This is a genomic window from Paenibacillus sp. J22R3 (assembly GCF_056269305.1).
In genome coordinates this window covers 406,201-521,543 of record NZ_JBWDNS010000003.1, presented here as the reverse complement: position 1 = coordinate 521,543, position 115,343 = coordinate 406,201, and the positions used below count along the sequence as shown (strand labels likewise).

At 50.8% G+C, this 115,343-nt stretch carries 94 protein-coding genes (2 of these 94 only partly in view); 82 read left to right on the top strand and 12 right to left on the bottom strand.

Features of this window, described 5'->3' with window-relative positions; all coding sequences use genetic code 11:
* The 6 genes from AC0YN4_RS17130 to AC0YN4_RS17105 all read left to right on the top strand — a co-directional run.
* Positions 1 to 332, top strand: partial view of a hypothetical protein gene (locus AC0YN4_RS17130; RefSeq protein ID WP_475836265.1) — the end only. It extends 1,867 nt beyond the left edge of the window; 332 of the gene's 2,199 nt are visible here — the last part of the coding sequence; its start codon lies beyond the left edge, outside the window; the stop codon is at positions 330 to 332.
* 500 nt (positions 333 to 832) lie between these two features.
* On the top strand, positions 833 to 1,963 hold the full coding sequence (locus tag AC0YN4_RS17125; RefSeq protein WP_475836264.1) for a GntR family transcriptional regulator: 1,131 nt from the start codon (positions 833 to 835) through the stop codon (positions 1,961 to 1,963).
* Positions 1,964 to 2,307: 344 nt separating this feature from the next.
* Positions 2,308 to 3,492: an enolase C-terminal domain-like protein gene (locus AC0YN4_RS17120; protein ID WP_475836263.1), complete on the top strand. Its 1,185-nt coding sequence runs from the start codon at positions 2,308 to 2,310 to the stop codon at positions 3,490 to 3,492.
* 12 nt (positions 3,493 to 3,504) lie between these two features.
* Positions 3,505 to 4,299, top strand: a complete 795-nt coding sequence (locus AC0YN4_RS17115; RefSeq protein WP_475782292.1) for an N-acyl homoserine lactonase family protein — start codon at positions 3,505 to 3,507, stop codon at positions 4,297 to 4,299.
* Positions 4,296 to 5,057: an SDR family NAD(P)-dependent oxidoreductase gene (locus AC0YN4_RS17110; protein ID WP_475782291.1), complete on the top strand. Its 762-nt coding sequence runs from the start codon at positions 4,296 to 4,298 to the stop codon at positions 5,055 to 5,057. Before AC0YN4_RS17115 ends, AC0YN4_RS17110 begins: the two co-directional genes overlap by 4 nt.
* Positions 5,058 to 5,078: 21 nt before the next feature.
* Positions 5,079 to 6,089, top strand: a complete 1,011-nt coding sequence (locus tag AC0YN4_RS17105) for a zinc-dependent alcohol dehydrogenase (protein WP_475782290.1) — start codon at positions 5,079 to 5,081, stop codon at positions 6,087 to 6,089.
* A gap of 32 nt (positions 6,090 to 6,121) precedes the next feature.
* Here the strand turns inward: AC0YN4_RS17105 and AC0YN4_RS17100 are convergent, their stop codons facing one another.
* The gene (locus tag AC0YN4_RS17100; protein ID WP_475782289.1) at positions 6,122 to 7,285 is read right to left on the bottom strand and encodes an ROK family protein; all 1,164 of its coding nucleotides are present in this window, start codon (positions 7,283 to 7,285) and stop codon (positions 6,122 to 6,124) included.
* A 73-nt stretch (positions 7,286 to 7,358) separates the two neighbouring features.
* Positions 7,359 to 12,875 (bottom strand): DUF7507 domain-containing protein, encoded by a 5,517-nt coding sequence (locus AC0YN4_RS17095; protein WP_475782288.1) that lies wholly within the window; start codon positions 12,873 to 12,875, stop codon positions 7,359 to 7,361.
* Positions 12,876 to 13,066: 191 nt separating this feature from the next.
* Here AC0YN4_RS17095 and xylA point away from each other — a divergent pair, with 191 nt between their 5' ends.
* The 3 genes from xylA (at position 13,067) to AC0YN4_RS17080 (ending at position 17,879) form a co-directional block, all read left to right on the top strand.
* Positions 13,067 to 14,380, top strand: coding sequence for a xylose isomerase (gene xylA / locus AC0YN4_RS17090; protein WP_475836262.1), 1,314 nt, complete (start codon positions 13,067 to 13,069; stop codon positions 14,378 to 14,380).
* Positions 14,381 to 14,400: 20 nt separating this feature from the next.
* Complete coding sequence (gene xylB / locus AC0YN4_RS17085) at positions 14,401 to 15,900, top strand: xylulokinase (RefSeq protein ID WP_475836261.1); 1,500 nt, start codon at positions 14,401 to 14,403, stop codon at positions 15,898 to 15,900.
* Between the two features lie 248 nt (positions 15,901 to 16,148).
* Entirely contained in the window at positions 16,149 to 17,879 is a 1,731-nt protein-coding gene (locus tag AC0YN4_RS17080) for a methyl-accepting chemotaxis protein (RefSeq protein WP_475836260.1), read from the top strand.
* Between the two features lie 95 nt (positions 17,880 to 17,974).
* Here AC0YN4_RS17080 and AC0YN4_RS17075 read toward each other — a convergent pair whose 3' ends face one another.
* Positions 17,975 to 18,937 (bottom strand): helix-turn-helix domain-containing protein, encoded by a 963-nt coding sequence (locus tag AC0YN4_RS17075; protein WP_475782284.1) that lies wholly within the window; start codon positions 18,935 to 18,937, stop codon positions 17,975 to 17,977.
* Positions 18,938 to 19,005: 68 nt separating this feature from the next.
* Between AC0YN4_RS17075 and AC0YN4_RS17070 the strand changes: the two genes are divergently transcribed.
* The 12 genes from AC0YN4_RS17070 (at position 19,006) to AC0YN4_RS17015 (ending at position 38,579) form a co-directional block, all read left to right on the top strand.
* The gene (locus tag AC0YN4_RS17070; protein ID WP_475836259.1) at positions 19,006 to 19,914 is read left to right on the top strand and encodes a DUF1835 domain-containing protein; all 909 of its coding nucleotides are present in this window, start codon (positions 19,006 to 19,008) and stop codon (positions 19,912 to 19,914) included.
* A gap of 72 nt (positions 19,915 to 19,986) precedes the next feature.
* Positions 19,987 to 20,388, top strand: coding sequence for a hypothetical protein (locus AC0YN4_RS17065; RefSeq protein WP_475782282.1), 402 nt, complete (start codon positions 19,987 to 19,989; stop codon positions 20,386 to 20,388).
* A gap of 385 nt (positions 20,389 to 20,773) precedes the next feature.
* Positions 20,774 to 25,282, top strand: a complete 4,509-nt coding sequence (locus AC0YN4_RS17060; protein ID WP_475836258.1) for a beta-galactosidase — start codon at positions 20,774 to 20,776, stop codon at positions 25,280 to 25,282.
* 290 nt (positions 25,283 to 25,572) lie between these two features.
* A complete protein-coding gene (locus AC0YN4_RS17055) occupies positions 25,573 to 26,817 on the top strand; it encodes an ROK family protein (RefSeq protein WP_475836477.1) in 1,245 nt (414 codons plus the stop codon).
* A gap of 155 nt (positions 26,818 to 26,972) precedes the next feature.
* Positions 26,973 to 27,605: a D-sedoheptulose-7-phosphate isomerase gene (locus AC0YN4_RS17050; RefSeq protein WP_475782280.1), complete on the top strand. Its 633-nt coding sequence runs from the start codon at positions 26,973 to 26,975 to the stop codon at positions 27,603 to 27,605.
* On the top strand, positions 27,602 to 28,591 hold the full coding sequence (locus tag AC0YN4_RS17045) for an ROK family protein (RefSeq protein WP_475836257.1): 990 nt from the start codon (positions 27,602 to 27,604) through the stop codon (positions 28,589 to 28,591). Before AC0YN4_RS17050 ends, AC0YN4_RS17045 begins: the two co-directional genes overlap by 4 nt.
* A gap of 4 nt (positions 28,592 to 28,595) precedes the next feature.
* The gene (locus AC0YN4_RS17040) at positions 28,596 to 31,094 is read left to right on the top strand and encodes an alpha-mannosidase (RefSeq protein ID WP_475836256.1); all 2,499 of its coding nucleotides are present in this window, start codon (positions 28,596 to 28,598) and stop codon (positions 31,092 to 31,094) included.
* Positions 31,095 to 31,280: 186 nt separating this feature from the next.
* Positions 31,281 to 33,128 carry a cache domain-containing sensor histidine kinase gene (locus AC0YN4_RS17035; RefSeq protein WP_475836255.1) on the top strand — a complete coding sequence of 616 codons (1,848 nt, stop codon included), beginning with the start codon at positions 31,281 to 31,283 and terminating at the stop codon, positions 33,126 to 33,128.
* The gene (locus AC0YN4_RS17030; RefSeq protein WP_475782276.1) at positions 33,106 to 34,734 is read left to right on the top strand and encodes a response regulator; all 1,629 of its coding nucleotides are present in this window, start codon (positions 33,106 to 33,108) and stop codon (positions 34,732 to 34,734) included. Before AC0YN4_RS17035 ends, AC0YN4_RS17030 begins: the two co-directional genes overlap by 23 nt.
* Before the next feature lie 114 nt (positions 34,735 to 34,848).
* A complete protein-coding gene (locus AC0YN4_RS17025) occupies positions 34,849 to 36,291 on the top strand; it encodes an extracellular solute-binding protein (RefSeq protein WP_475836254.1) in 1,443 nt (480 codons plus the stop codon).
* Between the two features lie 92 nt (positions 36,292 to 36,383).
* Entirely contained in the window at positions 36,384 to 37,253 is an 870-nt protein-coding gene (locus tag AC0YN4_RS17020; RefSeq protein WP_475836253.1) for a carbohydrate ABC transporter permease, read from the top strand.
* A 6-nt stretch (positions 37,254 to 37,259) separates the two neighbouring features.
* Entirely contained in the window at positions 37,260 to 38,579 is a 1,320-nt protein-coding gene (locus AC0YN4_RS17015; protein ID WP_475836252.1) for a carbohydrate ABC transporter permease, read from the top strand.
* Positions 38,580 to 38,671: 92 nt separating this feature from the next.
* On the opposite strand, the gene AC0YN4_RS17010 is transcribed toward AC0YN4_RS17015, so the two are convergent.
* Positions 38,672 to 39,964: a BaiN/RdsA family NAD(P)/FAD-dependent oxidoreductase gene (locus tag AC0YN4_RS17010; protein ID WP_475836476.1), complete on the bottom strand. Its 1,293-nt coding sequence runs from the start codon at positions 39,962 to 39,964 to the stop codon at positions 38,672 to 38,674.
* A 222-nt stretch (positions 39,965 to 40,186) separates the two neighbouring features.
* Here AC0YN4_RS17010 and AC0YN4_RS17005 point away from each other — a divergent pair, with 222 nt between their 5' ends.
* The 10 genes from AC0YN4_RS17005 to AC0YN4_RS16960 all read left to right on the top strand — a co-directional run bounded on the left by AC0YN4_RS17005 (position 40,187) and on the right by AC0YN4_RS16960 (position 47,445).
* Positions 40,187 to 41,878 (top strand): two-component system sensor histidine kinase NtrB, encoded by a 1,692-nt coding sequence (locus AC0YN4_RS17005; protein ID WP_475782272.1) that lies wholly within the window; start codon positions 40,187 to 40,189, stop codon positions 41,876 to 41,878.
* A 12-nt stretch (positions 41,879 to 41,890) separates the two neighbouring features.
* Positions 41,891 to 42,565: a hypothetical protein gene (locus AC0YN4_RS17000; protein ID WP_475782271.1), complete on the top strand. Its 675-nt coding sequence runs from the start codon at positions 41,891 to 41,893 to the stop codon at positions 42,563 to 42,565.
* A gap of 46 nt (positions 42,566 to 42,611) precedes the next feature.
* The gene (locus AC0YN4_RS16995) at positions 42,612 to 42,749 is read left to right on the top strand and encodes a hypothetical protein (RefSeq protein ID WP_177186857.1); all 138 of its coding nucleotides are present in this window, start codon (positions 42,612 to 42,614) and stop codon (positions 42,747 to 42,749) included.
* A 12-nt stretch (positions 42,750 to 42,761) separates the two neighbouring features.
* Positions 42,762 to 43,184 carry a DUF3905 domain-containing protein gene (locus tag AC0YN4_RS16990; protein WP_475836251.1) on the top strand — a complete coding sequence of 141 codons (423 nt, stop codon included), beginning with the start codon at positions 42,762 to 42,764 and terminating at the stop codon, positions 43,182 to 43,184.
* A gap of 97 nt (positions 43,185 to 43,281) precedes the next feature.
* Positions 43,282 to 43,716, top strand: a complete 435-nt coding sequence (locus AC0YN4_RS16985; RefSeq protein WP_475782269.1) for a BrxA/BrxB family bacilliredoxin — start codon at positions 43,282 to 43,284, stop codon at positions 43,714 to 43,716.
* Between the two features lie 21 nt (positions 43,717 to 43,737).
* A complete protein-coding gene (gene nadE, locus AC0YN4_RS16980; RefSeq protein WP_475782268.1) occupies positions 43,738 to 44,547 on the top strand; it encodes an ammonia-dependent NAD(+) synthetase in 810 nt (269 codons plus the stop codon).
* Positions 44,548 to 44,757: 210 nt separating this feature from the next.
* Positions 44,758 to 45,861 carry an SGNH/GDSL hydrolase family protein gene (locus AC0YN4_RS16975; protein ID WP_475836250.1) on the top strand — a complete coding sequence of 368 codons (1,104 nt, stop codon included), beginning with the start codon at positions 44,758 to 44,760 and terminating at the stop codon, positions 45,859 to 45,861.
* Between the two features lie 28 nt (positions 45,862 to 45,889).
* Positions 45,890 to 46,675, top strand: coding sequence for a molybdate ABC transporter substrate-binding protein (gene modA / locus AC0YN4_RS16970; RefSeq protein ID WP_475836249.1), 786 nt, complete (start codon positions 45,890 to 45,892; stop codon positions 46,673 to 46,675).
* Positions 46,676 to 46,734: 59 nt separating this feature from the next.
* On the top strand, positions 46,735 to 47,130 hold the full coding sequence (gene acpS, locus AC0YN4_RS16965; protein ID WP_475782265.1) for a holo-ACP synthase: 396 nt from the start codon (positions 46,735 to 46,737) through the stop codon (positions 47,128 to 47,130).
* A gap of 84 nt (positions 47,131 to 47,214) precedes the next feature.
* Positions 47,215 to 47,445, top strand: a complete 231-nt coding sequence (locus tag AC0YN4_RS16960; protein ID WP_475836248.1) for a hypothetical protein — start codon at positions 47,215 to 47,217, stop codon at positions 47,443 to 47,445.
* Between the two features lie 62 nt (positions 47,446 to 47,507).
* Here AC0YN4_RS16960 and AC0YN4_RS16955 read toward each other — a convergent pair whose 3' ends face one another.
* The gene (locus tag AC0YN4_RS16955; protein WP_475836247.1) at positions 47,508 to 47,804 is read right to left on the bottom strand and encodes a c-type cytochrome; all 297 of its coding nucleotides are present in this window, start codon (positions 47,802 to 47,804) and stop codon (positions 47,508 to 47,510) included.
* A gap of 220 nt (positions 47,805 to 48,024) precedes the next feature.
* On the opposite strand from AC0YN4_RS16955, the gene AC0YN4_RS16950 reads away from it, so the two are divergent.
* The 4 genes from AC0YN4_RS16950 to AC0YN4_RS16935 all read left to right on the top strand — a co-directional run bounded on the left by AC0YN4_RS16950 (position 48,025) and on the right by AC0YN4_RS16935 (position 51,516).
* Positions 48,025 to 48,861 carry an AraC family transcriptional regulator gene (locus AC0YN4_RS16950; RefSeq protein WP_475782262.1) on the top strand — a complete coding sequence of 279 codons (837 nt, stop codon included), beginning with the start codon at positions 48,025 to 48,027 and terminating at the stop codon, positions 48,859 to 48,861.
* A gap of 32 nt (positions 48,862 to 48,893) precedes the next feature.
* Complete coding sequence (mutY, locus tag AC0YN4_RS16945) at positions 48,894 to 50,210, top strand: A/G-specific adenine glycosylase (RefSeq protein WP_475836246.1); 1,317 nt, start codon at positions 48,894 to 48,896, stop codon at positions 50,208 to 50,210.
* Positions 50,211 to 50,278: 68 nt separating this feature from the next.
* Entirely contained in the window at positions 50,279 to 50,911 is a 633-nt protein-coding gene (locus tag AC0YN4_RS16940) for a bifunctional 4-hydroxy-2-oxoglutarate aldolase/2-dehydro-3-deoxy-phosphogluconate aldolase (protein WP_475782260.1), read from the top strand.
* A gap of 107 nt (positions 50,912 to 51,018) precedes the next feature.
* Positions 51,019 to 51,516, top strand: a complete 498-nt coding sequence (locus AC0YN4_RS16935) for a GNAT family N-acetyltransferase (protein ID WP_475836245.1) — start codon at positions 51,019 to 51,021, stop codon at positions 51,514 to 51,516.
* Between the two features lie 210 nt (positions 51,517 to 51,726).
* Here AC0YN4_RS16935 and AC0YN4_RS16930 read toward each other — a convergent pair whose 3' ends face one another.
* Positions 51,727 to 52,914 (bottom strand): GGDEF domain-containing protein, encoded by a 1,188-nt coding sequence (locus AC0YN4_RS16930; protein WP_475836244.1) that lies wholly within the window; start codon positions 52,912 to 52,914, stop codon positions 51,727 to 51,729.
* A gap of 619 nt (positions 52,915 to 53,533) precedes the next feature.
* Between AC0YN4_RS16930 and AC0YN4_RS16925 the strand changes: the two genes are divergently transcribed.
* The 19 genes from AC0YN4_RS16925 (at position 53,534) to AC0YN4_RS16835 (ending at position 75,049) form a co-directional block, all read left to right on the top strand.
* A complete protein-coding gene (locus AC0YN4_RS16925; RefSeq protein WP_475836243.1) occupies positions 53,534 to 54,367 on the top strand; it encodes a hypothetical protein in 834 nt (277 codons plus the stop codon).
* 62 nt (positions 54,368 to 54,429) lie between these two features.
* The gene (locus AC0YN4_RS16920) at positions 54,430 to 54,618 is read left to right on the top strand and encodes a hypothetical protein (RefSeq protein WP_475836242.1); all 189 of its coding nucleotides are present in this window, start codon (positions 54,430 to 54,432) and stop codon (positions 54,616 to 54,618) included.
* 27 nt (positions 54,619 to 54,645) lie between these two features.
* Entirely contained in the window at positions 54,646 to 55,008 is a 363-nt protein-coding gene (locus AC0YN4_RS16915; RefSeq protein WP_475836241.1) for a hypothetical protein, read from the top strand.
* Positions 55,009 to 55,255: 247 nt separating this feature from the next.
* Positions 55,256 to 56,611, top strand: coding sequence for an MEKHLA domain-containing protein (locus AC0YN4_RS16910; RefSeq protein WP_475836240.1), 1,356 nt, complete (start codon positions 55,256 to 55,258; stop codon positions 56,609 to 56,611).
* Positions 56,612 to 56,632: 21 nt separating this feature from the next.
* Positions 56,633 to 57,415, top strand: a complete 783-nt coding sequence (locus AC0YN4_RS16905) for a GNAT family N-acetyltransferase (RefSeq protein ID WP_475836239.1) — start codon at positions 56,633 to 56,635, stop codon at positions 57,413 to 57,415.
* 425 nt (positions 57,416 to 57,840) lie between these two features.
* On the top strand, positions 57,841 to 59,136 hold the full coding sequence (locus AC0YN4_RS16900; RefSeq protein WP_475782253.1) for a glycosyltransferase: 1,296 nt from the start codon (positions 57,841 to 57,843) through the stop codon (positions 59,134 to 59,136).
* Between the two features lie 230 nt (positions 59,137 to 59,366).
* A complete protein-coding gene (locus tag AC0YN4_RS16895; protein ID WP_475836238.1) occupies positions 59,367 to 59,768 on the top strand; it encodes a GntR family transcriptional regulator in 402 nt (133 codons plus the stop codon).
* Entirely contained in the window at positions 59,765 to 60,835 is a 1,071-nt protein-coding gene (locus tag AC0YN4_RS16890) for a DUF5808 domain-containing protein (protein WP_475836237.1), read from the top strand. Before AC0YN4_RS16895 ends, AC0YN4_RS16890 begins: the two co-directional genes overlap by 4 nt.
* Before the next feature lie 31 nt (positions 60,836 to 60,866).
* The gene (locus AC0YN4_RS16885; RefSeq protein ID WP_475836236.1) at positions 60,867 to 62,990 is read left to right on the top strand and encodes a serine hydrolase domain-containing protein; all 2,124 of its coding nucleotides are present in this window, start codon (positions 60,867 to 60,869) and stop codon (positions 62,988 to 62,990) included.
* A gap of 56 nt (positions 62,991 to 63,046) precedes the next feature.
* Positions 63,047 to 63,682, top strand: coding sequence for a GDSL-type esterase/lipase family protein (locus AC0YN4_RS16880; protein WP_475836235.1), 636 nt, complete (start codon positions 63,047 to 63,049; stop codon positions 63,680 to 63,682).
* Positions 63,683 to 63,835: 153 nt separating this feature from the next.
* Positions 63,836 to 64,141 carry a hypothetical protein gene (locus AC0YN4_RS16875; protein ID WP_475836234.1) on the top strand — a complete coding sequence of 102 codons (306 nt, stop codon included), beginning with the start codon at positions 63,836 to 63,838 and terminating at the stop codon, positions 64,139 to 64,141.
* Between the two features lie 116 nt (positions 64,142 to 64,257).
* Complete coding sequence (locus tag AC0YN4_RS16870; protein ID WP_475836233.1) at positions 64,258 to 65,316, top strand: Gfo/Idh/MocA family protein; 1,059 nt, start codon at positions 64,258 to 64,260, stop codon at positions 65,314 to 65,316.
* A 25-nt stretch (positions 65,317 to 65,341) separates the two neighbouring features.
* Positions 65,342 to 66,424, top strand: a complete 1,083-nt coding sequence (locus AC0YN4_RS16865; RefSeq protein WP_475782246.1) for a Gfo/Idh/MocA family protein — start codon at positions 65,342 to 65,344, stop codon at positions 66,422 to 66,424.
* A gap of 181 nt (positions 66,425 to 66,605) precedes the next feature.
* Positions 66,606 to 68,357 carry a sensor histidine kinase gene (locus AC0YN4_RS16860; RefSeq protein WP_475836232.1) on the top strand — a complete coding sequence of 584 codons (1,752 nt, stop codon included), beginning with the start codon at positions 66,606 to 66,608 and terminating at the stop codon, positions 68,355 to 68,357.
* Positions 68,358 to 68,365: 8 nt separating this feature from the next.
* Positions 68,366 to 70,048, top strand: coding sequence for a response regulator transcription factor (locus AC0YN4_RS16855; RefSeq protein ID WP_475836231.1), 1,683 nt, complete (start codon positions 68,366 to 68,368; stop codon positions 70,046 to 70,048).
* Between the two features lie 93 nt (positions 70,049 to 70,141).
* Positions 70,142 to 71,863, top strand: coding sequence for an extracellular solute-binding protein (locus tag AC0YN4_RS16850; RefSeq protein ID WP_475836230.1), 1,722 nt, complete (start codon positions 70,142 to 70,144; stop codon positions 71,861 to 71,863).
* A 103-nt stretch (positions 71,864 to 71,966) separates the two neighbouring features.
* Positions 71,967 to 72,878, top strand: a complete 912-nt coding sequence (locus tag AC0YN4_RS16845; protein WP_475836229.1) for an ABC transporter permease — start codon at positions 71,967 to 71,969, stop codon at positions 72,876 to 72,878.
* 18 nt (positions 72,879 to 72,896) lie between these two features.
* Complete coding sequence (locus AC0YN4_RS16840) at positions 72,897 to 73,781, top strand: carbohydrate ABC transporter permease (protein ID WP_475782242.1); 885 nt, start codon at positions 72,897 to 72,899, stop codon at positions 73,779 to 73,781.
* Between the two features lie 14 nt (positions 73,782 to 73,795).
* Complete coding sequence (locus tag AC0YN4_RS16835) at positions 73,796 to 75,049, top strand: Gfo/Idh/MocA family protein (RefSeq protein WP_475836228.1); 1,254 nt, start codon at positions 73,796 to 73,798, stop codon at positions 75,047 to 75,049.
* Positions 75,050 to 75,152: 103 nt separating this feature from the next.
* Here AC0YN4_RS16835 and AC0YN4_RS16830 read toward each other — a convergent pair whose 3' ends face one another.
* Positions 75,153 to 75,713, bottom strand: coding sequence for a GNAT family N-acetyltransferase (locus AC0YN4_RS16830; protein ID WP_475782240.1), 561 nt, complete (start codon positions 75,711 to 75,713; stop codon positions 75,153 to 75,155).
* A 25-nt stretch (positions 75,714 to 75,738) separates the two neighbouring features.
* Positions 75,739 to 76,209 (bottom strand): heme-degrading domain-containing protein, encoded by a 471-nt coding sequence (locus AC0YN4_RS16825; RefSeq protein WP_475836227.1) that lies wholly within the window; start codon positions 76,207 to 76,209, stop codon positions 75,739 to 75,741.
* 200 nt (positions 76,210 to 76,409) lie between these two features.
* Between AC0YN4_RS16825 and AC0YN4_RS16820 the strand changes: the two genes are divergently transcribed.
* The 11 genes from AC0YN4_RS16820 to AC0YN4_RS16770 all read left to right on the top strand — a co-directional run bounded on the left by AC0YN4_RS16820 (position 76,410) and on the right by AC0YN4_RS16770 (position 91,834).
* On the top strand, positions 76,410 to 78,455 hold the full coding sequence (locus AC0YN4_RS16820; RefSeq protein ID WP_475836226.1) for a hypothetical protein: 2,046 nt from the start codon (positions 76,410 to 76,412) through the stop codon (positions 78,453 to 78,455).
* Between the two features lie 134 nt (positions 78,456 to 78,589).
* Positions 78,590 to 80,332: a sensor histidine kinase gene (locus AC0YN4_RS16815; RefSeq protein ID WP_475836225.1), complete on the top strand. Its 1,743-nt coding sequence runs from the start codon at positions 78,590 to 78,592 to the stop codon at positions 80,330 to 80,332.
* An 8-nt stretch (positions 80,333 to 80,340) separates the two neighbouring features.
* The gene (locus AC0YN4_RS16810) at positions 80,341 to 81,981 is read left to right on the top strand and encodes a response regulator (protein ID WP_475836224.1); all 1,641 of its coding nucleotides are present in this window, start codon (positions 80,341 to 80,343) and stop codon (positions 81,979 to 81,981) included.
* 76 nt (positions 81,982 to 82,057) lie between these two features.
* The gene (locus AC0YN4_RS16805) at positions 82,058 to 82,381 is read left to right on the top strand and encodes a hypothetical protein (RefSeq protein WP_475836223.1); all 324 of its coding nucleotides are present in this window, start codon (positions 82,058 to 82,060) and stop codon (positions 82,379 to 82,381) included.
* A 70-nt stretch (positions 82,382 to 82,451) separates the two neighbouring features.
* Positions 82,452 to 83,438, top strand: coding sequence for an ABC transporter permease (locus AC0YN4_RS16800; RefSeq protein ID WP_475836222.1), 987 nt, complete (start codon positions 82,452 to 82,454; stop codon positions 83,436 to 83,438).
* 12 nt (positions 83,439 to 83,450) lie between these two features.
* On the top strand, positions 83,451 to 84,335 hold the full coding sequence (locus AC0YN4_RS16795; RefSeq protein WP_475836221.1) for a carbohydrate ABC transporter permease: 885 nt from the start codon (positions 83,451 to 83,453) through the stop codon (positions 84,333 to 84,335).
* A 66-nt stretch (positions 84,336 to 84,401) separates the two neighbouring features.
* Entirely contained in the window at positions 84,402 to 86,024 is a 1,623-nt protein-coding gene (locus AC0YN4_RS16790; RefSeq protein WP_475836220.1) for an ABC transporter substrate-binding protein, read from the top strand.
* A 106-nt stretch (positions 86,025 to 86,130) separates the two neighbouring features.
* Entirely contained in the window at positions 86,131 to 86,859 is a 729-nt protein-coding gene (locus tag AC0YN4_RS16785; protein ID WP_475782232.1) for a ThuA domain-containing protein, read from the top strand.
* Between the two features lie 25 nt (positions 86,860 to 86,884).
* The gene (locus AC0YN4_RS16780) at positions 86,885 to 87,937 is read left to right on the top strand and encodes a Gfo/Idh/MocA family protein (protein WP_475782231.1); all 1,053 of its coding nucleotides are present in this window, start codon (positions 86,885 to 86,887) and stop codon (positions 87,935 to 87,937) included.
* Between the two features lie 429 nt (positions 87,938 to 88,366).
* On the top strand, positions 88,367 to 90,862 hold the full coding sequence (locus AC0YN4_RS16775; RefSeq protein WP_475782230.1) for a GH116 family glycosyl hydrolase: 2,496 nt from the start codon (positions 88,367 to 88,369) through the stop codon (positions 90,860 to 90,862).
* 141 nt (positions 90,863 to 91,003) lie between these two features.
* Positions 91,004 to 91,834 carry a phytanoyl-CoA dioxygenase family protein gene (locus AC0YN4_RS16770; RefSeq protein WP_475782229.1) on the top strand — a complete coding sequence of 277 codons (831 nt, stop codon included), beginning with the start codon at positions 91,004 to 91,006 and terminating at the stop codon, positions 91,832 to 91,834.
* Between the two features lie 474 nt (positions 91,835 to 92,308).
* Here the strand turns inward: AC0YN4_RS16770 and AC0YN4_RS16765 are convergent, their stop codons facing one another.
* Complete coding sequence (locus tag AC0YN4_RS16765) at positions 92,309 to 93,181, bottom strand: helix-turn-helix domain-containing protein (RefSeq protein WP_475782228.1); 873 nt, start codon at positions 93,179 to 93,181, stop codon at positions 92,309 to 92,311.
* A gap of 155 nt (positions 93,182 to 93,336) precedes the next feature.
* Between AC0YN4_RS16765 and AC0YN4_RS16760 the strand changes: the two genes are divergently transcribed.
* The 6 genes from AC0YN4_RS16760 to AC0YN4_RS16735 are packed head-to-tail and all read left to right on the top strand — an operon-like array spanning position 93,337 to position 99,744.
* Complete coding sequence (locus AC0YN4_RS16760; RefSeq protein WP_475782227.1) at positions 93,337 to 94,134, top strand: HpcH/HpaI aldolase family protein; 798 nt, start codon at positions 93,337 to 93,339, stop codon at positions 94,132 to 94,134.
* 39 nt (positions 94,135 to 94,173) lie between these two features.
* Positions 94,174 to 95,211: a Gfo/Idh/MocA family protein gene (locus tag AC0YN4_RS16755; RefSeq protein ID WP_475782226.1), complete on the top strand. Its 1,038-nt coding sequence runs from the start codon at positions 94,174 to 94,176 to the stop codon at positions 95,209 to 95,211.
* Positions 95,204 to 95,524 carry an L-rhamnose mutarotase gene (locus tag AC0YN4_RS16750; protein ID WP_475782225.1) on the top strand — a complete coding sequence of 107 codons (321 nt, stop codon included), beginning with the start codon at positions 95,204 to 95,206 and terminating at the stop codon, positions 95,522 to 95,524. Before AC0YN4_RS16755 ends, AC0YN4_RS16750 begins: the two co-directional genes overlap by 8 nt.
* Positions 95,525 to 95,541: 17 nt before the next feature.
* Complete coding sequence (locus tag AC0YN4_RS16745; RefSeq protein WP_475782224.1) at positions 95,542 to 96,588, top strand: NAD(P)-dependent oxidoreductase; 1,047 nt, start codon at positions 95,542 to 95,544, stop codon at positions 96,586 to 96,588.
* Positions 96,585 to 98,081, top strand: a complete 1,497-nt coding sequence (locus AC0YN4_RS16740) for a cellulase family glycosylhydrolase (protein ID WP_475836219.1) — start codon at positions 96,585 to 96,587, stop codon at positions 98,079 to 98,081. The genes AC0YN4_RS16745 and AC0YN4_RS16740 overlap by 4 nt, the downstream gene beginning before the upstream one ends.
* A gap of 55 nt (positions 98,082 to 98,136) precedes the next feature.
* Entirely contained in the window at positions 98,137 to 99,744 is a 1,608-nt protein-coding gene (locus tag AC0YN4_RS16735; RefSeq protein WP_475836218.1) for a glycoside hydrolase family 140 protein, read from the top strand.
* An 854-nt stretch (positions 99,745 to 100,598) separates the two neighbouring features.
* On the opposite strand, the gene AC0YN4_RS16730 is transcribed toward AC0YN4_RS16735, so the two are convergent.
* Positions 100,599 to 101,411, bottom strand: a complete 813-nt coding sequence (locus AC0YN4_RS16730; RefSeq protein ID WP_475836217.1) for a helix-turn-helix transcriptional regulator — start codon at positions 101,409 to 101,411, stop codon at positions 100,599 to 100,601.
* 192 nt (positions 101,412 to 101,603) lie between these two features.
* Here AC0YN4_RS16730 and AC0YN4_RS16725 point away from each other — a divergent pair, with 192 nt between their 5' ends.
* The 9 genes from AC0YN4_RS16725 (at position 101,604) to AC0YN4_RS16685 (ending at position 111,383) form a co-directional block, all read left to right on the top strand.
* Positions 101,604 to 102,554: a zinc-dependent alcohol dehydrogenase gene (locus tag AC0YN4_RS16725; RefSeq protein ID WP_475836216.1), complete on the top strand. Its 951-nt coding sequence runs from the start codon at positions 101,604 to 101,606 to the stop codon at positions 102,552 to 102,554.
* Position 102,555: 1 nt separating this feature from the next.
* Complete coding sequence (locus AC0YN4_RS16720) at positions 102,556 to 103,560, top strand: zinc-binding dehydrogenase (protein ID WP_475836215.1); 1,005 nt, start codon at positions 102,556 to 102,558, stop codon at positions 103,558 to 103,560.
* A 149-nt stretch (positions 103,561 to 103,709) separates the two neighbouring features.
* Positions 103,710 to 103,880 (top strand): hypothetical protein, encoded by a 171-nt coding sequence (locus AC0YN4_RS16715; RefSeq protein WP_475836214.1) that lies wholly within the window; start codon positions 103,710 to 103,712, stop codon positions 103,878 to 103,880.
* 208 nt (positions 103,881 to 104,088) lie between these two features.
* Positions 104,089 to 105,105 carry a LacI family DNA-binding transcriptional regulator gene (locus AC0YN4_RS16710; protein ID WP_475836213.1) on the top strand — a complete coding sequence of 339 codons (1,017 nt, stop codon included), beginning with the start codon at positions 104,089 to 104,091 and terminating at the stop codon, positions 105,103 to 105,105.
* A 124-nt stretch (positions 105,106 to 105,229) separates the two neighbouring features.
* Positions 105,230 to 106,144: a carbohydrate ABC transporter permease gene (locus AC0YN4_RS16705; RefSeq protein WP_090986906.1), complete on the top strand. Its 915-nt coding sequence runs from the start codon at positions 105,230 to 105,232 to the stop codon at positions 106,142 to 106,144.
* The gene (locus AC0YN4_RS16700; RefSeq protein WP_090986908.1) at positions 106,144 to 107,028 is read left to right on the top strand and encodes a carbohydrate ABC transporter permease; all 885 of its coding nucleotides are present in this window, start codon (positions 106,144 to 106,146) and stop codon (positions 107,026 to 107,028) included. The genes AC0YN4_RS16705 and AC0YN4_RS16700 overlap by 1 nt, the downstream gene beginning before the upstream one ends.
* A 36-nt stretch (positions 107,029 to 107,064) precedes the next feature.
* Positions 107,065 to 108,360 carry an ABC transporter substrate-binding protein gene (locus tag AC0YN4_RS16695; protein WP_475836212.1) on the top strand — a complete coding sequence of 432 codons (1,296 nt, stop codon included), beginning with the start codon at positions 107,065 to 107,067 and terminating at the stop codon, positions 108,358 to 108,360.
* 114 nt (positions 108,361 to 108,474) lie between these two features.
* Complete coding sequence (locus AC0YN4_RS16690; RefSeq protein WP_475836211.1) at positions 108,475 to 110,481, top strand: alpha-galactosidase; 2,007 nt, start codon at positions 108,475 to 108,477, stop codon at positions 110,479 to 110,481.
* A 116-nt stretch (positions 110,482 to 110,597) separates the two neighbouring features.
* The gene (locus AC0YN4_RS16685) at positions 110,598 to 111,383 is read left to right on the top strand and encodes a transglutaminase domain-containing protein (protein WP_475782216.1); all 786 of its coding nucleotides are present in this window, start codon (positions 110,598 to 110,600) and stop codon (positions 111,381 to 111,383) included.
* 452 nt (positions 111,384 to 111,835) lie between these two features.
* On the opposite strand, the gene AC0YN4_RS16680 is transcribed toward AC0YN4_RS16685, so the two are convergent.
* On the bottom strand, positions 111,836 to 112,237 hold the full coding sequence (locus AC0YN4_RS16680) for a hypothetical protein (protein ID WP_475836210.1): 402 nt from the start codon (positions 112,235 to 112,237) through the stop codon (positions 111,836 to 111,838).
* Between the two features lie 192 nt (positions 112,238 to 112,429).
* On the bottom strand, positions 112,430 to 113,608 hold the full coding sequence (locus AC0YN4_RS16675) for a conserved virulence factor C family protein (protein WP_475836209.1): 1,179 nt from the start codon (positions 113,606 to 113,608) through the stop codon (positions 112,430 to 112,432).
* A gap of 197 nt (positions 113,609 to 113,805) precedes the next feature.
* On the opposite strand from AC0YN4_RS16675, the gene AC0YN4_RS16670 reads away from it, so the two are divergent.
* On the top strand, positions 113,806 to 114,732 hold the full coding sequence (locus tag AC0YN4_RS16670) for an MBL fold metallo-hydrolase (protein ID WP_475836208.1): 927 nt from the start codon (positions 113,806 to 113,808) through the stop codon (positions 114,730 to 114,732).
* 72 nt (positions 114,733 to 114,804) lie between these two features.
* A protein-coding gene (locus tag AC0YN4_RS16665) for an ABC-F family ATP-binding cassette domain-containing protein (protein ID WP_475782212.1) crosses the window boundary here: on the top strand, positions 114,805 to 115,343 show its beginning. Its footprint extends 1,084 nt past the window's final position; 539 of the gene's 1,623 nt are visible here — the first part of the coding sequence; it begins with the start codon at positions 114,805 to 114,807; its stop codon lies beyond the right edge, outside the window.

Genomic DNA, 115,343 nt, shown 5'->3' with positions numbered 1-115,343 from the left:
CGCTCACTTCAAGCGGCGGAGACCCGTATTCCGTTGGTCCGACTAACCTTGGCATCGCGTCTTCTTATCGCTATCTTAAGATTCGACTGAAGAACAATACGTCCGATACCGGAGCGAAATTCTTCTTCATCACGAATGCGGATTCGACCTGGAATGAAGCCAAATCCAAGACATTCACGACAGCAGCGAATATGGGCAGCTACACGGAATACACAATCGATATGGGAACCGTTGCCGGCTGGAGCGGGACGATTAAGTCCTTGCGCTTCGACCCCTTCTCGACCACAGGCACGATGAACGTCGATTATATGTGGCTGACGAACACGCCGTAGAGGACATGTGGCGAGGAGCTTGTCGGCGAAGCGAAGTGGCAGAGAGATATAGGCAAAGCGACAGTGGCGTGGTTAGAAGTGGCACGGCTAGCAGCAGCAGGGCTAGTGGCACGGCGTTGAAGGTGAAGCAAATTTAGGTGGAAGTGCGATGTAGCAAATCTATCCAAGGTGGCCGGGCAGGAGAAGTTGGTCCTGCTCGCCCACTTTTTTTGTTTTGGCTGAGGTGAAGGGAGCTGGGAGTTACACTGTACCGCCGAAATTTAAAGCAGCAACCCTCCGCCGATGTGGCTCGATAGACAAGTAGCTTATCCAGGTGTCTACATAAGCCGAAATTCGGTGGAATGGGAGTAGGTAGCTTATCTTGTGTTGTCCACGAGGCATCACCGCTAACTTTTGATTGGTTTTTTGATAAAGTATACTATATAATCAAGTTATAGATTTATAAGTATAATGTAACTGTCCGCGCATCGGGTAGGAACCGGCAGAAGGGGTGTATGGTGATGAGAGAGACAATGCCGCTTTACAAGTTTATTGTGGAAGACATTAAAGCGAAGATCGGCAGCGGTCAACTGAAGGACGGCGATTCGATACCGACGCAGATCGAGCTGGCCAAGTTGTACGAGACGAGCGAGATTACGTCGCGCCGCGCGCTCAGCGAGCTGGTGAATGAAGGGCTCGTTGTCCGCATTCGTGGCAAAGGGACATTCATTCAGCTGCGCGACCTGCAACATGCCGACTCACCGGAAAGCGGCAAAATCGCGCTCGAACAGATTGTGCTGATCCATCCGTCCGCCTCGCCGCATCTGTTCAACCATCCGTTTTATGCCAATTTTATTAGCGGCATTCATGCGGCGTGCGAGGAACATGCCATTCGTTTTCAACTGCTGGATGTCAGCGAAAGCGATGGAATCGAGTCGAATCCGCTGGTCGGAGCCATCGTGCTGCCAGGTGCACCCGGTGCGCAGAATATTCTCATCGCCCAACTAAAGGCATGGAAAGAAGCCGATCTGCGCATGGTGCTGGCTCACTTTTATTTCCCGCAGCTTCAAATTCCGTATGTCATCGTCGATAATCTGACGGGCGGATATCTGGCCACGGAGCATCTGATCTCCCTTGGGCATAAGCGGATCGGCATCATTGTCACGGGACACTCGCTAATGGACATCAACCAAGAATTCTCCCTTCGTCTGCAAGGCTACAAGCTGGCGCTCTCCCAGCACGGAATCGCATTCGATGAGTCTCTTGTATCGGTGATGGAGGCCAACGAAGAGCTGGAAGAGATGGGTTACGAAGGGGCCAAACAGCTGCTGGCACTGGAAAATAAGCCATCGGCTATCTTCGCAACGAGCGATTACAAGGCCTTCGGCGCGATTCGAGCGGGCAAAGAGCTTGGGCTGCGCATTCCGGGTGAGCTCAGCATTGTCGGCTATGACGATGTTATCCAAAGCCGCTACACGTCGCCGGCACTCACAACTGTCAATCAGAATACGGAGCGTATGGGCAAGCGTGCAGTGGAACTGCTGCTGAAGCCATGGAGCGAGAAGGCGATTGAAGAGTCGTTTGTAAAAGAAGAGATCGTACCGAAGCTGCTGGTTCGCAGCAGTACCACGCATTACTCCGCAAATCAATAAAAGTATACCTATATACAATGTAAAACAAATATTGAAACGAAATAACTTACATTGTATACTTAATTCGAAAGCGGCGCTGGGCTGCCACCTATTTAGGAGACCAGCGCTGCCTCTACTCTCCTACCTCAAGTCACCTCACTGATCACCAGCATCATCAACCAACCGACAGCAAATCAGACTCCTGCATCTCATCAAACAAACACCGTACCCCAAAGGAATCAATCAAGCGGAAAACCATAGGCTGCTTGATGTTTTTGGCATGCCATGCTTTTGTAAGCGCTTATATGTACGCAACTGCCAGGTGCTAGAATCCCCAATTAACAGATCAAGAGGAGGCTGCTTGAATGAAAATCGAGCATGTACGCGTCTTTATTGTGAATGGTGAGAAAGCTCATGCCCAGCAAGTGAGGCAGGGGAGCGTCAATACGGAGGGTTCTTGGTTGTCGGAAACGGTAATCGCGAATCCGATGTCCAATTACCCGGAATATTTCGATCGCAGGTCCAGCTGGCTTGGCATGGGAGGCCGCGTGATCGTGCAGATCATCGCCGATAATGGACTCGAGGGGTATGGCGAGAGCACGGGGGGCATGGCGACGGCGTCGATCGTTAACGAGCATATCAGCCGCATCTTGCTGGGGAAGGATCCGTTTCAAATCGAGAAGCTGTGGGACATGATGTTCAAAATCACGCTTCCTTACGGTCGCAAAGGCATTCCGATCATGGCCGTTTCCGCGGTAGATTTGGCGTTGTGGGATCTCATTGCGAAGGCCAGGCAAGAGCCGCTTTATGTCAGCTTAGGCGGCGCGACGAAGGATAAAGTGCAGGCTTATGTCACCGGCAACGAATCGACGAAGATCAAAGACCGCGGCTTCATGGGCCAGAAGCTCGCGATGCCATACGGACCGTCCTCGGGCTGGGAAGGCATGAAGCGCAATGTGGCGCTGGTTGCGGAAACAAGGGATATTTTGGGACCGGATATGGAAATTATGCTCGACTGTTATATGGCATGGAACGTGGAGTATACAATTCGGATGGCGGAGCTGGTCGCGCCATACCGCGTCAAGTGGATCGAAGAGACGCTGCCGCCGGACGATATTGACGGTTACGCGGAGCTCAACCGCAAGGTCATCACTTCCGCGATCGCGACAGGCGAGCATGAATATACGCGATACGGCTATCAACAGCTTATCCAGGCCCGCGGAGCACAAATTCTGCAGCCGGACATTTGCTGGGTCGGCGGGGTATCGGAAGCGCGCAAAATTTGCACGATGGCTTCCGCATGCAATCTCGAAGTGATTCCGCATGCAGGCGGGCTGCAGCCTTGGGCGCTGCACCTGATTTTCTCGCAGGTGAACATTCCTTATGCCGAATTTGCTTATTATCAGGGTGCGGATAAAACCAATTATGATGTCGTGTTTGAAGGCGTCCAGCTGCCGCAAGACGGTTGGTTTACGCTGCCGGAATGCATTGGAACCGGACTTTCGCTGCGCGAAGGGGCACTTGAAGTGCTGGATGAGCTGACTAGATAGGAGGCAACTCAGATGAGCGTCTTTACAATCAAATGCTTGCGAACCGCGACGCACAGCGCGCCGAAGCCGGTTTTTCTATTCATGGAAGGGTTCGGGGAGCAAGTGCATGTGAATTGCTATTTTTGGCTGATCCAAGGTGCCGGGCAGAACATCCTGGTTGATACAGGGATGGGCGGAACGCATCAACGCAGCTACGGCGGTGAGTATGGCGAAGAGTTTCATAGACTCGATCAGAACAGTCATGCCGGGTTCCCGGTCGCCGAAGGCGAAGATACGGTGTCATTACTCGCTGCGAATGGATTACAGCCGCAGGATATTCATGCAGTCATTCTAACGCATCTGCATTATGATCATATCGCCAACATTCCGCTCTTCGTCAACGCCAAGATTTACGTGAATCGCAGAGGCTGGGATTTCGCGGTCGAACGCGGCGTACCGATCTTCGATACGTTCCCGCACGCACTCCTTCGTTACATGGACAAGGAAATGAAAGAGCAGCTTACACTCGTACCGGACGAGGCCGAAATTGTCCCGGGTATTCGGGTTATCCATGTAGGCGGACATACTCGCTGCTCGCAAGCGGTATTGATACAGATGGAGGACGGCATAGCCGCCATTACCGGTGATGTCGCTTTTCTGTACGAGAATTTGGAGCGAGAGCATCCGATCGGATTCGGGTTCAGCGCCGAGGAAAGTGTGTATGCGATTCGCCGGTTGAAGCGGGAAGCGGATATTCTGCTGCCTGGTCATGATGCGGCGATCTTGGATCGTTATCCGGATGGATGGGTAAGGGGGAATCGTGCTTGAGCGGGAAGTTGCAGGGGCAAGTTGCCATTGTAACCGGAGGAAGCCGTGGGATTGGCAGGGGGATCTGTGGCGAGCTCGCCAGCGCGGGAGCCACTGTAATCGTGAACTATACCAGTCGCGAAGAAGCTGCACTTGAGGTAGTTGCCGAGATCAAGCAGCGCGGCGGGCAAGCAGAAGCAATTGGCGCGGACATTGGGGTGAAGGCCGAAATCGATCGCATGGTCAGCGAAGTGAAATCGCGCTATGGCCGCATTGATATTCTTGTGAACAACGCAGGCATTTGTCCATTTCGCGATTTCTTCGCTATCGAGGAAGAGACGTGGAACCGGACGATCGCCGTCAATTTGGCAGGCGCTTTCTTCTGTTCGCAGGCAGCCGGAGCTGTCATGCGTGAGCAAGGGAGCGGGGCTATCGTTCATATCAGCACCGTAACGACGATGAGGGGCGGACCCGAGCAAGTTCACTATGCGGCGAGCAAAGGCGGCATGAACGCGCTGACCTCGTCCATGGCTAATGCACTTGGCAAATATGGCATCCGAGTCAATGCAATCTTATGCGGCGGCGTGGCGACTGACATTAATCTCGAGCAGCGCAAGCAAGCGGGAGCTCAGGTCGATGAATGGGCGTCGCACTTACCGGCCGGACGCGGGGGAAGGCCAAGCGATCTCGGTAAGGCGATTGTCTATCTGACATCGCCGGATGCGGAATGGGTAACCGGTGCTTTGCTCGCTGTCGACGGGGGCGCACTGATCATGTAATTGGGGAAAGAGGAGATAGCCATGAAAGCAGTGATGTGGACAGGACCGGAGCAAATGTCATTCATAGATTTGGCATTACCGGAGCCGAAGGAACAGGAAGTGGTCATCAAAGTCAGCCATGCCGGTATCTGCGGCTCTGACCTGGAAGGGTATCTCGGTCATAACAGCCTGCGGCATCCGCCGCTGCTGATGGGCCATGAGTTCGCCGGTGATATTATCGGCGCTGCCGCGAGCTTAGCGGTTGGTGATCGAGTAGTTGTGAATCCGCTGATTCACTGCGGCACATGCCCGCGCTGCGTTCGCGCGCAATATAACCTCTGTGATCGCAGGCAAATTATCGGCATCCACCGGCCCGGTGCTTATGCGGAGCAAATTACGGTACCTGCTGGACAAGTGGTACGCATTCAAGATGCGCTCTCCTATCGCCGAGCAGCGCTCACCGAGCCGTTAGCATGCTCCTTGCGCGCAACCAGGCGTGCGATGGCGACCGTTCCATTCGGCAATGTGGCCATCATTGGAGCAGGCGCGATCGGGTTGCTCTGCGCATTTACGGCACGTTTGCTTGGAGCGGGCAAGGTGTTCGTGCTTGATAATAATCCGCTAAGATTGGAGCTTGTCTCCCAAATGGGCTTCGATGGCGCGGTAGACAGCACAAGCGATGCATCACTTGCTGCTATGAAACAGGCGACGAATGGCAAAGGCATTGACATCGTCATTGATGCGGCAGGGTTCAGCGTGACGCGAAGTCTCGCCAAAACAATCGTCAATACCGGTGGTACGATTATGAACATCGGGCTTGGCAGCGCAGAATCACCGCTTCCGATCAACGATATGATTCGCTGCGAGACGAATGTACTTGGCTCGTTCTGCTATACGCCGCAAGATTTCGCCGATGCACTGGAGCTGCTGACCGACGGGAAAGTGACCGAGGAAGGCTGGACAACAGAAAAACCGCTGGAGGAAGGCCCGAGAAGCTTCCAGCGGCTTGTGAAAGGCGAAATTCAATACGGCAAAATCATTCTCGCCGTCTAGGCGAATCGCATTTAACAACGTTTAGCAGTGTGCTAGCTGTCCTTCATCTTGGTCAGAAACGCGGAAATCGCGTAATGAGCTGCCCCGCGCACAGCGGACTTGTCACCTTGCTCCGCATAGAGCAGGCGGAATTGTTCCCGGTGATAAGCGAGTGCGCGACTGCCGACCGTAGCGGCGACGGCTTCGCGAATCCACGGTTCCGCACGCCGCATCCGGTTGCCGATAATCACAACATTCGGATTGAATACATTCACGATGTTTGCAATCCCCGTTCCGATCCATTCCCCAATCCGGTGAAACAGGGCGATGACTTTCTCATCGCCTTGTTCGGCTGCGCCGATTAGGGCATCCAAATCCGTATACCCCAGCGGCTCCGCCTGTTCAAGCAATGCGTTCTCGGAGGCATACAGCTCCCAACAGCCGCGATTGCCGCAGCGGCATGGCGTACCATCCGCCATCACGGACAGATGACCAAGCTCTCCGGAGAAGCCGGCCGCCCCTTTGTACAGCTCCTTGTTCAGGATAATCCCCGTTCCGATTCCGATCCCGATGCTGACATAAATTTGATTGGCAATGCCGCGTCCGGCGCCGTATTTCTGCTCGCCTTGCGCCCCGGCATTCGCTTCGTTGTCGATGGTAGCCGGCACGCAGAAGCGTTCCTCAATCATGGCCCGAAGCGGAACCTGCGGCCAAGATAAGTTTGGCGCGAACAAGATCGTGCCCTCGCCATTGACGATACCCGGCACGCCTATCCCAATGCCAACCAGACCATAAGGGCTCGCAGGCATGGATGTCCTCAGCTCATCGATGCAATCCATCAGCTTCGGAAGCACGATATCGATCTCATGATTATCAATCGGCAGCTCACGTTCCAATACGACGGCGCCTTCCAGATCCGTTAAGATGCCGCGTATATAATTAACCCCAAGATCGATGCCGATTGCGTAGCCTGCACGGGCATGGAACAAGAGGAGAAACGGCTTGCGTCCCCCGCTCGATTCACCCGGGCCGATGTCGAGCACGAGATGGCGGTCGATTAAATCCTGCACAAGACTCGAGACCGTCGCCTTGTTCAGTCCGGTCCGCTCCGATATTTGAGCACGTGAAAGAGGCGCGTGACGAAGCACCGCCTCCAGCACGATTGCTGTATTCATTTTTTTGACTAAGGTCAAATCTCCGGTCTTCTTAATGGCCATAACGTCCCCCGAATCCGCCTCGCGGATGATTTGGGTACGATTTTACCACGCGGAAGGTGAAGTTGCACTTTATTTATTCCTCGTCGTCGTATACCTCAACGATCCATACGTTCGACTCCGCAGTGCCGCTGACCGTATGTCCGCCTTCTGTAAACGTAAAGCTGGCGTGCGCTTGATTCTCTAATCTGTGACCGGGCGGCTCCAGTTTTACTCTAGCCTTGAACGACACCGTCGCGAATGTGCCGGCAGGGATGGTACCAATCGGTATACCCGGGAAGCCCGGAGTCGCATCAGGCAGCCGTTCGCCGTTGACCGATACACTGCCCGGAATAAAGGCGGCTTCCATCGGAAGCGGATCCCTCAGTACAACATTATGTGCAGCATATGAAGTCGGATTCCGAACGACCAAGGAATAGGTGATGCGGTCGCCGACAACGACAGATATGGCGCTTGATGTTTTCTCAATGAGCAGGCCGACAACCGTAACGTTCGCACGCGCTTCGAACGGAGCCGTTTCATTCGAGCTGATGACAGCCGTATTGACGACTTGCGAACCAATCTGCGCATCCTGAGGGAGGATGAACCACAGTGATCCTCGTTGATTCGCCCCCGGCGTCAGTTCATCCAAGTGGAAATCATACCGCGCAGCCGCATCAACCAAATGAATGTTATGCAAGGTGACATTACCGCTATTGACGAAGAACAATCCCATTCTTAGCCTGCCGCCGGGAACACCGATGACCGGCAGTTTCTTCGTCAATTCAAGCCGTGGATCCGGAAGAACGAGCACCGAGCTGTCCGCAACGGCAGGCGGTGTCTCGCTTGTCGTTACCGTTACCACGTTGGTGATAATGGTGTTAGCCAGAGTGCCGAGTGGTACGACGTAGTCGGAATGAAGCGTGAACGAATCGCCGATATCCAAAGAGTTGATCGTTTCGTCAACAGCAACAAGCGGGTCGTGCAGCACGAGATTTGTCAAGATCGTGTTGGACGTATTCGTTACGGTCGTTTCGAACGCAATCGTTCCTCCCGGAAGTACCTCGGTTTGTGCGGACGTCTTCCGAACATCAATCGAGTAGACCGGCAGAATATCCAGATTCGTCATCGCCTCTTGCGGGGTGGTCTGATCAGAGACGGCCACAACGGTATTGAATATGCTGGTTCCGGCAGGTAATCCGAAAGGCACTTGAAACGGGATGTTCAAGACAAACGTATGCTGAGGTTCCAGCAGTGAAATGACTTCGTTCAGATTCAGCAAGTTATCCGTTAACCGAATGCCTGTTAAGGCCACATTGCCCGTATTGGTGACCGTGATCAAATAAGTGACGAAATCCCCAGGGATCGCGGTTCTTGAGCTTTCACGCTTCTCCAGACTTAAGGAAGGAGCAGCAGTCACGGTTACGGCGGCTGCGGCGGAAGCAGGCAGCGTTTGATCGGAAGTGACGGTTGCGACATTGTTAATCACTGTGCCGGCAGGCGTTTGAGGTGGAATCGTGTAATCGATCGTAATTGTTCGAGTCACACCCGGAGGAATAACCGGCGCATCTATGAGCAAACCAAGCAGCTCATCCGTGATCTCCACATTCGTTAAAATAACCGCTGAGGTATTAATGATTTCAATGGTGAATGTAACGGTTTCGCCCGGAGCGGCAGAAGCCGGGGTGACCGTCTTCGTTATTGAAATGTTTGCCGGTGTATCTACGCTGATCGATGCAGACGCAGTTACAGGCGTCGGAATCTGATCCGAGGTTACTGAGGCCGTATTCGTAATGATCGTACCGGCAGGAACAGCCGGAACTACGAATGGCACAACGAATGGCACGCTTTGACCGATTGCAAGTGACGGAATCACGTCCGCAAAGCCAAGCGTCGGGTCGGTAACCGTAACATTCGTCAGCGGCACGTTGCCGGTATTCGTGACCGTAATGGTGTAGTTCACAATGTCGCCTGGCAGGGAAGTCGACTGGCTGGCCGTCTTCGTCAACGTGACCGCAGCAATTCCATTCACAGTGACGGTTGCAGTGGCTGTCTGAGTTTCACCGAGCGCATCGACGAAGACGGTATTGACAATTACCGTGCCTCCGGGTGTGCCAAGCGGAACTGTATATGGCACGCTCAGTGTATAGGAGCTCTGCGGCGGGAGTTCGGCCACTGTCTCGCTGATCCCAAGGACAGGGTCCGTAATTTGAATATTTGTGACGAGCGCGGTGGAGTCGTTAAACACAATAATCGTATAAAAGACCGTATCGCCCGGATCCGCAGTCAAGGTGCTCACAAGCTTCTGCACTTTAATATCGCCGGCAGGAATCGGCAGTATTTCGACGCTGGCACTTGCCGTACGATCACCGGTCTGCATGCTGCTCGCTGTAGCTGTGTTCGCAATGATAGAGCCGGGAACAGCATCAACGGGAATGGTGTACGGAATCATATACGTTTGAACAGCGTTAGCATCAAGCTCCGTAATCACCGTTTGCAGACCAAGAATCGGATCCGTTACCAACACATTGAAGAGGGAGGCATTTCCTGTATTTTCGACCTTAATCGTGTACGTGATGGTTTGGCCCGGCAGCGCTGTCGCGAAATTGACCGATTTCGTAATCGTCATATCGAAAACATTCTCGGTGGTGACGGAAGCCGATGCTGAGACAGGCGGCGTCTGGTCGGAAGAGACTGTTACGGTATTCACATAGACAGTTCCCCCGAATGAATCGAGCGGTATCGTGAAATCGGCATTGATAGTCCGGGACTCGCCCGGTGCAAGGCTGTCGAACGTATAGTTTAGATTGAAAAATTCATCGACAAGCAATACGTTCGTTAACACAACCACGGATGTATTTGTCAGCGTAATCGTGAAGGTTACCGTTTCACCCGGAAGAGCGGAAGGTTCGCTTACGGACTTAGTCAACGATAGGGTCGGTGGGGTTCCAACGGTTACAAAGGCATCGGCGAACACCGGAGTCGGCGTCTCGGTTGAGGTTGCGTTCGCGATATTATGAATGATCGTTCCCGGCGGCAAGGCCGGAATAACCGAAGGGACGTTGAACACGGCCTGCCCGCCTATCGCGATTAGCGGAATGATCGTATCCACGCCAAGGAGCGGATCTTGGACGCGCACCTGTGTCAAGCTGGTGTTACCGGTATTGGTTACCGTGAAGGTATAGGTGAGTGGAGTACCGGCCGGTCCGCTGGTCGGTGCAACGGTTTTGGTTAAACTAAGCGATGGCACGGCCGTGATAATAACCATCGTCGTTGCCGTGGTTGGCTCCGTTTGGTCAGAGTCGGCTGTCGCGGTGTTCGTCAGAATGGTTCCTGCTGGTGTTCCGGCGGGAACGGTGTATTCAATGTCATACATGATCGTGGCGCCGGCAGGGAGGGTGGCGATCGTTTCCGTAAAAGACAGCAGATCGTCCGTAATGGTGACATTCGTCAAATTGGCATTGGAAGTATTCGTGACCGTAATGGTGTAGTTAATTATTTGACCGGGTACGGCCGTACTCGCATCCGCTGTCTTAGCCAGCGACAATCCGTATACTGCTGCGACGACGACTTCTGCCATTGCCGAAATCGCCGGTGTTTGATCGGTTATTACCGATGCGGTGTTGATGATTTTCGTCCCTGCGGGCGTTCCGAGCGGAACCGAAAAAGAGGCGTTAGCGACATATTGCCCGCCTACCGGGAGAATAGGCACCGTAACGGAGAAGGACAATACCGGGTCGGTAATAAAGACATCGGTTAGCGGGATGTTGCCCGTATTGGTTACCGTAATGTCGTAGAAGATGGTTTCGCCCGGCGCTACAAGCGTCACACTTGGTGTTTTGGTAATCGTGATGCTTGGGGCTGCGAGGATGGTAACGTCTGTACTCGCTGTTTGCGTGCCAAGTGAGGATACGAGAGTCGCGGTATTGTGAATAATTGTGCCAGCGGGCGTTCCGGCGGGAACGGTATACATGCCATGAAAGACGACGGAAGTTTGCGGATCGAGCTTCGCGATCGTTTGATTGACATGAAGCAGCGGATCGGTCAGCACAAGGTTGAACAGCGTCGTGGCTTTGGATTCATTGCTGACGGTAAGGGTGTAGATAATGGTTTGTCCGGGGATCGCGGTGGCGCTATCTGCTGACTTGGTCAAGATGACAGACGGCGTTTCCGTGATCAGGACGGTTGCCGAATCGGTTAAGGGCTGAGGCAAATTGCTTGCGGTTAGCGTTGCGGTATTGACGAAATTACTGCCAATTGGCGTATTCGCAGGAATGACGAAGGGAACAGAAGCCAGCTCACCGCTGGTCGCTGATGGAAACGACAAGTCCAGACCAAGCACGGGATCGACCAGATGCACATTTAAGAGCGTGGCACCATTCTGAACCACAAGTGTAAACGTGTAAGTAACGGTATCTCCGGGTTCTGCAGTGGTAGGTTGAACGGTCTTGATCAGCTCCGCTACAATCGGGCCGACAATATTAATGGTGACAGCCGCGGATTGCAAAGGCGTTTGATTGCTCTTCGCCGTGACGATATTCTGATAGCTGCTGTTAGGCGGGCCGGATTTGATGGAGGAATTAATCGTGAATTGTACGGACTGTCCGGCTGGCAGCACCATGACCGTTTGGTTAAAGTTTAGTTCAGGGTCGTCGACGACAATATTCGTTAACGTCCCGGCACCTGTGTTCGTGACCGTGATGACGTACGTCAGCGGTGTTCCCGGAGGGCCGCTTACGGAACTTCCGCCATTGACGGTCTTCGTCAGCTGCAGCCTCGGTGTACAGAAGACTTCCGGCAAACAGCCCGTAAAAGGGACGTGATGCTCTTCAATGGAACCGGTCGTATTGGTAAGCGATCCGACCGCAATCGTACCGTCGATGTTCCCGAAGCCGGATGCGCTCCAAGCTGCGAATGGGGCAAGCACGGAACCTTTGATCGACAGATTGAGGTTGAATGCAGTTGTCGCTTGAAAGAAATTCCATAGAATGACGGCCCCGTTCGCTGGGGTGGATTGACCGCCGTTGATGAAAATCGCATAGCTGCCGAATCCGACATTGGTCCCGGAAATATTCACAAGCACAGTGGAGCCGGGCGGTGTGATAATGTTAATGCCGTTTGCGGTGGCAAGCGAAACACCGGAGCCCGCAACGTTATTGCCATTGATGTTGAATATATTAAGGGTAGGGCTGTTGCCGCTTAATACGATTTGGCCGAAGTTAACAAAGGCGGTTCCGGTTGGACCAAGTGAGCCCCACGAGCTTGAGGCACAGGTCAAATATTGCTCTGCTGCCGCAAAATCGACCGGCGTGGCGCGGAAAGGCTGACCGGCAACGCCGTTATTGTTCGTCATCGTGTAATTAATAATGGTTCCGGTAGGGCTTATGACGCTGTTCCCGCTGAAATTGGTGCCGCCGATGATGTTCATATTGCCGCCAACGATCAAGTCGGCACGCGTAGTTGATGTGGGGAGTGCATTGCCAATTCCGTAGCTGTTGTAGGTTGCATTGCCACCAACGGCCACACGTCCGCCGGAATCAACGAAAGATTGCGTGTGGTTCCCCAGCACGAAAACGTTAAAATCATTCGCTACGCCTAAATTACCGCAGGCCATCCAAACTCGCCTCCTGTGTGTTGAAAGAAAAACTATGTACAATGTATGCGAGCAAGCCGGGATGTATGCCTGTATTTGGATGGGGGATGTTATAAAAAAAACATACTTTGTTTAGTAGACAAACTAAGTTTAATGATGCTAGAATAGCTGTAAGAGCGTTTTCAAAACATCCATTCTAGGAGGAATTATTCATGGCTTATTTTCAAAATATCGGTAAAATCGCTTACGAAGGCAAAGGCTCGGACAATCCGCTAGCATTCAAACATTACAATCCTAAAGAAGTTGTACTCGGCAAAACAATGGAAGAGCATCTGCGCTTTGCAGTAGCATACTGGCATACATTCACTGGTGCCGGCTCCGATCCGTTCGGCGTAGGCACTGCGGTTCGCGGCTGGGATTCCGCTAATGAGATGGATCAAGCGAAAGCCCGCGTTGAAGCGAATTTCGAATTCCTGAACAAAATCGGCATTCCTTACTTCTGTTTCCATGACCGCGACATTGCTCCGGAAGGCGCAACACTGGCTGAAACGAACAAGAACCTGGATATTATCGTGGACTTGATGGAAGAGAACATGAAAGCTACCGGCGCGAAATTGCTCTGGAACACAGCGAATATGTTCACGAACCCGCGTTTCGTACATGGTGCAGCTACTACGTCCAATGCGGATGTATTCGCTTATGCCGGTGCACAATTGAAGAAGAGCCTTGAAGTGGGCAAACGTCTCGGCGCAGAGAACTATGTATTCTGGGGCGGCCGAGAAGGCTACGAAACGCTTCTGAACACAGATATGGCGCTTGAGCTCGACAACCTGGCTCGCTTGCTTCACATGGCTGTTGCATACTCCAAAGAAATCGGATTCGGCGCTCAGTTCTTGATCGAGCCTAAGCCGAAAGAGCCGACTAAACATCAATACGACTTTGACGCGGCAACGACAATTGCTTTCCTGCAGAAATATGATCTCAAAGAATACTTCAAGCTCAACCTTGAAGCGAACCATGCTACGCTTGCCGGCCATACATTCGAGCACGAAATCCGCGTTGCTGCCATCAATGGCATGCTTGGCTCGCTGGATGCGAACCAAGGTGACCTGCTTCTTGGCTGGGATACAGATGAATTCCCGACAGACCTGTACTCGACAACACTTACTTTGTATGAAGTGCTTAGAGCAGGCGGAATTGGCAAAGGCGGCGTAAACTTCGATGCGAAAGTTCGCCGTGGCTCATTCGAAGACGAGGATCTGTTCCTTGCACACATCGCTGGTATGGATACGTATGCTTGGGGTCTGAAGGCAGCTGCGAAGCTGATCGACGAGAAAATCATCGACAACATCGTAGACAACCGTTACCGCAGCTTCAAAGACGGCATCGGTGCCGAGATCGTTGCAGGCCGCGCTACGCTGCAATCCCTTGAGCAATACGCGATGCAAAACAACACGATCAAGAACGAGTCCGGCCGTCTTGAGCGGATCAAATTGGTACTGAACGAAGTTATCTACAGCGTTTAATTCGAGGAGGCCAGTCAAGCATGTCCTATGTTATCGGAATTGACCTGGGTACAAGCGCGGTCAAAGCGCTTCTCCTTGATCGGAGCGGAACTGTAGCTGCTGAAGCTTCCCGTGATTATCCGCTGTATCATGAACACTCCGGCTGGAGCGAGCAGACGCCGGATGACTGGGTGGAAGGAACAATCGGCGCGCTTCGCGAGCTAGTGGAGCAATCCGGCGTACCGGCTGATGCGATTGAAGGCATCAGCTTCTCCGGTCAAATGCATGGCTTGGTGCTGCTGAATGCGGCTGGAGATCCGGTTCGCAAAGCCATTCTATGGAACGATACGCGCACGACGGCGGAATGCCGTGAGATCGAAGCACTAGTGGGCCAAGAGCTGCTGCTTACGGTAACCCGTAATCCAGCGCTTGAAGGCTTCACGCTGCCGAAGATTCTATGGGTGCGTAAGCACGAACCGGAAGTCTTCTCGCAGGCGGTTTCGTTCTTGCTGCCGAAGGATTATGTTCGCTATCGCCTTACAGGCGCGCTGCATATGGACTACTCGGATGCAGCAGGCACGTTGCTGCTTGATGTAGCGAATAAATGCTGGAGCAGCGAAGTGCTCGAAGCTGTCGGTCTTCCGGCTTCCTTCGCGCCGCCGCTTGTGGAATCTCATGCTTTGACTGGCACATTGCTGCCTGATCAAGCAGCAGCTTCCGGACTATCCGAGAGCACAAAGGTGTTCGCGGGCGGTGCGGATAATGCTTGCGGAGCCATTGGCTCCGGCATTCTGCAAGAGGGATTGACGATGTGCAGCATCGGCACCTCCGGCGTTATTCTTTCGTTCGAGCAGGGCAGCGGCAATGATTTCCGCGGTAAAGTGCATTTCTTCAACCATGGTAAAGAGAATGCGTTCTACGCGATGGGCGTTACGCTCGCGGCAGGCTATAGTCTCAGCTGGTTTAAGAATACGTTTGCTAAGGGTGAATCGTTCGACGAGCTGCTTGCCGGTATCGGCGATGTGAAGCCGGGCGCTAACGGACTTCTGTTCACGCCTTATCTGGTTGGCGAGCGTACGCCGCATGCCGATTCGGTTATTCGCGGCAGCTTTATCGGGATCGATGGTTCGCATGAGCGGATTCATTTTGCCCGTGCTGTTATGGAAGGCATTACGTTCTCTCTGAATGAATCGGTGGATCTGTTCAGACAAGCCGGCAAAATAGTAGATACAATTATTTCCATTGGCGGCGGCGCTCAGAATCCGGTGTGGCTTCAGATGCAGGCTGATATATTCGGTGCCGATGTCGTATCCTTGGAGAATGAGCAAGGTCCGGGGCTTGGTGCGGCGATGCTTGCAGCATATGGCTGCGGATGGTTCGAAAGTTTGGAGGCGTGCGCAGAATTGTTCGTGAAACGCGCCGCGGTTTATCATCCAGACCCAGCTGCTGTCAGCGCATATGCAGGGCTGTTCCGCGTCTACCAGGACGTTTACGCGCAGACGAAAGCGTTGAACGCAGGCTTGCAGCCGTATCGCAATTAGATGAAGTTAATATAAAGCCGCTTCTTTCGAACGTCGAGAGAAGTGGCTTTTTTGTGTCTGTACGATAAATTTTTCTTTAAATATTTAACTTTCAGCAAAAATATGGTAGATTAGCAAAATAGACAAATGGCGCTAAAATGGAGGTTTTATTGACATTTCCAATTCACGCGAAATGTCGAATAATGTAATTATTAAAGTGACGAATTTCCAAGTATAATTGGAATATTGGGGCAGAGGCGGAGATCAACATGGAGAAGATGAATGGAAAGGTTAGATTTACGGTTGGTGCCAAGCTGATGATTTCCTTTATCAGCGTTCTGCTTTTGCTGCTTGTGAATGGGGTGTTGAACTCCCTCATGATGACCAAAATTAATGACAACACGAAGATGATCGCGGACAAATGGCTTGTAGGCGTTGAGACGATCAACAACATCAACTACATGGCGGATCATGTGCTGACCCTGCAGTACAAAATTCTTCTTGAAACCAATGCAAGCTTGAAGAAACAATATGTTTCCGATACGGATGCAACGATTAAGAAAGTAGATGATAGTCTCGCAGCGTATAAAGCAATTATGACAGCGGGGGATCAGACGGATCAAGAGCTGTTCACGAAGCTTGAGGAAGCATGGAAAGGGTATCAGGATGTTACGAAGAAGGTGTCAGCGAACAATAAGCAAGCGCTGAGCACGGCAGAAATTGTTGCGCTGATGAAGGATTCGGAGCACTCCTATGCGGCGATTCAAAGCAGCATTGATTATTTGGTCCGTAACAACCATACCGGCGCAGAAGAGGCGAAGGTGCAAAACATAACGATCAATTCGCAATCGCAGCGGACAAGTCAAATCGCACTGGTTGTCGGTACGATTCTGGTTATTTTCTTGACCTGGTATGTACGCAGAACGATATCGAAACCAATTAAGCAGGCGGCTGTCGTTGTGAATGAAGTCGCAAGCGGCAATTTGGTTACGGAAGTGCCGAAGATTCGCAATAAGGATGAGATCGGCGCTTTGTATAACTCGCTTTCCGGCATGATCGTGCAGTTGCGCGCTGCTATGCAGGGTGTACAAGAAGCTTCAGCAGGCATTGCTTCTTCTTCTCAGCAAATGCTGGCGATCTCGGAGCAGAACGCAGGGTCGTCGCAGCAAGCCGCGGAATCGGTTGCGGATATGGCTGCCGGAACGGAGATTACGCTGCAGCGTTTCGAGGAAGTAAGCAAGACGACGCAGGATCTTGGCGAAGGGATCAATCGTATTGCGGAGTCGACCTCGCTGGTCGCCAGCTTATCGGCAGATGCGAGTCGTCAGGCAGCGATTGGGCATGAAGCGGTATCGCAGGCGATGGTACGGATGTCGGCCATTCACGAAACCGTGCTGCAAGCAACCGAGCAGGTCAATCGACTGGAAATGCATACCCGCAACATCGGCGGCATTTCGAAGCTGATCGGTGAAGTGTCGAAGCACACGAACTTACTCGCACTGAATGCAGCGATAGAAGCAGCACGCGCCGGCGAGCACGGCCGCGGCTTTGCGGTAGTCGCCGACGAGGTTCGGAAGCTGGCGCTTCAAACTTCGGAAGCCATCGAAGAGATTGAGCAAGTGATTGAACATGTCACGAGCGACACGCTTACCGTCGTGGAAACGATGCGTTCGAGCTCCGTTGAAGTGGAAGCCGGTCTGCGCAGTGTGCGTGAAGCAGGTGCATCCTTCGCTGGCATTGCAGCAGCATCGGAGCGTGTATCAGGTCAAGTGCAAGAGGTGGCAGCAGCATCGGAGCAAATGGCAGCAGGCTCAGAACAGGTCATCAGCTCGATGCAGCGTTTGCAGGAGATTGCAAGGAACAGCTCCGAAACGGCGATGACTGTGGCAGCTACAGCAGAGGAACAGACCGCTTCCGCAGAGCAAATCGCCAACTCATCCCGTTCGCTGAGCGATATTGCGCTTGAGATGAACGCATTGACAGCGAAGTTTAAATTGTAACAAGCAGCAGAAGAACCGCCTCAGAAGTGTGCGATACGACTTGTGAGAGCGGTTCTTTGTTATGTGTTATGCAGGTAATCGTAGTCTACATCGACTCAGTCGCCCCAAATTTCACCGGGCTCTACGCCGAGCTCGGCCGCAATCAAATGGGCCGTTAGGCGCTGCGGCTTCTTGATTTTGCCGTTTCGGATATTGGAAATGGTCGTTAATGAGATTTGGGTGTTCTCGGCAAGCTGGGTGACAGAGAGCTTCTTCTCTACCATAAGCAAACGGAGCTTATAGGCCGGATCGATATCCGCATCACGCATGTCGCTCTTAAAGGATTGGGTTTGTTTACGGATGGCTTGTCCAAACTTGGATAGGTGAATGGCATTCATGGCAAGTGTAAGGATGGCATAACATTTAAAGCTGTCATCCGCATTGTAGAAGGGTTGAATGAGAGATGTTGTGAGGTACCTTTCTTCAAAAAGCCGTAGTGTGTACGTGATTTGACCCGACTGACGGCTTTCACGAAGTGAATTAAAGAAGCTGTGGACACGAGCCTGATCTTCTTCTACAACAAACTCTTTGTTTTGTTTCAGGGAAAGCTTGTACCTGTCATAGGGAATCGAGCTGCGATAGCTGCGAAGCGACGTCATTAATCCACCGCTCGTATAGATGACCGAAGACACAACATTCTGTTTCATCACCATTTCTTCAATCCATTTGTGCTCAGAGCGGTCAACAAGCTTAACGGTGTAATAGACGGCATTAATAATTTCGAGCTGCTGAACAAACACTTCAGCGAAAATATGTTTATCTGACTGCATAGTAAGATTGCATTCCGCGTATGCGCTGCTCTTCTGATTCGAGAAGGTAGCGCAAAGCCGGTCAATAAGCCCCCATAGCGTGCTGGCAGTATCAGGCTGTATCGTTGCAATATCTTGCCCGACCAGCTGCTCAGAGGAAAAGCCTGTTATAGTTGAGAAGGCATTATTAATCGTGTGTATTGTACGTACACCTTGATTCTCATGAATGATCATGATTGCATCTGTATAATACGTAAATAAATCATCCATTATTATGCCCCCCTGCTCCTGTTGTTCGTTTATTATAACATATAATTAATGGAAGGGAATGGATAAACATGCTTCATATCACAAATGGCGATCATGCTGCCGCGTTGTTAGCACGAACCGGGTTGTTCGAATCAGACCGTATTCTGCCTTGGAGAGAGAGCTGGATCGATGGCCCGGCGTCTCTGGAATGGTGGGGGTTAGCCGAGATAATTGAACGAGCCGTATGGTTTGAAACGGATTGTGGCGTACCGAGCGAGCATTACAGACGAGAGTGTGAGTCGCAGTTAGCCGTATTGACGAGCGCGGTACGTGAAGGCGAGGACATCGTGCTCTGGTTCGAATATGATTTGTTCGATCAAGCGATGCTTGCGGCTTTGCTTTATTGGCTGTGGCGTGCACCAGTACGGCTTGGACAAGCTCCGAAGCTTATCTGGGTTATCGCCGAAGAGGTTGCCGGCGTTACAGATTTCCGCGGCCTGGGTCAGCTGACACCGGAGCAGCTTAGCGGCTTATGGCGGGAACGCAAGCTGGTTTCCGGTGATGAGCTCGCTGCAGGTGCTCGTGCATGGGAAGCTTATGCTGCAGGTGGCAGGGAACCGATTAAGTCGTGGCTAATGAGCCAAGATGCTGCTATTCTGCCAGTGATGGCCGCAGCGCTGCAGTTCCAGCTTCAGCGGATTCCTTCCGAGGATGATGGTGAAGTAGGTATTGTGGAGCGATTAACGCTGGAGGTATTAGAGCAGAGGCAAGGGCCGCTCACGCCGGATAAGTTATTTGGTTCCGTTTCTACGGCAATTCCGATGCTCGGCATGGGTGATTTGTCTTATTGGGCCGTGCTCAATCGGATGGCGGCAGGTAATTTTCCGCTAATTATCATTGATGGAGACGAGCCGCTGCCGGGGTATGCTGCAGAACATCCGATCGAGTGGGGCAAGTGGCAGATTGTTCTTGCGGCGAACGGAATTGGCAAAGGGTAGGAATGACTTCTTGGGAAATGGGCATTCTAAACGGGAATGGACTATTTTGCCGGAGAAGGGTGTGCCTGAAAGATGCAGAATGATACTGCGTTATTTTTTCAATTCGGTGATAGCAATACCGCCGCGCTCGCGTGCAGCACGCTTCAAGAGCTAGGTTACGAACCTGTCATTCAGCAGGGTGGGGGCGTGCATATTCATTTGCATGGCAGCGATCTTACTTCCGCACTTGAAATTGCGCAAGCGCATGGCGGACAGCTTGCGGTTCAGTCCTCCATACCGGATATTGAGCTCACGAATGACGCTTATAATATGGAAAATATTACGATACCGGCGCATGTGGTCAACGAAGATTTGATCGCTCAAGAAGAATCGCAAGCCGGATTAACCAATTGGGACGACGACGCCCCCCAGCAGGATGATTTCTTCCCGGACGACGGTTCGTACGGGTACTTCTCCGGCGATGTACATACGTAAGGAATTGCTCGCATTGGATGCGAGCTCATTTTGACAGGCTGACCGGCTGCTGCTGGTTGGCTTTTTTTGCTGTACAGAGGTGACAAGAGTTCTCAGCTTCGGCCGATACGTAGGATGCGTGTTGCTCTATAGAAAAATAGCAGATGTCAAAATAACAACAGACACAAGTAAAGATATTCTATTAATGCGTTCTGCGAATCGCAGTACAATAGCTGTGAAAACTTGAAAGCGCTTCAATCAGCGAAAATACATACATGCTTTCACTTAAGGAGTTACAGAGATCATCAAAGGAGGCGTTGCAGAGAGGACAGGGAGTGTCCGGTAACGCATTATGCTTCAAAGATAGACAGTTAGATGTTGCAAACAAACGGGAGGTTATATGAGCATGTTCAGACGAATAAATGCCATTATTCTTACAGGCGCATTGCTGCTTGGTTTAATAGGATTCGGCGCACCACCTGCTAGCCGGGCTTACGCTGCTGATGATCCGGTTGTATCGGCAAATCCGACTACCCAAGAAGAGGTTATTAACGGATTCGAGAAAATCGCGGACTGGAAGTCTAATGACGGCGCTATGTCAGTTGCAGCAGATACAGGGAATAAGACGGAAGGCGCACAATCAGTCATTGTCACCTATCCGGTACCGAATCCGCTAGGCGACAATGCTTGGCGCGAAATTCTATGGAACACAAAAGAAGATCCACTCGACTTATCTATTGCAACGCAGCTAAAGGTAGATATTCGTCCCGTAGGTAGTCAAACAGCAGGTGATTACGAACCGCTCCGGTTCAAGCTGTATAACGAAACGGCGAATAAGGTTTTGTTTGAAGACGCATTGCCGAAGCAAACGGCGGATCAGTGGAATACATTTACGCTGGATTTAAGCAATATGACAGCGGCGGATAAGGCTTCAATCAGCCATATTGTCTTTTACATTTGGAACAAGGATTCTAATATTGGCGGCAGAACGACACTGCAATATGAGTTTGATAATTTAAGAGTAATAAAGCCTGTGGATTCGTTGATGGAGAATGTCATTAACGGATACGAGAACTTGAACGATTGGCAGGGCACAACGGCTACAGCAAATACAGTAACTAAAACTGAGGGAACACAAGCAGCCGATGTTATATTTTCCGTCCCGAGTCTGGATAATGGAAATGCGTGGGTCGAGTATCACTGGGATTTGAATGCAAATCCACTCGACTTATCTCCGGCTACGAAGCTGAAGTTCGACATTCGTCCCGTAGGTAGTCAAACGGCAGGTGATTTCGAGCCGCTCCGCTTCAAGCTGATGGATTCGGTAGGCAGTGTAATCTATGAAGAGCCACTCCCGGTTCAGACAGCGGAACAGTGGAATACGTTCACTTTAGATCTAAACAATATCCCAGCAGCGAATCGCTCTCATATTACGAACATCATCTTTTATATTTGGAATGGCGATACCTCTATTGCGGGCAGAAGCACGCTGCACTATCAGCTCGACAATATGAGAATTCTTACGAGTCAGGTTCAACGTGTATCGGCAACTCCGGATTCTTCGGCCGTAACGCCGGGCACAAAGGTTACCCTTACTACACCGTCTGTGGGAGCTAACATCTTCTACACTCTCGATGGATCTGATCCAAAGACTTCTACTACCTCCATTATGTATACTGGCCCCATTACGATCTCGGATGTCACCACAATTAAGGCCTATGCGGAGATTACGGATAAGCCGAAGAGTGCGGTTTCCGTTTTCGACTACACAATTGGAACCGGTGTGTCGGGAGAAGAGCTCTACGGGATAAAGTCGAATGTAGCGGATATCGGAAACGGGATGCTTGCAGGCATCCAACGCACGAGCAATTTCGGTGCAGATGGCTTTGTGAACGATTGGAGCGGGCAGGCTTCTTTCACTTTACCGTCTAATGCCAGTAAACAAGTAAAAATATCAGGCTGGGGCGGTGTTAACGATTCGTCAGCAAATGCGGTACTTGCCTACGATGATAATAATCTCTACATGCAAGTTAATGTGAAGGATGCCGATCAGTTTGATTTTTCAGGCGGCGATATTTGGATGGGCGATAGTGTTCAGGTTGCTTTCTCCAAGGATGGCGCAGTTTACGGACCGGAATACGGCTTCTCTTACGGCGGCGGAACGGCAAGCAAATTCAGCTGGAATAGCGGGAGCGCTAAACTTGGAGTAGATTCGATCAAGCTGAAAGTCAGCCGTGACAATACGAATAAGGTAACCGCCTATGATTTGGTTATTCCGTGGCTGGCCGCGTTGCCTGCAGCACCAGGGGATAAGGTTCCATTTACATTGCTGATTAATGATAATGATGGTTCCGGCAGAAGAGGCTACATCGAATGGACGCCGGGGATCGGTAACGGCAAGGATGCAACAAGTCTTGGTTCCTTGATGCTGCTGGATCAAGACCAAACCTGGAGCACTTGGATGCATGGGCCGCAGGATGTTCTTCAGAATACAACATATGACTATTCAATAGCTGTAGCTAACTTCGGCGAGGAAGCTGAGACATTCCAGATTTCCCTTCCGAATGTCGGCGGTTCAGAGCTCCAGGAAGTCACCGTACCAGCAGGGAAAGTGCTTAAGAAAGCAATTCCGGTATCGTTCCCTACTGTTGGGAATCAGCAATTCAAGGTAATCATCATTAATAAAGATACAGGCGAGTCCAAGGAAGAAACGATTGCCGTATCCGTAAAACGGAATGCAGATGCATTGTTAAGCTTGCTGAATGAATTGAGTGAGAAGCTGCCGGCGCTGGAGGGTCTGCTTGCGACAGCTAAGGCGCGGCGCATCCCGGTAGACTACGAAACGGTGAATTACACTGTAATCAAGAACTTTATTCAATACGGCAAAGACGACATTACGAACGGTCTCTTAACGCGGGCAGATTATGTCGTAAACGAGCTGGATCGCCTCTACAATGAAGCGATCACGAATGTGCAGGCTTACTTGAGCGGTAAGAAGACAGCGTTAAGCGTTCCGAGATACGTCTCTGCTCGTTCGAAGCTGAAAGGCTTCTCGTTTATAGGCCCAACAAAAACAGCCACATCGAATCAAGTCGACAACCGGCCGATTTTCTTCACGGGATACGGCCACTTCAATCAAGCGAAAGCCGATATCCCGCAGTTTAGCGACTATGGCACGAATATCATTCAGATGGAGCTAGGACCGGATGGTACGGTGCTGCCGCCTGCAACAGGAAGCAAAGACGAGTTCAGCATTTCCACAGAACTGATTAAGAACAGCGTTATTCCAACTCTTAAAAATGCAGAGAATCATAATATCGCGGTCAGCCTGCTCATCTCACCGCATTATTTCCCGCAGTGGGCGAAAGATAAGTGGCCGAATGTGGTGAATACCGACAATTCGGGCTTCCTGAAATTCAACGTTAATGCACCGGAAGCACGCAAAATTATCGAAGCCTATATCAAAGCTTTGATCCCATTGGTGAAGAATTCATCAGCGCTGCACAGTATCATCATAAGCAATGAGCCTAAGTATGATACGAGAACGGATACTTATGCAGTGGCGCCATGGCACCAATTCCTTAAGAAAAAATATAAGAAAATCGGAAGTTTAAATACTACTTATGGTTCGAATTTCAGTACATTTAACGATGTTGTAATGCCTGCATCCAGTAGTGCAACGCCGTATTACTATGATTGGACTGTTTTCAACAATGAGTACTTCTCATCGTGGCACGAATGGATGGCTGAGCTAGTGAAGAAGCTTGCGCCAAATGTGCCTGTCAGCGCCAAAATCATGGCTAACTTGACTGGTGCAACAACCTATGGCGTTGATCCGGAGGATTTTAGCGAATTCTCGGATATGAACGGTAATGACAATTGGAATTACCTTGGTAATGGCATTGGCGGCTTTATCCGCGAGAACCGGTTCTATGACTTGCAAGGTTCGTTTAGAAAAGCGCCAATCTTTAACTCGGAAACACATGTTATTGCGGACAGAGATACCGTTTATACACCAGAACAAGCTAAGCATGTCGAAACATCACTATGGCAATCCGCTGTACATGGCAAGAACGCTTCTACGATATGGGTATGGGAGAGATCCTATGATTCTAATAGTGATTTCTATGGCAGTGTTCTGCAGCGTCCGGATGTGGTACAAACGATAGGTAAAGTGAATTTGGATTTGAACCGACTGGCTTATCAAGTGACTGCTCTGCAAAACAGTGCACCGAAGGCAGCTATTCTCTACTCGCTTCCTTCCATGGTCTACTCGAATTCGTATTTGGATATGATGGATCGGGCTTATGAAGCACTGACATTTAGTGGTCAAAGAGTAGGCTTTGTTTCTGAAAAACAATCGCAAGATGGTGGATTAGATGATTACAAGCTGCTTATCGTTCCGCAAGCTACTAATGTATCGGAATCCACGCTGAAAGCTGTTAAAGCTTTCATTAAAGCAGGCGGGAAGGTCATTATGATCGGCAACAACTCAATGAGCGCTGATGAGAACAATAAGCCGCTGAATAGCTCAATCAGAAGCGCGGTTCTTGCAGGTTCGAAGGTACTCGCCAGCGACATCGACAACGCCGCTTTAAAACAATCAATCAGAGCGAGTTTAACTGATCTACGGTTATTGAATGTTGTGCTGAAGGATAAGGTAACAGGTGAAGTGATTGACGGTGTGGAGTGGCTGAGCACAAGTTTTGAAGGTAAATTGCTTATCAACATTGCTAACTATGACCCTACTACAGCCTCCAAGACGATTAAAATTGAAGTAAATGGTAAAGCAGTAGGTAACGCGCGTGAGTTGATTAATGGCAGCACCGTGGATACAAGTAATTTTACTATCGCACTTGAGAAGCCATACTTGCTCTCTGTAGATCTGGACAATCGCCCAAGCCACCATAACTGAGTGATTCAAACATTGGTGAAGTAGTGCTTAAATGAGAAAGCGATTCACTAGAAACATCCGAATGAGTGGTGATCGCTGGAGCATTCTTAGGATTTCATGATGAGAACAAGTCCACGATGATGTCGTGGACTTGTTCTCGTTCGGTGGGAAGTTAGTGTGCCGTGGATTTTAGTTGCGGAATATCGGGTTGGCGGGGATAGGGTGATAAGCGGTTCCTCCAATAAAGCATCTTTTATGCTATAATTCCCATAACGATGTTAGCCTAAGGAGCGTTGGTGGAAGTGAATCAAATGAGGGGAGCCAACAACAGGCGGGTTAAAAGCCTTAATCGCAGCACTGTGCTTCAATATATCCGCAAGCAGGGACAAGCGTCTAAAGCCGACATCGCGGCGCAAACGCATCTGAGTTTTACAGCGGTTAAGAATATCATTGATGAGCTGCTCTCTTATTCGTTTATCTGCGAAGTAGGCTACGATGAATCAACAGGCGGCAGGAAGCCTCTCTTATATAAGCTCAAGGAAGACCGATTCTACTCGGTAGGTCTTCATCTCAGTGTCGCCCGCATTCATGTCGTCGTTCTGAATCTATCAGGCGGCGTTCATGCTCATTACGAGACGGAAACGAATCCGGATACGCTTCAAACCAACACCATCGTCGAACAGTTGATCAGCTGCATCGAAGAAGCAATCGTGAAGTCGAACGTAGATCGCACTCGAATACTCGGTATTGGCATGGCGATTCCCGGACCGCTTGATTCCTTCGGAGGTGTCGTACTGTCGCCGCCAAACATGAAGGGTCTGGCGGGTCTGCCGCTTAATCAGCTGATTACGGACCATTTTGGAATCGAGAGCTTTATCGAAAAGGATGCGAACCTGATCGCGCTAGGCGAATATTGGCATGGGGCCGCTCAGGGAAAGCAAAATGTATTCTATCTCGATGCTGACGTTGGGATCGGAAGCGGATTGATTATTGGCGGTAAGCTGCACTATGGATCGCCTTATGGTGCAGGTGAAGTAGGTCACGGAACGATCAACATTGATGGCCCTCGATGCAATTGCGGAAATTATGGATGTCTTGAAGCGGTGGCGTCGGGTCTTGCTCTTGAGCGGCGAGCAGGCGAGGAGATTCGCAGAGGTGCAGAGACATCGTATCGAGAACGATACCTTGCAGACGAGAAGTCCGTTTCGATTGCTGGAATATTGGATGCAGCGCGTGACGGAGATCCATTGTCGCAGCAGCTGCTAACGGAATCGGCACGTTATGTCGGCATTGCGGTTGGCAATGTCATTCATCTGCTTATGCCGGAGATCATTATTATCGGAGGAGCGCTTACGCATGCGTACCCTCCATATTTTGAGCAAACGAAGGAAATTGCGATGAGCCGGATTTTCGCTTCCTTTGCCGACCATATTCATATGTACAAAGCCGAATTAGGTGTGTTAGGCGGGGCAATCGGTGCGGGGACGCTGGTGCTGGAGCAGTTTTTTCAAAAAGATGTAAGCGAATGGATAGACATGAAGCCGCTGCTACGTTGAGGGCGGCTTTTATAATGCCGACTTCTTAAATTCATATTCATAAGGTGGAGAAAACCCATTGACGCATTAGTAGATCAGTTGTAAAATCTATCCTATAATCACTACTTCTTAATATTATATTAATAAGTTTTCGCCGCGAAAGGAATCGATTGCTTATGAATCCGCATCTGAATGTGCTTCAAAGCAAATACCCGGAGCTTGCAGGATGCCTCGCGGATATCCAGCGCAGCTTCGAGCTGATTGAAGCCTGCTACCGGCAGGGCGGGCAAGTATTGGTAGCGGGCAACGGAGGCAGTGCTGCCGACAGCGAGCATATCGTCGGGGAATTGATGAAAGGATTCATGCTGCCGCGTCCGGTTCCGCAGTCTTTTCGAGAATCGGTAACAGAGCTGTTCCCGGCAGAAGGGGACGCACTTTGCAATAGCTTGCAAGGCGCGCTTCCCGCAATCTCGCTAGTCAGCCACAGCGCACTTATGACGGCATTCGCTAACGATGTAGCCTCTGATATGGTCTTCGCCCAGCAGGTGTACGGATATGGCCGGGCAGGGGATGTATTCCTCGGGATCAGCACATCGGGCAATTCTCGCAACATTATCCAAGCGATTCAAGTAGCCAAGGCGAAAGGGATGATCTGCGTCGGATTAACCGGAAGCTCAGGAGGATTAATGAAAGCGCTTAACGATTGCACGATCGTTGTCCCGCATGCCGTAACGCCGGACATCCAGGAGCGCCATCTGCCCATCTATCACACGCTGTGCATCATGCTGGAGGAGGCGTTCTTCGGATGAGTATAGTGACCTATGCCGGGCTTGATATCGGGGGCACGAAATGCGCGGTTACGCTGGGGCATGCAGCAGGGGCGGCAGGTGAGCAAATCGAATTGGTAGATAAGGTAGCTTTTCCGACCGAATCGACTCCCGAAGCCACACTAGACAAGCTATCAGCACAACTGGAGCTGCTCCTTAATCGGCATCCGGCGGAGAGAGAACGGCTCAAGGCAATCGGCATTAGCTGCGGCGGTCCACTGGACAGCCGCAATGGGCTGATTCTAGCGCCGCCGAATCTACCGAACTGGGATCGCGTCGATGTCATCACGCCTATTAAACGACACTTCGGCGTCCCGGTCGGCTTGCAGAACGATGCCAATGCATGCGCGCTGGCCGAATGGCAGTGGGGAGCGGGGCAAGGGACGCGGAACATGATCTTCCTCACGTTCGGCACCGGCATGGGAGCCGGACTCATTCTGGATGGCCGCCTGTATACCGGAACGAACGATAATGCAGGCGAGGTTGGGCATATAAGACTTGCGGAAGAAGGGCCGGTTGGGTACAACAAGGCAGGGTCCTTCGAAGGATTTTGCAGTGGAGGCGGGATTGCAAGACTTGCGCAGTCTAAGGTAGTTGAGCGGCTTGAAGCAGGCGCTGCGCTGCCATCCTATAACCAGCCACAGCAACAGGTTACGACGAAAGCTGTCGCGGAAGCTGCAAGGCAAGGGGACTCGCAGGCTTTGCAGATTTTCGCAGAAGTTGGACGTATGCTTGGGCGGGGCATCGCTGTGCTGATCGATATAATCAATCCGCAGCGCATCGTCATTGGCAGTATTTATACCAGGCAGCAAGAATTGCTTGATCCCTATATGTTTGAAGAGCTGCGCCGTGAAGCGCTTAGCGGTTCCGCAGCCGTTTGTGAAATCGTTCCTGCCGGACTTGGAGAGAATGTCGGCGATTATGCCGCGTTATCCGTTGCCCGGAATCTAATGGAGAAGAGGGATTGAATCGATGAATAACAGCATTCAGCTGCATATGATCGGCAATGCACATCTGGACCCGGTTTGGCTGTGGCAGTGGCAGGAAGGTTATGCGGAGATTAAGGCGACGTTTCGTTCCGCACTTGATCGGATGATTGAGTTTCCGGACTTTATATTTACTTGTGCAGGGGCTGCTTACTACGAGTGGATTGAGCAAAATGCGCCGGAGATGTTTGCAGAAATTCGCGCCAGAGTGAGCGAAGGGCGCTGGGTTATCGTAGGGGGCTGGTGGATACAGCCGGATTGCAATCTGCCTTCGGGGGAATCGTTCGTTCGGCATGGTTTGTACAGCCAGCGGTATTATCAAGAGAAATTCGGCGTGATGGCGAAGGTCGGCTACAATGTCGATTCCTTCGGTCATCACAATATGCTTCCGCAAATCCTGAAGAAGACCGGCATGGACAGTTATGTCTATATGCGTCCGGAAGAACAAGAGAAGAGCATGGAGCGCAATGTGTTCTGGTGGAAGAGCCAAGATGGCAGCCAAGTGCTGGCTTTCCGTAATCCAATCAGCTATAGCAACTATTCCCCTATCAAACATGCCGACCCTGTCTATGGCAAATCACTGGAGGTCATGGAGCTGGCCGAGCAGCATGAGCACAATTTCATGGGCTTCTATGGCGTGGGCAATCACGGCGGCGGTCCGACCATCGCTAACATCCAGTCCATTCACCGACTGCAGTCGGATCTAGGCAGCGAACGTTTCCGGTTTAGCTCTCCGAATGCTTATTTTGAAGAAATGATGAACAGCGGCGTGCAGTTCCCGGTATTCGAGGACGATCTGCAGCATCATGCGAGCGGCTGCTACTCCACCCATTCCGAGTCCAAGGCGTTGAACCGCAAAGCGGAGCACCGATTGATCACGGCAGAGAAGTTCGGTACACTCGCACACTTGCTTGCTGGCTACGATTACGCCGCACAGGACATCCAGCGGGGCTGGAAGAATGTCATGTTCAATCAGTTCCACGACATTATGGGCGGCTGCTCCGTCCAGGAGGCTTTTACAGATGCGAGGGAAGCCTATGGGGAATCGCTGAATATCGCGGCCGTGACGCTGAATGCGGCGCTGCAGCGAATCTCGTGGTCGATTGATACGATGAAGGACGAGATCCAGTCGCTCAGCAAAGATATGGACTGGGTGCTCTGGGAGCAGAAGGATGCAGGCGTTCCGGTCGTCGTGTTTAATCCGTTGTCTTGGGAAGTGGATGCGCTGATCCAAGTGAACAAGAAAGTGACGAGCGTCACGGATGATCAAGGCGAAGTCATCCAGCATCAGATCGTCCGTGGCTCGCGGACCAATGGCAGTGATGACAAGTTCGATACAGCGTTCATGGCGCGTGTTCCGGCACTGGGTTACCGAGTGTATTGGATCTATAAGGAGAAAATGCTCGGAGAGGCCGCTTCGCCAGAGCATAAGTTGATCGCAGAACCGGCAGCGCTTGAGAACGATTGGTACCGCGTTGAGTTTGAACCGCATACCGGTCATATCCGCAGATTATATGACAAGAAGAATGCGATAGAAGTATTAAGCGGCAACGGCGCTGTGCCGATTGTTATTGACGAGCATCATTGCGATACTTGGGCGCATGGCGTATTCGAGTTTCGGGACGAGGTTGCGAGATTCGGCGATGCCCAGGTGAAGCTGCTGGAAGCGGGGCCGCTCCGCGCTGTCATGCGAGTAACGAATCGCAGCGGTCAATCGGAGCTGCGGCAGGACTTTATCCTCTACCGCAACAAGCCGGGGATTGAAGTAAGAGCGAAGCTGGATTGGCGGGAGAAGCATAAGATGCTTAAGCTTTCTTTCCCTGTACGCGTCAGCCAGCCTAAGGCGACATACGAAATCCCGTATGGTTATATCGAGCGTCCGGTGAACGGCGAGGAAGAACCGGGCCAGCAGTGGCTTGATGTAAGCGGATCTCTCGATGTTCCCGGTCTCAAGCAATATGGTCTCACACTGTTGAACGATTCAAAGTACAGCTCGGATGTGAAAGACAACGACCTGCGGATGACGGTCGTTCGCAGCCCGATCTACGCGGACCACTATGGCGAACGAGACGAATACTGCGAATTTATGGATCAAGGGCTGCAGCAATTCCGCTATATGCTCCTTCCACACGAGGGTGGTTGGCAGCAAGCGCAGGTGACCAAGCGGGCGCTCGAGCTGAATGTCCCGCCTATTCATATCGTGGAAACGTACCATAAAGGCTCGCTGCCTCAGTCGTCAGAGGGAATCCGAGTGTCCGCAGATAATCTGATCGTTACGGCATTTAAACCCGCAGAGGATGGCGACGGTTATGTGCTGCGTTGTTATGAAGCGTGCGGGCATGGCGGCGAAGCCGTGATCGAGGTGCCGGCGCTGAAGCGAACGTGGACGCTGCGTTACGGTCAATGCGAGATTAAGACATTCCGCATTCCTGCTGACCCGGATCAAGACGTGTCCGAGGTGAATCTGATCGAGTTTCCCTATTAGCATGAAGCGGGCAGCAGCGCTCTAATCTGCCGTAAACAGTCTGTTCCCGAGTGGCAGGGACGGACTGTTTGTGCTGTGCACCGCGAAATCTATCACGATTTTAGTAGAAGGAAATCTAAAAACTAATGATAGAAAGGCCCTGCTCCATCTATAATTTAAGTAATTAAGGTGAGAAGGTGTTTTAGGATGCAGAAGATGCGGACAAAGGTGCTGCTATTTCCTTACCATTGGATAACAAAGTCGCTCTATCGGAAGATATGGTTCTGCTTCTTCATCACCATCTCAATTACCGTCTCGGCGCTGGGGCTCGATTATTATATCCAAACCTCCTCGGACATCAAGCAGCGTGCGGTCGGCAACATGGAACAGATCAGCAATCAATCAGCCGCCACACTGGAATCCTATATGCTGAACGTAAAGAACTTCGCGTGGGATTATTTTGGCAATAAGGATTTCCAGCAGTTTGTCAGCAAAATGGGGGCCGATCCGGATGCGTACTCGCACTACTCTGCGAAATTCAGCCAGTTTCTGACCGATAACCCGGTGGTGGACTATATTATGGTCAGCCAATTGGACGGTTATATGCTCTCTAGCGGCAGAATGAATGAAAGCAACGAGCTGGACTTTGATTTCGAGCCGATCGAGAAGGCCGCTGTCGCCAAGGACGGGAAAGGGATTTGGGTCCCGACGCATACAATCGACGCGGCGACGAATCAACAAGTTAACACCCTGATGTTCGCGCAAGCGGTCAAAATCATCAATTTCAATATCGACACTCCTATCGTCGGTGTCATCTATATCCGGCTCTCGCCGGAATATCTGAAGAAGTGGCTCGGCGATATTGCCAGCGACGAACAGGGCAACTATATGCTGGTCGACTCGGCTAGCGGGCAAGTTATGCTCTCGGATCATGAACGGACGGACGCGCAGCTGCAAGGCCTAAACGGGCTGTTTCGGTTCAGCTATGGCATATCTTCCAGATACATGTTCGGCGATGACCGCGGCGTGGAGACGTTGTTCGTTTCCAACGAGCTGAACAATACATCCTGGGCACTCATTGGGAAAGTCCCGCTGAAGGTACTTTTGGAACAGTTGAATACGTTTGCTCTCCGCACGCTTGTAATTGGGATGATCTGTCTGCTTGGCGCTATGGTGATCGCGAGTCTCCTCGCCAGTCGTATCATTACGCCGCTTAAGCTGTTGAAGAATGGAATCATTTCCATTGAACAAGGCAATTACGAGGTTTCTGTGCCCGTTACCTCTAAGGACGAAATCGGCTATTTTATCCGACATTTCAATCAGATGGCGAAGGAGATCAACTCGCTCATCGTGAAAGTATACGAGACGGAGCTGGTGAAGAAGGATGCGGAGATCAAATCGCTGCAATCCCAAATCAATCCGCATTTTCTGTACAACACGCTTGGGATGATCGACAGTCTGGCCTCGCTTCACGAGGATGACCGCATCAGTCTGATCAGTTCCTCCCTTGCCAAAATGTTCCGGTACAACATCAGCGGCGGCCATATGTCCACGCTGCAAACCGAAATTCGGCAGCTCGAAATCTACCTGTCGATTCAGCAAATTCGTTTCGGAGCGAGGCTTCGTTATTCCATCGAGATTGAGGAAGGGCTTCATGCCACGCTGACGCCGAAACTGCTCTTGCAGCCGCTGGTCGAGAACAGCTTCATTCACGGAATAGACCATCTGACACAAGGCGGGGAAATTCGTATTCGAGCTTACAGTCTCTCCGATTCGGACGCGGCTATTACGATTTGGAATAACGGCCCTGCGATTGAAAAGCAGAAACTATTGTTGCTGCAAGGGAAGCTGGAGCAATGCCAGCAGCTTAACTATTCGGATCATACGGCTTCATCCATCGGCCTGTTCAATGTGCTTTACCGCATCAAGCTAGTCTTCGGCAGCAGCTATGGGTTAACCGTTCAAAGCAGCCAAGATCAGGGGACGACGGTAACGGTTCTGATCAAAAAAACGCGAGTAGAGGAGCCTTCCTATGAAATTGCTAGTCGTAGATGACGAACAGCTGATGAGGCAGGGCATTATGAAGAAGATCCAGATGTCCGGCCTGCCGATCACATCGATCTCCGAAGCGGGAGACGGCGAGGAAGCTTTGCGAGTGTTGCACGAGTTGAGGCCTGATATCGTAATTACGGATATTCGCATGCCGCTTATGGATGGGCTCACTTTCTTGAAGGAAGCGGCGCAGGCAATGCCCGAGCTGCAGTTCATCGTGATTAGCGGTTACGGAGAGTTCGATTACGCCCGCAAAGCCATTCAATTCGGGGTGACCGATTACCTGCTTAAGCCAGTCGACAAGGAAGAGTTGAAGGAGAGCTTGATGCGGGTCTTAGACAAAATCCGGCAGCGCCTGGAGCAATCCGAAGCAGGCGAGCAGATTAAGCATTTGCAAAGCAGCGCGGAAGAGTCGATTCGGGAGCGGATGCTTAGCAAGCTCATCCAATACGGACCCGGAGGCGTGCCCCAAGCGGAGAGAGACGAGCAGCTGCTCGCGCTGCGCCGGAACTGCAGCTATTTTGTCGCGGTTGTTTTCGTGCTTAAGGCGGTCAAGCTGCCGCATCTGTCCTTTCGGCAGGGGGACGAGAAGCTGCTTTCGTTCGCTGTTCAGAATATGATCTCTACCGTTCTCGAATCCACAGAGCGCAAAGGCGTGTTATTCCGACATGCGATGCTGGAAAATGAGCTTGTTTATGTGCTCGGCGGCCATTCGCCGGTTGAAACGGATACGCTCCACCTTGAGCTTAAAGAAATTCTCGGCGGCATTCAGCGCCTTCTGAAGCTGGAAGCAACCATCGGATGCGGCGGTGCCGTCAATCAGATGGAAGTCATACAGCAGTCCTACCAGCAAGCGAAGCAAGCGCTTCGCAATTGCATTCTTCACGGCAATGGCCGTATTTACATGATCGATGCCGGCGAACAGGTGAAAGCGGGCTTGCATTCCGTGATCTCCAGAGAAGACGAGGCCTTGCTGCTGCGCTTCCTGAGCGAGTGCAACGTCTCCGCGCTGACAGGCTGGATTGATGAACGTGTCGGGCTGATTGCTACAGGCAAGCAGGTGTACTTCGCTCATCTGGAAAGCTTCTGCGTCGAATTCCATCTCCTGCTGCGCAAATATTTGCTCACCCAAACGAGTATCCCCGAGTGGATTATCGGCGAGTTGGATGATCTGCTGACGTGGCTGCACGGCCTTACACAGTGGCAGGACATTCTAGGACATTTAAGCGAAATGGTCCACAATATCGTCGGCCACTTGTATAAACTGCGTCATTCCTCGGAATACAGCGTCATCGACGAGGTGAAGCTCTTTATCGACAGCTCGCTGCATGAGCCGATTAACCTACAAACCATTGCAGACCGATTCTACTTCCATCCCAGTTATTTCTCCCGCCGATTCAAAGAACGATTCGGTGAAAGCTTCGTAAACTATCTGACCGCAGCCAGACTGCGCAAATCCGAACAGTTTCTGCGAGATTCCAATTTAAAAATCCAAGAGATAGCCGAACTTGTCGGCTTTAAGGATGCCGCTTATTTCAGCAGCGTCTTCCGCAAGTCTACCGGCATGACACCGGTACAATTCCGTGCAGCGGTATCATCAAAATTTTAATAGTGCATAAGTTCGTTATTTCCATTAACGTGTTCAGCCGATCCAGCTATGATTAACCTGTAAACGGCGGCGGTGGCGACTGTGACCATGCTGTTTATGCTCAGGAGGTAAGGAATGAGAGAGCACAAGATTCCTAACGGGACGGCCGCTGGATTGCTGGTAGCCGCCTTATGCTCAGTACTGCTTAGCGCGTGCAATTCCAATAATAATCTATCAGGTTCGGCTGCAGGTGCAGGTGAGGATAACAACGGGGCTGTGGCAGCCGAGAATAGCGGAGCTGCTGTAAATGCTTCACTGGATGAGACGGAGCCAATCATAGAGATAACCGCTTGGGATCAACCGGCACCTGACGATCCCGGCAAGCCATTCATTGAAAGCCGGTTTAAGAGGTTCGAAGAGCTTCATCCTAACATTAAGGTTAAGCATGTTGAAGCATTCCAGACGAATGTACGCGAGAAATTTATGACAGCGGTTGCAGGCGGAGAAGGACCTGATGTGATGGAGCAGCCGTTTCCGGACATGCAGCTCTATATGCAGAAGGGGATTGCCGCAGACATCACGGACTTGATGAATAACTCGACCGATAAGGACCGTTTCATTGACGGCGCGTTTGATCTGGCAACGAAGGACAGCCGAATTTACGGCATTCCAAGCTTCATGTATTCATCCGGATTACTTTATAACAAGTCGATGTTCAAGAAAGCAGGGATCGACAGTCCGCCGAGGACGTGGGATGAATTTACTGAAGCAGCCAAGAAAGTGCAGCAGCATAATCCGGATACAATCGGCTTCGATATTCTGGGCATGGACTGGGCGGATTGGCATTTTGAATATTACGTTTGGCAAGCAGGCGGTGACTTGACGGAGCTTCTACCTAACGGGACCGTTAAGCTGAATTTCAGCTCGGAAGCGGCTGTGAAGGCGCTCCAATATTATAAAGATTTGAAATGGACCCATAAAGTAACGCAGAAGAATGTCGTGCAAGATTACAACGAGAATTTGCGAGACTTCTATACCGGCCGATCAGCGATGATTCTGGGCAGCTCCGACAGCTTCGGCAACTTCTTGAAGCAAGGGATGAAAGCAGAGGATATTGGGTTCACGCCTTTCCCGATCGGACCATCAGGCAGAGCGCCTTCGCAAGTGGGAGGGAACTTCTGGATGCTGAATCCCAAATCGACGCCGGAGCAGCAGAAAGCCGCATTCGAATATGCGATGTTCTTCCTGTCGAAGGAGCATATGGAGGCATGGGCGCAATTCTGCTTGGACAACGGCTTTGCGATTAATCCGCTGTCGATTGTCAAAGACTTCGATGTAACGAAGTGGGTGAAGGATTTACCTCCGGATTATGTAGCGGCTGTCCAAGCAACGGCGAAGGATAAGCATCTGGAATACTATCTGAAAAGCAGCCTGAGCAGCTACCTCGTGAAGCCGATTCAGACGATTCTGCTTGATCCAAGCGCCGACCCGGCCACGGAGCTCAAGGCGGCCGAAGCACTTGCCCAGAAGGAAGTGATCGATAAGTATAACAGTGACATTATGGCAGGCGGCAAATAGTTGATCGGATCCGGTCTAAGCAATTTATTACTGCACCGCGCCTCATAGCGATTCGGTAGTCAAGCGCGGTGCAGCAAGTAGGTGGTGAGGAAATGGTGAATAAATGGAAGATCCCGTGGACACCGATTTTGTTCCTGCTTCCTTCTGTCGTTGTATTCTTTATATTCAAATATTACTTGCTGTTCAAAGCGGTCTATATCAGTCTCTTTAACTACGATATTATGACCCCGCCGGGCAAATTTGTCGGGCTTGGCAATTACTTCGAATTTCTCAGCAGCCATACGTTCTGGGTTGCGATGAAGAACACGTTCATATTCTTCGGTTTGTCGGTGCTGCTCGTATTCTGGGTTCCGATTGTGCAGGCGCTCATTCTCAGTCATATGAAGCGGTTGAGCGGACTCTTTCTTGTGCTCTATCAAATTCCGAATGTACTGCCGCTTGTTGCAGGCGCGTTGCTGTGGAAGTGGATGTACAATCCCGATCGTGGACTGTTCAACTATTTGCTGGGTAAGCTCGGGCTTGGCCCGTACGGTTTTCTGAATGACCTTCGCATGACCAAGCTTGCGATTGTGCTGCCCGGCTTCTTCGCCAGCGGCGGTATCGGCGTGCTGCTTTACTATGCAGCCATCAAATCCATTTCATCCGAGCTCTTCGAAGCAGCGAAAATTGACGGCTGCGGGCCCTGGCGGCGCATGATGCTGATGATTTTGCCGAACATTTCGTTCGTCATCATCATTCAGTTCGTCGGGTTTATGTCAGGTGTTCTGCTGTCGTTTGATACGATATTCGTTATGACGCAAGGCGGACCGGCAGATGCCTCGCTTGTTGTGGCGCTCATGATTCAGAAGACGGCTTTCGAACAATCGAGATTCGGGGTTTCGGCAGCGCTCTCCTTCTTCATGTTCCTCTTGATCGCCGTACTGACCGTGATTCAATTCCGCTTGCAAAGAGAGGACGACTGACCGCAGATGAGACCTAACCGTATTGTGGAAAAAGGCGAACGTAAGCTGAACGTCGCTTCCTATCTGGTTACGATCGTGTTCGTCGCGCTGGGACTTCTTCCGCTCGTTTGGCTGCTCGTAACGGCTATCATGGATAACGAATCGATTGAATCGACGACACCGAAGTTTCTTCCGAGAATTCCGCATACGATCGAGCTGACACTGGATTACTCCGGCTTGGGGAACCAGGAGCAGACGTTCTACGAGAAGGATGCGATGAAAGCGATCTGGTATCCGTGGCGAGCCTTCATGCGGGATAATATCGGGGAGATTACCGTCACCGGCATTAAGGATGGGCTCGAGCTGTATAGGGCGAAGACAACCGCAGCGGAGTTCTATGTGGGGCAGCCTTTTATCGTGTCCACCGATCGTTTCTCCGACAAAATCATGAATACGAAGCTGGGCCAAATCCGCGAGCGCCGCTTATCGGATTTCACGTGGTACGGGATATCGGAAGGTGATGCTTATGGAGGGAAGCCCTATCTATCAGATGAAGCGCTGAGTAAACAGCTGCGAGTCTACTTCGACGAAAGTGGATTGCTGGATGGTAAAGTGGTGGAACTGGAGCAGTCTCGTAACTGGCTGCGTTTGTTTGACAGCTTCCGAAGCTTGAATCTGCTTGCGGTGGAATCGGCGGGAAGCCTAGGATTCTATCATTTCTTCATGAACAGCCTCGTTATCTGTCTGGTAGTTATCGCGTGGCAGCTCTTCTTCGGGGCGTTGTCCAGCTATGCGCTCTCACAGCTCATTCCGAATCGAAGAATTCGATTCATCGTCCTGATGTATTTCCTCGCAACGATCATGATCCCTAGCGTATCCGTGCTCATTCCGCAATATTTGCTCATGCAGAAGCTCGGCCTCGTGGACAATATTTGGGCCATTATTCTACCGCATTTTGCATGGGGGTTCGTGATCTTTCTGTTCAAGGGGTTCTTCGATCAGCTGCCCAAAGAGCTGCTTCAAGCAGCACGCGTAGATGGCGCTTCGGAGCTTCGGACATTCCTGCGTATCGTCGTCCCGATGTCCGTTCCGGTCTTTACGATCGTGGCTGTGCTGACCTTTATTCCGGTATGGAATGATTTCCTCTGGCCTTACGTGGTATCAAGGTCGCCGCATAATTGGACATTCACGGTGGCGATGAACGATATGCAGAGCGGGCAGAACCCAAGGCCCAACTGGATCAGCGCGAGCGGTGTCATCTCGATTCTTCCGCTGCTGCTCGTATTTATGATTACGCAAGGTGCGCTGGAGAAGGGGATGTTGTTTACCGGCGGAGTGAAGGGTTGAGTCAGGTCGCTAGAAATGTTGCTTAGATGACAACATTGTTGAAGCACAAAAAATGGTGGCACGGGGATAGTCCCTGTTGCCACCGTTTCTATTTACACGGTCTGCATCGCAGCATGACTGCCTGCAGTATAACCGGTCGAGAAAGCTGCCGTGATATTGTAGCCGCCGGTATAGCCATGGATATCCAGGATCTCGCCGCAGAAGTAGAGTCCTTCCTTGCATTTGGACTGCATCGTCTTCGGATCGATTTCTTTGAGGTTGACGCCGCCGCCAGTAACGAAAGCTTCCTCAATCGATAAGGTTCCATTCACGTAAATCGGGAATGCCTTCATCAGCTGGCTGAGCTCGCGCCACTCTTGTTTTGGAATATTATCGTAGGTGACATAGGGGTCAAGTGTTGTTCGTCCGAGCACAATCGGTAGAATCCGTTCAGGCACAAAGCCTTTGAGCACATTGATGACGGCTTTCTTGGATTCCGATTTGGCCGCACTCAACGATTGATTATAGAGATCCTCTACACTCGAGTCCGGGAAAAAGTCAATCGTCAGCTGAACAGGAGCTTTGGTCTTCACCCGCTGCTTGACGACGAATTGACTGCAGCGCAGTACGATCGGACCGGAGATACCAAAGTGCGTAAACAACATGTCGCCTCGATGCGTGATGATCGATTTGCCTTTCTCATTATGAACGCTGAGCGCGACATCTCTTAACGCAAGTCCCTGAATCTCTCGTTTTACGATGAAATCTTCCTTCGACGTCAGCGGTACCTCGGTCGGGAATAGCGGCGTAATGGTGTGGCCGGCAGCTTCAGCCCAAGCGTAGCCATCTCCGGTCGAGCCTGTGTGGGGCACCGATTTGCCGCCGACAGCGACGATTACGGCGTTGCCGTCAATTCGTTTGCCGCCGGCAAGCTTAACGCCAAGCACTTTATCTTCATCATACAGCACACTCGCAACCGGCGAGTTGACCAGCAAGTCCACATCGTAGCGTTTCACTTGGCCAACCAAGGCATCGACTACCGTCTTCGCTTTGTCCGAAACGGGGAACATGCGGCCGTTATCTTCCTCCTTGAGCGCGATGCCCAGTCCCTCGAAGAACTCGATGATCTGTTTATTGGAGAAGTTACTCAGCGCACTGTGCAGGAATCTGCCGTTGCCGGGAATGTTTTTGATCAGCTCATCGGTATCTTTATTGTTCGTTACATTGCAGCGTCCGCCGCCGGAGATGCCGAGCTTGCGCCCTAGCTTGTCCCCTTTGTCGAGCAGCAGGATTCTGGCTCCGAGCTTGCCGGCTGCCACAGCAGCCATCAGACCGGCAGAGCCTGCACCGACGATGATAATATCATAGGGTTTCATTTCTACTATTCCGCCTTTATATAGTGGAATCTTATCCACGAGTTTCACTAATTATTTACTGAATAAAACTGCAATTTACCGTTAATTATCATACTACCCCGAATATCCGGCGTCTACTCATTGGTCAGTTTTAAAACTACCATTTTGAAACGTTGTAAATTTCCAAGACCTATGTTTTAATCGGATTAACAGATTATTTCTATTACATATACTGGGTTTCTAGGTGCTAGTAGGAAGGTGGGACTAGTCTTTGTGTGGAAGCTAATACTCCTGCAAATTATCGTAGCTTTGATGCCAGTATTCGCCTTTCAAGTTTGGTACGATTATTCGAAACCGCGCAAAAATATTCCCATCATTCTCATCCTCATTTGTGGAGCCTGCGTCCTTCTGGGGCTGGAGGTTTGTGTTGAGATCAAAGAGTTCTACTTGGATTACCATTATGCACCGCTCCTAATCGGTTCGTTATACGGCGGTATAGGCGTATTGATCCCATTGGCAACGATATTCATCGTATCGGAATTATATATGATGGATGGACTATCGGTCTGGATCGACGCTATTGGAATGCTGCTGCTGCTTTTCCCCATTATTTATAAGTATCATAAAGGTTTCCTGAACTTCTCCAGGCCACGTAAGCTTAAGATCGTGATGGCTTCGACTGCTGTCATTCTATTAATTCGCGCAAGCGCCTTCATTTATTATGAGCGGACCGAACAACCAGACCTGAACTCTACTGACCTCCTCTACTTGATTGGCCACGAGCTGCTCTATTTCTTGGTTATGTGGATGATGCTGACCTTTGCTGAGAATTTCATCCGCAGGCAAATGACGGCATACGAGCTCAACGGCATTTCCAACAACTATCGCATCGAGGTCCAGAAGCTGCAGCAATTTATTGATGAAACGCCGCTCGGCGTCATCTTCGTGGATCAACAGGGGACCATTACCCATATCAACGAAATGGCGATTCACCTGCTGCGTGATAAAGTAGGCGGCAAGCTACGCCACGAGCTGGTTGGCCAGCCGTTTACGATTATGTACGATCATATCGAGAAGGATGTCCTTGGCAGGCTGCTCTATCAGGCGCTCAATGGGCATCGACTTACGACGGAATATGTGCAGGAACAGGGCAAAATGTACGTCAATTCCGGCATCTGCGTGCGCGATATGCAAAATAATGAGATCATCGGAGCGGCTCTCATCGCCCATGATATCACCGAGCTTAGTCGCCTCCGTGATGAGATCGGTCGGATGGAACGATTAAGTTTGGTCGGCCAAATGGCGGCAAGCATTACTCATGAAATCCGTAACCCGATGGCCGTTATTCGCGGCTTCGTACAATTAATGCGGGAGCGCAGCCCGGAGCATCAGCAGGAATATTTTCGCATTGTGATGGACGAGCTTGATCGAGCGAATAGTATTATTAACGATTTCCTCTCCCTGGCTCAGAATCGGATTATTGAGAAAGAAAGCTGCTCGCTGCATGATATTCTTAATGAGATCATGCCGCTGCTTTGGGCAGATGCCAATTTGCGCGGACAGTCGATTGAGCTTCGTTTGGCGGAGCGGATTCCATCCTTAATGTTGAATGAGAAAGAGATGAAGCAGCTGATCTTGAACCTTGCCCGGAACGGCATGGAGGCCATGGATCAGCATGGCGTGCTGACGATCCAGACGGAATCGCACATCGATTATGTGGAGCTTCGAGTAAACGATAACGGCAGCGGTATTCCCAAAGAGAAGCTGGAGCGTCTGTTCGAACCATTCTTCACGACTAAATCCCGCGGTACCGGCCTTGGCTTACCGCTATGTTTGAGCATTATCGAGCGTCACGGCGGCGGTATACAAGTGGATTCCCAAGAGGGAGTCGGTACGACGTTCATTGTCAAGATCGACAGATCCCGTAATCATAATGAAGCCGCCGCTGCACTGAGCAGCTACTAAGGAGAAGAGAACATGTCTGAAGCGATCGAACTCGGCCCTTTACGATTGGATGCGATGCTGCTTGCGGGTCTTCTATCAGCGGCAGTTGGACTGGCCATGTTCAAGATATGGCTCTCGCGATCATCTCTTCAAAGGGAGACCCATTGGCTGGACATCGCATTGAATGCTGTTATTTGTACGATTATAGGCTGGAAGCTGGCGTTCCTTGTTCGAGATCCGGAACTGCTGTGGGAACGGCCAAGTGCGTTGCTGCTTGTTCGCGGCAGTGCCACCGATACGGCTTTCGGTTTTCTTCTCGCTTGTGCCTATGTTGCTTACGCAGGCAGGAAACGTAAAATTCCGCTTAAGAAGCTGCTGGATGTGTGGCCTTATGCGATAATACCAGGTTGCATCGTGTGGACGTTGTTAACGGACTTTCCCTATGCCATCCCTTATGCACTGCTCCTTGCTTGCGTATACGGAATCTTATTTCGGACCGGTGCTTCGAGTCGGATCGGCAGCGGGGAATCCGCCTCCCTTAGTCTTCTTGGCACTGGCATAGGTGGATTGTTCGTTAGTCTGTTTGCGGCATATCCTCCCGGAACATTACCTGCATTGACCTTTGGATTGACGATGCTGCAATGGCTTTTTATCGTGTTGTCGTTTATCGGTATTTTCATGCCTCGGAAGGTATTGATTAACGGATAAGCTGCTTGCCCCTCGCGCATACTAGCGGTGGAAGGGGGTGCCAGCATTGGGAAATAAACAACAGCAGCACAATGCCGGGGCTCAAGAAGCCGCAGCAAGCAATAAGCAGCGCAGCAGCGGTAAAGCACCGGAATCGGAAGGCTATGACAAGAAATTAGACGGCCCTAATCGCCCTGCGGACTAAGGGGGAATTAGAATGAGCAAGAAGAAACAAAAGAGGCCTATCTCGCAAGTCGATCTGTCTTCATTCCCGCCAGCGGCCGGTAAAGACGACTCGTCATTGGATCCGTTCGAGATTAATTTTCTACCGGAATTTCAATCGGGCCGAGGGCCGCATGATCCTTTCGTCAACGAATACGGCGTAGTGATCGGCGATCATCACTATGAGTCGCCTGAGTCTCCGCTCAGCCAGTGGACGGAAGAAACGGACCCTGAAGTCATGGCAGGCAACCAATGGGTGCATCCGTATAAGGATATCGGTTTCCTAACCAGCGAGAACCTGGATTATTTCGAACAAAAGATTCCTCCGCGTGGGGGGATTTATATGCATCCGGACATAAATGTCGTCTCAGCCATTGCAGAGGATGTTGCGGATTCGGATCGGTCAAAAGAGAAATAACAGCAATCGGGCGCGGTCCCGGTTGCTTTTTCTTTGCTTTCAAATAGAGCGGGGCGTATAATAGAAAGAAAATTGTACTTTTAAGGAGCGATTATACATGTCGATGTCTTTTGAAAAATACATGGTAGATATGGTGCAGCCAATGCGCGATGATTTAACTCGAATCGGAATTGAGGAGCTTCGTACACCTGACGACGTTGCTGCTAAATTGACGGATTCCAAAGGAACTGCGCTTGTTGTTGTTAACTCCGTTTGCGGCTGTGCTGCAGGTCAATGCCGTCCAGGCGTAGCACAAGCGTTGCAGCATGATATCACGCCGGATCACCTGTATACGGTATTTGCCGGTCAAGATAAAGAAGCTACTGCCAAAGCGCGTGAATTCTTCGCGCCGTACCCGCCGTCTTCTCCATCCATCGCCCTGATGAAAGACGGAGAACTCGTTCATTTCATTGAACGTCATCAAATCGAGAACCGTTCGGCTGCTGATATTGCTGCAGATTTGACATCTGCTTTCGAGCGCTTCTGCCGTTAAGCGGTGTAAGGGGACATGGGGATGAGCTTGCAGGACGAAATCATTAAGCAGTTGGGCGTTAAGCCTGAAATCGATCCAGAGCAGGAAATTCGCCGTCGCGTTGATTTTCTCAAGGAATACGTGCGCAAGTCCGGCACGACGGGGCTGCTCATTGCGATCAGCGGCGGGATCGATAGTGCGGTAGCAACAGGTCTCTGCAAGAAAGCGACAGACGAATTGTCCGCGGAGACAGGCAAAGAATATATGACTCTCGGCGTGTTCCAGCCTTACGGCGATCAGGTTGATATTGCAGACAGCTACGCGGTTGCGGAAGCATTCAATCTGAAATATCGCGTGGAGACCAACATTCAAGAGGCCGTCGATGAGATTGCCATTGAAGTGGAGCACAGCATGAAGTCGATCGGCATCTCGCGCCACATCAGCCGCGGGGGCAAAGGCAACGTGAAAGCCCGTACCCGCATGGTGGCTCAATATGCACTCGCATTCGAGCTTAATCTGCTCGTTGTCGGGACAGACCATGCATCCGAAGCGGTCACCGGCTTCTACACCAAGTGGGGCGACGGCGCGGTCGATATTACGCCGCTCACGTCCTTGAACAAACGGCAGGTTCGCCAGCTGGCAGCTGCACTCGGCGTACCGGGCGCAGTCGTCACCAAAGCGCCGACAGCCGGCCTCTGGGATGGCCAAACCGACGAGAACGAGCTTGGCATCACCTACGATGACAACAGCTCCTACCTCGAAGGCAAACAAATCGACGACGCGATTCGCGAGAAACTCGAGAAGCAATTCATCAAAACCGCTCACAAGCGTGACCCGATTCCGGGTATCTAGAGCTGTTTAAACCCGCCCCGCCGGCATATTGCCGGCAGGGCGGGTTTTTTAGTTTCGGTGCAAGTGCAACTCCTTCTAATCAATTCGCCATGAAACTACGCAGGACAAGTGGTATGATAAGGAAAGTAACGCAAAGCATCATGGATATGCAGCACCGCAGGTCAAAGTTGTGTGAGTTCAAATGAACCTCATGGGGAGGAAGCTCAACGAATGAATGCAGCAGTGTGGAAACATCGCAATCCATTAATACATACGCGCAGGGCACTGTCGGAGGGACAGCTGACGGTTGGTTTTATCGGCGGGTCAATCACAGATGCGCGCACACGGCACAATTGGCCGGAGCCCGTCATTGCATGGCTGGTCGAACAATACCCGAGTGTGAGAGTCGTGGTTGAAAATGCAGCGATCGGAGCAACCGGCAGCGAGCTAGCCGTATTCCGTGCCAAACGAGATCTAATTGATCGCGGCTGCCAGCTCGTGTTTATCGATTATGCCGTGAATGATTATGGCGATCCGTCGGATCAAAGAAGGCGAACAAGAGAAGGGTTACTCCGAAAGCTGCTTGCTGATGGAGACCGCGATATCGTGCTCGCGCATACGTTTATGCAGAATATGTATGCGGTGATGAGCGAAGGCGGTGTGCCGGATTCGATCGCCGAGTTGGAAGAGCTGGCCGATCACTACGGGATCGGTTCGGTGTGGATGGGGATGTATGCGCTTGAAGAAGTGCGCAAAGGCCGAATGCGCTGGGAAGAGTGGCTGCCGGACGGCTTACATCCCACTCATAGAGGCAGTTTAAGCTATGGGCATAGCATCATCACTTTTCTAGAGAAAGAGCTGCTGGGTGAGGCGATCAACGCCAAATCAGCTGTGCCCGCTTCCGAGTCCCTCCCTGCACCGCTGCATCCGCAGCACTGGGGAGCCGCAGAGCTGCTGCCGCTCGCACAAGTACAAACCGAGGGCCCATGGGTCATCCGCCGCTGGCCGTTCTATGAATGGATCGACCAAGTGCTGGAGACCGCAGCAGTGGGCGCGAAGCTGTCCTTCACGTTCGAAGGTCGGGGACTGTCGTTAGGGTTTGATTTTGGCAAAATGTCCTCCGAATTTCGTTATCGGATTGACGGTGGAGACTGGGTGACCATGTCGCGCGAGCGCCCGGATTGGTGCGGGGATGACGGCTGGTATCGAGCCTGCTTCCTAGGAGATGATCTGCCGCAAGGCATTCACAAATTGGAGTTGGAAGTCACGCATGGCGACGGTCCGGAATGCAAAGGGACGAACTTCAGGTTGGCACATATCGGCGTCATCCGCTAGCGTGCGTAAATGTATATCGGAGATGAACATGAACAGATCGATTCCATTATGCAGTTTGATCATTATCGTACTGCTCTGCGCAAGCTTGTCATCATGCAGCAAACAGCCACAGCAACCGGCCGAGCTAACCGTATCGGCAGCCTCGAGCTTGAAGGATGCACTCACCGAACTGAAAACGTCTTATGAAGAGCAGCATCAACATGTGCGAATCACGTATAATTTTGGTGCATCGGGCACGCTGCAGCAGCAGATCGAACAGGGAGCACCGGTGGACCTGTATATTTCTGCGGGCCAGAAGCAGATGGATGCCCTCCAGAACAAGGGTTTGGTGGGTGTGAGTCCGATTTTGCTGCGTAATGAGCTGGTTCTGATCGTGCCCAAGAAGCCCAATGATACAACAGTAGCCGCACCTTCTGAGCTAACGGGATTAACCGATGCCGCGTATAAGACAATTGCGATTGGCGTACCAGAGAGCGTTCCGGTCGGAAGCTACACGAAGCAGTCGCTGACAGAAGCGGACATCTGGGACGCAATCGAGCCGAAGTTGGTATACGCAAAGGATGTAAGGCAGGTGCTGTCCTACGTAGAGACCGGCAACGCAGACGCTGGTTTCGTCTATTTGACGGATGCCATGACATCAGCCAAAGTTACGATTGCGCTAACGGTAGCCTCTGAAACGCATAAGCCAATCGTGTACCCGGCAACGGTAGTGAAGGGAACGAAACATCAAGAGCAAGCGTTGGAGCTGCTAGGTTTCCTGCAAAGCGAAGAAGCTGGAAAAGTATGGAAGAAGTACGGATTTATTTTGCCCTAGTGTAGTGAAAGGCTTACCAATCATATACTCCACATTCACAAGTAAGGCGGTTGACAGCAGTGATTATCGGTATTGGGCATGACATCTCATCGCTCGAGCGAATGGGCAAAATAATACAAGGCGATAGCGGCGCAAAGTTTATGCGCCGAATTCTGACCGAGCGCGAACTGGAGCTTGCCGATGCGGTAGGCGGGAAACGGCTGGTCGAGTTTGCAGCTGGCCGGTTCGCGGTGAAGGAAGCGGTGTCTAAGGCATTTGGCTGCGGGATTGGAAACAAGCTTTCTTGGCATGATATCGAAGTGGATCGTCATGAAAGCGGGAAGCCGGTTTGCCGACTGACAGACGGTGCCTGGGACCGGCTTGGCTTGATGCAAGCGAAGACGAGCATCCATGTCACGATTACGCATGATCAGTCATTGGCCTCGGCTTTTGTGATCGTGGAGCAGCTGGATTGAAAACGGATGCATAACATCGTCACCTAAAGCCCATAATTGGAATATACCAATAGGAAGTATGCAGGGTAGAGGGACGGTGGTAGGATGACGGCTCACTCTGAACGAAACGATAAGCGCTATTACAAGAGCGGAGAGCTTGTTCCGGCAGACGGCGTGTACGGAGATGCTTGGGGCAGTTTGCTGCCGCTGCTTGCGGGAGATCTGTTTCCGACTCATCCGAAGATGGGCGCATCCAAATGGTCCTTTGAAAGTACGTTGACTTCCGGTTTGCCTCAATTGCGTATCGGTAAGCGAAACAATCGCAATAAAAGATAAAAGATCCTTGCCGCAGCAACGTCATGCTCAAGCATTACGCCGCTGCGGGAAGGGTCTTTTTATTATTTCTTGGCACTTAACCAACTCGCCAGCTCCTGGACTTCGTCTGGTGTAAGCTTGCCTGAGAAGGCAGGCATACCGCCGCCGCCTTTATTAATTTGAGCGGTGATTTGCTCCTTCGTCATCCTTTTGCCAACATGCTGAAGGTTCGTTGTAGGTCCCATCCGGCCCTGCAGCTCCGATCCATGGCACGAAATGCAATTGGATTTATATACCTTGGGCACGTTTGAGGCTGTCGTCGAAGTCGGTGAAGACGAGCCGCACCCTGTCAACAGAATGACCATAAGCAAAGCAAGCATCGGGAAAAAGCGTGATATATCAATGTTTTGGCTGGTAGAAGTGCGCATAGGTGAGCGTAATCCTCCTTCTGTTGAGGGCAAATAAGTGAGACTTTGGTAGGAGATTCTCGGATTGCACCGTCCGTTCGGAGGTGTTCATTAGGCCGAAGAGTGCGTTATAATAGGAAAATGCGTGACACTCGCAAAAATCTGAAAAGTGGGAGACGCAGGTGAAAAGAAAATGAAACATACCTACAAGACGATCATACAGAATTATTTTCACCGATTTCAAGCGGACGTAACCATAGCAGCATTCTCTGCGCCTAAGAACGGACAGGCCATGGAGCAAGTTTCAGAATTTTATAGACTCTGGTTTATTATAGAGGGTGAAGGCGAGCTGATGCAAAGCGGCCGCTTGTACCATACCAAACCCGGACAGTTGCTGCTTATGCCACCCGGCAAGCAATCGTTTAATACGGGATCAGCGCCGAATGCGGTCTACTGGTGTAATTTTCGAGCATCCATCGGGGATATGGAAATGTTCGATCTGCTTAAGCTTCCGCTTATTGTGGAGCCGAAGGAGCAGGTTCACCTGCGGACATTGTTTGAACGGTTGATCGACGTCTACAGATCTTCGATGATTACAAGGGAGCTGCGCATTCGGGCGGCTTTGTTTGATATTATGGCTATTTATTTGGAATATGGCGGCATTAGCGAAGAGTCGCTTCAACAGGTCGAACCGCTTGAGAAAATCGATCGCGTACTGGATTTTATCGAGCATCATTTGTCCGAACAGATCGGCGTGGAAGATTTGGCTAGGCTCGCATATCTCCATCCGAATTATTTTATCGGCTATTTCAAAAATATCGTCGGTTACGCTCCGACACAATACGTGAACATGCGCCGAGTGGAGCGAGCTAAGCAGCTGCTGGAGAAGCCGGATTGCAATATTTCTGAGGTTGCTCAGCAGGTTGGGATGCAGAATCATTACTTATCGCGGATGTTCAAGCAATACACGGGCGTTACGCCGAGCCGCTATCGGCAAATCTATTTGAGCAAAAAACAGAACAAAACATGAAAGTCGTGTATGGCTGAGAGGATGAAACAAACATGGTGTCGGAGGCTTCACGCTATTTCAGTATTGAACTTCTGAAGTGGTATTTAGCAAATAAACGTGTGTTGCCGTGGCGAATGAATCGCGATCCTTACCGGGTATGGGTTTCGGAGATTATGCTGCAGCAAACGCGAGTGGATACGGTCATTCCGTATTATGAACGGTTTATGGAGAAGTTCCCGACAGCAGCCGCGCTTGCAGAAGCACCGGAGCCTGAGGTGTTGAAAAGTTGGGAAGGGCTCGGTTATTATTCGAGGGCTCGGAATTTGCAGGCTGGGGCACGTGAGGTGCTTAGCCTCTATGGGGGCGTCGTGCCGGATAATAAAGAAGCGGTAGCTGCGCTGCGCGGAGTTGGGCCGTATACGACAGGTGCGATTATGAGCATCGCGTTCAATCGACCGGAGCCGGCAGTGGACGGCAATGTCATGCGCGTGCTGTCTCGCTATTTCTGCCTGGAAGAAGACATTGCGAAGCCGTCTACGCGGATCGGCATCGAGAAGCTGGCGGCATCGCTGATTCCCGAAGGCTCAGCGGGTGACTTCAACCAAGCGCTCATGGAACTGGGAGCGCTTGTGTGCACACCGAAGTCACCGGGCTGTCTGACTTGCCCGGTGATGATGCACTGCGAAGGCAGGATGGCAGGGAAAGAGCATATCCTGCCGATTAAGACCAAGGCAAAGCCGCCGCGGCCGGAAACGCGGCTTGCTGCCATTATTACAGGCAGCGGCGCGCATGAAGGCAAGCTGCTCGTGCGGCAGCGGCCGGAGAGCGGCTTGCTCGCCCAGATGTGGGAGCTGCCGCATGTGCTTGCGCTGCCCGGGGATAGCGGCGGTGCCGCGAAGCGCAAGGGCCGAGGCAAAGCTGCCGCAGCCGCAGCTGCGGCGGAGCTCGAAACCGCAGCGGCTTCCATCGCCGAGGTTCCAGCACCGACCGCCGGTGCAGGCAGCTTGATGAACCGCCACGCGGCCCAAGCCGACTATCTGAGCCGCGTGTTATCGGCGGAGGAAGGCTTGCTTGTCAGGCCGACAAGCTGGTGGGGCGAAACGGAGCATGTGTTCAGCCACATCGTGTGGGACGTGCAGGTATTCCGCGCGGAATTCGGATTCTGGCAGCAGCAAGCTGAGGCTGACGCGAAGGCTGCCACATCAAATGTAACTGATCATCTTGCCGCAGAAACTGCCCCATCATACGGGCTGCCCGAAGGAAAAGCGCCGGCCAACTATCGCTGGATCGGTCCTGAGCAGATGAAGGAGCTTGCGTTCCCGAACGTGTTTTTGCGTATTTTACGCGATTATTGGAATGGTTTGGATTGATTTTCGTAAAGGTCTCGTTCTACAATGATCTATAGGATTGTCCATAGTGATGAGGAGGCTGCTTAAACGTGAGTCAAATGCTGGAACGATTGCAGCAAGAGAAGGTTGTAGCTATTTTTCGTTATATCGAGGATCAATATGCAGACCAGGCGGCCGAAGCGCTGATTAGCGGCGGCATTACCCTGATGGAAATTACGATGAATACCGAAGGTGCTGCCGGGATGATTAACCGTTGGCGCGATAAATACGGCGACCAAGCCGGAATCGGCGCAGGAACCGTTCTTGATCTGGATATGGCGAAGGAAGCCGTAGCAGCTGGCTCCCAGTTTCTGATTTCCCCGAACTTGGATGAGTCAGTCGTGGAATATGGGTATGCAAACGGTGTGCCGGTATGGCCCGGCGTTATGACACCTACAGAAATTGTTCGTGCATGGAAAGCCGGTGCCGAAGCGGTAAAGATCTTCCCGATGGGCACACTCGGCTGGAAATACTTATCCGAAATCCGCGCACCGCTGGACAAAATCCCGATGCTCGCAACGGGCGGCGTCGATCTGGACAACATCGCAGATTACTTCAAAGCCGGTGCATGTGCAGTAGGCATGGGCAGCAAGCTTGTGAATTTGGATTGGGTGCGCAGCGGGCGGTTTGACCTGCTGACGGAGCGTGCGCGTCAGTTTGCTGATGCAGCTAAAGCGCTGTAAACGACCGGTAGCATGAGAATGTAAGCGTGGCAGCCTGCCGCGCTTTTTTTTTTATCACCCAGTCAATTTCTCTGCTGGCCGGTGATAAACTAAAAGGGGTGATTTAAATGGGAAATAATAGGAGTATTATCCAAGTGCTCGCTCCTTCAACCAACGAGGATCAGGAATGGCTGAAAGAGCTTTGGGTAAACGAGTTTGGTGGCGAAACGGTAATCAGCAAAGGAAAGGAACATCATCTCCGGGACGTGGAAGCGGTCATTGCTTGGATGGATGGTGGAAGAGTCGGAGCAGCTACTTATCAACTTGCAGATGATGACTGTGAATTGACGAGCATTAATGCGGTTATCAAAGGCAACGGGATTGGAAGTGAATTGATAGCTGTTGTGGAACAAATCGCAAAGCAGGCTGGTCTTAAACACATTTGGCTCATTACAACCAATGATAATGTAGATGCATTACGGTTTTATCAGAGGCTTGGGTACCGAATAATAGCCTTTCACCCAAACGCAGTTGATGAGGCTAGGAAGCGGAAGCCGGCAATCCCGCTTGAAGGATTTTACGGCATTCCCCTGCATGACGAAATTGAACTTCAGAAAATCATATGAGCGCATGAACCGCCTTTCTCGCGAAGGCGGTTATGGGTCTGAACGGAGGCCGAGGGCAAAAAAAGAGGCCTGCGGCATCTCCGCAGGCACTAGAGAAACATATATTTTAAAAGGGGGGTCATGTCACTTATTATATAGAGCGATTATGAAGAAAAGATGAGGAGAGTATGAAAGAAGTATGAAGGGAATATTACAATTCGATTACGTGCGTCAAAACGAAGCAATCGCTTCATGAAGCTGCTCGGATTGGCTGCGAAACACACCATCTCTCCCATTACTTTTTGCTGTGTAAAGCGCTTTGTCGCAAGTTGCGTATAACGTCTCCAGCTGCGTGTGCTTATTCGGCACTACGGTGAGCACGCCTATGCTAATCGTATAAGGTACCAGCTGACTCTCGCTGAGCGAGTCGTTTAGTGATTGTTTAATTCGTTCGGCAAGTTCAGTGGATTCGGCTTCATTCGTTCCCGGGAGCATTAGCCCAAACTCATCGCCCCCATACCGGACGAACAAATCCTCGCTGCCTAATTGCCGCTTGACCCGTGATGCCAAGTCTTGCAAAACCAGATCGCCTACGTGGTGACCATAGGTATCATTAATGGTTTTGAACCAATCAATGTCGAATAGCAGATAGGAAACAGGTTTCTCCTTCTTCGCATACTGAGCAAGAGCCAGCTTCGCTTGGATTGTAAACGTTCTGCGGTTCAGTGTACCCGTCAAATCATCATAGCTCGCTAACTGGACTAATTCCTGATTGGCTTTCTCCTTCAATAGCAATACAAAAGAAGTACTCCCCAGAACCGTAAGCAGGAATATCCCCAATATCGAAATCAATTGAAAGATACCCGGAACGAAGAAGCTAGCCGATTTCACGGATTGTAAAGCAATTATTCCTCTTGCCAGAAAAATCACAATTGCAATCATATATAGACTGCCGGTAACTCTCATAAGCACAGTTGATCCTCGCTTCAGCAGCCGATAGGAAGGAATTAACAATGCCGCTATGACCCAAGAGATATAGGCAATGCGTATATATTCCTTGTTATGCAGAAGCAGGATCAATTGAAAGCCAATAATACTGCATATAGTAAAGGTCGTTAATCTTTTGTTGGTCTTGAGCCCAATTGGTTTATGAAGATTCAGGAGGGTTACGATTTCAATGGCAGTCCCTACTAATAGAATAGAGTTCGCCAAACTAATGGTTACAAATTCCGGTACGCTGTCTCCTCGAAGCGCCATACTAAACCAAGCCATAATTTGCAAACATTTCGCCAACAGGTAATTTTTGATCGATGCTAAATTCGTACGATCCAGCCAATAGGCGCTAGCAAGTAATAACGCTAATAAATAACCAATTCCAAGCGCAATAATAATCGTGCGTACATCTAAATATAAATTCATGTTGTGCACCTGCTTAAGTAGGAATAGCGATTCCATCTGATTATAACAAATACTGGTGGAGTGTTATACACCTGTCTGGGAAGCTCACTTAAGTTGGCTCCAACATAAAGCGGATTTAATTCTTACAAAATAATTACTCGGTTCCATCAATTTCTACTATTCTCAGCGGAAACTCTCTTAAAAAAACAAAAAGGCCTGCGGCATATCCGCAGGCACAAGAGAAAATATATAATAAAGGGGGGTCATGTGTTTATTATAAGGGCTTAATATGAAAGGAATATGAAGGGAATATTACAATTACATTACAAAGTTAAAAATTGGAGGCTAAGGTGGAGCAAAATCAATACGTTTTGGCATGAGCTCGGTATTGTACCGGGCTTGTGCCTTTTTATTGTGGCTTGTCGGTTTTATCTGATGGGGCTGGCTTTAATAAATTATTTTATGAGTTCCCGCTTATTTTATTATTTGTTGTGCATGGAATAAAACCTTACATTAAATATACAGATCTGATGACCTTTGATAGCGTGGCGGCAGTAGTAATTACTCTCTACCTGCAAGCCAAGCGATAAGAGGAACAGTTAAGCAATGATAGAGATAGATAAAAGGAGAGAATACCAGAATGAATACTGCTCTTGATCATCATGTTCATATCGCAATTGAAAAAGTTGAACGAGAGGCATGGTTTGATTTATTTGCCGCAGCGCCAGACGAATATGTCCGACATTCCAAGAACTCCAGTACGCGTTTGGGTACTAGCGTTGCCCTCTCGGATCCGGGGACGCCAATTTATGAATTCAACCGGGTTCTGGGATTAGGCATCGATAATCCTGCAACCCAAGCAGAATTGGAACTGGCGATTGCATGGATGAATGAACACGCGGCTCCGTCATACGCCTTGCAAATTGCACCGGCTGCGCGTCCTGTTACCTTTGAAGAACAAGTTCAAGCAAATGGATTCAATCGTACCGGGAACGGTCTGGCCAAATTCTACCGGGATGCAAGGCCTGCGGAAAGTCATCCCAAGCCATCTTCAATTGAAGTCAAGCTGATGATGCCGCGTCACGCTGAAGATTTCGGTTATAGCGTGCAGGCAGGGTTCGGCTTGCCTGAGTCAGTTATCCCGTGGTTCTCGGCATTGGTTGGACGACCCAAATGGAACGTTTACGTGGCATACGATGGTCAAATTCCAGTGGGTTGCGGAGCTATGTTTATCGATAATAATTGGGCTTGGTTTGGGATTGATGCAACAGTATCCGAATATCGCGGCAGAGGAGCCCAGAACGCCATCATTAAACGACGGATAACGGATGGGATTGATGCAGGTGTTATTGGATTCACTGCGGAAACCGGACAACCGTCCGAAGGACAAGAGAATCAGAATAAGTCTTATTGCAACTACCAGCGGGCAGGGTTTAAGCGGCAGTACATTCGCCCGAACTATGTAATCAGATAACGAAGCATACCGCTGGGTTTAAATTCAGATAGATTTGATTCGAGAAACGAGGGAAACCAATCGTGAAAAAGATGGCATATACGCCGATAGTCATCGCTCTCTTGCTTGCCGCCTGCAGCAATGCCGGCGGCGGCACTGACGCGCCAGCCAAGGAATTCGCGATTGGCGCAGCATCCGAACCAGTCAAGCTGACATTCGTCACTTATCTTCTGAGTAATCAGTTGAAAACGATCGTGCAGCAGTACGAGTAGCTGCATCCGAGCGTCGACATCAACCTCTTGGCTACGCCGGCGTCCGGGAAGGATCTGGGCGAAGTGCTGGCGTACAGGGATAAGTTCGTGACCGTAACCAATACCACGATGCTCGCTGGTAAAGGCCCTGATTTGGTCGAACTGGACGAGTTGCCCCTGATGGCTGCCGGCACGCTTCAGACGGACTCAGGAACTGCCGTCGCAGTCGAGGCAGAGATGTTGAAGCAACTGAAGAGCAAGCTCGTGAACGCTACAAACTGGGTTAGGACGCCTTCTGACCTCGACAATGTGATCATGTCCGAATCCGAGGCGTTCTTCAGCGGACAGAAGACGGCACAAGCGGTCGCGCAGATCGTGGAGAGCAAGGCGGAATTAATTATGAACGAATAGGTTGACTCCCACTCAACAACGGGCTATTTCATCCGATAACTTCTCCTCATAACCATTTGTTATACCCCGCCTAACATAACGATAGTACAAACAATAGCCATATCATGATACATTATGGCAATTACGATAAGGCATAAATAAAAGCTATAAATTATTTTATTCATGCAGCATTATTTATTTATTTATTTGTTTGGTATGTGAGAGAAACTTACAATTGAAGGTATTGTGTGATAGGGAAGGAGAAGTTATGGTTGATTTTGAATGGTACAGAAGTTTTATTGCCATTTATAAACACAGTTCGGTTTCAGAGGCCGCGAGGACCCGGATTATGACGCAGCCGGCGATGAGCCAGCACCTCGCCTCGCTTGAAGCCAGAGTCGGTGAACAACTGTTCTTTCGAACTTCGCGAAAATTAGTTCCAACTGAACGCGGTAAGCAGCTTTATGCTCATGTTGCACCTCATATTGAGGCATTAGACGAGAGAACGATGGAATTAAAACATAATTTGTCTCCATTAAGGAACACGATTAGAATCGGTACGACACCTGAGTTGTTTGGCGAGATCGTTATGGCTTCTTTGTCCCAAATGGAATGGAATATCGTTTCCTATTTCGGTGATACCGAACAACTATTGGAGCTTCTAAAAGAAGATCGTGTGGATATCATATTAACGCCAAGTAAATTTGTAACGCCTGGCATTGAGTACGTGCGGCTTATGGAGGAGAGCTTTGTCGTTGTTGCCCCTTATGAAACCGTTGTGCCGGATTGTACGCATTTGAAGGATATGGAGAGCTGGCTTTCGGAGCAACGATGGATTAGCTATGGTCTTGAACTCCCTATTATCAGAAAATATTGGAAAGAAATATTCAAAAAAGGACCGCTAATCAATCCAACTCATGTCATCCCGAGCATGCCGTTAATATTAAAAGCGATTGAAGAAGGTGTGGGGATAAGCCTGCTTCCGGTTCATATGCTGAAGGATCACAAGACAACAAAGCCTAGGTGGAAGTTAGTATTTGATCATATGACCATTCATAACGATTTATTGATCGGAATTAAATCCAAGCACAAGCATGTTCTGGCCATCAATGAATTTATTAAATGTTTAAGTAAACATCATAAGAATACTAGTAAAAACAGTAAAGAACTGATTGGAATTGGAGCGACAAATGAGTATGCCCGATTAATCATAGATAGTTACGAGCGTCTGACAGGGAAAATGCTCTTAGACGAGAAGGCGATGCCAGGCGATGAATTCAATCAGCTATACCATGCCCCGCTCGTCGTACTGACTCATGGGCCGGAAGCGGATCCGATTCTGAATTATAGCAATCTCGCCGCACAGGAACTGTGGGAAATGGATTGGAATGCTTTCATGGGCACGCCGTCAAGATGGACGACAGAGCAAGCGGATAGGGAGGAGCGGGATCGCTTATTTACAAATGTAGGTGAGCATGGATTCGTCGATAATTATACGGGAATTCGGATTTCCAGCACGGGCAGAAGATTCTATGTCCAGCAGGCAACGGTGTGGAATCTGATCGACGAAAGTGGTGTGAATCATGGTCAAGCCGCCGCTTTTCGAGAATATCGCTATATTTAACTCCAAGGAGAATGCTGATTGATGGCTAGTAACAGGAAAGAATTGATCGTGGATAATTATGTGAAGGCTTATGAGCAGTTGAGCAAAAGCAGCGGGGTGTTTACATTCGTTCAAGAAGACCGCATTCAGCGTTGCGAGTCCAATATTGCGTTAGGTCCAATTAACAGTGTATTAACCTATAAACGCTCAGAAACCAAAGACCCTATTGACGAAGTTAAAGAAATTGAAGAGGCTTATGCCGCAAAAGGAATGAAGCTCATTTGGTTGACTTATTCCCATGAACCTGATGAACTCGTTGACAATGCTTTGCAGGTTAACAAGTTTCAATCCATAGAAGAGATGACAGGTTTCGGATTATCATTGGATGATTGGACCTCCGATCTATTTATTGATGGATTTGAAGTCCGGCCCGTTCGATCAGAGGCGGAACTTGAATTCTACAGAACAATAGCTTTAGCCGGTTTTGATATCCCTGGTACCATGGCGGAGATTTTTTGTAAAATATTTGTTGATGGGCCCGCTCAGGACAAGTCTTTCCAACACTATGTAGCCTATATGGAAGGTGAACCGGTAACTACCGTTACGACGTTCGAGGCGGATGGGGTTGTGGGAATCTATAATGTCGCAACACCAGCTGCTTATCGTAGAAGAGGCTATGCAAGAACGGCTCTTGCTCATGTATTGCGCGATCTACAACATCAAGCTGTCAAAGAAGTGGTCATTATCGCTACTCCGATGGCAATGAGCGTTTATCCCTCAGTGGGATTTAAGGAAGAATTGACGATTCATCTTTTTGCAAACTAGAAATGTTATAGTTCGAAGAACTACACAGAGATAATGCCTTTGAAGGCGGTCGGCGAAAAACTGATCGCCTTTTTGCATTTGGAAATTTATGAAGTGATTTCTATAAAACATATAATTTATTTTATATTCAACTCATTATTTTGTGATTTGTTGTATGTGAAATTTAATATTACACTAATTATTCAAAATAATTATCAATAATTTGAATAGATAGGAGAATATAAATCAAAAAATAACGAGCGATGGAAGATCACTTCGATTCCGCATTCGAACTGGAGTACTCCGAGAGCCTCTTATTAAAGCTTTTAAGGACGTTCTTCACCGCGAACAAATGATCATAAATACAAAATCTTATTATTAAAATCCATTAATTCGAATAATTGTTCCATCAATAAGCATGTAGCTAGAATTGGAGAAGAGAAATCATGGCTAAATTTTTATTTGCAGTTGTGCCTATTCATGGTCACATCAGTCCCGGATTGCCGATCGCACGTCAATTAGTCGAACTGGGTCATGAGGTGATGTGGTACAGTACCTCGAAATACCAGCAAAAAATTGAAATGACCGGCGCCCGCTTTACTAAGGTGCAGGCGGCGAAGGATTACGATGATAGCCAATTGGAAGACTGGTTTCCCGGAAGAGCTAATTTCTCCGGAATCAATCAACTCAAGTTTGATTTAAAGCATATTTTCACCGATGAAATGATTGGGTACAACGAGGATTTATCAGGAATTCTGAACGACTTCCCTGCCGATGTCGTAATCACGGATTCAGCATTCACGGGGATGCTCCCGATGCAACTGGCTGGCAAGGCTCCGAAAACAGCTGTATACGGAATTCTACCCTTAACGCTGAGCAGTCGCGACGTTGCGCCTTATGGGTTAGGGCTTTCGCCAAATGCAACCGCATTGGGGAGAATTCGCAATCATCTGTTGCGCGGTCTAGTTGAGAAGTTTGTCTTTGGTGACGTACAGAAGCATGTCGATAAGTTAATGTACAGCCTAAGCGTTCCCAAGCTGCCGCATTTTTTAATGAATGCGCCGGCAATGATGAGCGACCTGTTCCTTCAGGGGACAACCGCTTCTTTTGAATACCCACGTAGTGATATTCCTACTAACGTGAAGTTTGTCGGACCATTCTTACCGGCTAGGCAAGGCGAATTCACCCCTCCTTCATGGTGGGAAGAATTAAAGCATCGTACGGTTGTCCATGTGACGCAAGGTACGATCGCTAACGAAAATTTCCATCAGCTGCTTATTCCTACAATTCAAGCATTAGCCGAGGAAGATGTGCTGGTCGTAGCAACTACCGGCGGCAAACCAACGGATAGGCTGAATATCCCGTTACCGAGCAATGTGCGGCTAGAAAGCTTTATTCCGCATCATGAGCTTCTGCCTTATGTAGATGCAATTGTCACGAATGGCGGATACGGCGGTGTACAGATGGCGATTAATTATGGCGTACCTCTCGTCACTGCCGGGAAAACCGAGGATAAACCAGAGGTATGTGCGCGCGTGCATTGGGCAGGCGTGGGGGTTAACTTGAAGACCGGCCAGCCGAACAAAGAACAGATCCTGCATGCAGTAAGGGACGTGCTGAACAAACCACACTACAAAGAAAACGTTTCGCGTTTGTCCAAAGAATTTCAATCCGCTGATGCCATTGGGAAAACAATGAACTACCTCATTCAGCTGGCTGATAACGGCACCTGCGAAGGATAGAGGCGAAGATAGTAGAGGGGCTGGCCACGGTGCAGCTCCTTTTTCGTTTGTTGTAGTAACGGATTCTTGCTTGTCTTTTTTATATGTGTTATATATGTAATATAACAGATGAGTAAACGAAGCAGGTGATGGGGGTACTCCGTAGGGATCTTCAAGGAAATCGTGCTTCAATTGATTGTTCGCGATGTCACTATTCACGTGAAGCGCAGTTGCCATAAGGAGAGATATTCATGTTCATAGAGCTTGATCTGCAATCGGAAACGCCGATTTACGCACAACTGGTTGACCAAATCGTCGAGGGGATCGCCTCAGGTGCCTTGAAACCGGGAGATTCGCTGCCGTCGGTTCGGAGCTTGGCGGAGGATTTAGGGATCAATCTTCATACCGTCAACAAATCCTATAATCTGCTCAAGCAGGAGGGCTTTCTTCAAGTACACCGGAAGAAAGGTGTTATCGTTCAGCCCGACGGGATGCCCGGCGTGACGGAGGCGTTCGAGGAGAAGCTGAAGCAACAGCTGCGGTCACTTGCGGCGGCAGCTGCGGTACGCGGCATGACGGAGGAAACATTCGCGGAGCAGAGCAAGTTGGTTTACCGGGATATTATTACGAATCGCGGAGGGGAACAGCCTTGACACAAGAAGTGATGATCATGATGTCTGGCAGTTATTTGATTCTTGCGCTGATGCTCATCTTACAGGTCTATATCGGCTTACGGACCCTGCTGTTCGGCATCGCTCTGCCGGCAGAGGCCTTGCAGGATGCGACCGTCCGAGGCATTCGCCGGAATTACGTTTTGCTCACCGGCGGTTTGGCGGTCGTCATCGGAGGAGCTTGCTTCTTATGGGTGAATCATCAACCGGCGCGGAGTCTTCTGTGTTGGATAACGGCCATCTTGCTTTTAATCATTGCGTCGGCCGTTGCTATTTGGATTAGCCGGATGTCCGCGCAGCGTTTAAAGACAGCCAGAGGTTGGCAAGTTGTCGTGCCGACGAAGCGCGCAGCAAGCCTCGCAGTCGGACGGACGCATGGCTCGATGCTGAGCTCTTGGTGGTATTCGGCACATATTGTATTGATGGCGCTATGCATTTTCTTTGCCATTGCGAGGTGGGATGAGATTCCGCAATGGTTGCAACTCGGCATTTATTACAAAAATAAATCCGTGCAGACCGTGTTCTTGTTAAACGTTTTGCAAGCGCTGGATATCGTTTTTTTCGTCGGCTATCATCTGATGATTAGTCGCGCAAGGACATCGCTGGATCCCGAGGACCGTGAAGGTTCGCTGCAAAAACAATTGAAGCTCAAGAACATTCATGCGATTCTGGCTTGGGGCGCTTCGCTCCTCATGGTTGTATTTCTAGGAGTGGTGCAAGCCATAATGGTGTACGGTTGGAAGGGAGATCTGCTCTTCCGCTCCGGCATCTCGCTCTGTGCTGCGCTCTCCTTGGCGCTGCTCGGTGTCATGCTTTACTTGCGAATCAAAGGTCTTGATCAGATAAGGGATGTTCCGTCGCTGGAGGAAAGGCACTGGAAGTGGCTTGGCAGCATTTACGTGAACCCTGATGACCCGGCGTGGATCGTTCCGAACATTTACGGTTTCGGCTGGACGATTAATATGGCCAATCCGATCGGAAAGATGCTTGCCGTCGCGACGATAGCCTATCTGACGATCCCCACTCTCATGTTTGTATATTTTATATAACTATAGAATCTCCGGAAGGAGGATTCATCTGATGAAAAAGCGATGGATAGCGGGAGCTGTGCTATCTTGGTGTCTGCTGCTAACCTCCTGTGACGGCAATCAAGCACCTGCAGAGACGCAAAATATAACAGTGGCCCAGCTTACATCCGAAGAAAGCAAGCCAAGTGCTGTTACTACGTATGAAGTAACCCGGAAAGATGCCGAGGAGAAGGCCAATCTCCTCACGACAACTTACGGCACGAACAGCGTGCAGTACGCCATCATCGATCATGGACATATCGTCGTATCCGGCCAAACCGGCAAAAATGATGAGCAGGGACAGAAGCCGCTTACGAAAGACACGATGTACGGCATCGGCTCGACGAGTAAAATGTTTACTGCGGTTGCCGTCATGCAGTTGGTCGACCAAGGGGAAATCGATCTTGATACGCCGATCGTCCAGTATATTCCTGCGTTTACGATGAAGGATGAACGCTACAAGCAGATTACACCGCGCATGCTGCTGAATCATTCTTCCGGACTGAACGGATCGTCGTTTACGGACGCCTTTCTATTCGAAGATAACGATACGTACGCCTACGATACACTGCTGAAGCAACTGTCCGGACAGAGGTTGAAGGCGGACCCTGGCGCTTACTCCGTTTACTGCAATGACGGATTTACGCTGGCCGAGATTCTGGTCGAGCGTGTGAGCGGCATGGACTTTACCTCTTATATTCATCGCTATATTACGCAGCCTTTGGGTATGTCCAATACGGAGACGCCGCTCGACCCGTCGAACGCTGCGAAGATGGCGGGGCTCTACTATCCGACCTATGCCGGACAGCTTCCCAACGAGACGGTCAACCTGATTGGAACGGGGGGCATCTATTCCACGGCGGAAGATATGGCCCGATTCTCGCAGATTTTCATGGGGGAAGCGGAAGAAGTCTTATCTGGTAAATCGATTGCGGCCATGGCGCAAGACGAGTATAAGACGCCGTTGTGGCCCGACGATGCGGATACTGCATTCGAATATGGTCTTGGCTGGGACAGCGTCAATCTGTATCCGTTCGGCGAATACGGGATGAAGGCGCTGACCAAAGGCGGAGACACACAATTCTATCACGCCTCACTCGTCGTGCTTCCCGAGCAGGACATGGCGGCAGCTGTTGTCACTTCCGGCGGGAACAGCACATATGACGAACTTCTGGCGAGCGAAATGCTGCTTCAGGCGCTGAAGGAGAAAGGGACAATTGCCGAATTCAAGGCTGAGAAGACGTACGGCGTGCCTGTACAAGCCGATATGCCGGAGTCCGTACTAAAGTATTCGGGAATTTATGGCTCGTACATTGGAACGATTAACATCGAGATTACCAAAGACGGCGCTATGTCCATCACTTCGGAACAGACGCCAGATAACCCGGCCCAGACCTACATGTATTCGACGGACGGCAAGTTCCGAAGTTCGGATGGGAATACGATGATTAGCTTCGTGACGGAGGAGAACGGCCGCACCTACTTTTGGCTTCGTCAATACGTTTCGTTGCCGAATCTTGGGCAGACAGCTTTGTCTATATATTCCGCAGAGAAACTCCAGCCCCAAGATCTCCCGAGAGAGACAAAGGAAGCATGGAATAAGCGCGACGGCAAAAAGTATTATCTGTTGAACGAAAAGTATACGTCAGTCCTTTATTTGGTTGTTCCTCCGAGCCAATTGAATGTGTCGAAGCAATTGCCGGGATACGTGTTGGATAAGCGAATAACGGGTCCGAATACGGCGGTCTCCGAATTGCAAATTCCGGGTATGAGCGGTCGGGATCTCTCAGATGCAATGTTCTTCATGCAAGGCGACATAGAATATTTGGAGCAAGGTGGAAGAATCTTCGTGAGCGAAGACGCAGTGAAGCCCTTCACCGTCAATGCCGGTAAGAAGTCAATCGTTATGATTCCATCAAACGGATACGCCCAGTGGTATACGATAAGCGAGCAAGACGGAGGCAAGAGCATTAAGGTCAACATGGATTCCCACTCGTCTATCGCCATTTATGATGCGAAGGGAACGTGCATCTACTTCAGTGTCATCGGTGCCAAAGATCAGATCGCGCTGCCTGCAGGAGGAACGATCGTTTTCGTCGGAGACGCAGACACGAAGTTCGAGATTTCCTCGAGTTGATGATCCACTATTAAGGTGGCTTTAGCCACAAATTATCTATAGCAGGAGTGATCGTTATGAACCAAAAGCAGAGTGAATACCGCCTGCTGAACCAGCACGCCCATAAAGGGCAAATCTTATTCGTAGGATCTTCACTAATGGAAGGATTCCCGATTTACGAAATGCAGCTGACATTGAATCTTGGTCTTGATCGCATCATCTATAATCGTGGAATTGGCGGTACGACGACCGCGGACCTGCTGCAATCGATGGATGACTGCATTTTTGATTTAGAGCCAAGCAAGCTCTTTATTAATATCGGCTCGAATGATATCGGAGGCGCCGGGACGGGAGGGTACAGCAAAGACACCTTGCTTGTGAACTACAATAACATTATAGATCAGATTAAAGCACGATTGCCGCTGTGCGAAGTATTCGTGATGGCCTACTATCCCATCAATGCGCAAGCGGACTTCGGACTTGATATCACCGAGAAGAAATCGATCTTTGCCACCCGAACAAACGCCAACCTTCTAGAGGCGAATGAAGCAATCGAACAATTAGCCAAGCAGCATGGAGTTTCTTTTATTAACGTGAACGAAGGCTTAGCAGACGAGAACGGCAACTTGAAGCCGGAATTCTCCGTAGAAGGCATTCATTTATGGCCCAACGCCTACACGGTCATTCTCAATAATTTGAAAAGATATTTATAAACGGTCCGTTTAGGCCGATCCAGGTCAGCTAGGAGCGCAATCGTATCGGTCAGTTTCCAACAAGTTTAGCGCAACCATCGTGCTTGTACATTCGTCAGATACATAGGAGGATGGCAAAGAGGCATTCAAAATTATGGATAAATACGATTTATTGTGGAGGTACAAATGAAGCTGCTGGCATACTTTACTCGTGCGTTATTAACGCTCGCAACACTCGGCGCGCTGCTGTTGCTCGCCATCGCTTTTCTATTCAACGATACCAACGAGTCAGCTATTAAGCTGCTTTCCATTTGGGGCGGATATTCGCTTATCGGAATCGTCCTGATTATCGTGAACGAGATTTTGCTGCGAATTGCTAAAGCGAATCTTTCGTTCCGGAGGATTTACGGTCTTATTTGGGCAGCCATCGCGGTCGTGGGTATTTGCGCTTGGGTGATATCCGCATATTTCTTGAGCTGAATGTGAGAAGTACTATTTATTAGGAGATTCAGTATGGTAAATTGAAAGGGGTTCCAATTGAGCTGAAGCGGAACGGTTTGTGTGAAATTATGCTTGGATAAATGAGGAGGAGCTTCATGAAGAAAATGACTGCATCAGTCGTCGGCGGGGGAGCCGGCGGGCAGCTCAGCATGAATGCCTTACAGAATTCAGAGCATTACGAGTTAGTAGCAATCGCAGATCTTCGGCCGGAAGTATGTGAGAAACTGCAAAAACAATTTCCCGGCATCCGCACTTATTTGGATCATAACGAGATGTTTAACGACTGTCCCACAGATGTCGTATGTGTAAGCACCTTCCCGCCTTCTCATGAGGAAGTGGCGTTGGATGCGCTCAAACTTCCGCTTAAGGGGATTCTCGTGGAGAAGCCCCTTGGACATACGGTGGCATCCGGTCGGCGGATTTTGGACGAAATTAAGAAGCGTGATTTGCCAATGGCTGTGCCGCATGGTCTGCTGGCGAAGAAGACACCTTTGGAAATCATAGAGCGAGTGAAACGCGGAGAGATTGGAGAGCTCAAGCTCGTAGAAATTCAAAATACGAATTGGGATATCATCAATGCCGGTATCCACTGGCTGCATTTCTTCGTGCAATTGACGGGGAATGAACCGATGGACTTTGTCATGGGCATTTGCGAATCGAGCACGCGTACTTATCGTGACGGGATGCAGGTGGAGACAACTGCGGTCACGTATGGGCAAACGCAGAGCGGTGTTCGGGTAGTCATGAATACGGGGGACCATGTGCGTATTAACACCGAGGGAAAAGATACATTATTCCGCCTAATAGGAACTGCGGGACAGATTGAATTCTGGGGCTGGGAGAACGGCTATCACATTCTGAACGCCGAGTTTCCGAAGGGCGAGCTTATTATTCCCGAAGAGCTGGCCGTTACGGGGCATCAGGCACATCTTGAGAATATGGCTCGTAGAATCGAGACCGGGGAGACGGATTATTCGATCCCGGAGAGCTCCTTACTGGCGCTTGAAATTGTGGAAGGTGCGTACATATCCAGCAGACATCGCTGCAAGGTTACGTTCCCCGTAGATGCATTCGAAGCACCGGTTGAACCGGATTGGAAACCGGGGATTGCATACAGTGGGACAGGCGGAGGCCGAGACGGCAGGAAGCTCTAGTGAAGTGACGACGGAGGGATTATAGATGGGGCGAATTCGATTTGCAATTGTTGGCGGCGGCTGGCGTACGGAGTTTTATCTGCGCATTGCCAAGGAGCTGCCCGAACAGTTTGAAGTAAGCGGTGTCGTAGTCCGAAATGAAGAGAAAGCCAAGAAGCTGGCCGCCATTTGGCAAGTACCTGTGTACCGCACCACTGCCGCGATGCTGGAGCAGGCCGACCCGCTGTTTGTCGTGTCGTCGGTACCATGGGATGCGAACCCGGGCGTAATCGAAGAATTAGCACAGGCAGGAATGCCGGTTCTATCCGAGACGCCGCCGGCACCTGATGTAGAAGCACTTATTCGTCTGAATGAGAAGTTTGGCGACAGCCGCATTCAAGTTGCAGAGCAATATCTGTTTCAGCCGCTTCACGCAGCGCGCATTGCAATCGCGCAGTCCGGTAAGCTCGGAACGGTGTCGCAAGCACAGGTATCGGCCGCGCACGGATATCATGGTATTAGCCTATTGCGCCAATTACTTGGCATTACGTTCGAGAATGCAGTCATCCAAGCTTCACGGTTTCGTTCACCGCTGGTGAATGGACCTGGCCGAGATGGCGATCCGAAGGAACACAAGCTTATTGAGTCCGACCAAGTCATTGCTTCGCTCGCTTTTGATGGCAAACTAGGAATCTATGATTTCACAGGGGATCAATACTTCTCATGGATTCGCAGTCAGCGTCTGCTGGTGCGCGGAGAGTCCGGTGAAATCAACAATAAGGAAATCCGTTACTTGAAGGATTATTTGACACCGATAGAGATGGAGCTTCGCAGACAGAATGCAGGGGAGAACGGGAATCTCGAAGGCTATTATTTCAAAGGCATCCTTGCCGGTGAAGAGTGGGTCTATCGCAATCCGTTCACTCCGGGCCGTTTGACGGATGATGAAATCGCGATTGCAACCTCACTTGCGAAGATGGCTGATTATGCGAATGGCGGGCCAAGCTTCTACAGCTTAGCAGAAGCATCGCAGGATCATTATTTGAGTATTAAGATCAATGAAGCGCTCGAAACAGGCAGGCCGGTACAAACGGAAACACAGCCGTGGGCTGCTGCGAATACCCGATAATACAAGGTATACTACGATATACAAAGAGTCAGCTGAGAACCTATGGTTCTCATGCTGGCTTTTTTTTACATCCATACAGCTTACTTAATTGCAGTGCAAAATTTTTGTAAATGAGTGATAATGTGACAAAAGGCAACAGGATCCAGTAGCAGAAGGGGAAAGTCGAGGGGATGGGTCGCCTATGAAAACGAAGTTTAGATTGGCAAATCTGCATGTGTATCAGAAGGTTATTCTTATTTTCATCTTACTGATTGTTCCCCTGCTCCTAATCAATCTGCGTATGAATACAACAGGCGCATCCTTCATCAAGAAGGAATATACGAACTCGATTAACTCCAACGTAAAGTTCTATTCCCGTCAGCTCAATGATCAAATTGCATTTATCCGTAATTTGCAGCTTCAGTTCATGAATGATTCTGATCTGCAGAAGCTGAGCTTCATTGGTAAGAGATTAGAAGGCTACGAACAATTTCAGCTCGTGAATCACGTGCGGGAGCGGCTGTTATTGATTCAGAACTCAAGTGAATTTCTAGTAAACAGCGGTGTGTACGTGAAGTCGCTGGATAAGACTTTTTCAGTCAGGGCCGGTATTAGGGATCTGCCTAACGCGGAATACGAGGCAATAGCTTCATACCGAGAGTCCGATCAGACACAACCATTCTACAGCAAAGGCGGCAGGCTGTACTTTATTGCTTCGAGCAACAACGGCAGAATTGTTTCGTATATGGAAATTTCGAAGCCGAAGCTTGAAGAGACGCTGCGCCGATTTGTTGAGAACTATGAGGATTCCGGCGCTGCGCTGACCAATGATGATTTTACAACCACGATCGCCGTGAAAATGGACCAAGATATTTTCAGCCAAATTCAGAAGCACGTTACTAGTACTGGCAACAGCAATACCACGTTGGCGGATCCCATCCGTACGGATACGCTGAGGCTCGGCAAGCATAAGTATCTGATTACATCCAGCGGTATTGAGATGTTCGGGATGACGATTTTCACTTATATCAATCAGAACGAAGTGCTCGGGCCGATTCGGACGTTCAATTTCTGGTATATTATCTTATCCACGGTTTCCGTAGGCGTTCTGATTGTCTTCTCCTTCTCGGTCAACGTCATGATTCATCGGCCGCTTAAGCGATTGATTCAAGCCTTCAAAATACTGGAAACCGATAATTTGAATATATCCATTCGTCCGCAAGGGGATATTGAATTCGGTTATCTCTACCGAAGCTTCGACCGTATGGTAGACAAGCTTAGAGGCTCCATTCAAGAAAATTATGAACAGAAAATCGCCCTGCAGCACTCCGAATTAAAGCAGCTCCAATCCCAAATCAATCCCCATTTTCTATACAACAGCTTCTTCAATATCTACATGATCAGCAGAAGCGGTGATGCTGAGAATGCGGCGACGCTGGCACAAAGGCTCGGCAGCTACTATCAATTTATTACACGCAGCGGCAGTGACGAGGTCACGCTGGAACAAGAATATCGGCATGCGGTGGATTATTGCGACATTCAGGGAATTCGGTTCTCGAATCGTATAAACATTGAAGCTGCTGTACTTCCTGAGGCATGTAAGTTTCTGTTGGTACCACGGTTATTGATTCAGCCGGTTGTGGAGAATGCCTTTGAGCATGCCTTCGAGGATGGCATGAGACGGGGGAATGTCGCCGTCACAGTGGGATACGAGGACAATACGCTGTGCATTTCCGTCGAAGATGACGGTGAAGCCTTATCGGACGAAGCGCTTCAACTGCTTCGCGAACGGCTTGACGATGTTTCTGCGACACAAGAGAAGACAGGATTATTCAATGTGTGCCGGCGCATCCGGCTCAAATTCGGGCAGAGCAGCGGCATCTTTGTGTCTCGCAGCGCACTCGGCGGGCTAAAGGCTGACATTATCATTCACTTTAACGAGATGGGAGTTTGAGAGATTCCATGTATCGATTACTCATTGTAGACGATGAACCAGCTATCGTTGACGGCCTTGTGCAGCATTTTCAGAATGTGGAATCGTTAGAGCTCGATGTATGTAAAGCGTATTCGCCTCTTGAAGCACTCGCCATTGTGAAGAAAACCAAGATCGATCTGGTTATCAGCGACATTCGGATGCCGGGGAAGAGCGGCTTGCAATTGTCGGATGATATTCTCTTCTACTGGCCGGCTTGCCGAATCATCCTGTTAACGGGATATAGCGAATTCGACTATGTGTATAGCGCCATTCAGAAGAATATAGACAACTACATTCTGAAAACCGAAGGCATCGAAACGATCGTGGCCGCAGTTCATGCTGCGATCGACAAGCTGGATCAAGCGAACCAAATGCAGGCAGCGCTTGAGCAGGCCAAGCAGCAGTTAACGGTCGCAGAGCCCCATCTCAAGAAACAGTTTTTTGAAGCGCTGCTGCTCGGGGAGAAAGCACTCGATCTCTGGCAGACTCCTTATTTTGCAGGACTGACCATGAGATTGAGCAGGCCGGACAATGTGATGATGATCGTCGGAAGGATGGATCGTTATGATCACGTGCCCACCTACACCGATAAATTAAATCTGCACCTGTCCATTCAAGAGGTGCTGCAGCAGCAATTGCCATCCCACTTTCATGTGGAGTCGGTTGTGCATGACTCCTCTTTACTCGTATGGTTTATTCAGCCTGCGGAAGAAGCGGGCATGTTTAAGAACGGTGAGGGGTTCACGCAATGGGCAGATATCTCGGAGTATCTAAAAGGGATGCTGGAGCCCGTTCAAGATCAATGCCGCATCGCATTGAATGCGGACGTATCGTTTGCGATCAGCCGCGCAGCGGTGGAATGGGACGGGGCGGCAGCGGAATTCGAACGATTGAAGTCGTCGATGAAGAAATGCTCGCTCTTCGGTCAGCCCATGTCCATTATTCATCTGGGCGATATGGATGAAGTCATTCAGGCAGAGCGGCCGCATCCATCAGCGGAGCTGTCCACGGGGATGTTCAACAAGCAGCTCGATGCCTTGCAGCGGAGCTTGGAAATCGGTGATGAGGCGACAGCTACAAAGCTGACTTCGGAGCTCTATGCCCATGTTGAGGTGAATCTCTCTTCGAATTCCCTTATTGGCATGGAACGATATTATCAATTCGTGCTCGTTATTATTACGCAAATGACGCAGGTTCGCCCCTCGGGAGAACAGGATGAAGAAGCATGGACACTTGACCTTGGCGCGTCCGAGGAGCAGCTGTTAGCGCTTGTCCATAAGCTATGTGCGCAGAAGAAGGAACAGCAGAATAAAGGCGAGCATCTCATTATTGAACGGATTCACCGGTTTATCGCCGAGCATTTAGGCCGTGATCTGTCGCTGGCGAGAATAGCGGAGGCGGTTTATTTTAACCCTTCGTATCTCTCCCGGTTCTATAAACAGCTGACAGGACGGACGCTGTCTGACTATATGAATGCGACAAGAGCAGATGCCGCGCAGCACATGCTGGAGGAAACGCAGATGAAAGTGAATGAAATTGCGCTGCGGCTCGGCTTCGAATCTCCGTCGTATTTCACGGCCTTTTTCCGAAAAATGACGGGCAGCACACCGCAAGAATATCGGGAATCGGTCCTATTGCGAAGAGATCGTAAAGAAAACAGAAGCATGTAAAGATGTTTATAGAGCGAGCCCCCTGCCGCTCACCTTATGATGAAATAGCAAGGTCAAACGCAGTGAACAACAATTTCTATGGGGGGAAACAAAATGAACAGATGGGCAAGTTCTTTTCTGATTATCTCATTAATCGCCACCATGACCGCATGCTCAAGCAATGACGGCAACACTGCAAACGATCAAGCCGACAAGACAGACAACGCAATCGCGACAGACAATGCAACTACAACAACTACTGAAAAGACTGACGATGCAGCTACGGAGAACGTTGACCCGCTGGGCAAATATGCGGAACCATTAACGGTAACGGAAGTACTCGGGTACGGTCCGCCGGAAGATCCGAAGACACCATCCGGTCTGACGCCGGAACAGAATGCGTACCTGAAGGATCTGAAGGAACAGCTGAATATCGATTTGAAATACAAATGGACGGTGCCAACGGACCAGTACGAGCAGAAGTTCTCGCTATCCATTGCTTCCGGGGATTTGCCGGATATCATGGATGTCGACATTCGCAACTTCGAGAAGTTTAAGACGCAGGGTGTCCTGGCTGACTTAACGGACGCTTACGAGAAATATGCTTCACCGACGCTGAGAAAGTTTATGGAATCCGATGGCGGGCAAGCGATGAAGTCACTGACCTCGGATGGCAAGCTATACGGTATTCCGGGCTTCGAAGAGCCCTTCTTATCGACGCAGATTCTATGGATTCGCGCCGATTGGTTGAAGAACGTGAACCTGGAAGCTCCTAAGACGATCGATGATTTAGAGAAAATCGCAACCGCTTTCGTGAATAATGATCCGGATAAGAATGGCAAGAAGGATACGTACGGCCTGGCGCTGCAGAAGAACATCGTCAACTGGGGATTCGATACTCGCGGCCTGTTCTTCGGCTTTAATGCGTATCCGAGCGGATGGATTAAAGGCACCGACGGCAAGCTGGTGCCGGGCGAGATTCAGCCGGAGATGAAGCCTGCGCTGAGCAAGCTGCAAAGCTGGTATAAGAACGGCATTCTCGATAAGGAATTCGCGCTCAAAGACGAGAACAAGGTCGTCGAAGATATCGTCGGCAGTAAAGTCGGCATGCTGTACGGCGAATGGTGGCTCCCGAACTGGCCGCTTAATCTGAACAAAGATGCGGATCCGAATGCAGAATGGATTTGCGTACAAATTCCGTCCCTTGACGGCTCCCCGGGTAAGTCGCTTGTACCGAAAGTGCGCATGGGACATATCGTTGTCGTAAACAGCAAGTTCAGCAACCCGGAAGCTGCCATTAAGATGATCAACTTCTATATCGAGATGAACACGAAGGCGCATTACGACACGAACAAGCCGGAGAATGGCTACGTGTATAACTGGTTCGTGCCGCGAATTTACAATCCGGTTGAAATTCAAACGATCCATGATGAAGTCAACAATGCGGTTGCAAACAAGCTGAATTCGGTAAGTGAGGATATTCCGTATTACGTCAACATTCAGAAGCCGCTCGAAGCCACGCAGAAATTCCTTGCAGGCGACAAAACCGGATGGGGACTCTATTCCAGCCGTGTTTCCAAAGACGGAGGCTGGGGTCTTACGAGTCAAATTCGCGATAGTCAGCAATTTGTCTACAACGAGTTCTACGGCTCCGCAACGGAATCGCAGGTCGAGAACGGCGCGCAGCTGGATAAGCTGATGAATGAAACGTTTACGAAGATCATTATGGGCGAATCGATCGACAGCTTCGATAAATTCGTCAGCAGCTGGAAAGCGCTCGGCGGTGACGATGTAACGGCAGAAGTGAACGATTGGTACAGCAACGCATCGAAATAATGAGAATGGCAGAAACGGCGGAAGACGCTAACGCAAGTGAGCAGGTACGTGAGCGAGCTATCGAGCGTCTTCCCCGCTGCTTCTTACAGGAGGCGGAACCTTGATGAAACAGCAGACAATGCGGAGAAGCCGGTTCATACGGCAATTGCCATTCCATATCATGCTTATACCCGGTATCATCGTTACGCTCATTTTTGCCTATGGCCCGATGTTCGGAATCGTCATGGCCTTTCAGAAGTTCGATCCTGTGCTTAGCTTCTGGAAATCCAAATTCGTCGGCTGGAAAAACTTCCGATACATGTTTCACCTGCCGGATATGAATCAAGTCATCTGGAATACCGTGGTTATATCCGTTCTCAAGATCGCTTTTGGGCTGGCTATCCCGCTTATTCTTGCCTTATTGCTTAATGAGCTTAGCAGAGACTGGTTTAAGCGCATCATTCAAACGAGTATTTTTCTGCCGTTCTTCCTCTCGTGGACGGTGCTTGGCGGTGTCATTCTGGAGCTGTTTTCCTTGAAAGGGCCGATCAATGATTTGCTCGCCGGCACGGGGATCGAACCGATTATGTTCATGGGACAAGGGGATTGGTTTCGGGCCATCATTGTAGGTTCTGAGGTTTGGAAGGGCATGGGCTACAATATGATTATTTTCCTGGCAGCCATTGCCGGGATCAATTCAAATTTGTATGAAGCGGCCGAAGTGGACGGAGCGGGAAAATGGAAGCAGGTTGTCCATATCACGCTGCCGGGAATGGCGCCGATTATTATATTGCTCGCTACGCTTAGCTTAGGCAATATTCTGAATGCCGGATTCGATCAGATACTGATCCTGTACAACCCGGTCGTCTATGAGAGTGCGGATATTCTCGATACGTTCGTCTACCGGCTCGGAATCTTCAACCAGCAATACGCGCCTGCAGCGGCTGTCGGACTGTTTAAATCCGCGATTTCTTTAGGATTGGTAGGCTTATCCTATTACTTGGCTTATCGGTTCACCAAGTATAGAATCTTCTAAGAGACTGGGGGAGATGACATGGTTTATCGAGCATCATGGGGCAGAGTCCTGTTCATGGTTGTGAATACGATCGTGTTGATTGCAGTGACGCTGCTCGGCATATTACCGTTCATCCATCTGCTTTCAGTCAGTTTAAGCTCTAACATCGCCGCAGTGGCTGCACAGGTTAAGCTATGGCCCGTCGGATTTACATTAGATGCCTATCAATATTTAGCGCAAAAGGTGGAGTTTATTCGTTCCTTGAAAGTATCCTTGGAGCGCGTTATTCTCGGCACGGCACTCAGCATGTTTCTGACGATCATCACCGCTTATCCGTTATCGAAGAGCAGAGAACAGTTTGATTTCCGAACGCTGTATGTATGGTTCTTCGCGATTACGATGTTTTTCGGCGGCGGCTTGATTCCGACTTATATTGTCGTCAAAGAAACCGGATTGATTAATAGCATCTGGTCGCTGATTATCCCCAGTGCACTCAATGTATGGAACATGGTGATGCTGTTAAACTTCTTCCGTAACATTCCGAAGGATATGGAAGAAGCGGCTACCATTGATGGAGCAGGCCAGTGGGCCATTCTTCTACGCGTCTATCTTCCGGTGTCGCTGCCATCGCTTGCGACTATATTATTGTTCACGATCGTCGGTCATTGGAACTCGTGGTTTGACGGCATCTTGTACATGAACTCACCGGAGAAGTATCCACTTCAGACATACTTATCGACACTGGTGACATCTATTAATAAAGCAGCGATATCTATCGACGACTTGAAGCGGCTCGAAGAAGTCAGTGAGAAAACATTACGAACGGCGCAAATTTTCTTAGGCGCTTTGCCGATTATGCTGGTTTACCCGTTCCTGCAGCGTTATTTCATCAAAGGGATTACGGTTGGTAGTGTAAAAGAGTAGGAGATGAGCGTCTGATGAGCAAAGTGAAGATTGCCTTAATCGGAGCGGGACTGCGCGGACAAAATTACGTCGATTATGCGCTGGCACATCCGGACGAGATGGAAGTTGTAGCGGTAGCCGACCCCAACCATGATCGGCGAGGTCGTTTGATGCAGCGTCATGGGGTAGATGAGCGCATGGGTTACGACGACTGGCGCGAATTGCTGGCGCAGCCGAAGCTTGCGGATGCCGTGCTGATCTGTACGCAGGACAAGATGCATTACGAGCCGACGATGAAGGCGCTTGACGCGGGTTATCATGTTCTGCTTGAGAAGCCGATGTCGCCGGATCCGCATGAATGCTTGGAGATGGGGGCGAAAGCGCAGCAGTCGGGGCTCATCTTCTCGATCTGCCATGTGCTTCGTTATACGAATTTCTTCCGTACTGTGAAGAGGCTGATCGCCGAAGGTCAGATCGGTCAGCTGATGTCGATTCAGCATAATGAGAATGTAGGTTATTGGCATCAGGCACATAGCTTCGTTCGCGGCAATTGGCGCAATGCCGAGGAGTCGAGTCCGATGATTCTGGCAAAATCTTGCCATGATATGGACATCTTGTTATGGCTGGCTGGAGATGATTGTACACGCCTGTCCTCTTTCGGCTCCCTCTCTTACTTCAATGCTTCCAATGCTCCGGAAGGCGCACCGAAGCGATGTACGGATGGTTGCCCGGTGGCGGATGAATGCTTATATTATGCGCCTAATGTCTACCTCGGGGACGCGGAAAGCTGGATGGCGGCGGCCATTAGTGATGATCCAAGTCCTGAAGCAAGGCTTAGAGCTTTGCAAGAGGGGCCGTATGGACGCTGTGTGTATCATTGCGATAATAATGTGGTGGATCATCAGGTCGTGAACATGGAGTTTGCGAATGAAGTGACCGCTGTTTTCACGATGAGTGCATTTACGCAAGAATGCAGCCGAACGCTGAAGCTGATGGGTACGAAGGGCGAGATCCGTGCAGCTATGGATAAGAATGAGATCGAGCTGATTCGCTTCGGAGCGCTTGCACCGGAGAAGATTTCACTTGAAATGCCCGGCGGACATGCGGGTCATGGCGGTGGAGACTATGGTTTAATGAGCGACTTTATCGGAATCCTGAAGTCGGGCGGCGGTGCGGGCGATAGTCTCACTTCTGCAGCCAAATCGGTGCAAAGCCATATGATGGCATTTGCTGCGGAGGCATCTCGTTTAGAGAAACGCGTCATTGAGCTGGCTGCGTTTAGTGGGTGAAGGGCGGCACCACCAGTCGCATCAGGCCTGCACATATGCACCAAAAAGGACCGCCACAATAGTGCCATGTGCACGATTGAGGCGGTCCTCTTGTAGCTGCTTCTTATACTCGTTTCACCATGCGGCGGTAATCGCTATCGCCGATGCGCAGCATGTCGTCTTCCTCGTAGCCGCTTGCGAGATAAAGCCGGTAAGCCCGCTCGTTATAGGTTTCGACGATTAGCGCCACGCGCTCGAAGCCGAGCTGAGCCGCGCGCTGCTCGGCGGCTGCCATTAGAAGCTTGGCAATCCCTTGTCCGCGAAATTGCTCCGCTACGGCCAACGCGTCCAGATAGAACTCGCCGTCTCTTGCCTCACGGATAATAACGCTGTGTTCTTGGCCAGGCATGCCATGAAGCTTCGCCAGGAAAGGCTCGTCCAGCTGCGCAGCATCGTTACCGGAATAAGCCACGACCATGCCTGCTATGCGGCCATCCTGTTCGGCGACGATGACATTGCCCGAGCTGACTCGATTGCCCGTCTGCTTGTAGAAGTCGGTCAACAGCGCTGTCGCCTCGACTTCATCCGATGCGCCTGTAAGCAGATAAGCAATCTCACCGATCGCTTCGAGCAGCAGCGGAATAACCTCCGGGGCGTCGTCTCTTGCTGCAATACGCGTAATCACTGCGGTAACACTCCTTGTGAAGCGATTATTTTCCGAGTAGAAACTCTCCCAATACATCCACGATAATCTGATGATCCAGCTCGCCCGGCAGACCGGAGGCTGTGATTGTCCCAACTACACCGACATTCTTGATGATAAGCGGAAAGGAGCCGCCTTCAGCTGCATAATCCTTAGGATCAAGGTGAGAGGATTCAATGGAGTTACCGTTTGCTTTGAACTCGACATGCATGAAGTAAGAGCTGTGACCGAAATGATGAACAACGTTACGTTTACGCTGAATCCACTGATCGTTGTTTGCGTTTGTTCCGTTCATTTTACTATGGAATAATAGCTCGCCGTTTCTTACGATTGTGACCGCGATCGCTTTGTCTTCTTGCTGCGCTCTTTCAATGATCTTAGTACCGATCTCAAAAGCGGTTTCGTTCGTAAACGTGGAGAATTGAAGCTCGTTCTCCTGATGTTGCAACTGCTCTAGCAAAGCTTGGTATTCACTCATATGTAGCACTTCCTATCGGCTGATTTTTTCACCTCTAATACTATGCTTTAACCTAGGCTTCGTCAAACTTGGGGCCGTGTTGCGGCACGCAATGGCATGGTCTATTCGGACAATTGCTTAGGCAGGAATGGACTTCCGGTGCTCGAATAGGATGGGATAGAGGACGACCTGATTTCCTCACATTGAAGGAGTGATCGGAAGTGCCGGAATTTACGCAGGGCAGCTATGGAGGAGAATCGATACGATTAGCTAACGAGCATATGCGGATTGACGTGCATAAGAGATTGACCGGATGGGGATGGGCGGAAGTATTTTCGGCAGATGAACGGTTTATGGGGGTGCTGGAGCATTTCGGTGAGGTGCTGCTGCGAGATCAGGAGATTCCGATTCGAATGGAATCGGCCTCGTACGAGCGGACGCAATCAGAAGAAGGAGAGTCGCTGACGTTCAAAGTGAAGGCGCTGGTCGTGCAGCAGAAGCTGAAAGGCACTTCATTTGATACATGGATCCAATATCCTTTCGATGCGGCGTTGATGGATGGGGAAGTAAAGCTGACGTTATTGCGCGATCAGCCTGTATTGAAGCTGGCTTATTCGTTTGTCTCGCATTATAACTTGTTTGTCCGTTATGTCAGAGGGCCGTGGGTTAAAGTCGGTGCGGATTCTTTCGGAGCGAACAAAACAGATGCCATCTTCCCCGGCGTGGAATGGCTGGAGGGGGAGGAGTGGTCGAGCGGCACTGATTGGTTCAAGGACCCGTGGGCGCTCAGAGTCGCGCCGCATCCGAATAAGGTGGCTTTCCCGGTGATGGCGGTCAGTCATGAAGGTACGGCAGTTGGCCTGTCATGGGACCCGGCGCTGCATGCAACCCGCTGGTTCAACTACCGCACACATGTGCAGCAGCCTGTATTCGCATCTCCGAATTTCATAGACAGACGGAATCATCATCTGCTCGGGCTAATGGTGCCAGATGCTCAAACCGAGCATGCGGAGAATCAAATTTATGCTGCAGAACCATTGGAGCTCCATCCGCAGCAGGTGGTTGCTTGGAACGCTGAGCTTGTCGTCATTCCGGGGCGATCACTCGATGTGATGACGGATTGGATCACTCGCTCCGGAGGGCTCCCTGCACCTGCCACGCCTAGGTGGTCCTATGAGGAAACGCTTGATCGCATCGCACAAGCCTATAATGCGCGATATTGGCAGGAAGGACAAGGCTTCGGAACACCGCAGTACGAGAAGGGATATTCGCACCGAGTACCGCGTTTCGCAGAAGCTTACATAGAACGCCGCAAAGGGACGGCGATAGCCTCTTCGCTGCAGGAGAAAGTCAACGAATGCAAGGCGATGGAGGCGGCGGCTTCGGGGAGCAACGGGAGTACGGTCGACACAAGTGAATTGTCGGCCGATGACCGTTTATTGCAAAAAGGTCTGGAGCTGCTTTCCCATCAAAGGAAAGACGGTGCATTTCCCTTCGATCCGGATGGGCGGCATTATATGAAGGATGATTTTGTCGTGGCGCGGGCCTTTCTGGAACCGATGGGTCATGCCGGGGATACGGCGCTTGATCTGTGCGTTACGCCAGCGATCGAGCTGCTTCGCCTGTGGAAAGCGACCGGCGATGAGCGCTTAAAGGAAGGCGCGCTGCGTGCCATCGACTATTGCTTGCCGATGACAAGGCCGGAAGGCGGCGATTTCTGGGAGACGCCTCTGCATAGTCCGAACCTGTTCGCGGCAGGCCATGCCGCTATCGCGAATTGGCTTGCTCATCTGGCAACAGGCGAGCAAGTCTATAGGGACAAGGCTGTGTACTGGATTCGTTCTGTGCTCCCTTTCACCCATCTATGGCAGCCTGCGGATAAACCGATGCTGTACAACACGAAGCCGTGTTTTTGCTCAAGCGATTGGTATTTTGCCAATTGGGTGCGCGATCATGTGCAGTGGGAAGTGCTGGAAACGTTTGCGGAGTCCTATAGACTCGGCATCGACTGGGCGGCCATTGATCCGGCCATCGATTGGACGCGTTACCGGGAAGGGATCACGAATGCCGCGATGCGCTGGATGATCGATCACCGGGATGCGACGTGGATGCCGCATAATTTGCAGCATACGAAGGTGTATTACGATCGGGGCTTGCTCGATGATTGCTTCGCGGATACGCATAATTCGGTCACCGGCTTGTATGGCGGGATGGCGATTATGCCGGATGCGATCGCTGTCAACTTGCTGGCGATGACGGAAGGTTAAGATGAAGCCCACAGTTGCGGTCTGCACTGTGGGCTTCTATTTGTCTTGCTTGATTCGGAGCATGCCGCTATGATCATTCCTAGAGTAATTATGGGAAGAATGCCTAGTGATTGCGGATAGGAGGACTCATCGGAATGAATAAATTGAACACGCTCGGTTCCCGATTTATTTTGTTATTCTGCGCGATTACGATTCCGCTGTTAATCATCTTGTTCCTCGTAGGGAGCTACGCGAAGAGCGTCGTGCTCACCCAGGTGGCGAATTCCTATCAGAATCTGGTGAACTCCAACTTGAATATGATCGACAGAAGCTTGGAGGATATTACGACGAATATGGTGGATATCGTGAATAACAGCGATGAGTTCCAGCGATTCGGCCAGCCGGGATTAACCGATTCGGATTATTATTTTGCACAGATGGAATTGATCCACCGCAATTCGACCTATCAATCGTACTATCATACGGTCGATATGTTCTTCGTTTATTCGATGCCGAATGCTGCTCTTTATTCCACGAACCTGGTCGGCGCGGCTTCGGGTTATTATGAACCGGTCAGGGCATGGATCGACAGCTCGTTCCAGCGTCCGGATTTGCTCAAGCAGTATTTGTACAAGTGGTCGGTTATTCGAATAAAAGACCAATATTTCCTGTATCGGCTGGTCAGCGATGACTTAACGAACAATGCCTACATCGGCGCCATTATCAACATCAACAGCTTGAAGACGCCGCTGGGTAACTTGGATGTAAAAGGCGGCGCAGGCGTCTTAATTGTAGGCGATGACGGCAGCGTACTATCGAACCCTTCCGCACCGCTTTCTACGATTACGAAGCTGCCTCCGGACAATATCAAGGTAACCGGTTCTTTCACCGTGGAGGATGGAGCGTCCAAGCTGCTCGCGGTGAACAAGCATTCGGGGACTGCAGGCATCAGCTACGCAGTCGTGGTTCCGAACTCAGAGCTGCTAAGCGGTTTGAGCCGCTTTCAAGCCGTCATTAACTTCCTGCCGCTGCTCGTTTTTGCGATATTGGTGCTCTACTTATTTATTTTCCGCAACATACTATTCAATCCCATTCGTCATCTGCTTGGCGCCATTCGGAGAATTAAAGAAGGCGACATGAGCACGCGGCTGCCGAATTCGCAAATTGCGGAATTTGCGATCATTAACCATACGTTCAACAACATGGTCGAAGAGATTACCCATTTGAAAATCGACGTGTACGAGGAGAACCTGCGGGCGCAGCAAGCCGAGCTGAAGCATTTGCAAACGCAGATTAATCCGCATTTCTTCCTGAATACAATGAATATCATTTTCCAATTGGCAGATTTGAAGCGCAATGAACTGGTGAAGAAAACCGTTCGGCACATGGTTGAATATTTCCGGTTCAGTTTGCGGACGAAGCGCGATGCGATTACGCTCGAACAGGAGCTGGAGCATATTCGCAACTACTTGGAGATTCAGAAAATGCGATTCCAAGACTCGTTCTCCTTCGAGATTCACGTGCAGGATGACTTATTGCGCGCTAAACTGCCTTCTCTAATTGTGCAGCCGTTCGTAGAGAATGCGATGATTCACGGCATGAGCGTGAAGAACGCGCCGTTCATCCTGCAGTTGTCGGCACGGCGCGTACAAGGCGAGCAAGAGATGATGGAGATTGCTATTGAAGATAACGGCAAAGGCATGACGGCCGAGAAGTTAGCTGAATTGAACGATGACGGGTACGCCCCGGATTCGGAAGATAATCATATCGGGGTATGGAACGTGAAGAAGCGATTAACGATGCAATATGGAAACAAGGCTGAGTTGGGATTTTATCCGAATGAACGAAATGGCGTAAGGATTCGTCTCCTGCTGCCGATTGACTATGCGGAGGAGTGAGGTTTGCAGTGAAACGTTGTACGATGCTGATTGTCGATGATGAGAAGTTCGCCATTGAAGGCATTATGAATTGCAAGGATTGGGAGGCGCTCGGCATTGATGCGGTTTATGCGGCCGGCAGCGCTGATGAGGCTAGGGCTCTCATGCTGGAAAAGCCGGTCGATATTCTGATCTGCGATATCGAGATGCCTGATGAGGATGGACTTTCGCTGGTCCGCTGGGTGAAGGAGCAGTACCCGCTGACGGAATTTGTTTTTCTGACCTGCCACAGTGAATTTACGTATGCGAAGCAGGCGGTGCATCTTGGGAGCTTCGATTATTTGCTTAAACCGGTGGACAGCGATGAGCTGGCGCAGGTTGTCGAGCGCATGATCGAATCTATCCAAGAACGAAGAGAGCAGTCGGATTATAACGAGAAGTACCAAAAATATTACGCGTTATATAACAAACAGCAGCCGCTGCTGGTCGAGCATTTCTGGCAGGACATGCTATCGCGCCGGATTATGTCTTTCGGAGATTTTCTGGATCGAGCGCTGCAGGATGCTCAAGTCGCGCTGTCATCCGGCGATTATGTGCAGCCTATTCTGATCAGCCTGGAAGAGTGGACGAAGGTGCTGCTGGAGCGGGATCAGGAAATTCTGGAGTATGCGGTAAAGAAAGCGGCGGAAGAAATGCTGCTGGAAGGCCGGCGCGGACATGCGGTCATGGACAGGAATGGATTTCTGTTCGTGTTGGTGTACTGTGATCAAGGTGACGGAGATGGCAACGACAATGATAATGACGATGGTCCGGATGGCTGGGTTCAAGCAGCGGAGCGGTTCAAAACGGCTTGCCTGTCCTTCTTCTACTGTCAGATTTCCTGCTATATCGGGTATCGTGCGCCGCTGCAGGAGCTGCCGGGATTGTGCGACGGTTTGAAGGATATGGAGCGAAACAATGTGACAAAACCGCATTCGGTGCTGCTTTATAATAAGGCTGCGGTCGCGGCGGTGGTGGCTGCTTCGTCATCGAATGAGTCGGTGAGCATCAATATTGCCGAGTGGATGGGTGTGATCTCGAGCGGCAACCGCGATAAAGTGATTGCATTAATCGGGCAGCATGTGGCGAAGCTGGAGCAAAATCCGAATAGCTCGCCGAAGCAGCTTGAGGTGTATTTGCATGCGTTTTTGCAGGTGATCTATCATTTCCTATACGGCCGCGGTATCGCTGTCAGCCAGATCCCGAATTTCACGATGTGGTCAACGGCGCAGATTCGGACGCTCGCCCAGTTTAAGTATTGGGCTGTCCATCTGGTATCCGCAGTGATGGATACCGTGTTTCGCGATAAGGAAGCGGACGGCTTCGTGCAGAAAGCGATTTACTTCATGCGCGAGAACGTCGAGGAGGATATCTCCCGCGAGGATGTGGCCGCTTATGTGAATCTCAATCCGGCATACCTCTCCCGGCTCTTCAAGAAAGAGACGGATCGGAACTTGATCGATTATTTGATCGAAACGAAGGTGAACCGCGCGAAGCATCTGCTCGATACAACGGACATGACCGTCAGTGCAATCGCCCAGCAGGTCGGCTATTCGAACTTCTCGCATTTTACGAGGACGTTCAAGAAGCATACCGGCGTGAACCCGCAGGAGTACCGGAAGCAGTCTTAGTGGAGAGCGAGCGGTCGATCAATCAAATAGGGGATTAGAGAGACATGGCCGATGTTGGCCATGTTTTTTTATGTGTTTGGCTGTAGGCTGGGGCTGGGCGAGTGGAAATGTTGCCGGAAAAGCAGCATATGGCCGGGAATCGTGCGCGATATTGGGAAATGTTGCGCGAAAGGCAACATTTCCAGCACCAATGGGCTTATACATTCGAGAAAAAGCAAAAATGTTTCAGATTGTGCAACAACTCGCAGGATATCGCGCCAATTACCGGGAAATGCTGCACAGAAAGCAATATTTAACATGTCAGTGGGCTTTTACAGCCCGAAATATGAGCAGCACCAACACCAAACGGCATCAGCCGTTTTTTTCGCATGTCCATGTGAAGATGTCACAAATCGACTAGGCGAGGGTGACAAAAACGGTAGGGGCGTAATCGGATTCTCGGTATGATGATCACATCAACAAGCAACAGGATGGTGAACAGCATGGGAGCAGATCAGCCGCTTACAGCGGCGACGGCAAGTAAGAAAGTTAAAAGGAGAGCGGGCCATACGTTTCGGGCGCTGCTGAAATATCACGCGCTCTGGATATTAGCCTTACCCGGTATATTACTGCTGCTGATTAATAATTACATGCCGATGTTCGGCATATTCCTCGCATTCAAGAGCTTGAACTTCTCCAAGGGCATCTGGGGCAGCGACTGGGTCGGCTTCGATAACTTCAAGTTTCTGTTTGCTACCAATGACATTTGGCGCATTATCGCAAACACGGTGCTGTACAATATCGCTTTTATCGTGATCAATACGGCCCTCTCGATTCTGCTCGCGCTATTGCTCAATGAGGTGAGAAGCAAGTTGCTGTCGAAGTTTTTCCAAAGCTCAGTGCTCCTGCCGCATTTCATTTCGATGGTGGTCGTGGCCTATCTCGTGTTCGGCTTCCTCAACCCGGATCTCGGGTTCATTAACAAAGCGATTCTGGAGCCGTCGGGGCATGAGGCCGTCTCGTGGTATATGTCACCTACGTACTGGCCGTATATTCTGATCATCGTGAACAGCTGGAAGTCGGTAGGTTTCGGTTCGATCATCTACTTGGCGACGATCGTCGGAATCGATAAGGAATATTACGAGGCGGCAATGATTGACGGAGCCGGGAAGTGGAAACAAATGACGAAGATAACGGTTCCGTTTCTGATCCCAATTATGATCATTCTCACGCTGCTGTCGATTGGCCGAATTTTCAATGCGGACTTCGGATTGTTCTATCAGGTGACCATGAATTCAGGCATGTTGAAGGATGTCACAGAGGTTATCGATACTTACGTGTACAACGCGCTGCTAGTCTCCGGAGATACCGATTTAGCGTCATCGGCCGGATTGCTTCAGTCGGTTATCGGATTTATTTTGGTCGTGTCGGTCAACATGATAGTGAAACGAGTCAGCAGTGATAAAGCTTTATTTTAAAGGTGGGAGAGCATGAACAACAGCAATCGGACGAACCCGATCATCATCGTATTCTTTATCATTGTCAGTCTGGCGAGCTTGCTTCCGTTCTGGCTCATCCTCATGGTGTCGCTTACGGGTCAAAATGCACTAGTCAAATACGGTTACAGCTTCTGGCCTCAAGATTTCGATCTCGCCGCTTACCGCTTCCTCATGCATGATGCGGAACCGATCCTTCGTGCATATGGCGTTTCGATATTCGTCACCGTTGTCGGTACGCTCGTGAGTTTGTTCGTTACCTCGGCGTTAGCGTATACCTTGTCGCGGAATGATTTTCCGTTCCGCAATTTACTCAGCTTCTACGTACTGTTCACGATGCTATTCGGCGGGGGATTGCTCCCATGGTACCTCGTATATACGAAGTTCTTGCATTTGCAAGACACGCTTCCGGCTCTCATCATCCCCGGTTTACTCGGCGGATTCAACGTGTTCATTATGCGGACGTATTTCACGACCAGCATCCCGCCATCCTTAGTGGATTCGGCGCAGATCGACGGGGCTAGCGAATATCGGACGTACTTCAGCATTATTTTGCCGCTGTCGCTTCCGGTGCTTGCGACGATTGGATTATTCGTCATCGTGACGTACTGGAATGACTGGTTCACAAGCTTGGTGTTTATCAACAATGACAGGCTGTACAACCTGCAATACTTCCTCTACAACACGCTCATGAATGCCCAATATCTGCAGGCTATTGCGAACAAAGCGCATATTGATGCGTCGTCCACGCAAATCCTTCCGCTGGAAGAGCTGCAGATGGCGATGGCGATTATCGCGGTGCTGCCGATTGCGATGGTGTTCCCGTTTTTGCAAAAGTATTTTGTGAAAGGCCTAACGGTAGGCGCTGTGAAAGGCTGAATTCGGCAACAGCCGATTTAGTATATAGACATCATATAGAGCATTCATTATGGGAGGTTACAGAAAATGAAACGTGTATCAAAAGGATCCTTCGTTCTGTCATCGCTGCTCCTTTCGCTCTCACTCGTAGCGGCTGGCTGCTCCAGCGGCAACAACAATGCAGCTAACAACGAGAAGCCGGCGAATCAGGCTCAAGAGAGCACGAACACCAACACGGGCGCCACTAATACGACCGAAGCACCGAAAGCGCTGGAGCCGTACGAGGTTGTCATGGTTTATCCCGATGGCAAGCAAAATGACCTTGGCGTCGTGCAAACCGCGATGAACGATTACTTGAAACAAACCTATCCGGATATGAATATGACGGTTAAGCTGAACCCGATCGATTGGAGCGCCTACGCCGACAAGACGAACCTGATGATGTCCTCCGGGCAGAAGTTCGACTTGATCTGGACGGCAAACTGGATGAACTTTGATGCACAGGTGAACAAAGGCGGACTGCTTCCGCTAGATGATTTACTTGCTCAGAACGCGCCGGATATCGAGGCAATCGAAGGCAAGTTCCATGATGGCGCACTGCGCAATGGCAAAATCTATGGCGTTCATGTGCATCAAGAGCTGGGCAATCCACAAGGCGTCGCGATCAGCAAAGCACTCGTAGATAAGTACAACCTGGATCTGAGCGCGCTGAAATCCGGCGAGTTCAAAGACCTTGGACCCATCTTGAAAACGATCAAGGAAAATGAGCCTGGCGTAACGCCTGCCGTTGGACCTTCGTTCCCGCTTGGCGCTTACTACGGTTCCGGCAGCACAGCGAATATCGTTGGCCCGGTTGGGCTTGATCTGAGAGATACGGATCCGAACAACACGTACAAAGTCGTGAATACCTATGCCACTCCACGTTATATGGAGCTTGCGAAGCTGACGCGTGAATGGTTCAAAGCCGGCTATATCAACAAGGATGCAACAACGCCTGGCGTAGATATTTGGAAGAAGTTCCAAGCCAAGACGGCATTCGCATCCATCGGCAGCGACTTGGATATCCTGGCAGGCACCGAAATCGGCTTACCACAGCTGATGCCAAGCAAAACAAGCAGCGTAGGCAGCGACATCATTCAAGTGCCGCTTAATATCGATAGATTGCAAACAACGAAGCTGGCTGCTACGATGCAAGGGATTTCGCAAACCTCGAAGGACCCTGCCCGTGCCATGATGCTGCTTAACCTGTTCTACAAAGATCAGCAGCTGCTGAGTCTGTTCAACTTCGGCGTGGAAGGTACACATTATGTGCTGAAAGACGGTCAGGTTGCGCTGCCAGATGGCAAAACACAGGATACAGTCGGCTTCTATCACGACAATATGTGGCAGATCGGGAACCAAATGCTTAACTACACTCGTGTAGGCGAAGATCCGAATAAGTACAAAAACTATGAAGAATTTAACCAGAAGGTATCGAGCAATCCTTCGCCAATCCTAGGTTTCGTGTTTAACTCTGAGCCTGTGAAGAACGAGCTGATTGCCGTTAGCAAAGTACAAAGCACATTCGATCCGGGTCTGCAATCGGGTCAGCTTGATCCGGAGGTTGAAATTCCGAAGCTGATCAAGAAGCTCAAAGGCGCAGGCATTGACAAAATCATTGCCGAGGCGCAAAAACAGCTAGACGAATGGCGTGCAGCAAACGGAAAGTAAGGATTACAACCAGGGGGGTATAATCCAAGTGATTATACCCCCTCACTTTTCAAACCGGTCATATACAATCCTTTCACCGGTATAACTAACAGGATGGTGTTCATAGATGATTAAAGTAACCGTTTGGAATGAATATTTGCATGAAATCAATAATCCCAATGTAGCGGCTATTTATCCGAAAGGCATTCACGGCGCACTGGCGGAAGGCTTGTCCAGTGAGCAAATAAGCGTTCGGACAGCGACACTTGCGGAGCCGGAGCACGGCTTGTCCGAGGAAACGTTGGCGAATACCGATGTGCTTATTTGGTGGGGACATCTGGCGCATGATCAAGTGGACGATGCGATTGTGGAGCGGGTATACGAACGGGTTTTGAAAGGCATGGGACTTATTGTTCTGCATTCCGGCCACGCTTCCAAGATTTTCGCAAAGCTGCTTGGAACCCCGACAGGGCAATTGAAGTGGCGTGAAGCCGATGACAAAGAGCGCATCTGGGTCATCGATCCTGCGCATCCGATCGCAGCGGGAATCGGGGAGTACATTGAGCTGGAGAAAGAAGAAATGTACGGTGAGCATTTCCATATCCCGGCTCCGGATCAGCTCGTATTCGTTTCGTGGTTCGAGGGCGGAGAAGTGTTCCGAAGCGGCGTTACGTACAATCGCGGTCAGGGCAAAATCTTCTACTTCCGTCCGGGTCACGAAACGTATCCGACCTACTACAACGAAGAAATTCTTCGTGTTATCAAGAATGGCGTGCATTGGGCGGCTCCAAGCGCGACGGCTGCTCCGGTATACGGTCATTCGGCACCGCTGGAGCCGATTTCGGTGAAGGCATAGTGGTTACGGGAAAGGGGGAGCAGCGATGAGCAAGTTTCGCATTGGTTTGATAGGTCTTGGCGGCATGGCAAACGCTCATATCCGCTGGTTGGCTGATGAAGGCGAGCGGTTCGAAGTCGTGGCTGTGAGCGATGTAAGTTCGGAGGCGTTGACGCGAGTCGGCAGTCAACTCGGCCTTGATGAAGGCAAACGATATGCCGACTTCAACAAGCTGGTTGAGGACCCGGAAGTAGATGCCATCGTATCGGCAACGCCGAACCATGTTCATGCGGCTATCATTCATGCTTGTTTGAAGGCGGGCAAACCGTTCATGGCGGAGAAGCCGTTTACACGCGTGTTTGAGGAAGCGGGACCGCTGCTTGAGCTGTATAAGCAGCAGCCGGTAGCGGCAATGATTGGCTTTACGTACCGTTACACGCCTGCTTTCCGATACGCCCGTGAACTCGTGCTGCAGGGCAAGCTCGGAACGATTCGCAGCTTCTCTGTGCAATATTTGCAGGGCTGGGGAGCGGCGCAGTATAAGGTTCCTTATGTTTGGCGATTCGATAAGAACATTACCGGGACAGGTACGCTTGGCGACCTCGGTTCGCATATGATCGACTTGGCGCGTTTTCTGTTCGGCGAGTTCGAGGAGCTGTCTGCACAGCTGAAGACGATTATTACGGAACGTCCCGATGCGGCGACAGGACAGATGGTTCCCATCGAAGTCGATGACTTTGCCAGCTTCCAAGCGCGGATGACAGGTGACGTGATGGGTGTTTTCCAAACATCGCGTAACGCGATCGGCTCGGGCAACCAGCACGAAGTATCCATCTATGGCGACTTCGGCACCATCCACGCCTCCACGGAAAATCCGGATAAACTGATCTGGATCCGCGAGGAGGAGCCGGGTCAGCTGTCCAGATCGACGCTTGATGTGCCGAGCTCGTGCAAAGTCTCCCAATATTCAGATTTCCTAGCGATGCTGGAAGGCAAGGAGCCAAACGGTCTGCCGGGCTTTATGGACGGTTACCGCAATCAAGAGGTGCTGGATGCAATCATCCGTGCGAGTGAGACGAAGACGGTAGTACGCTTATAAAACTCAACTCATGAGCAAATAGAAACGCTCAAAGAGCCGTAAAGTTGTCGCTCTTCGTATTATTAGGTCAACCTTAATTTACAGGTTGGCCTTTTTTAATTCTAACGAACCGTACGGGCCTTATTTGATCATAAAGTAGCGGTTTGAAATTCTAACGAACCGTACAGGCGCTATTTTGACAAAATCTCGTGCATATCAGCTATTTCGACTAAATAAGGTCTCTGTGGTTCGTTAGAATAATTGAGGCGCCCTTTTCTCTCAAATAAGGCCTCTACGGTTCGTTAGAATAGCGAGGGAAATGTCTAGAGACCTCTCCAGGAGAAAGTTTTATTCAATTAGGGTGAGATTTGTAATCGGTTCCATGAAACTCGTATTCATAGGATAGGAGAGCGCTTATGATGGATGGAGACTCATTAAGGGGGAATCAGTATGAGCCAGCAATCGTATAGTCAATCGTATTCGGGGAGTCATAATTCTCATATCGCTTTTCCGCTTGGCGGAATCGGAGCGGGGATGTTCTGTCTGGAGGGAACGGGGGCAATGTCCCATTTCTCTTTACGTCATGCACCAGATATCACGCACGAGCCTATCATCTTTTCCGCCGTATGTGTCAAAGGGGAGCAGGGCAATATTGCGAGAGTCATGGAAGGCCTGGTTCCTTCTTGGAAGATCTACGGCAATAAAGCGGAGTCGATGAATCCCGGCAGCGGGTTGTTCGCTAAACATTTCGGCTTGCCGCGCTTTGACTACAGCACGTTTCATGCAAGGTTTCCTTTTGGCACTGCTCAGCTGCATGATGATCGGCTGCCTGTCGAGGCGTCGATTACAGGTTGGAGTCCGTTTATTCCCTTACATGCAGATGACTCGAGCTTGCCCGCAGCGGCGCTCGAAGTTACGCTGACCAACAGGACGGATCATCCTGTCGAGCTCGTGTATTCCCTTCATGCATCCAACTTTATGGCATTTAATAAATCGACGAAACAACGGGTATACAGCTCGAAGTCAGGCAAAGGTTTTGTACTTGAGCAATCGGCGGCAGAAGGAAAGCCATGGGAAGAAGGATCATTCAGTGCCTTCACGGATCATCCGAACGCCACAGCCGACTGCGCTTGGTTCCGAGGTGGGTGGTTTGATTCGTTAACGATGGTTTGGAACGCGATTAAAGAAGGCCAAAGTGTGGAAAATCCTGAGGTAACGGAAGGGAAGCCAAGTCCGGGTGGGAGTCTGTACGTTCCACTAACGCTAGCGCCTCATGACCGGCAGGTCGTTCGAATCATGCTATCGTGGTATGTGCCGGAGACAAACCTAATTGAAGGTGTAGAAGGAGCTAAACATGCGGATTGGACCGGAGAATATCATAAGCCCTGGTACGCCGGTAAATTCGCTGCCATTTCGGAAGTTTCCGAGTACTGGTTCAGCCATTATGATTCGCTTCGTGAAAGAAGCTTGAAATTTAGCGATACGTTCTATGGAACCTCGCTTCCTGCGGAAGCCAAGGATGCCATAACCGCGAATTTGACGATTCTGAAGTCGCCTACCGTCTTGCGCCAGACGGATGGCCGGATGTGGGGCTGGGAAGGGCAGCAGCTCCATGAAGGCAGCTGCAGCGGTTCATGTACGCATGTCTGGAACTACGCGCAAGCGGTGCCGCATCTGTTTCCGGATTTGGAGCGCAGCTTACGGGTTACGGAATTTACGGATGGACAGGATGAACGCGGGCATCAGAATTTCCGGGTACCATTGCCCATTCAGCCGGCAAGCCACAAGTATCACGCGGCTTCGGATGGCCAGTTAGGCGGCATCATGAAGGCATATCGTGAATGGAGAATCAGCGGGGATACCGAGTGGCTCCGGAAGTATTGGCCGCAAATCAAGCAAAGCTTGACGTATTGCAAGGAGCTTTGGGACCCCGATGGCATTGGCGTTCTAATCGAGCCGCATCACAATACGTACGACATCGAATTCTGGGGACCGGACGGCATGTGCTCTTCCATCTATATTGGCGCGCTTAAAGCAGCTTCGCTCATGGGCGAAGCGTTGGGAGACACTTCGAACGAATACGAAGAGCTATATCGCAAGGGCAGGACGTATATGGAGCAAGAGCTGTTCAACGGCGAATACTTCGAGCAAAAGATTATTTGGCAAGGGCTTCGTGCACCGAATCCTGCCCGATTGGTTCCTCAAGGGAATGATAACTTTAAGGCGGCCGAGACATTGGAAGGGCCTGAAGCTTGGAATGTCAACTACTCCAGGGAGGCACAAGAGCTGCTGCAGCAGGAAGGGCCGAAATATCAATATGGAAAAGGCTGCTTGTCCGATGGGGTCATCGGAGCGTGGATCGCGGAAATGTGCGGGCTTGGGGATATCTTGGATCGCGATATGATCAAGTCTCACTTGCTAAGTATCTATACGTACAATCTTAAGCGCGACTTGTCCGAGCATGCCAATCCGCAGCGATCCGGATTTGCGCTCGGCAGAGATGGCGGACTGCTGCTTTGCACGTGGCCGAAGGGGGGGCAGCTGTCGCTCCCGTTCGTATATAGCAACGAAGTCTGGACCGGTATCGAATATCAAGTCGCCTCGCATTTAATGTCGGTTGGCTGTGTGGAGGAAGGGATGGATATTGTACGTGTTTGCCGCGACCGTTACGACGGAAGCGTAAGAAATCCTTTCGATGAGTACGAGTGCGGGCATTGGTATGCTAGAGCAATGGCCTCTTATGGCATCCTCCAAGGCTGGAGCGGTATTCGGTACGATGCGGTGGAGCGCGTACTCTACGTTTCACCGAAGGTTTCGGGAGACTATAGCAGTTTCTTGTGCACAGCCTCCGGATACGGAATTGCCGGAATTCGGGGCGGTGAAGTATTTGTTGAAGTAAAGGATGGCACGATAGAAGTAGATGAGATTCGCTTGGCTTTAACGTAATAGGAGTTCAATTCGATGTCTCATCTGTAGGTTGGTGAACGCCGTTTCACCAATTAAAGCTTTCCAAGTGGGAATGAATTTGTTATTTTATAGCTTAGCAAGCGCATTCTTACCAAAGCTAAACAGATTGGATGGGATAAAGTGAAAGTTAGTGCAGAAGAATTAGCATCCGGTAAATTGTTGCCCTCGACAATCGAGCTGGCTGTACAGTTGATTCAAGTAAATGGTTACGTCTTGATTGAAGAAGTGCTGCCACGGACACAGATAGATCAATTGAACAACAGAATCGGTGACTACCTCGAAGGGTTCATGGAGAAGAACGGATTCAGCCTCGAAGAAGGCTTCCATGATGGGACGAACCATATCGGCATGTATTTGCCGTTTGAGCAGCCATTCTGCGATGAGTCGCTTATTGCGCACCCTTTTGTAACGGATATTGTGGATCAAATTCTAGGCTCCGATTGCGAGCTTACTTATTTTGCTTCGAACACGTCGATGCCTAAAGGCACGAAGTCCCAAGACGTTCATGCTGACATGGGCGCTAGATTCGGCAGCCGCTTTGGCGTGAACGTACCCATTACCAATCTTGTCGTGAATTACCCGCTCGTAGACGTCAATGATGAGAACGGCCCGATGGAAGTATGGCCCGGCGGTACGCATCTGCATCCGGATAACTGGTACAGCTCGAAAGTGTTGAACAAACCTGAGCTTGCTCCGCATATGCTTTCCTTCAAGGCTCACATGCCTGCCGGCTCCATCATGATTCGTGACGACCGCATGTGGCACCGCGGTACGCCGAACCGTTCGGACAAGCCAAGACCAAACATTGCTTTGATCTACTCGTCTACTGCAACTGCTCCTTACCAAGGCGGTCTTCAAATCCCGCAAGAGACGTACGATCAGTTCTCGGATCGCGCGAAGCAGCTCGTTCGCAAGCAGAAAATCGGTTCTGAAGTCATCAACCCGTACTAATAGCAGCTTCAAGCCGAGACAGTATCTAGAAGCACCTGACCATGTGGTCGGGTGCTTTTTTTGCGTGCTGTTCGTCAGGATTGCTTGATGAACGTGTTGAGCAGTTTCCGAATGTTGCATAGAATGCAACATTTCACGGTGAAAGTAGGTTGATATCGCAGATTGTTGCATAGAATGCAAAATTTTACAGTATAGGAGCAGAAAATGGGCCAATTACGGGGATGATGTTGCATAAAATGCAACATTTGCCTTCAAGCTGGTACGAATGTAAGTAGAATGTTGCACAATATGCAACATTCTACTTAAAGGCAGGAAAAGGGGAGGAGCAGGTAGCTCTCTGTCGGACTGGAAAAGGGGAGGAGCAGGTAGCTCTCTGTCAGACCGGAAGAGAGGACAGGCCTAGATAGCTCCTACAATCGGACAAGGAGAAAGGTGTGGAGGAGGCGGATACTAGCGTGAGCGACCCAGCCTGTCCTACACGCCATCCGCGAACAATCGATATTTGAGCGGTGTTACACCGGTCAATTTCTTGAAATCTCGGATGTACACGTTCACGTTCTCGAAGCCGACCTCATAAGCGACTTCGGAGACGGAGGACATCGACTTCTTCAGCAGATGCTTCGACCGGTCTATACGCAGCCGCATCAGGTACTCCTGTGTCGAGGTGCCGGTCATTCGTTTGAAGAGGCGGGAGAAGTAGCTCTCGTTGAAGCCCGCATGTCTCGCGACCTCGGCTACGCTGAAATCGCCTCGGCTCAGCTGCTCCTCCATGAAACGGATCGCAGACTCAATCACCTGCTGGTGATATTCCGTCTTCCGGGCGCCTTCGCCGCGATTGCGATTCAAGGACAGCTCCGTCAGGATTCTCATAATAAGCACCGGAATCGCAAGATCGCTCTGATGATCGCCGGCCTCGACGTACCGCATGATTTTGTCAAAACAGCTATTAAACTCCGAAGAATGCTGCAGCGTGATCGGGGTCAAGCCGCTCGGGTTGATCGTATCGTAGAAGGCAGGCACGCCGCTGCCCTTGATATGTAAAAACCGATATTTCCATACGCCGGAATCGCCGGTTTGATAATGATGATGGCCGAAACAGTTGATTAAGGCGACTTTGCCACGGTCCAGCACAACCTTTTTGCCTTCATAGGTTAGGATGCCGCTGCCTTCATCGGTGAAGATGATTTGGTAGTTTTTCTGTTTCTCCCGTTCGGTGTAGAACTTCTCGGCGAAATGAACATGCCCCACCGTACACAGCTGATACGGCAGCTTGCGCGAGACAGCGAGCGGTGTGAAGGGAAGGATAACAGGCTCCTCGATATTGTCAAAATAATACGACGTTCGCATACCGCAGCTCCCCGTCCTTCTCTAAAGTCAAATAGCGTAGATAACAGGTAAAGAATCGTCACTGACAGCGGTGTTGAAAGCGCTACAATTAGATTATACACACAGAAAGCCGCGCAGCAATCGAGGAATTGCTGTAAAGGTAAGGAGGAGTACGTTTGGCGGTCAATAGAACGGCGCGGAACCCGTTACGTCGTAAACTGCAAGCAAACCAGCCAACAACAGGTGTATGGATAACGCTTGAAAGTCCGTCCATCACCGAGGCGGCAATCATGATGGGCACGGACTGGATATGCGTGGACATGGAGCATGGACATTTGGACTTGAAGGAAGTCATGGAGCATGTGAGAACGGTCCGAGGTTCGGACACAGCAGTGCTTGTTCGGGTACCGAGTATCGAGCAGGGTATCGTGAAGAGGGTACTCGATCTTGGCGCACATGGCGTGCTGCTTCCGCTTGTTCGAAGTCGAGAGGATATGGAGGAAGGCATGAGCTACGGCCGTTATCCAACAGAGGGAGTGCGAGGCATCGGAGGCGAACGGTCCGTCAAATGGGGAATGGGGATGCAGGATTACTTGAAGGATGCGAACGAGGAAACGCTCATCATCCCGCTGATCGAAACGAAGGATGCAGTGGACGACATCGAGCAGATTTTGCAGGTTCCGGGGCTTGAAGCCATCTTCTTCGGACCTGCGGATTTGTCGGCATCCTACGGATACTTAGGGGATTGGGAAGGACCCGGCATAGCTGAGGTCATTCTGAATGTGCGAACCGCTGCAGCCAAGCTGGGCATCGCTTCAGGCATCATGAGCATGAACGCGGAGGATGCGAAGCTCAGGCAGGAGCAAGGCTTCAACATGGTGGGGCTTGGCTCCGACATCGGCCTCATGATCCGATCCATGGAAAGCGCGATGCGCGCAGTCGGGCGAGACCCGAAGCCCCATCTGTGGTTCTAATGCGAAATCGAAACGAATGGAGAAGGAGCCAAGGTTGAAATGGAGCGAAAATGGAACGTTTGTATGGTGGGCATGGGCTACTGGTCCGATGTTCATTTTCAAGCATGGGGCTCATTAAGCAATGTTCGCATTGCGGCAATCGCAGATCGCAATCCGCCGAAGCTGGCGAGGAAAGCTCTGATGTACCGATTATCTCAAGATCAGCTCTACGCGTCCTTGCACGAAGCCGTCCGGCATCCGGGTATCGATATTGTCGACGTTATCACACGCCCCAACACGCATCTGGAGATGGTGGAGATAGCGGCTCGCGCCGGCAAGCATGTGTTATGCCAGAAGCCTTTTGCCCCTACGCTCGAGGAATGCCGCAGGATGGTTGCCATCTGCCGAGAGAACGGAGTTCGGCTCATGGTAGCCGAAGGCTGGCGCTGGCAGGGCCATTATCTTGCGATGAAGCGCGTGCTGGAGAGCGGCGTTCTTGGTGAGGTGTCGTATGCCAAAATCAGCGCAAAATGGTTCTTCACTCCGCGCTTCGACGATCCCGCTCAGATGACGCAGCCCTACTTCCGCGATATGGAGCGTCTGCTGCTATATGAGATGGGGCCGCATTACATCGACAGCTACAGGTCGTTGTTCGGAGAGCCTGATGGTATTACCGCCGTCACGAAGAGGGTCAGCCCCCATATTAAAGGCGATGATCTGGCGATTGTCATCTTCCATCATGCGGCAATGACCGGCATGCTGGAAGCTTCATGGGCTTCGCGGGAATTTCGGGACGGGAGCTATACGCTGCCGGGCGGCGAGAATTTGATGGAGTACGTGGTGATCGAGGGGAGCGAGGCAACGCTTCGCTTGAACGCAGACGGCGAAATGCTCTTGCTTCGAACGGATGGCACTGTGGAACAGATCCCGCGTCCGCAGGAAGCTTTTCAAGAGTCGCATAATCGGCTGCATCAGCATTTTATCGAAGGCATTGAGAGCGGATTGCCGTTTGTTACCTCGGGTGAGGAATATTTGAAGACGATGGAGATTATCGAGGCTGCTTACCAAATCGGAAAGAAGGTCGAGCGCATTGGCTAAAACGAAGTATATGTTCTTCTACGAGTGCAAGCGCGGGATGGAAGAGGAGTACATCCGGCGTCATGAAGCTGTCTGGCCCGAGGTTATCGCCGCCCTGCGAGAGGCAGGCTTCAGCAATTTCATTACCTTTATGAAGGAAAACAGGCTGTATGCGACGATCGAATCCGAAGATGCTTTTGCTCCGGCATGGGCGCGGTTTCAAGCTAATCCGGACACCGCGAGATGGGAAGCGTACATGTCGGATGTGCTGGTGACAGATGTGACGACAGGCGGCATGGAAGTGCTGGATCGCATCGTATTCCAAATGGAGTAGGAAGGAGGCGACGCGAGGTGGCGACCTTTCAGCTCGGACTCACGCGTGATTTCTTGAACAGCCGAGGAGAGCCGGCCTTCGGACTTGAAGGTACACAGCGAATTTCTCGGATCAAGCATATTGAGCAGTCTTACTTCGACGAGCACCTGAACTCGGTGACTGTCGAGCAATTGCAGCACTACGATGGTGTAATCAGCTTGACGCCTCGTTACACGGCGGATGCACTGACTGCCGCCGCAGATCGCTTGATCGTCATTGCGCGTTATGGCGTCGGCTATGACATGGTGGATGTGCAAGCTTGCACGGAGGCTGACATCGCAGTCACGATTACACCTCAAGGCATTCGCAAGCCGGTGGCGTATGCCATCATGACGCATATGCTGGCGCTTGCTCATCGACTCCCCGTGAAGAGCAGGCTGATCGCGGAGAAACGATGGCAGGATCGAATTGATTATCCGGGCTACCGCATTACCGGCCAGACCCTTGGCTCCGTCGGACTCGGCAACATAGCGAAGGAATTGTTCCGTATGACGCGAGGGTTCGAGATGAAGATGATCGCTTACGACCCCTATGCTGATCCGGCAGTGGCTGCCTCGTATGGCGTGGAGCTTGTTGACCTGCAGACCTTATGCGAACGTTCGGATTATCTGACGATCAACTGTTTCTTATCTAAGGAGACGTTCCGCCTCATTTCATACGATCAGCTGCGGGCTATGAAACGATCTGCTTTCCTGATCAATACGGCGCGTGGCGGTATCGTGGATGAGCAAGCAATGGTGAGAGCGTTGCAAGAAGGCTGGATTGGCGGCGCCGGGCTGGATGTATTCGAGGAAGAACCGTTTATCAGCGACTCGCCGCTCCTTCATATGGACAATGTGATTGTTACGCCGCACAGTCTGTGTTGGACGGAGGAGATGGTTGAAGGATTATGGGCGGATACCACAAATGCCATTATGGATGCTGCAAGCGGCACAGCGCCTGTCAATGTTGTGAACAGAGAAGTGCTTGCGCGCCCTGGTTTCATAAGGAAGCTGGAACGATTCTCCACATTTGAGCGAGGATGAAAGGAGCTGTGTGTGCAGTGGCTATTCCGATTCGCCAACATCCGAGGAACAGCCGCGTGTTCGAGTTTCGCGGCAAACCGCTGGTTCTCGTATGCGCAACAGAGCATTACGGCGCGGTCATCAACCGCCCGTTCGACTTCGCCAAATATCTGGCAGATGCTCATGAGAAGCAGCAGACACTCACGAGGTTATTCATGCTGTTTCGTGAGCAGCAAAGTCACTGCAATCCCTATTCCACCTGCAAGCCGGAATCGCCGGATTATATCGCCCCTTATCCTCGAGTGGGGCCGGAGAAAGCGTTAGATTGGCAGCCAAAGTATGATTTGGATGCCTGGAATCCGGAGTTCTTTGATCGCCTTCACCGTTTTCTATCACTCGCATCCGATTATGGCATTATCGTAGAGGTTGTGCTGCTGAGCAATACTTATGGGGACAGCGTCTGGAATCTCAATCCGCTTAACGCCGCGAACAATATCAGCGACGTGGAGTCCATTCCGTGGACCGATTACAATACGATGCGCGCACCGAAGCTGTTTCAGCGCCAGCTCGCACATGTTCGGAAGATCGTAGAGGAAACGAACCGCTACGATAATATTTTCTACGAAATCTGCAATGAGCCAGGCGGAAGTTTCTCGGGAAGCAGCGAGCATCCGCCGCCAACGTCGCAAGAGGTCAATGCGTGGCAGTTGGCGATTGCCGAGGTGATCCGCGAGACGGAAGCTCTTTTGCCGAACAAACATATGATCGCAGGGCAAGAAGCGTTCATCTATGAGCCTTGGGAGCAATCGTCGGACTTGTCGTTTGGTGATTTCGGCATCGATATCGTCAATATGCATCCGCTGCCGAACACGACCTACGGGGGACGCGGCTACCATATGGGTGAGTTCATGTCGAAGCAGCTTCGGCTGCGCGAGGTACGGGACTTTTGTTTGGCTACGCGGAACGAGAGCAAGCCGCTTAATCTCGATGAAGATAACGTTGCCAGCCAGTATAAGGATCCGGACGGTTGGACGATTCATCGCAAGCGCGCGTGGGCGACACTCATGAGCGGCTGCCATTATGACTATATCGATTTTTCCATTATCAATTACGTTGAAGCCGGAACGCCTTCTTCTCAGCGGCATATTCGGATTTGGATGAAGCATTTGTCTGCATATGTACATTCTATCGATCTTGCAGACGCGCGACCGTTGCCGGACTTTGTTCTTGGGGAGCCGAAACATTCGGTTACATGTACGCTCGGGATTCCGGGCGAAGAGTACAACATCTACGTGGCAGACGAGAGAGAGCTGACAGATGACGGTGCAGGCTCACCGCTTGTATCGGAGGAGCTGATTGTTGATTTACCGGATGGCAGTTATCGTATTCGCTGCTTCGATCCGGCAACAGGCCAGTATTCTCCATCTGTGCGCATAAGCGGCGGGGCAGGAACCGTTATTCGGCTGCCGGATTTCCAGTATGATTTGACGATTCGCATCAACAGGCAGCAGTGATCGAGCGGTAATTCAATTGATGAAGGGATTGATCGAGGTAATGGCGAGCAGCATCATGCAAAATCAAGTGACGGAATGGGAGTATCGCTCTGGTACGGCATATCCGGATCCTTTTAACGATATCGGCATGCAAGTTGTTATTACCTCTCCGAACGGCAGGGAACGTGCGGTGCCGGGGTTCTGGGGCGGAGGGCAGACGTGGAAGTTTCGCTATTCCTCTGATCAAGTCGGTGTGCATCGGTATCGTACGATTTGCTCGGACAGTACTAATGTCAGTCTGCACGGGCAAGAGGGAACAATTGAGGTTACGGCCTATACGGGCGATAATCCGCTGTATCTGCATGGCAGTCCGCGGGCTGCTGCAAGTCGCAGCTATCTGGCGCATGCCGATGGCAAGCCGTTCTTCTGGCTCGGCGATACGTGGTGGATGTCCTTGACGGATCGGCTGAAGTGGCCGGAGGATGTCAAATGGCTGTCACAGGATCGTGTAGAGAAAGGCTTCACCGTCATACAAGTCGTTGCCGGACTCTATCCGGACATGGGACCATTCGATCCACGCGGCAGCAATGAAGGCGGGCAGGCTTGGGAGGAAGGTTTTGCTCGCATCAATCCGGCGTTCTTCGACGCTGCCGATCCGAAGATTGAGTGGATGGTGGAATCCGGACTGCTTCCGTGTATTGTGGCATGCTGGGGGTATTATTTTGATTTTGCCGGACGTGATGTGATCAAGAAGCAGTGGGAGTATTTGATCGCCCGATATGGTGCTTATCCGGTTGCTTGGTGCCTCTGCGGTGAGGCCGATATGCCGTATTATCAGTGGGATGCGTTCAAGAATCCGGATCAGAAACAGCTCTACGTGGAGCGGCTGCGCAAGGAATGGACTGCTATGGCGGCTTATGTCAAAGAGACCGATCCTTTTGGCAGATTGCTCACAATCCACCCTACGCAATACGGGCACAACATGGTGGAGGATGCTGCTGTTCTGGATTTGGATATGCTGCAAACCGGGCATGGCGCCTATATCTCGCTTGAGCCGACGGTCCGTATGATTCAGGAGTCGGTTGCCAGGGAGCCGCGTACGCCAGTTATCAATTCCGAGGTATGCTACGAGGGCATCGGCGGAACAAGCTATCAAGATATTCAGCGTTTCACGTTCTGGACGTGCATGCTCGGCGGAGCATGCGGTCATACCTATGGCGCGAATGGAATATGGCAGGTGAATGCGGAGGATAAACCTTACGGCGCGTCCCCGCATGGGGTGGCATGGGGGCATATGTTCTGGCGAGAAGCGGCTCAGCTGCCGGGCTCACGGCAAGTCGGACTGGGGAGGAAGCTGCTCGAGCGGTACGCGTGGTGGTCCTTCGAGCCGCAGCCGCAGTGGCTGAATGCGGTGGCAGAGGACGTGCCTGTGACGGCGAGGCCTTATGCGGCGGGCATTCCTGGGCAGGTTCGCGTCATCTATGCACCGTTCCTGCTCGCTTTCAGCGGTGTTGAAGTGCTCGGCATCGAGCAGGATGTGACTTATCGCGCGTTCATGTTCGATCCGGCCACAGGCGACGAACATGATTTCGGGCCGACGATTGTCCCAGATGCGGACGGCAAATGGAGCACCGGCGCGTTTAAAATCTTCCAAGACTGGGTGCTGGTCTTGGAGCGAATCTAGCTGTTGAAGGCTGCGCCTGTTATCTGATTCGATCGATGAAGGGGGGCAGCCTTTTGTTCGTTTGTCGGCCGAAGAGCGGTACGAGGTGCCGCACATTGGCGTGGAAAGGTAGGTTTGGAGGAAAGAGAGATACTGAGTACCGTTCATTGAGGTGGAATGGTGGGTTTGGGCTGAAGAGAGGTGCTGCGTACCGCACATTGGCGTGTGCTGGGTACCGCTCATGAACGGAACAGTAGCTAACCTAGGCTTTAATTGGGCGAAACTCGTAGGAGCAAATAAACGCCGCAGATGGTCGATAGACAAGTAACTCACTGGTGGGGATACATCGCACCAAAATTCGGAATAGCAAACAACCCTCACTGATGCTTAATAGAAAGTAGCTGATCTAGAGGTCTATATTGGCGGAAATACGGGGAAATGGGAGAAAGTAGCTGATCTAGAGGTCTATATTGGCAGGAATACGCGGAAATGGGAGTAGCTGATCTAGAGTTCTACATTGGCGGGAATAACGGGGAATGGTAGAAAGTAGCTGACCTAGAGGTCTATATTGGCGGGAATACGCGGAAATGGGAGAAAGTAGCTGACCTAGAGTTCTACATTGGCAGGAATACGGGGAAATGGGAGAAAGTAGCTGATCTAGAGGTCTACATTGGCGGGAATACGGGGAAATGAGAGAAAGTAGCTGACCTAGAGGTCTACTTAGGCGGGAAAACGGGTAAATGGGAGAAAGTAGCTGATCTAGAGGTCTACATTGGCGGGAGCTCGGATATAGCGGCAACTGATGCTGCTCATGAGTCAGCGCGAGGCTGCTGGGAGTCGGGAATCCGACTCATAGCAACAATGTTCTTACCCAGTCAAGTCCGCGCCGGCCTTCGCCACTCGCTTGGAGACACGCCGAATTGTTTCTTAAAGGTCCGGCTGAAGTAATGAATGCTCTGGAAACCGCATGCCTGTGAGACATGCTGCACGGTCATATCCGAATGCAGCAGATACTGGGAAGCGGCCGCAAGGCGGAGCTCGTTTAAGTAACTGAACGGTGTCTTTCCGGTATGCTGCCGGAATAGGCGCACGAGATACGAGGGATTGTAGTGGGTATAATCGGCGATTGTCTGCAGCGAAATCGATTGTGGGAATACCGATTCCAAGAAACGCAGCACCTCTGTGACGAGCACCTCACCCGAGGAGTAGCTGGAAGACTGCGGCGTCAATACCGTGATATTAGGGATGAACACAAGCAGTTTGCGCAGATCGGATAAGAGCGCTTCTTGAAAAATAGCCGGGGCAAGCGAGGTTTCCGCCATCATCAGCATCCGGACTGCCTCAAAAGCAGCACGCAGCGCCGGATAAGGCGCACTGCTCCAACTGATGTCCGATTGCATGCTGTTCCAGCGATAAATCAGATCAACACTTGGCAGCGCAGCGGCATCCTCTTCATGAAATTCAACAAACCAATAACATAGTCGATGCGACCGCTGAACCAGCTGATGTGGCGTATTCGGCAAAATAACAAATAAGGCAGTTCCGTCAGCATGATACGTCATCCCCGACCATTCCAAATCAGCCTCACCCTCTGTAATGCAGAGAAGCTCACCATACGGATGAACGCCTCCTGCGCGGCTGCCTACACCGCCTTCAACTTCAGCTAAGCCATGTTTTCGAATCCTCACCATATGCCCCCGCTCTCAACATGTCAATGATGTGCAAATCATATCATGCACCACAATGCCCGTAAACGGTTGAATTGCATCGCATTACCCTCACCATCACTATAGAGTGCAAAGACATCCTGCTTGTAAGCGCTTATCCTAAGAAGTAGCAGGACCAGCCAAATAGGGCTAGTCCATAAGGAGATGACGCACATGAAAGCGATCCAGATTACAGGTGTTGACCAGTATGAATCCATTGAAGTGCCGGTTCCCGAAATCAAGGATGATCAACTGCTAGTTCGCATCCATCTTGTAGCAACCTGTCCTCGCTGGGATTTGCATATGATGGGCGGCAAGGATATGTTCATTCAGAATCGCCAGCCGGATTATCCCTTGCCCCCGGGCTTCCCTGGCCATGAAGCGGTAGGTGTGGTGGAAGCAGTCGGCGCGAGCGTACAGGGCTTCGTTCCCGGTGATCGCGTAGTGGCGCTGGAGCATGTATCACCTGGCTTTGGCGCGTATGCAGAATACATGGCTTACCGGGAGAACGACCTGTTGAAGCTTCCGGACAACATCTCGGATAAGCGCGCCGTTTCGTCGGAGCTGCTCAAATGCGTCATGTATGGATTAGATCAGTTTGATGATATGCAAGGCAAGACGATGTTAGTTGCAGGACTTGGTCCGGCAGGTATTCTGGCGATGCAGCTCGCTTCACATTGGGGAGCAAAGGTGACGGCGATCGATGTGAATAGAGAGCGCGTTGATTTCGTAAATGGGCTGTCCCTGAACGGCGAAGCAGTACATGCGGATGATCTCGGAGATCGTAGATTCGATCTTGGATACGATTGCGTAGGCTATGCAGCATCGGTGCAAAACGTGCTTGATCGTACCGACGAACATGTGATCATCTTCGGCGTGCTGAAGGGCAATATTACGTACCCAGAATCGTATTGGTTCAAAGGAACAAAGCTGGAATCTTACCGCTATCACCCCGTTACGAAGCGGGACCGACACTTGCTGCTGGATGCACTTAGTAATCCGGCCTTCAACACGGAATGTCTGCAAACTGTGGAGCTCTCTTTCAGGGAGTACAAACGCGGCGTTGAGCTTCTTAAAACGCAGCAAGCAATCAAGATTTGCTTCAACCTGCAGGAGGGTTTTTAATATGAAAGCACTGGCAGTCGTATTCGAAACAAAAGAAGTGGTGAGCGTTCGGACCGTAGAAGTGCCTGAACCTACTGATCGTGATGTCGTCATTGAGCTCGAATATTCCTGGATCAGCATCGGAACCGAATCGTCTTTCTTCCGTGGGGAGCGTATTTCTGGCGAGGTTCCATACACGGATGGGGGGCCATGGCCTTTCCCGCATGTACCCGGTTATCAGAAGGTAGGGCGTGTTATTTCAACCGGAGCAGCGGTGACACATGTAAAAGCGGGGGATCGCGTATTCGCATCTGTCAGTAAAGTAGACGGTATGTACTTTGATTTTGGCGGTCATATCAATCCGGCCGTTACAGACGGCTCCCAAGTATGGAAGCTATCGGAGGAGGGGCCGGAGCCACTAGCCTACTCGGGCACGGTGCTTACGCAGGTCGGCTATAACTGCGGCATGCGGCCGCCAGTTTCGGAGGGAGACATTGCGGTTGTAATCGGCGACGGGCTCGTTGGCCAATGGGCGGCACAGACGCTGGCTCATCGCGGTGCGCAGGTTTATCTGCTCGGACATCGGGAGGAGAGGCTGAAGCTTGCCGTTGCTGGAGGCTATGCCACTCCGATCAATGGCCATATCAGCGATCCCGCGCAAGTGCTGGAGAGTGAGAACAAGCAGCTCGCCATTGTGATTGACACGGTGGGCAGCCTCGATACCTTCCGCAAGCTGCAGCCGCATATGAAACACGACAGCCACCTCGTTTCGGCAGGCTACCTAGGCGAAGCGGGGATGATCGATATCCAGAAGCTTCGCGAGCAGGAGATCACGCTGTATACCCCATCCGGCTGGTCGGCAGATCGAATGGCAGCTACGATAGCGGCCATTCGAGAAGGTTGGCTGACGACTGAACAGCTGATCACACATCGGTTTCCTGCAGAAGATGCTGCCGAAGCTTGGGAGCTGATTACTGCCCCGAAAAGCCCATGCCTAGGGGTCATTTTGGACTGGCGGCAGGTATAAAATGTCCTTCAAGGGCTATCTCAAAAGTGTGCACGGCAACTTTTGAGATGGCTCTTATTTATGTTTAACCGGTGGGGAAGAGCGTGCTGGCGAGAATACCAGGGAAGTAGCATCAAGAGAGGTACCGGGTACCTCACATTGGTGGGAGAATGGGCAAAGTAGCATCAAGAGAGGTAGCAGGTACCGCACATTGGCGGGAAACCGGCAAATTAGCTGCAAGAGAAGTAGCAGGTACCGCGCAGCAATTAGTCGGCGAATTTAGCAAATGTGTAGTCCCCAGGGCAACACATCAGCAGTTAGTCGGCGAAACTAGCAAATGAGTAGCTCTCAGAGCAACACATCAGCGACAAGCCACCGAATCTAGCAAATGTGTAGCTCCCAATGCAACACATCAGCGGCGAATTAACGTACAAGCAGCCGGTCGTTCCCCGTGTTTGTCCCCTAATTTTGCTCTTGCAAACGCTGTCATTTTGACCTATACTGAGTCCATAATCAACCCGAAACGTTTCGATAGAGGATGTGCAAGTTGTGACCACCATTAAAGACCTGGCTAAAGCAACCGGATTGTCGGTTACGACTGTATCAAGAGCGCTTAACGGATACAGCGACGTCAATGAGGAAACGCGCAAGAAAATTAAGCAGGCTGCCGAAGAAATGAATTATCGACCAAGCGCTGCTGCCAGAAGTCTGGTGATGAAGAAATCAAGAACGATCGGCGTCATCATCTCGGATATTAACCGGGAAGGCGTCAAGGATGCGCTCGCCTACGAGATCTTGTGCGGCATTAATGACCGCTCGACGATGCTCGATTACGATATTCTGCTATTCAGCACGAGCTCGAAGAAGCAGCTGAAGAAATCCTATTCGGATCTGTGCAGGGAGCGCGGCGTGGATGGTGCAATTGTGTTCGGCTTACGGGTGAATGATCCGTACCTGGAGGAAATTGTGAGCAAAGCCGATTACCCGTGTGTGCTGATCGACATTCCGGTCGAGAGCAAGAACGCAGGCCATGTTACAACGGACAATGTGTACGGGGCAACGCTTGCGGTCAATCATCTGCTTGAGCTAGGGCATCGTAAGATCGCGATGATCAACGGCCATAACGAAGCGGCAGTCAGCATCAGAAGGCTGCAGGGCTACAAGCAAGCATTGGAGAAAGCCGGAATCCCTTACGATCCGGAACTCGTCTTCGACGGCAACTTCTCAGAAGACGGCGGCTGCGAGGCGATGTATCGCATCCTGCTCAATCATCCCGACGTAACGGCGGTGTTCTCGGCGAGTGACTTGATGGTACTCGGCGCGCTCCGCGCAATGGAGAAGCTGAAGCGGCAAGTCCCGCAAACGTTGTCCATCGTCGGCTATGACGACATCCCGGTAGCTGCCTACTGCTCGCCGAAGCTGACAACTATCCGTCAAGATAAATACGAGATGGGTTACCAGGCAGCGCAGCTCGTCATCGATATGATGGAGAACCGCCAAATGGACCGCAAAATCGTATTGCAAAATGAATTAATTATCCGCGAGAGCACGAGAGCGATACCTTAGGAAGCTAGTAGTAGGGAGCGAATTGAGGAGAGCAGCAGCGCTCTTTTTCAGATGGGCATCCGAAACGTTTCGGAAAACCGAAAATAAGTTTAATTCCAATCGATCTTGGAGGTGAACGACGAGTATGAACACAAAGAAAAGATGGTGGACCCGGTCCAGACGTGAAGCGCTCGACGGTTACGTGTTTATGAGTCCTGCGATACTCGGCTTGTTATTCTTCATGCTGGGACCAATCGCGGCATCTGCCTACTTCAGCTTTACGGACTACGATATTCTGAGCACGCCTAGATGGGTCGGACTGGACAATTATATCGAATTGTTCAAGGACTCCTTGTTCTGGCAATCGCTTAAGGTAACGATGATCTACTCCGTCGTGAGCGTACCACTGGGACTGGTCGTTTCCTTGGCGCTGGCACTGCTGCTTAACAAGAACATTAAGGGTATCTTCTTCTTCCGAACGATTTTCTACTTGCCTGCGGTCATGTCGGGTGTTGCGGTTGCCTTGCTGTGGAAGTGGATTTTCAATCCGGATTTCGGGTTAATCAACTGGGCCATCAGCTTAATCGGTTTCGAGGGACCGAAATGGTTCATCGATGAACAGTGGGCACTGCCGCCGATCATTATTATGGGACTATGGGGCGTTGGCGGAAGCATGCTGGTCTATCTGGCCGGCCTGCAAGGCATTCCAACGGATCTCTATGAGGCTGCGGAGATTGACGGAGCGAACAAACGGAAGCAATTCCGGCATATTACGCTGCCTATGCTCTCACCTGTTATTTTCTTCAATTTGATTACCGGCATTATCGGAGCGCTTCAAGTATTTACGGAAGGCTTCATCATGACGGCAGGCGGGCCGAACAACGCTACGTTGTTCAGCGTGCTGTACTTATATCGTAATGCTTTTGACTATTTGCAAATGGGTTATGCGTCCGCGCTGGCCTGGGTGCTCTTCCTCATCATTCTGGCGTTCACGTTAATCATCTTCAAATCATCGCCGATGTGGGTCTTCTACGAAGGGAACAGGAGGTCGGGAAAATAATGAACACGATCACACAAACAGATGCGCCTGTCCGTAGAAAGCTCTCTCGCAGTCAGTCAGAGCTCATGTCCAAACTATTCAGCTATCTGCTGCTCTGCATCGGCTCCATCATTATTCTGATTCCATTCGCGTGGATGCTGTCTACTTCATTGAAGCTCAAAGCGGACGTCTACATCTTCCCGCCGCAGTGGATCCCGCAGCCGATGCAATGGCATAACTACGTGGAAGCTTTTACAACCTTTCCGTTTGGCTTATATACGAAGAACTCGCTCTTCATTGTCGTATTCGTCATGATCGGAACGCTGTTCTCTTGCTCCTTCGCCGCGTATGGCTTCTCGCGGCTGAATGCGCCCGGACGCAACTTCATCTTCCTCGTGCTGCTGGCGACGATGATGCTGCCGAGCGCCGTAACGATGGTGCCGATTTATCTGTTCTTCAACAAGCTGGGCTGGGTGGATACCTTCCTGCCGCTCATCATTCCTGCATGGTTTGGAAGCGCCTTCTTCATCTTCATGATGCGGCAGTTCTTCATGGGTATCCCCTACGAGCTCGAGGATTCGGCGCGAATCGATGGATGCAACACGTATGGCATATGGGCGCGGATCATGGTTCCGCTCAGCAAGCCGGTGCTTGTTACGGTAGGCGTGTTCACGTTCATGGGGACTTGGAATGATTTTATGGGGCCGCTCATTTATTTGACGGATGAGAATAAGCGTACATTGGCGCTGGGTCTGTCCTACTTCCAAGGCTCTGCAAGAAGCGCACCTGATCTTCATCTCCTGATGGCTGCATCGCTTTATGCGATCGCTCCATGTGTCATTCTGTACTTCCTTTGCCAGAAGATTTTCGTCAAGGGCATGGTATTTACCGGCGTTAAAGGTTGACAACCATAACGTAAAACAGAGAAAAGAGGGATCTGTATGTTTCGCAAACGTAAGCTGGCTTTAGTAATGACGCTCGTCATGGCACTGTCCACGGTCTTGTATGGCTGCGGCGGGAATGACAACGGCAACACAGGCAGCAAGGATGAGAAGGTTGAACTCAATTTCATCCGTTGGTCGAACGGCCCCGCTTTAGATGAAGAAGAGAAAGATAAAGTGAAACGCTTTAACGATACACACCCGAACATTCAAGTAAAAATGACGCTCCTGCCTTGGGACGAAACGTTCAAGAAAATCGAGATGTCCCTTGCTTCGAACTCGCCTGTAGATTTGTTCTACTGGGATGTGCCTGCCTATGCCTGGTACAAAAAAGGACTTATGAAAAATCTTCAGCCATACTTCGACCGCGATCTTAAGATGGCCGACTACGACGAGAAGTTGTTCGAGCCGTTCAAATTTGATGGCAGCAACATGTATGTTGCACCGGAAAACTATCAAACGCTAGTCATGTACTATAACAAAGACTTGTTCGACAAAGCGAATGTCGCATACCCGAACGAGAACTGGAACTGGGATGATTACCTCGCGGCCGCTCAGAAGCTGACAATCAAAGAAGGCGACAAAACGGTGCAGTTCGGCACGAGCATGTCCCTTGGCGCATGGTGGGGCTGGATGGCGCTTAGCCAAGAGCAAGGCGGGGTATTGGCACCGAACATTCACGATCCGGAGAAGCTGACATTTAATACGCCGGAGACGAAGAATGCGCTGCAATACTTGCAGGATCTGATCTACAAGCATCATGTTGCGCCGGATGCGGCACAATCGAATGCCCTTGGCGGCGACTTCTTGACAGGCAAAATTGCCATGTATGTTGGCGGTGACTGGGATCTGGGTAACCTCAAAGAGAAGAAGGACTTGCACTGGGATATGGCGCCAATGCCGAAGTGGGAAGACAAACGTGTCGTTCCATACTGGATGGGCGGTTATGCGATGACGGAGAAGTCGAAGCACCCGGATCAAGCATGGGAATTCATTAAATGGACGATGACCGAGAACCAAGAAACGCTGGCGAAGCAGCAATCGTGGATTCCGATCAACAAAACAGCACTCTCGAAGGTGGAAACACCGGCATGGGCGCCGGAAGGCTACCAAACGGCTCGCTTCGACTGGATGAAATACGGCAACATCGGCGATATCTATCACCTCAGATGGCGTGAAGCGCAAGATAAAGCGATTACGCCGCTGGTCGATCAAATTTTTGCAAACAAGATAACAGTCGACGAAGCGCTGCAGAAAATGGATGAGCAAGTGAACGAAATTATTTCGAAGAAATAGGGAAGAGGAGGCTGTGCTTTAAAGTAGAATTTCTACTTTAAGGTGCGGCCTTTTGCTTGCGGTTGAAGAGATAGGCGCAGTTGTTGCAATGACATAACTAGGAGCGTGTACTAGGTGAATAGATTGGCGCAAGTGATTGCTGGGACGGATTTTGCGGTAGTTGTGAATAGCCTGAGGATTGATGGTCAAACGGATGGTATTCGATCAATAGGGACAGAAGAGAGAGCTGCGGCAGATGGTGCGCTGCATAACGTGTCCATCTATCATTATGGCGGCGCGCTGGATTTGGTCATAGAAAGTCATGTGTTGGCTTATGAGAAAACCTCACTGGTGGAGCGTTGGGTATCGGTGCGTAATGAAGGAATGGAATCCGTGACCATTGAACGAGTGGACTCCTTCCGGCTGCGGCTTCCCGAGGATTCGTGGACGCTAATGCACTACAAGAGCGAGTGGGGAGCCGAGTTCGAACCGGTTCGCATGCTGCTGGCGGATGAGGATGTTATTTTGCAAACAAGGCAAGGACGCTCGTCGAAGGACATGCACCCTTGGATGAGTCTCATAGGGATTGATGGCGACTTGTTAACGGTATCGCCGATGTGGTCCGGCAATTGGATTTTGCGCTGTGAACGAGCTGAGGTGAGCGAAGAAAGCGCAAGACGTAAGCTTTTTGAAGTGAGCGGGGGGCTGAATGATTGGGAATTCGCCAAAGTGCTGCAGCCGGGACAAACCATGGAGGGCATTCATGTCGCCATTGCGGCAGGAAGCGGCGGCGAGCTTAACAGTACGTCAATCCAATTTGCTCGAGTGGGACGCAAGCATTGGTATGTGAGCAATGAATTCTCCCGTTCTCTCCCGGCAGAATGGAATCATTGGTGGAGCTACGAGGACAAGACGATTAACGAGGACGTATTCCGTGCCAATGCGGCTGAAGCGGCGAAGCTCGGCATTGAAATTTGTACGCTGGATGCCGGTTGGTTCGGGCCATCTGAAGCAGCTTCAGAATGGTTCGAGAACCGAGGTGATTGGGAAATGGTGAATACGACGCGTTTTCCAAGCGGCATTCGTGCGTTGTCGGATTACGTGCATGAGCTCGGGATGAATTTTGGACTGTGGTGCGAGATCGAAGCGCTGGGCAAATCCGCGCATTTATCGAAGCGCCATCCATCCTTCCCCGCACGCAGAGATGGAGAGCAGCTTGGTTATCTCTGCTTTGGCAATCCGGAAGTAGAGGAGTGGGCTTTAAGCACATTGGATGGTTTGATCGAAGGCTACAACTGTCAGTGGATCAAACTGGACTTTAACTTGGATCCGCAAGCGGGCTGTAATTGTACCGACCATGGTCACGGTGCCGGAGACGGACTATTCGAGCATTACAACGGTTACTATCGGATGCTCGATCGCGTTCGTGCTAAACATCCTGAGGTGATTTTGGAAAACTGCTCCTCCGGCGGGCTTCGTATTGATCTCGGGATGATGAGTCATACCCATACAACCTTCTTAAGCGATCCGGATTGGCCGGAGCATAGTCTGCAAGTTTTCTGGGGAGCAACTACGATGCTGGCGGCGGATGTCTGCTTGCACTGGAGCTATTCCGAATTTCTATGGAATTATGAGAAGCAGCAATTTCACCCGAATTCACCCGATTTGAAGTCCTATCAATTCGACTATTATACGCGAATTGCGATGCTTCGCGGCTTCGGCATTTCGCAGAAGCTTCCGCAGATGCCGGAGTGGATGCGTGAACGGCTTGCGCATCACATTGATGTCTACCAACAAACGGTGAAGCCTTTTGTCCGCTCGGCTGATATGTATCGGTTGACCGGGCAGCCGGTAAGAGGCGGCCTTGGCGATTGCTGGTCTGCTTTTCAATACAGTCAACAAAGCGGTGAGGAGCATTTGCTGTTCGTGTTCCGTCTGCCCGGCACAGAAGCGACTCGTTCGATTCACATGCAGGGACTGGACGCGGCTGCAGCCTATCAACTGACGTACCTATCCAGCGAGAATCATGAGGAACCGGTAGTGCGTACAGGGGAGCAGTTGATGACAGAGGGCATTCTTTTCAGCGGGCTGGAGATTGAAGAATCGGCTTTATTGACGCTTAATAGAGTTACGGTTGTGTAATATCGAAAATCGAACTAATTTCCCATATTTTCCTTCTTTGCTTTATTCCATCCATTCCACTTTGCTATAATGGATTTAGGTAAGCCAAGAGGCAGGTAGAAGGGAGTCAAATGGACATGCACCGATTGATGATACGATTGGCCCTCGTCTCTTTGATTCTGTTCGTGGGACTTGGTTCGGATTTTCGAGAAATTAAAGTCGTCCAAGCGGCATCGAATAGCACGACACTTCAAGAGCTTAAAGCAGAAATATTGCAGCAGCTGCTCGAGCAGAAGCCGGAAATCTCCATATCCTACGATGGGAATCGCACAGCGTTGTCCGAGCAATTCCCGATGCTTATACGCGATACCTTCGCGGCCGACGATTATATTGCCTATATTGTGGATTCGTATCTCTATACGATTCGCACATGGGGCACGAATGCGAAGATTAAGCTGACCATTACCTATCGTGAGACAGCAGAGCAAACGAGACGCGTGGATCAATTAATTGCTCAAGCATTGCCTTCGATTGTCGTGGACAAAATGGATCCGCTCGAGAAGGTGACCTACATTCACGATTGGATTGTGAAGCATGTGGCGTACGATACAACGCTGCAGCGATACACGGCGATGGATGCGCTTGAAACTGGTACGGCCGTCTGTCAAGGGTACTCTCTGCTGGCCTACCGTATGCTGTCGCATGCAGGTGTGGAGTCGAGAATCGTGGAAGGCAAGGTGAATTCCGGAAGCCATCTTTGGAATTTGGTACGCCTGAATAACGGCTGGCATCATATGGACGTGACTTGGGATGATCCGCTTCCGGATCGGCCCGGTGAAGTCAGTCGTACGTATTTCTTGAAAAATGATCGCTTCATGAAGCAGGATCACAGCTGGGATAAAGCGTATCCGATGACGCGATAGCGGGTTCAGCGCGAGAAACAAGTAGGGGCTTTCCCACCGCAAATTCGTTTGATTGAAATAAAGGAGCTAAGCATCTGAAAGTGCTTAGCTCCTTTTATTTGTGGCATCCATCGTGGCCTGGTGCGGACTGCGGGTAACAGGCAACGGGCAATAGGCAACAGGCAATAGGCAATAGGTAACTGATAGCTGCTAGATTCCTGGCGCTTTTGAGACAGATTACCGCTAGATCGGCGCTACTCTATGGCCGCCCTCGCGCCTTTTCTGAGAAATGTTGCATTACATGCAATATAATCGGAGATTCGGCATTAAATCGGTTGATATGTTGCACTTTATGCAACATTATCGTCTCCATATCACGATTTGGGCCTCAACTTCTGAGAAATGTTGCAGTTTATGCAACATAATCGGAGTTTCGGCATTAAATCGGTCGATATGTTGCACTTTATGCAACATTATCGTCTCCAAATCACGATTTGAGCAACACCCACAACCACACCAATACCCGCACCAACACCGACATCGACATCGACATCGACACCGACATCAATACCCGCACCAACACCGACATCGACACCAATACCCGCACCAACACCGACATCGACATCGACACCGACATCAATACCCGCACCAACACCGACATCGACACCGACATCGACACCGAAATCGACACCAACATCGACACATACCAATACCAACACCGACACGGACACCGACACGGACACCAACACCAACACCAACACCAACACCAACACCAACACCAACACCAACACCGACACCAACACCGATACCGACACCGATACCAACACCGACACCGACACCGACACCGACACCGACACCAACACCGATACCGACATCGACACCAACACCAACACCAACACCAACCGATACCAACAATAACACCAAAGCCGAAGCCGAAGCTAAAGGTTAAAGGCTAAAGGCTAAAGGCTAAAGGCTAAAGCTAAAGCTTATCCTAAAGCCAGAGCCGAAGCTAAAGCCAGAGCCAAAGCCAAAGCCAAAGCCAAAGCCGAAGTTAGCAGACCAAGTAATTAAGGTTGTGGTTTGCTACTTCTTTGTGCTGTCATCTGCTGCCAGACCGATCCGGCAGCTTCCTCGCCGCGCTCGATTCGTTCCAGGGCGATGCGCGCCTGCAGGCTGACCTCGAATTCCGGGTCAGCCGCAGCTGCTTGCAGCGCCTCTGCCGCGGAGTCGTCGCCGACTTCATAGAGGAAGCGTGCGGCCCGCCAGCGGACGAGCTTGTTGCGGTCGCGCAGCGCTTCGATCATGGCTGGGATCGCGGCGGGGTCGCCAAGATCCGATAGCGTGTCGCCGGCGGTGCGCCGCACGGACGCGGAAGCGTCGCGCAGGGCCGCGATGAGGAGCGGCATCGCCTCCGGCAGGCGCAGCTCGCCCAGATAGACGACGGCCAGTCTCCGGATGGAGACGTTGTCGTCGGATATGGCTTGGGCGAGCAGCGGGAGCATCGCCGGCTCCGGCGCCGTGCGCGAGAGCGCCTCGTAGCGCACGCTCCACTCCGGCGATGCGAGCCGCTCGGCGAGCTGCTCTGCCGACAGCGGCGCAGGCCGCGCAGCCGGGGCCGCCGGCGCATCGGCAGGCGCGGCGCCGAGCGCGATCGCTGCCGCGATAAGTTCCTCGAGCCGCTCCTGCGGATAAGCGGCTTCAAGCTCGCGCACGAGCTCCGCTGCAATCTCATCGGGCTCGCCGTAGCGGACCCCGAGCTCCTCCAGCATTCGCTCGCGAATCATCGAAGAGGCGGCTGCCCGCGTCACCGCCTCCGTGAACTGCGCGGGCAGCGCCGCACGCGCTTCGCCGCCGGGCGTGCGTACGCGCACCTGCATCGGAATGCCCCGATACAGCTGCACGAACGCGTGCGCCTCGCCGAAGCTCTCTGCGCCGGGCACGGCTGCGCCAGTGCCCGCGCCAGAGCCTTCGGACGAGCCGGCCTCATCGCCGCTCGCAAGGATGCGCCGCGCTTCGGCCAGAATCCGCTCCCAGTCCGCCCCCGGCTTCCGGTCGAGCGCGATAAAATCCGTCGTGCGGAACAAGCCGCGCACGCCGTCAATGCGAAGCAGGCTGCGCAGCGGTTCAGCCGCACTGTCGGCATCACTTAGGGCAAGGCTAAAGCGCTGCCCGGAAGGAAGCTTCTCGTTCACATTCAATTTCATTGTATTTGGACTTGGCGTCGGTTCAATACCAAGTAATTTCATATGGTTTTCCCCCATTCCCGTTCATTGTTAGACTATATTGTAAACCATTTGGCAAGGGTACCACAATTGAAATTCAAACTGCTGAACGCTGTTTGCGTAATCGATTTAAGCTTGGTATCTTTGAAAATAGAGAATGGTTGTATCATGCAGCCGTATAGAGACAGGTAACTGACAACACGACGGGAGACGTGAGCACCATGCGGTTTGAAAATATGAATTCGGAAGCCGTACCGAAGACGTTCAAGGAAGTCAGACAATGGCGCCGGGAACGCGCAGGCAAAATCAAGCACAAAGATTATTCCTATACCGTCCCGACCGCAGATCCGGACTTGATTTATTTGCATTCCAATTCGGCTGAGCCATCGTTGACATGGATCGGCCACTCTACATTTCTAATCCAGCACGCTGGTCTTAATATAATGACCGATCCGATTTGGGCCGATAAGCTTGCGTTGCAACGCCGTCTGTCTACGCCGGGTCTCGCGATTCAAGATGTACCGCCAATCGATGTCGTATTAATTTCTCATTCTCATTATGATCATCTTCATATGAAATCACTCGAACAGCTCAAAGGCAGCAAAACGTTGATCGTACCTGTCGGGCTGGCAAATAAGCTGCGTCGCAAAGGCTTCTCCTCCATTATTGAGCTCGAGTGGTGGCAGTCGGCTTCAATCAGCGGCATTACGTTTACTTTTGTACCGGCACAGCACTGGACACGCCGTACCTTGACGGACACGAACAAGTCGCACTGGGGTGGATTCATCATCGAATCTGAACTGGCGCCTACGGTATATTTTGCCGGGGACAGCGGGTATTTCGACGGTTTTACACAAATTGGAAATCGTTTCGATATCGATGTTGCGCTGATGCCGATCGGTGCTTATGAACCGGAATGGTTCATGGGACAGCAGCATGTGACGCCTGAGGAGGCGCTGCAAGCCTTCCTCGATGTGCGTGCCAAGCGGTTCGTTCCGATGCATTACGGCTCGTATAAATTAGCCGATGACACACCGCGTGAAGCATTGGATCGACTGGAGGCAGAGAGCAAGCGGCTTTCGCTGCCGCGAGGAACCGTTATGATCCTGCCTCATGGGGAAACCGTTCGATTAAATGATAACAAGTAGGCAATCCTTCGCGATTTTATGCTATAATGGTGTGATGAGTAGAACTTTTAGTGAAGGACGGGATTGTTTACAATGATTAGTACAAGCGGCATAACGCTTCGTTTCGGTAAGCGTGCGCTATTTGAAGATGTAAATATTAAATTTACGCCTGGCAACTGCTACGGCTTGATTGGTGCAAACGGCGCAGGCAAATCGACGTTTCTGAAGATTCTTTCCGGCGAAGTAGAGCAAACGAGCGGCGAGGTTCATATTACACCAGGCGAACGCTATGCGGTCCTGAAGCAGAACCATTACGAATACGATGATTTCCTCGTACTCGAAACGGTTATTATGGGTCACAAGAAGCTATATGAAGTCATGAAAGAGAAAGACGCGATCTATGCGAAAGCGGAATTCACCGATGAAGACGGCATGCGTGCAGGCGAATTGGAAGCGGAATTCGCAGACATGAACGGCTGGGAAGCGGAGTCCGAAGCAGCAGGTATGTTGAACGGTCTCGGTATTACGCCGGATCTGCATGACAAGAAAATGGCTGAGCTTTCCGGTAACGAGAAAGTCCGCGTGCTCTTGGCACAAGCATTGTTCGGTGAACCGAACATTCTATTGCTCGA

What these genes read in the sequence shown, in the direction of transcription:
- AC0YN4_RS17125 (WP_475836264.1), top strand. Translation starts at nt 833, where the DNA reads ATGAGAGAGACAATGCCGCTTTACAAGTTTATTGTGGAAGACATTAAA.
- AC0YN4_RS17120 (WP_475836263.1), top strand. Translation starts at nt 2,308, where the DNA reads ATGAAAATCGAGCATGTACGCGTCTTTATTGTGAATGGTGAGAAAGCT.
- AC0YN4_RS17115 (WP_475782292.1), top strand. Translation starts at nt 3,505, where the DNA reads ATGAGCGTCTTTACAATCAAATGCTTGCGAACCGCGACGCACAGCGCG.
- AC0YN4_RS17105 (WP_475782290.1), top strand. Translation starts at nt 5,079, where the DNA reads ATGAAAGCAGTGATGTGGACAGGACCGGAGCAAATGTCATTCATAGAT.
- AC0YN4_RS17100 (WP_475782289.1), bottom strand. Translation starts at nt 7,285, where the DNA reads ATGGCCATTAAGAAGACCGGAGATTTGACCTTAGTCAAAAAAATGAAT.
- AC0YN4_RS17095 (WP_475782288.1), bottom strand. Translation starts at nt 12,875, where the DNA reads ATGGCCTGCGGTAATTTAGGCGTAGCGAATGATTTTAACGTTTTCGTG.
- xylA (WP_475836262.1), top strand. Translation starts at nt 13,067, where the DNA reads ATGGCTTATTTTCAAAATATCGGTAAAATCGCTTACGAAGGCAAAGGC.
- xylB (WP_475836261.1), top strand. Translation starts at nt 14,401, where the DNA reads ATGTCCTATGTTATCGGAATTGACCTGGGTACAAGCGCGGTCAAAGCG.
- AC0YN4_RS17080 (WP_475836260.1), top strand. Translation starts at nt 16,149, where the DNA reads ATGGAGAAGATGAATGGAAAGGTTAGATTTACGGTTGGTGCCAAGCTG.
- AC0YN4_RS17075 (WP_475782284.1), bottom strand. Translation starts at nt 18,937, where the DNA reads ATGGATGATTTATTTACGTATTATACAGATGCAATCATGATCATTCAT.
- AC0YN4_RS17070 (WP_475836259.1), top strand. Translation starts at nt 19,006, where the DNA reads ATGCTTCATATCACAAATGGCGATCATGCTGCCGCGTTGTTAGCACGA.
- AC0YN4_RS17065 (WP_475782282.1), top strand. Translation starts at nt 19,987, where the DNA reads ATGCAGAATGATACTGCGTTATTTTTTCAATTCGGTGATAGCAATACC.
- AC0YN4_RS17060 (WP_475836258.1), top strand. Translation starts at nt 20,774, where the DNA reads ATGTTCAGACGAATAAATGCCATTATTCTTACAGGCGCATTGCTGCTT.
- AC0YN4_RS17055 (WP_475836477.1), top strand. Translation starts at nt 25,573, where the DNA reads ATGAGGGGAGCCAACAACAGGCGGGTTAAAAGCCTTAATCGCAGCACT.
- AC0YN4_RS17050 (WP_475782280.1), top strand. Translation starts at nt 26,973, where the DNA reads ATGAATCCGCATCTGAATGTGCTTCAAAGCAAATACCCGGAGCTTGCA.
- AC0YN4_RS17045 (WP_475836257.1), top strand. Translation starts at nt 27,602, where the DNA reads ATGAGTATAGTGACCTATGCCGGGCTTGATATCGGGGGCACGAAATGC.
- AC0YN4_RS17040 (WP_475836256.1), top strand. Translation starts at nt 28,596, where the DNA reads ATGAATAACAGCATTCAGCTGCATATGATCGGCAATGCACATCTGGAC.
- AC0YN4_RS17035 (WP_475836255.1), top strand. Translation starts at nt 31,281, where the DNA reads ATGCAGAAGATGCGGACAAAGGTGCTGCTATTTCCTTACCATTGGATA.
- AC0YN4_RS17030 (WP_475782276.1), top strand. Translation starts at nt 33,106, where the DNA reads ATGAAATTGCTAGTCGTAGATGACGAACAGCTGATGAGGCAGGGCATT.
- AC0YN4_RS17025 (WP_475836254.1), top strand. Translation starts at nt 34,849, where the DNA reads ATGAGAGAGCACAAGATTCCTAACGGGACGGCCGCTGGATTGCTGGTA.
- AC0YN4_RS17020 (WP_475836253.1), top strand. Translation starts at nt 36,384, where the DNA reads ATGGTGAATAAATGGAAGATCCCGTGGACACCGATTTTGTTCCTGCTT.
- AC0YN4_RS17015 (WP_475836252.1), top strand. Translation starts at nt 37,260, where the DNA reads ATGAGACCTAACCGTATTGTGGAAAAAGGCGAACGTAAGCTGAACGTC.
- AC0YN4_RS17000 (WP_475782271.1), top strand. Translation starts at nt 41,891, where the DNA reads ATGTCTGAAGCGATCGAACTCGGCCCTTTACGATTGGATGCGATGCTG.
- AC0YN4_RS16990 (WP_475836251.1), top strand. Translation starts at nt 42,762, where the DNA reads ATGAGCAAGAAGAAACAAAAGAGGCCTATCTCGCAAGTCGATCTGTCT.
- AC0YN4_RS16985 (WP_475782269.1), top strand. Translation starts at nt 43,282, where the DNA reads ATGTCGATGTCTTTTGAAAAATACATGGTAGATATGGTGCAGCCAATG.
- nadE (WP_475782268.1), top strand. Translation starts at nt 43,738, where the DNA reads ATGAGCTTGCAGGACGAAATCATTAAGCAGTTGGGCGTTAAGCCTGAA.
- AC0YN4_RS16975 (WP_475836250.1), top strand. Translation starts at nt 44,758, where the DNA reads ATGAATGCAGCAGTGTGGAAACATCGCAATCCATTAATACATACGCGC.
- modA (WP_475836249.1), top strand. Translation starts at nt 45,890, where the DNA reads ATGAACAGATCGATTCCATTATGCAGTTTGATCATTATCGTACTGCTC.
- AC0YN4_RS16960 (WP_475836248.1), top strand. Translation starts at nt 47,215, where the DNA reads ATGACGGCTCACTCTGAACGAAACGATAAGCGCTATTACAAGAGCGGA.
- AC0YN4_RS16955 (WP_475836247.1), bottom strand. Translation starts at nt 47,804, where the DNA reads ATGCTTGCTTTGCTTATGGTCATTCTGTTGACAGGGTGCGGCTCGTCT.
- AC0YN4_RS16950 (WP_475782262.1), top strand. Translation starts at nt 48,025, where the DNA reads ATGAAACATACCTACAAGACGATCATACAGAATTATTTTCACCGATTT.
- mutY (WP_475836246.1), top strand. Translation starts at nt 48,894, where the DNA reads ATGGTGTCGGAGGCTTCACGCTATTTCAGTATTGAACTTCTGAAGTGG.
- AC0YN4_RS16935 (WP_475836245.1), top strand. Translation starts at nt 51,019, where the DNA reads ATGGGAAATAATAGGAGTATTATCCAAGTGCTCGCTCCTTCAACCAAC.
- AC0YN4_RS16930 (WP_475836244.1), bottom strand. Translation starts at nt 52,914, where the DNA reads ATGAATTTATATTTAGATGTACGCACGATTATTATTGCGCTTGGAATT.
- AC0YN4_RS16925 (WP_475836243.1), top strand. Translation starts at nt 53,534, where the DNA reads ATGAATACTGCTCTTGATCATCATGTTCATATCGCAATTGAAAAAGTT.
- AC0YN4_RS16910 (WP_475836240.1), top strand. Translation starts at nt 55,256, where the DNA reads ATGGTTGATTTTGAATGGTACAGAAGTTTTATTGCCATTTATAAACAC.
- AC0YN4_RS16905 (WP_475836239.1), top strand. Translation starts at nt 56,633, where the DNA reads ATGGCTAGTAACAGGAAAGAATTGATCGTGGATAATTATGTGAAGGCT.
- AC0YN4_RS16900 (WP_475782253.1), top strand. Translation starts at nt 57,841, where the DNA reads ATGGCTAAATTTTTATTTGCAGTTGTGCCTATTCATGGTCACATCAGT.
- AC0YN4_RS16895 (WP_475836238.1), top strand. Translation starts at nt 59,367, where the DNA reads ATGTTCATAGAGCTTGATCTGCAATCGGAAACGCCGATTTACGCACAA.
- AC0YN4_RS16885 (WP_475836236.1), top strand. Translation starts at nt 60,867, where the DNA reads ATGAAAAAGCGATGGATAGCGGGAGCTGTGCTATCTTGGTGTCTGCTG.
- AC0YN4_RS16880 (WP_475836235.1), top strand. Translation starts at nt 63,047, where the DNA reads ATGAACCAAAAGCAGAGTGAATACCGCCTGCTGAACCAGCACGCCCAT.
- AC0YN4_RS16870 (WP_475836233.1), top strand. Translation starts at nt 64,258, where the DNA reads ATGAAGAAAATGACTGCATCAGTCGTCGGCGGGGGAGCCGGCGGGCAG.
- AC0YN4_RS16865 (WP_475782246.1), top strand. Translation starts at nt 65,342, where the DNA reads ATGGGGCGAATTCGATTTGCAATTGTTGGCGGCGGCTGGCGTACGGAG.
- AC0YN4_RS16860 (WP_475836232.1), top strand. Translation starts at nt 66,606, where the DNA reads ATGAAAACGAAGTTTAGATTGGCAAATCTGCATGTGTATCAGAAGGTT.
- AC0YN4_RS16855 (WP_475836231.1), top strand. Translation starts at nt 68,366, where the DNA reads ATGTATCGATTACTCATTGTAGACGATGAACCAGCTATCGTTGACGGC.
- AC0YN4_RS16850 (WP_475836230.1), top strand. Translation starts at nt 70,142, where the DNA reads ATGAACAGATGGGCAAGTTCTTTTCTGATTATCTCATTAATCGCCACC.
- AC0YN4_RS16845 (WP_475836229.1), top strand. Translation starts at nt 71,967, where the DNA reads ATGAAACAGCAGACAATGCGGAGAAGCCGGTTCATACGGCAATTGCCA.
- AC0YN4_RS16840 (WP_475782242.1), top strand. Translation starts at nt 72,897, where the DNA reads ATGGTTTATCGAGCATCATGGGGCAGAGTCCTGTTCATGGTTGTGAAT.
- AC0YN4_RS16835 (WP_475836228.1), top strand. Translation starts at nt 73,796, where the DNA reads ATGAGCAAAGTGAAGATTGCCTTAATCGGAGCGGGACTGCGCGGACAA.
- AC0YN4_RS16825 (WP_475836227.1), bottom strand. Translation starts at nt 76,209, where the DNA reads ATGAGTGAATACCAAGCTTTGCTAGAGCAGTTGCAACATCAGGAGAAC.
- AC0YN4_RS16815 (WP_475836225.1), top strand. Translation starts at nt 78,590, where the DNA reads ATGAATAAATTGAACACGCTCGGTTCCCGATTTATTTTGTTATTCTGC.
- AC0YN4_RS16800 (WP_475836222.1), top strand. Translation starts at nt 82,452, where the DNA reads ATGGTGAACAGCATGGGAGCAGATCAGCCGCTTACAGCGGCGACGGCA.
- AC0YN4_RS16795 (WP_475836221.1), top strand. Translation starts at nt 83,451, where the DNA reads ATGAACAACAGCAATCGGACGAACCCGATCATCATCGTATTCTTTATC.
- AC0YN4_RS16790 (WP_475836220.1), top strand. Translation starts at nt 84,402, where the DNA reads ATGAAACGTGTATCAAAAGGATCCTTCGTTCTGTCATCGCTGCTCCTT.
- AC0YN4_RS16785 (WP_475782232.1), top strand. Translation starts at nt 86,131, where the DNA reads ATGATTAAAGTAACCGTTTGGAATGAATATTTGCATGAAATCAATAAT.
- AC0YN4_RS16780 (WP_475782231.1), top strand. Translation starts at nt 86,885, where the DNA reads ATGAGCAAGTTTCGCATTGGTTTGATAGGTCTTGGCGGCATGGCAAAC.
- AC0YN4_RS16775 (WP_475782230.1), top strand. Translation starts at nt 88,367, where the DNA reads ATGAGCCAGCAATCGTATAGTCAATCGTATTCGGGGAGTCATAATTCT.
- AC0YN4_RS16765 (WP_475782228.1), bottom strand. Translation starts at nt 93,181, where the DNA reads ATGCGAACGTCGTATTATTTTGACAATATCGAGGAGCCTGTTATCCTT.
- AC0YN4_RS16755 (WP_475782226.1), top strand. Translation starts at nt 94,174, where the DNA reads ATGGAGCGAAAATGGAACGTTTGTATGGTGGGCATGGGCTACTGGTCC.
- AC0YN4_RS16740 (WP_475836219.1), top strand. Translation starts at nt 96,585, where the DNA reads ATGAAAGGAGCTGTGTGTGCAGTGGCTATTCCGATTCGCCAACATCCG.
- AC0YN4_RS16735 (WP_475836218.1), top strand. Translation starts at nt 98,137, where the DNA reads ATGCAAAATCAAGTGACGGAATGGGAGTATCGCTCTGGTACGGCATAT.
- AC0YN4_RS16725 (WP_475836216.1), top strand. Translation starts at nt 101,604, where the DNA reads ATGAAAGCGATCCAGATTACAGGTGTTGACCAGTATGAATCCATTGAA.
- AC0YN4_RS16720 (WP_475836215.1), top strand. Translation starts at nt 102,556, where the DNA reads ATGAAAGCACTGGCAGTCGTATTCGAAACAAAAGAAGTGGTGAGCGTT.
- AC0YN4_RS16715 (WP_475836214.1), top strand. Translation starts at nt 103,710, where the DNA reads ATGGGCAAAGTAGCATCAAGAGAGGTAGCAGGTACCGCACATTGGCGG.
- AC0YN4_RS16705 (WP_090986906.1), top strand. Translation starts at nt 105,230, where the DNA reads ATGAACACAAAGAAAAGATGGTGGACCCGGTCCAGACGTGAAGCGCTC.
- AC0YN4_RS16700 (WP_090986908.1), top strand. Translation starts at nt 106,144, where the DNA reads ATGAACACGATCACACAAACAGATGCGCCTGTCCGTAGAAAGCTCTCT.
- AC0YN4_RS16695 (WP_475836212.1), top strand. Translation starts at nt 107,065, where the DNA reads ATGTTTCGCAAACGTAAGCTGGCTTTAGTAATGACGCTCGTCATGGCA.
- AC0YN4_RS16685 (WP_475782216.1), top strand. Translation starts at nt 110,598, where the DNA reads ATGCACCGATTGATGATACGATTGGCCCTCGTCTCTTTGATTCTGTTC.
- AC0YN4_RS16680 (WP_475836210.1), bottom strand. Translation starts at nt 112,237, where the DNA reads ATGTCGGTATCGGTGTTGGTGTCGGTGTCGGTGTCGGTGTCGGTGTCG.
- AC0YN4_RS16675 (WP_475836209.1), bottom strand. Translation starts at nt 113,608, where the DNA reads ATGAAATTACTTGGTATTGAACCGACGCCAAGTCCAAATACAATGAAA.
- AC0YN4_RS16670 (WP_475836208.1), top strand. Translation starts at nt 113,806, where the DNA reads ATGCGGTTTGAAAATATGAATTCGGAAGCCGTACCGAAGACGTTCAAG.